The sequence below is a fragment of the Streptomyces sp. NPDC058683 genome, from assembly GCF_042716195.1.
In the GTDB taxonomy this organism is placed as follows: Bacteria; Actinomycetota; Actinomycetes; order Streptomycetales; family Streptomycetaceae; genus Streptomyces.
In genome coordinates, this window is record NZ_JBHXSK010000002.1 from 283,924 (window position 1) to 399,266 (window position 115,343).

91 protein-coding genes, 1 tRNA gene and 2 pseudogenes (2 of these 94 only partly in view) are annotated in these 115,343 nt (G+C 71.6%); 25 read left to right on the forward strand and 69 right to left on the reverse strand.

The features are described from left to right. The 24 genes from ACFWXC_RS03335 to ACFWXC_RS03450 all read right to left on the reverse strand — a co-directional run. Positions 1-363, reverse strand: the 5' portion of a protein-coding gene (locus ACFWXC_RS03335; protein WP_384472222.1) for an NUDIX domain-containing protein. 303 nt of this gene lie to the left of the window's left edge; the window shows 363 of its 666 coding nt (coding positions 1-363); the start codon lies at positions 361-363; its stop codon lies beyond the left edge, outside the window. A 238-nt stretch (positions 364-601) separates the two neighbouring features. Continuing rightward, complete coding sequence (locus tag ACFWXC_RS03340) at positions 602-2,368, reverse strand: ABC transporter ATP-binding protein (RefSeq protein ID WP_384472225.1); 1,767 nt, start codon at positions 2,366-2,368, stop codon at positions 602-604. 222 nt (positions 2,369-2,590) lie between these two features. Then, positions 2,591-3,811: an ROK family transcriptional regulator gene (locus ACFWXC_RS03345; protein WP_384472227.1), complete on the reverse strand. Its 1,221-nt coding sequence runs from the start codon at positions 3,809-3,811 to the stop codon at positions 2,591-2,593. Between the two features lie 114 nt (positions 3,812-3,925). Further along, on the reverse strand, positions 3,926-7,024 hold the full coding sequence (locus ACFWXC_RS03350; protein ID WP_384472230.1) for an alpha-mannosidase: 3,099 nt from the start codon (positions 7,022-7,024) through the stop codon (positions 3,926-3,928). After that, entirely contained in the window at positions 7,017-8,951 is a 1,935-nt protein-coding gene (locus ACFWXC_RS03355; protein ID WP_384472233.1) for a DUF2264 domain-containing protein, read from the reverse strand. The genes ACFWXC_RS03350 and ACFWXC_RS03355 overlap by 8 nt, the downstream gene beginning before the upstream one ends. Further along, entirely contained in the window at positions 8,948-10,597 is a 1,650-nt protein-coding gene (locus tag ACFWXC_RS03360) for an ABC transporter substrate-binding protein (protein ID WP_384472236.1), read from the reverse strand. The genes ACFWXC_RS03355 and ACFWXC_RS03360 overlap by 4 nt, the downstream gene beginning before the upstream one ends. Continuing rightward, a complete protein-coding gene (locus tag ACFWXC_RS03365; protein ID WP_384472239.1) occupies positions 10,594-11,535 on the reverse strand; it encodes a carbohydrate ABC transporter permease in 942 nt (313 codons plus the stop codon). The genes ACFWXC_RS03360 and ACFWXC_RS03365 overlap by 4 nt, the downstream gene beginning before the upstream one ends. Next, positions 11,532-12,509, reverse strand: a complete 978-nt coding sequence (locus ACFWXC_RS03370; RefSeq protein WP_384472242.1) for an ABC transporter permease — start codon at positions 12,507-12,509, stop codon at positions 11,532-11,534. Before ACFWXC_RS03370 ends, ACFWXC_RS03365 begins: the two co-directional genes overlap by 4 nt. A 280-nt stretch (positions 12,510-12,789) precedes the next feature. Next, the gene (locus ACFWXC_RS03375) at positions 12,790-13,746 is read right to left on the reverse strand and encodes a hydroxyacid dehydrogenase (protein ID WP_384472537.1); all 957 of its coding nucleotides are present in this window, start codon (positions 13,744-13,746) and stop codon (positions 12,790-12,792) included. Between the two features lie 121 nt (positions 13,747-13,867). Further along, positions 13,868-16,897 (reverse strand): alpha-mannosidase, encoded by a 3,030-nt coding sequence (locus tag ACFWXC_RS03380; protein WP_384472245.1) that lies wholly within the window; start codon positions 16,895-16,897, stop codon positions 13,868-13,870. Between the two features lie 23 nt (positions 16,898-16,920). Continuing rightward, positions 16,921-18,012: a Gfo/Idh/MocA family protein gene (locus tag ACFWXC_RS03385; RefSeq protein ID WP_384472248.1), complete on the reverse strand. Its 1,092-nt coding sequence runs from the start codon at positions 18,010-18,012 to the stop codon at positions 16,921-16,923. Continuing rightward, the gene (locus ACFWXC_RS03390) at positions 17,997-18,653 is read right to left on the reverse strand and encodes a ThuA domain-containing protein (RefSeq protein ID WP_384472251.1); all 657 of its coding nucleotides are present in this window, start codon (positions 18,651-18,653) and stop codon (positions 17,997-17,999) included. The genes ACFWXC_RS03385 and ACFWXC_RS03390 overlap by 16 nt, the downstream gene beginning before the upstream one ends. Before the next feature lie 244 nt (positions 18,654-18,897). Further along, a complete protein-coding gene (locus ACFWXC_RS03395; protein ID WP_384472254.1) occupies positions 18,898-20,721 on the reverse strand; it encodes a glycosyl hydrolase family 28-related protein in 1,824 nt (607 codons plus the stop codon). Positions 20,722-21,199: 478 nt separating this feature from the next. Continuing rightward, positions 21,200-22,225 (reverse strand): sugar kinase, encoded by a 1,026-nt coding sequence (locus ACFWXC_RS03400; protein WP_384472257.1) that lies wholly within the window; start codon positions 22,223-22,225, stop codon positions 21,200-21,202. Continuing rightward, a complete protein-coding gene (locus ACFWXC_RS03405; RefSeq protein WP_384472260.1) occupies positions 22,222-22,857 on the reverse strand; it encodes a bifunctional 4-hydroxy-2-oxoglutarate aldolase/2-dehydro-3-deoxy-phosphogluconate aldolase in 636 nt (211 codons plus the stop codon). The genes ACFWXC_RS03400 and ACFWXC_RS03405 overlap by 4 nt, the downstream gene beginning before the upstream one ends. 42 nt (positions 22,858-22,899) lie before the next feature. Further along, positions 22,900-23,706 (reverse strand): hypothetical protein, encoded by an 807-nt coding sequence (locus tag ACFWXC_RS03410; protein WP_384472263.1) that lies wholly within the window; start codon positions 23,704-23,706, stop codon positions 22,900-22,902. Continuing rightward, positions 23,706-24,851: a galactonate dehydratase gene (gene dgoD, locus ACFWXC_RS03415; protein ID WP_384472267.1), complete on the reverse strand. Its 1,146-nt coding sequence runs from the start codon at positions 24,849-24,851 to the stop codon at positions 23,706-23,708. The genes ACFWXC_RS03410 and dgoD overlap by 1 nt, the downstream gene beginning before the upstream one ends. Then, on the reverse strand, positions 24,848-25,591 hold the full coding sequence (locus ACFWXC_RS03420) for a FadR/GntR family transcriptional regulator (RefSeq protein WP_384472271.1): 744 nt from the start codon (positions 25,589-25,591) through the stop codon (positions 24,848-24,850). Before ACFWXC_RS03420 ends, dgoD begins: the two co-directional genes overlap by 4 nt. Positions 25,592-25,631: 40 nt before the next feature. After that, a complete protein-coding gene (locus ACFWXC_RS03425; protein ID WP_384472274.1) occupies positions 25,632-26,405 on the reverse strand; it encodes an SDR family NAD(P)-dependent oxidoreductase in 774 nt (257 codons plus the stop codon). Positions 26,406-26,413: 8 nt separating this feature from the next. Beyond that, the gene (locus ACFWXC_RS03430) at positions 26,414-28,492 is read right to left on the reverse strand and encodes an alpha-galactosidase (RefSeq protein WP_384472277.1); all 2,079 of its coding nucleotides are present in this window, start codon (positions 28,490-28,492) and stop codon (positions 26,414-26,416) included. Next, the gene (locus ACFWXC_RS03435) at positions 28,489-29,337 is read right to left on the reverse strand and encodes a carbohydrate ABC transporter permease (protein ID WP_384472280.1); all 849 of its coding nucleotides are present in this window, start codon (positions 29,335-29,337) and stop codon (positions 28,489-28,491) included. Before ACFWXC_RS03435 ends, ACFWXC_RS03430 begins: the two co-directional genes overlap by 4 nt. Then, positions 29,337-30,272, reverse strand: a complete 936-nt coding sequence (locus ACFWXC_RS03440) for a carbohydrate ABC transporter permease (RefSeq protein WP_384472283.1) — start codon at positions 30,270-30,272, stop codon at positions 29,337-29,339. Before ACFWXC_RS03440 ends, ACFWXC_RS03435 begins: the two co-directional genes overlap by 1 nt. A gap of 1 nt (position 30,273) precedes the next feature. Beyond that, a complete protein-coding gene (locus ACFWXC_RS03445; RefSeq protein ID WP_384472286.1) occupies positions 30,274-31,563 on the reverse strand; it encodes an ABC transporter substrate-binding protein in 1,290 nt (429 codons plus the stop codon). 14 nt (positions 31,564-31,577) lie between these two features. Then, positions 31,578-33,692, reverse strand: a complete 2,115-nt coding sequence (locus ACFWXC_RS03450) for a glycoside hydrolase family 27 protein (protein WP_384472540.1) — start codon at positions 33,690-33,692, stop codon at positions 31,578-31,580. 333 nt (positions 33,693-34,025) lie between these two features. Between ACFWXC_RS03450 and ACFWXC_RS03455 the strand changes: the two genes are divergently transcribed. Further along, positions 34,026-34,556, forward strand: a complete 531-nt coding sequence (locus ACFWXC_RS03455) for a hypothetical protein (protein WP_384472288.1) — start codon at positions 34,026-34,028, stop codon at positions 34,554-34,556. 70 nt (positions 34,557-34,626) lie between these two features. Here ACFWXC_RS03455 and ACFWXC_RS03460 read toward each other — a convergent pair whose 3' ends face one another. Further along, positions 34,627-35,022: a hypothetical protein gene (locus ACFWXC_RS03460; RefSeq protein WP_384472291.1), complete on the reverse strand. Its 396-nt coding sequence runs from the start codon at positions 35,020-35,022 to the stop codon at positions 34,627-34,629. Between the two features lie 181 nt (positions 35,023-35,203). Here ACFWXC_RS03460 and ACFWXC_RS03465 point away from each other — a divergent pair, with 181 nt between their 5' ends. Then, a complete protein-coding gene (locus ACFWXC_RS03465; RefSeq protein WP_384472294.1) occupies positions 35,204-35,377 on the forward strand; it encodes a hypothetical protein in 174 nt (57 codons plus the stop codon). Between the two features lie 79 nt (positions 35,378-35,456). Here ACFWXC_RS03465 and ACFWXC_RS03470 read toward each other — a convergent pair whose 3' ends face one another. Then, a complete protein-coding gene (locus ACFWXC_RS03470; protein ID WP_384472297.1) occupies positions 35,457-36,047 on the reverse strand; it encodes a flavodoxin family protein in 591 nt (196 codons plus the stop codon). Positions 36,048-36,218: 171 nt separating this feature from the next. Between ACFWXC_RS03470 and ACFWXC_RS03475 the strand changes: the two genes are divergently transcribed. Next, positions 36,219-37,172, forward strand: a complete 954-nt coding sequence (locus ACFWXC_RS03475) for a helix-turn-helix domain-containing protein (RefSeq protein WP_384472300.1) — start codon at positions 36,219-36,221, stop codon at positions 37,170-37,172. Positions 37,173-37,236: 64 nt separating this feature from the next. On the opposite strand, the gene ACFWXC_RS03480 is transcribed toward ACFWXC_RS03475, so the two are convergent. The 6 genes from ACFWXC_RS03480 to ACFWXC_RS03505 form a co-directional block, all read right to left on the reverse strand. Next, positions 37,237-37,887: a DsbA family protein gene (locus ACFWXC_RS03480; RefSeq protein WP_384472303.1), complete on the reverse strand. Its 651-nt coding sequence runs from the start codon at positions 37,885-37,887 to the stop codon at positions 37,237-37,239. Positions 37,888-38,169: 282 nt separating this feature from the next. Further along, positions 38,170-38,532, reverse strand: coding sequence for a hypothetical protein (locus tag ACFWXC_RS03485; RefSeq protein WP_384472306.1), 363 nt, complete (start codon positions 38,530-38,532; stop codon positions 38,170-38,172). 295 nt (positions 38,533-38,827) lie between these two features. Then, entirely contained in the window at positions 38,828-40,120 is a 1,293-nt protein-coding gene (locus tag ACFWXC_RS03490) for a sensor histidine kinase (protein WP_384472309.1), read from the reverse strand. Positions 40,121-40,160: 40 nt separating this feature from the next. Further along, on the reverse strand, positions 40,161-40,838 hold the full coding sequence (locus ACFWXC_RS03495; RefSeq protein ID WP_384472311.1) for a response regulator transcription factor: 678 nt from the start codon (positions 40,836-40,838) through the stop codon (positions 40,161-40,163). Positions 40,839-40,964: 126 nt separating this feature from the next. Continuing rightward, a complete protein-coding gene (locus ACFWXC_RS03500; protein WP_384472314.1) occupies positions 40,965-41,627 on the reverse strand; it encodes an HD domain-containing protein in 663 nt (220 codons plus the stop codon). Continuing rightward, entirely contained in the window at positions 41,624-41,971 is a 348-nt protein-coding gene (locus tag ACFWXC_RS03505) for a DUF6616 family protein (RefSeq protein ID WP_384472316.1), read from the reverse strand. The genes ACFWXC_RS03500 and ACFWXC_RS03505 overlap by 4 nt, the downstream gene beginning before the upstream one ends. Before the next feature lie 77 nt (positions 41,972-42,048). Here ACFWXC_RS03505 and ACFWXC_RS03510 point away from each other — a divergent pair, with 77 nt between their 5' ends. Continuing rightward, positions 42,049-43,014: a GlxA family transcriptional regulator gene (locus ACFWXC_RS03510; protein ID WP_384472319.1), complete on the forward strand. Its 966-nt coding sequence runs from the start codon at positions 42,049-42,051 to the stop codon at positions 43,012-43,014. 77 nt (positions 43,015-43,091) lie between these two features. Here ACFWXC_RS03510 and ACFWXC_RS03515 read toward each other — a convergent pair whose 3' ends face one another. After that, positions 43,092-44,039: a GlxA family transcriptional regulator gene (locus ACFWXC_RS03515; RefSeq protein WP_384472322.1), complete on the reverse strand. Its 948-nt coding sequence runs from the start codon at positions 44,037-44,039 to the stop codon at positions 43,092-43,094. Between the two features lie 287 nt (positions 44,040-44,326). On the opposite strand from ACFWXC_RS03515, the gene ACFWXC_RS03520 reads away from it, so the two are divergent. The 5 genes from ACFWXC_RS03520 (at position 44,327) to ACFWXC_RS03540 (ending at position 49,402) form a co-directional block, all read left to right on the forward strand. Further along, positions 44,327-45,127: an alpha/beta fold hydrolase gene (locus ACFWXC_RS03520; RefSeq protein ID WP_384472325.1), complete on the forward strand. Its 801-nt coding sequence runs from the start codon at positions 44,327-44,329 to the stop codon at positions 45,125-45,127. Between the two features lie 139 nt (positions 45,128-45,266). Continuing rightward, complete coding sequence (locus tag ACFWXC_RS03525; RefSeq protein WP_384472328.1) at positions 45,267-46,316, forward strand: SgcJ/EcaC family oxidoreductase; 1,050 nt, start codon at positions 45,267-45,269, stop codon at positions 46,314-46,316. 645 nt (positions 46,317-46,961) lie between these two features. Next, complete coding sequence (locus ACFWXC_RS03530; RefSeq protein ID WP_384472331.1) at positions 46,962-48,074, forward strand: ABC transporter substrate-binding protein; 1,113 nt, start codon at positions 46,962-46,964, stop codon at positions 48,072-48,074. Positions 48,075-48,358: 284 nt separating this feature from the next. Next, positions 48,359-48,805, forward strand: a complete 447-nt coding sequence (locus ACFWXC_RS03535; RefSeq protein ID WP_384472335.1) for a hypothetical protein — start codon at positions 48,359-48,361, stop codon at positions 48,803-48,805. Between the two features lie 33 nt (positions 48,806-48,838). Next, the gene (locus ACFWXC_RS03540; protein WP_384472338.1) at positions 48,839-49,402 is read left to right on the forward strand and encodes a hypothetical protein; all 564 of its coding nucleotides are present in this window, start codon (positions 48,839-48,841) and stop codon (positions 49,400-49,402) included. 152 nt (positions 49,403-49,554) lie between these two features. On the opposite strand, the pseudogene ACFWXC_RS03545 reads toward ACFWXC_RS03540, so the two are convergent. The 4 genes and pseudogenes from ACFWXC_RS03545 to ACFWXC_RS03560 form a co-directional block, all read right to left on the reverse strand. After that, positions 49,555-49,687 (reverse strand): annotated as a pseudogene (locus ACFWXC_RS03545) (IS5/IS1182 family transposase); the annotation flags it as partial. A gap of 139 nt (positions 49,688-49,826) precedes the next feature. Further along, positions 49,827-50,450 (reverse strand): hypothetical protein, encoded by a 624-nt coding sequence (locus ACFWXC_RS03550; protein WP_384472341.1) that lies wholly within the window; start codon positions 50,448-50,450, stop codon positions 49,827-49,829. 173 nt (positions 50,451-50,623) lie between these two features. Beyond that, positions 50,624-52,096, reverse strand: coding sequence for a sensor histidine kinase (locus ACFWXC_RS03555; protein WP_384472344.1), 1,473 nt, complete (start codon positions 52,094-52,096; stop codon positions 50,624-50,626). Continuing rightward, positions 52,083-52,763, reverse strand: coding sequence for a response regulator transcription factor (locus ACFWXC_RS03560; RefSeq protein WP_384472347.1), 681 nt, complete (start codon positions 52,761-52,763; stop codon positions 52,083-52,085). Before ACFWXC_RS03560 ends, ACFWXC_RS03555 begins: the two co-directional genes overlap by 14 nt. Before the next feature lie 128 nt (positions 52,764-52,891). On the opposite strand from ACFWXC_RS03560, the gene ACFWXC_RS03565 reads away from it, so the two are divergent. Both ACFWXC_RS03565 and ACFWXC_RS03570 read left to right on the forward strand, forming a co-directional pair. Further along, positions 52,892-54,424: a hypothetical protein gene (locus ACFWXC_RS03565; protein WP_384472349.1), complete on the forward strand. Its 1,533-nt coding sequence runs from the start codon at positions 52,892-52,894 to the stop codon at positions 54,422-54,424. Between the two features lie 258 nt (positions 54,425-54,682). Next, positions 54,683-54,916 (forward strand): annotated as a pseudogene (locus ACFWXC_RS03570) (winged helix-turn-helix domain-containing protein); the annotation flags it as partial. Between the two features lie 66 nt (positions 54,917-54,982). Here the strand turns inward: ACFWXC_RS03570 and ACFWXC_RS03575 are convergent. From ACFWXC_RS03575 to ACFWXC_RS03600, 6 genes are all read right to left on the reverse strand, one after another. Beyond that, entirely contained in the window at positions 54,983-55,915 is a 933-nt protein-coding gene (locus ACFWXC_RS03575; protein ID WP_384472351.1) for a YbhN family protein, read from the reverse strand. Then, on the reverse strand, positions 55,912-57,399 hold the full coding sequence (locus tag ACFWXC_RS03580) for a hypothetical protein (RefSeq protein ID WP_384472354.1): 1,488 nt from the start codon (positions 57,397-57,399) through the stop codon (positions 55,912-55,914). The genes ACFWXC_RS03575 and ACFWXC_RS03580 overlap by 4 nt, the downstream gene beginning before the upstream one ends. Positions 57,400-57,525: 126 nt before the next feature. Beyond that, complete coding sequence (locus tag ACFWXC_RS03585; protein ID WP_384472357.1) at positions 57,526-58,194, reverse strand: response regulator; 669 nt, start codon at positions 58,192-58,194, stop codon at positions 57,526-57,528. Next, positions 58,191-59,495: a sensor histidine kinase gene (locus ACFWXC_RS03590; protein ID WP_384472360.1), complete on the reverse strand. Its 1,305-nt coding sequence runs from the start codon at positions 59,493-59,495 to the stop codon at positions 58,191-58,193. The genes ACFWXC_RS03585 and ACFWXC_RS03590 overlap by 4 nt, the downstream gene beginning before the upstream one ends. Positions 59,496-59,523: 28 nt before the next feature. Then, positions 59,524-60,363, reverse strand: coding sequence for an ABC transporter permease (locus tag ACFWXC_RS03595; protein ID WP_384472363.1), 840 nt, complete (start codon positions 60,361-60,363; stop codon positions 59,524-59,526). Next, on the reverse strand, positions 60,360-61,307 hold the full coding sequence (locus ACFWXC_RS03600; RefSeq protein WP_384472366.1) for an ABC transporter ATP-binding protein: 948 nt from the start codon (positions 61,305-61,307) through the stop codon (positions 60,360-60,362). The genes ACFWXC_RS03595 and ACFWXC_RS03600 overlap by 4 nt, the downstream gene beginning before the upstream one ends. Before the next feature lie 240 nt (positions 61,308-61,547). Here ACFWXC_RS03600 and ACFWXC_RS03605 point away from each other — a divergent pair, with 240 nt between their 5' ends. Next, a complete protein-coding gene (locus tag ACFWXC_RS03605) occupies positions 61,548-61,808 on the forward strand; it encodes a hypothetical protein (RefSeq protein ID WP_384472369.1) in 261 nt (86 codons plus the stop codon). A gap of 1,052 nt (positions 61,809-62,860) precedes the next feature. Here ACFWXC_RS03605 and ACFWXC_RS03610 read toward each other — a convergent pair. Next, positions 62,861-63,517 carry a hypothetical protein gene (locus ACFWXC_RS03610; RefSeq protein ID WP_384472372.1) on the reverse strand — a complete coding sequence of 219 codons (657 nt, stop codon included), beginning with the start codon at positions 63,515-63,517 and terminating at the stop codon, positions 62,861-62,863. Positions 63,518-63,639: 122 nt separating this feature from the next. Next, on the reverse strand, positions 63,640-64,158 hold the full coding sequence (locus ACFWXC_RS03615) for a hypothetical protein (RefSeq protein ID WP_384472374.1): 519 nt from the start codon (positions 64,156-64,158) through the stop codon (positions 63,640-63,642). A gap of 174 nt (positions 64,159-64,332) precedes the next feature. Between ACFWXC_RS03615 and ACFWXC_RS03620 the strand changes: the two genes are divergently transcribed. Next, positions 64,333-65,316: a LamG domain-containing protein gene (locus tag ACFWXC_RS03620; RefSeq protein ID WP_384472376.1), complete on the forward strand. Its 984-nt coding sequence runs from the start codon at positions 64,333-64,335 to the stop codon at positions 65,314-65,316. Positions 65,317-66,704: 1,388 nt separating this feature from the next. On the opposite strand, the gene ACFWXC_RS03625 is transcribed toward ACFWXC_RS03620, so the two are convergent. Continuing rightward, positions 66,705-66,778 (reverse strand) — tRNA-Pro (locus tag ACFWXC_RS03625). 126 nt (positions 66,779-66,904) lie between these two features. On the opposite strand from ACFWXC_RS03625, the gene ACFWXC_RS03630 reads away from it, so the two are divergent. The 3 genes from ACFWXC_RS03630 (at position 66,905) to ACFWXC_RS03640 (ending at position 70,387) form a co-directional block, all read left to right on the forward strand. After that, on the forward strand, positions 66,905-67,414 hold the full coding sequence (locus ACFWXC_RS03630) for a DUF309 domain-containing protein (RefSeq protein ID WP_384472543.1): 510 nt from the start codon (positions 66,905-66,907) through the stop codon (positions 67,412-67,414). Positions 67,415-67,458: 44 nt separating this feature from the next. Continuing rightward, a complete protein-coding gene (gene cobF, locus ACFWXC_RS03635; protein ID WP_384472379.1) occupies positions 67,459-68,241 on the forward strand; it encodes a precorrin-6A synthase (deacetylating) in 783 nt (260 codons plus the stop codon). A gap of 61 nt (positions 68,242-68,302) precedes the next feature. After that, positions 68,303-70,387: an MDR family MFS transporter gene (locus tag ACFWXC_RS03640; protein WP_384472384.1), complete on the forward strand. Its 2,085-nt coding sequence runs from the start codon at positions 68,303-68,305 to the stop codon at positions 70,385-70,387. 365 nt (positions 70,388-70,752) lie between these two features. Here ACFWXC_RS03640 and ACFWXC_RS03645 read toward each other — a convergent pair whose 3' ends face one another. The 5 genes from ACFWXC_RS03645 to ACFWXC_RS03665 all read right to left on the reverse strand — a co-directional run bounded on the left by ACFWXC_RS03645 (position 70,753) and on the right by ACFWXC_RS03665 (position 73,122). Next, on the reverse strand, positions 70,753-71,499 hold the full coding sequence (locus ACFWXC_RS03645) for a cobalt-precorrin-6A reductase (RefSeq protein ID WP_384472387.1): 747 nt from the start codon (positions 71,497-71,499) through the stop codon (positions 70,753-70,755). Between the two features lie 91 nt (positions 71,500-71,590). Then, positions 71,591-71,713, reverse strand: coding sequence for a type B 50S ribosomal protein L36 (gene ykgO, locus ACFWXC_RS03650; protein ID WP_384472390.1), 123 nt, complete (start codon positions 71,711-71,713; stop codon positions 71,591-71,593). 35 nt (positions 71,714-71,748) lie between these two features. Next, positions 71,749-72,009, reverse strand: coding sequence for a type B 50S ribosomal protein L31 (locus ACFWXC_RS03655; RefSeq protein WP_384472393.1), 261 nt, complete (start codon positions 72,007-72,009; stop codon positions 71,749-71,751). A 70-nt stretch (positions 72,010-72,079) separates the two neighbouring features. Continuing rightward, positions 72,080-72,244, reverse strand: a complete 165-nt coding sequence (gene rpmG, locus ACFWXC_RS03660; RefSeq protein WP_046728127.1) for a 50S ribosomal protein L33 — start codon at positions 72,242-72,244, stop codon at positions 72,080-72,082. A gap of 104 nt (positions 72,245-72,348) precedes the next feature. After that, positions 72,349-73,122 carry a sulfite exporter TauE/SafE family protein gene (locus tag ACFWXC_RS03665; protein WP_384472396.1) on the reverse strand — a complete coding sequence of 258 codons (774 nt, stop codon included), beginning with the start codon at positions 73,120-73,122 and terminating at the stop codon, positions 72,349-72,351. Positions 73,123-73,322: 200 nt separating this feature from the next. Here ACFWXC_RS03665 and ACFWXC_RS03670 point away from each other — a divergent pair, with 200 nt between their 5' ends. Then, a complete protein-coding gene (locus ACFWXC_RS03670) occupies positions 73,323-73,793 on the forward strand; it encodes a Dps family protein (RefSeq protein ID WP_384472399.1) in 471 nt (156 codons plus the stop codon). A 31-nt stretch (positions 73,794-73,824) separates the two neighbouring features. Here the strand turns inward: ACFWXC_RS03670 and ACFWXC_RS03675 are convergent, their stop codons facing one another. Further along, positions 73,825-74,757 carry a LysR family transcriptional regulator gene (locus ACFWXC_RS03675; protein ID WP_384472402.1) on the reverse strand — a complete coding sequence of 311 codons (933 nt, stop codon included), beginning with the start codon at positions 74,755-74,757 and terminating at the stop codon, positions 73,825-73,827. Between the two features lie 71 nt (positions 74,758-74,828). On the opposite strand from ACFWXC_RS03675, the gene ACFWXC_RS03680 reads away from it, so the two are divergent. Both ACFWXC_RS03680 and ACFWXC_RS03685 read left to right on the forward strand, forming a co-directional pair. Then, positions 74,829-75,716: an SDR family NAD(P)-dependent oxidoreductase gene (locus tag ACFWXC_RS03680; protein WP_384472405.1), complete on the forward strand. Its 888-nt coding sequence runs from the start codon at positions 74,829-74,831 to the stop codon at positions 75,714-75,716. A gap of 61 nt (positions 75,717-75,777) precedes the next feature. Continuing rightward, positions 75,778-76,701 (forward strand): SDR family NAD(P)-dependent oxidoreductase, encoded by a 924-nt coding sequence (locus tag ACFWXC_RS03685; RefSeq protein ID WP_384472408.1) that lies wholly within the window; start codon positions 75,778-75,780, stop codon positions 76,699-76,701. A 49-nt stretch (positions 76,702-76,750) separates the two neighbouring features. Here ACFWXC_RS03685 and ACFWXC_RS03690 read toward each other — a convergent pair whose 3' ends face one another. Further along, on the reverse strand, positions 76,751-77,605 hold the full coding sequence (locus ACFWXC_RS03690; protein WP_384472411.1) for a Cof-type HAD-IIB family hydrolase: 855 nt from the start codon (positions 77,603-77,605) through the stop codon (positions 76,751-76,753). Positions 77,606-77,757: 152 nt separating this feature from the next. On the opposite strand from ACFWXC_RS03690, the gene ACFWXC_RS03695 reads away from it, so the two are divergent. The 4 genes from ACFWXC_RS03695 to ACFWXC_RS03710 are packed head-to-tail and all read left to right on the forward strand — an operon-like array spanning position 77,758 to position 81,711. Beyond that, positions 77,758-78,555 carry an SAM-dependent methyltransferase gene (locus ACFWXC_RS03695; RefSeq protein ID WP_384472414.1) on the forward strand — a complete coding sequence of 266 codons (798 nt, stop codon included), beginning with the start codon at positions 77,758-77,760 and terminating at the stop codon, positions 78,553-78,555. 40 nt (positions 78,556-78,595) lie between these two features. Then, the gene (locus tag ACFWXC_RS03700) at positions 78,596-79,999 is read left to right on the forward strand and encodes a glutamine synthetase (RefSeq protein WP_384472417.1); all 1,404 of its coding nucleotides are present in this window, start codon (positions 78,596-78,598) and stop codon (positions 79,997-79,999) included. Then, positions 79,999-81,141 carry an amidohydrolase family protein gene (locus ACFWXC_RS03705; RefSeq protein ID WP_384472420.1) on the forward strand — a complete coding sequence of 381 codons (1,143 nt, stop codon included), beginning with the start codon at positions 79,999-80,001 and terminating at the stop codon, positions 81,139-81,141. Before ACFWXC_RS03700 ends, ACFWXC_RS03705 begins: the two co-directional genes overlap by 1 nt. Before the next feature lie 42 nt (positions 81,142-81,183). Beyond that, complete coding sequence (locus ACFWXC_RS03710) at positions 81,184-81,711, forward strand: NUDIX hydrolase family protein (protein WP_384472546.1); 528 nt, start codon at positions 81,184-81,186, stop codon at positions 81,709-81,711. A gap of 27 nt (positions 81,712-81,738) precedes the next feature. On the opposite strand, the gene ACFWXC_RS03715 is transcribed toward ACFWXC_RS03710, so the two are convergent. The 3 genes from ACFWXC_RS03715 to ACFWXC_RS03725 all read right to left on the reverse strand — a co-directional run bounded on the left by ACFWXC_RS03715 (position 81,739) and on the right by ACFWXC_RS03725 (position 85,470). Continuing rightward, the gene (locus ACFWXC_RS03715) at positions 81,739-82,251 is read right to left on the reverse strand and encodes a PadR family transcriptional regulator (protein ID WP_384472423.1); all 513 of its coding nucleotides are present in this window, start codon (positions 82,249-82,251) and stop codon (positions 81,739-81,741) included. An 82-nt stretch (positions 82,252-82,333) separates the two neighbouring features. Next, positions 82,334-84,496, reverse strand: a complete 2,163-nt coding sequence (locus tag ACFWXC_RS03720) for a SpoIIE family protein phosphatase (RefSeq protein WP_384472426.1) — start codon at positions 84,494-84,496, stop codon at positions 82,334-82,336. Positions 84,497-84,561: 65 nt separating this feature from the next. Then, positions 84,562-85,470 (reverse strand): TIGR01777 family oxidoreductase, encoded by a 909-nt coding sequence (locus tag ACFWXC_RS03725; protein ID WP_384472429.1) that lies wholly within the window; start codon positions 85,468-85,470, stop codon positions 84,562-84,564. Positions 85,471-85,601: 131 nt separating this feature from the next. Between ACFWXC_RS03725 and ACFWXC_RS03730 the strand changes: the two genes are divergently transcribed. Continuing rightward, positions 85,602-86,189 carry a muconolactone Delta-isomerase family protein gene (locus tag ACFWXC_RS03730; protein WP_384472432.1) on the forward strand — a complete coding sequence of 196 codons (588 nt, stop codon included), beginning with the start codon at positions 85,602-85,604 and terminating at the stop codon, positions 86,187-86,189. Between the two features lie 121 nt (positions 86,190-86,310). Here ACFWXC_RS03730 and ACFWXC_RS03735 read toward each other — a convergent pair whose 3' ends face one another. Together ACFWXC_RS03735 and ACFWXC_RS03740 are read right to left on the reverse strand one after the other, a co-directional pair. Continuing rightward, positions 86,311-88,086: a tannase/feruloyl esterase family alpha/beta hydrolase gene (locus ACFWXC_RS03735; RefSeq protein WP_384472435.1), complete on the reverse strand. Its 1,776-nt coding sequence runs from the start codon at positions 88,084-88,086 to the stop codon at positions 86,311-86,313. Between the two features lie 486 nt (positions 88,087-88,572). Beyond that, positions 88,573-88,779, reverse strand: a complete 207-nt coding sequence (locus ACFWXC_RS03740; protein ID WP_384472438.1) for an MbtH family protein — start codon at positions 88,777-88,779, stop codon at positions 88,573-88,575. Positions 88,780-88,887: 108 nt separating this feature from the next. On the opposite strand from ACFWXC_RS03740, the gene ACFWXC_RS03745 reads away from it, so the two are divergent. Beyond that, a complete protein-coding gene (locus ACFWXC_RS03745; protein ID WP_384472441.1) occupies positions 88,888-90,117 on the forward strand; it encodes a cytochrome P450 in 1,230 nt (409 codons plus the stop codon). Positions 90,118-90,137: 20 nt separating this feature from the next. Here the strand turns inward: ACFWXC_RS03745 and ACFWXC_RS03750 are convergent, their stop codons facing one another. The 11 genes in view from ACFWXC_RS03750 to ACFWXC_RS03800 are tightly spaced (at most 55 nt apart) and all read right to left on the reverse strand, a layout consistent with a single transcriptional unit that may run on beyond the window. Further along, on the reverse strand, positions 90,138-90,368 hold the full coding sequence (locus tag ACFWXC_RS03750; RefSeq protein WP_384472444.1) for an acyl carrier protein: 231 nt from the start codon (positions 90,366-90,368) through the stop codon (positions 90,138-90,140). Beyond that, positions 90,365-97,270 (reverse strand): MupA/Atu3671 family FMN-dependent luciferase-like monooxygenase, encoded by a 6,906-nt coding sequence (locus ACFWXC_RS03755; RefSeq protein WP_384472448.1) that lies wholly within the window; start codon positions 97,268-97,270, stop codon positions 90,365-90,367. The genes ACFWXC_RS03750 and ACFWXC_RS03755 overlap by 4 nt, the downstream gene beginning before the upstream one ends. Next, the gene (locus ACFWXC_RS03760) at positions 97,267-100,296 is read right to left on the reverse strand and encodes a type I polyketide synthase (RefSeq protein ID WP_384472451.1); all 3,030 of its coding nucleotides are present in this window, start codon (positions 100,294-100,296) and stop codon (positions 97,267-97,269) included. The genes ACFWXC_RS03755 and ACFWXC_RS03760 overlap by 4 nt, the downstream gene beginning before the upstream one ends. A gap of 55 nt (positions 100,297-100,351) precedes the next feature. Continuing rightward, on the reverse strand, positions 100,352-103,462 hold the full coding sequence (locus ACFWXC_RS03765) for an amino acid adenylation domain-containing protein (RefSeq protein WP_384472454.1): 3,111 nt from the start codon (positions 103,460-103,462) through the stop codon (positions 100,352-100,354). Between the two features lies 1 nt (position 103,463). Continuing rightward, positions 103,464-106,691, reverse strand: a complete 3,228-nt coding sequence (locus ACFWXC_RS03770) for a condensation domain-containing protein (RefSeq protein ID WP_384472457.1) — start codon at positions 106,689-106,691, stop codon at positions 103,464-103,466. Then, entirely contained in the window at positions 106,688-108,562 is a 1,875-nt protein-coding gene (locus ACFWXC_RS03775) for an amino acid adenylation domain-containing protein (RefSeq protein ID WP_384472460.1), read from the reverse strand. The genes ACFWXC_RS03770 and ACFWXC_RS03775 overlap by 4 nt, the downstream gene beginning before the upstream one ends. Further along, positions 108,559-109,092 carry a flavin reductase family protein gene (locus ACFWXC_RS03780; protein WP_384472463.1) on the reverse strand — a complete coding sequence of 178 codons (534 nt, stop codon included), beginning with the start codon at positions 109,090-109,092 and terminating at the stop codon, positions 108,559-108,561. Before ACFWXC_RS03780 ends, ACFWXC_RS03775 begins: the two co-directional genes overlap by 4 nt. 11 nt (positions 109,093-109,103) lie before the next feature. Next, entirely contained in the window at positions 109,104-110,657 is a 1,554-nt protein-coding gene (locus ACFWXC_RS03785) for a tryptophan halogenase family protein (RefSeq protein ID WP_384472467.1), read from the reverse strand. Then, entirely contained in the window at positions 110,654-110,938 is a 285-nt protein-coding gene (locus tag ACFWXC_RS03790; RefSeq protein WP_384472470.1) for a hypothetical protein, read from the reverse strand. Before ACFWXC_RS03790 ends, ACFWXC_RS03785 begins: the two co-directional genes overlap by 4 nt. Next, complete coding sequence (locus tag ACFWXC_RS03795; protein WP_384472473.1) at positions 110,935-112,272, reverse strand: MFS transporter; 1,338 nt, start codon at positions 112,270-112,272, stop codon at positions 110,935-110,937. The genes ACFWXC_RS03790 and ACFWXC_RS03795 overlap by 4 nt, the downstream gene beginning before the upstream one ends. 5 nt (positions 112,273-112,277) lie before the next feature. After that, positions 112,278-115,343 carry the 3' portion of a condensation domain-containing protein gene (locus ACFWXC_RS03800; protein WP_384472476.1) on the reverse strand. 408 nt of this gene lie beyond the right edge of the window, so 3,066 of the gene's 3,474 nt are visible here — the last part of the coding sequence; its start codon lies off the right edge, out of view; its stop codon occupies positions 112,278-112,280.

Genomic DNA, 115,343 nt, shown 5'->3' on the forward strand with positions numbered 1-115,343 from the left:
GTGTTCCGGGTGTTCGTCGGCGGCGTCCAGGAGGCCCGCCGGGGTCTCGACCAGCATGCCGTCGGGGTGGCCGTTGACGTATACCGGGAAGCGGAACTGGCGGGTGAGCAGGACGGTTTCGCGCTCGGCGTCGTAGAGGAGGAGCGTCGCGCCGTTGCCGCGGTCGTGGGTCTCGCGTTCCTCGGTGTGCCAGGTGCCGTCGGCGTGCCGGTAGTCGAAGGTGGTGGCCCGCTCGACGTACCAGTGGCTGGACAGCAGTCTCACCTCCCGGACCTTCACACGCGGGTTGCCGGTCAGGTCCAGGCCGGTGCGGTCGAGTCCGGTGCGGCCCCGGCGGTCGGGGGTGTCGGTCCCGGCGGTCATCGCAGGCCTGCCGGGCGGGCGGGGGCGTTCAGGTCGGTCATGATCACCTGTCTACCACCCGCCCGTGTCCGGCCAGCGTCTTCCAAGCAGGCCGGGCGAAGTTCCCTACGGGTCGGCAGCGCCCCGTAAGGGGCGCTGGGGGTCCCCCCGGCCGGGGGCTGGGGGAGGAACTGCGCGACCAGCCACGACGGCGCCGCGGGCGACCGACAACCGACACCCGCGCCACCCAGCGAAGCCCTCAGTGCACTTCGGCCCGTGCCGGGTCCTCGTCGAGGAAGCCGCCCGACTGGTGCTGCCACAGCTTGGCGTAGGCGCCCTCGGCGGCGAGCAGTTCGTGGTGCGTGCCCTGCTCGACGATCCGGCCGCGGTCCAGGACCACGAGCCGGTCCATGGAGGCGACCGTGCTCAGCCGGTGCGCCACCACGAGCGCCGTACGCCCCTCCATGAGCCGCCACAGCGCCTCCTGGACGAGCATCTCGCTCTCGGAGTCCAGCGCACTGGTCGCCTCGTCCAGGAGCAGGATCGGGGCGTCCCGCAGGATCGCCCGGGCGAGGGCGACCCGCTGGCGCTGGCCGCCGGAGAGCTTGACGCCCCGCTCGCCGACCATCGTGTCGAAGCCGTCCGGCAGTGCGTCGGCAAACTCCGTGACGTGGGCCGCCTCGGCGGCGAGCCGGATCTCGGTGTCACTGGCGTCGGGCCGGGCGAAGGCGATGTTGTCCCGCAGGGTCCGGTGGAACATCGCCGGGTCCTGCGGGACGTAGGCGATCTGGCGGCGCAGGTCGGTCTGGCGCAGCCGGCTGATGTCCTGGCCGCCGATGGTGATCCGTCCGGCGTCGATGTCGGTCATCCGCAGCAGCAGCCGGGTGAGCGTGGTCTTGCCGCCTCCCGACCGGCCGACGAAGCCGAACTTCGAGCCGCTGGGCACGTCCAGCTCAAGCCCTTCGAACAGCGGTTTGGCACCCGCGTGGGTGAAGGAGACCTTCTCGAAGCGGACGTCGGCGGCCCGGGGTGCGAGCGGTTCCGGGGTGACCGGGTCCAGCACGACCGGCGGCTCCAGAAGCAGTTCGGTGAACTGGGCCGCCTCCGTCATGGAGCTCTCCATGCGCCGGTAGATCTGGTTGAACTCGAACATGATCCGGGTCGCGTTGGTGTAGTAGGTGAACGCGACCACGACCCCCTCCACACTGTGCCCGCCGCCGGCCAGGCCCACCGCGAGCAGCAGGCCCAGCGCGTTGGTCGCGACGGACATCGGCGCGACGAACGTGTCGATGCGCAGGTTGCCGTAGTCCCAGGAGCGCAGGGTGCGCCGCCTCGACTCGGCCACCCGGGACCGGTGTTCGGCGGCCTCCCGCTCCTCCGCGGCGAACGCCCGGACCGTGTCCATGTTCATCAGGCTGTCGGCGACATGGCCGGACACCCGCGCGATGGCCTCCTCCCGCTGGGCGACCAGCCGCTGCCGCCGCCGGATCAGCGGCACCACGCATACCGCGGTGACCGCGATCATCGTCAGCAGCGCGACGACCAGGAGCGGTTCGTAGCGCCACAGCACCACCGACCCGAACAGCAGGGGCACGAAGCTGCCCACGATGTTGAAGGTGAGCGTGTCGGCGAACTCCTCGAAGCGGGTGGCGAAGCTCAGCACCCGCTTGGTGAGCGACCCCGCGAAGTTGTCGTGGAAGAACGCGGAGTCCTTGGCGAACAGTTCGTCCATGCCGATGACGTACAGCTGCTCGATGCCGAGCGCGTCCAGACGGTTCAGGCAGTGCAGACCGATCCGCCAGAACACCTCCGCCAGGAGCAGGACACCGCCGAAGCCGAGGACGTACGGCAGTGCGGCGCCGAAGCCCATTGCGTGGTCGTCGGCGATCCGGCCGACCAGCTTGGCGACGACCAGCGGAGCCACGTAGTTGATTCCGATGTTGCCGAGCGCCGGCAGCAGCATTCCGGGCAGGGTGAACCGCTTGAGCCGCGCCAGTTCCCGTCCGTAGTAACGAAGTGCGAGCATGACGGCACCTTTTTGCGGTCCGCTCGCCGGTAAATCGACCGAGGATGTCATCTCAACCCTGTGTGATCGTCGCACGGCATGCCGAGTCGGCCGCCGCATGTGCGCGGCGGCCTGGAATCGGCAGGTCAGGAAAGGGAAGTGTGCCGCGACGGCGGCCACGGAGTCCACGTGTTTTCCGGACGGCGGCTACTGAGCGAACACACGGTCGACGCTCCTGCGGGCTCAGCCCAGCAGCAGTGACCTCGGCTGGGCGGAGAGCGCCTGGTCGAGGACGAGGGAGGCCGCGCCCACGGCGGCGACGTTCTCGCCGAGGGTGGTGGAGACCACCGTCGTGGGGTGGGTCGCCTTCACGAACGGGGAGCGGGCGACCATCGCTTCGATGACGGGCAGCAGGCGGCCGGCGAGCAGCTTCCAGGTCGGTCCGCCGAACACGATGGTGTCGACGTCCAGCAGCGTCGCCGCCGCGCAGACGCCCCGCCCGATCCGGATCGCGAGGCGCTCGATGATGCCGTCCGCCTGGGCCTCGCCCTCGGCCGCGAGCACCGCGAGGCGCTCCAGACCGCGCTGGGCGTCGGCCGGGTTCGTCACCGTGTACTCGGCGCCGAGCACGCCCAGGGCGACGGCCTCCTCGACGAGCGTCTTGGTCGAGGCGGCGGCACCGAGGCCGCCGACCTCGCCCGCGTTCCCGGAGACCCCGCGCAGCACGGTGTCCTCCACCACCAGGCCCATGCCGGAGCCGGTGCCGAGGTAGAAGAAGAGCAGGTTGCGGCTGTCGGTGGCGGCTCCCGTCCAGCGCTCGGCGACGACGGCGGCCGTGACGTCCTTGTCCAGCAGCGCCGGGAATCCGGTGGCCTCGCTGAGCCGGTCGCGCAGCGGGTAGCGGCCCCAGCCGGGCAGTTCGGGCGGGTCCACGACCCAGCCGGCGTCCGCGTCGATGGGGCCCGGCGCGGCGATCCCGAGGCCGAGGACCCGCTCCCGGTCGGCGCCCGACTCGGCCACGATCGCGGACACCGAGGCCGCCATGTCCGCGGCGATCGCGTCGGTGTCGCCGCCGCTCGGCGTCACCACACTGCGCTGGGCGACGACGGTGCCGAGCAGATCCACCAGGACGCAGGTGATGACCGCCGGGTCGAGGTGCACACCCACCGCGTACCGGGACGCGGGGTCGATCTCCAGGAGGGTGCGGGGCTTTCCGCTGCCGGTGCTCCGCTTGCCCGACTCCCGTGCGATGCCCTGGTCGATCAGCCGGCGGGTGATGTTCGAGACCGTCTGCGCGGACAGCCCGGTGGCCTGGGCGAGTTCCACCCGGCTCAGGCCGGTGGGGTGGCGGCGGATGGCGTCCAGGATGACGGACTCGTTGAAGTCACCGAGGCGCGGCAGGTTGGTACCACGCCGGATGGTGGGCTTCCCGGTGCTCGCCGTGGTCCCCGTCGTGCTCGTCAACGTGCTTCTCCCTGCCTCGGCCGGCGGCACCCCGCGTCCGCTCCTCCGACGCATTCAGTTGGTGGAATGTTATGCCACGGCTGTGTGGCCGGGGATGGTCCTCGCGCGTACACGTCAGGCACCGTCCGAGGGTCCGGCGGCCGGGCGCAGGCGCAGGGTGCGGATCTGGAACGGCCGGAACCGAAGGTCGACGGCGGCCTCGCCGGACCGGAGCGCGAGCCGCCGTTCCGGCCGCTCCAACAGGTCGCAGTCGTGTACGGCGGCGGTCGCGAAGCCCGTCGACAGACGTGCCGAGACCGCTCCCCCGCAGGCCTCGTACAGGCGCACCACGAGGTCGCCGCTGCGGTCGTCGGCGAGCTTCACCGACTCCACCACCACGTCGGTGGTGTCGAGGGCGACCAGCGGCCGGGCCTGGGCCGGGGCGGGCCGCAGCGGCAGGTTCATGGCGTAGCCGCCGGCGACGGCTTCCTCGATCCCGGCACCGGCGAGGAGTGCGTAACCGAAGCGGTGCCGGCCGCGGTCGGCCCCCGGGTCGGGGCTGTGCGGGGCGCGCAGCAGGGAGAGCCGGAGGGTCGTGGTCGTACCTCCGTCGTCGCGTGTGTCGCGGCGGACGTCGTGCCCGTAGGTGGAGTCGGTGAGCAGGGCGGCGCCCCAGTGCCGTTCGCCGACGTGCACCCAGCGGTGCGCCCACAGTTCGAAGCGGGCCGCGTCCCAGCTGGTGTTCTCGTGGGTGGGCCGCCGGACGTGCCCGAACTGGATCTCGGCGCTCTCCTGGTCCGCGTGCACGTCCAGCGGCCAGGCCGCCTTCAGCACGGTGTCGCGCTCCTGCCAGTCGATGTCGTTGCGGACGGTCACCCGGCGGCTCTCGGCGGCCACCTCGATGTGCTGGACGAACCGTGAGGCGCCGTGGACGCGCTCGACCCGCACCGCGGCGAGCAGCGGTCCCTCGTCCACGAGCGTCACCGACTCGGCCTCGTCCAGGTCGTGGACGGTGTCCCGGTAGTACGGGTCGAGGTTCCACGCCGACCACAGGTTCGGGTCGTCCGGGTGGAGTTGGAGGAGGTTGCCGGCGCCGCCGGGGGCGATGGCCTCGCGCCGGGCGGCGTGGTCGTACACCGAGGTGAGCAGACCGCGCCGGTCGACGACGACCGTCAGCACGCCGTTGCCGAGGACGAAACCGCCGTCCCGGGCGGTGGCGGTGACCGAGCCCCGGTGCTCGTCCACCGTGCCGCCGGAGGCGAGCGCGCCGGCCTCGGCGAGGACGGCCGTACGCCCGTCGGACAGGCGCTGGCCGCCGGCGGACTCGGGGACGACCACCACCTCACGGCGGGCGTACGGCCCGGCGTTGAGCAGGGCGGCCGGGCCGGGGAGTGCGGCGACGGCCTCGGCGATCAGCGTCTCCAGCTCCGCGTGGATCTCCGCGTACTCCCGCTCGGCCTGCTGGTGCACCCAGGCGATGGACGAGCCGGGCAGGATGTCGTGGAACTGGTTGAGCAGCACCCGCCGCCACAGTGCCTCCAGCCGCTCGTACGGGTACGGCGCCCCGGCTTGGACGGCGGCCGTGGCGGCCCACAGCTCGGCCTCGCGCAGCAGTGCCTCGGCGCGCCGGTTGCCGCGCTTGGTGCGGGCCTGGCTGGTGTAGGTGCCGCGGTGGTTCTCCAGGTACAACTCGCCCCGCCACACGGGTAGTTGGTCGTGCTCGGCGCGGGCCGCGGCGAAGAACGTGTCCGGGGACTCGATGACGACCCTGGGCGAGCCCTCCAGGTCGCGCAGGCGGCGGGCCTTCTCCAGCATCGAGCGGGTGGGGCCGCCCCCGCCGTCGCCGTGGCCGAACGGGGCCAGCGAGCGGGTGGCCACCCCCTTCTCCGCGAAGTTCTGTTCGGCGTGCGCAAGTTCGGCCGCAGTGAGGGAGGCGACGTAGCTGTCGACGGGCGGGAAGTGGGTGAAGATCCGCGATCCGTCGATGCCCTCCCAGGCGAAGGTGTGGTGCGGCAGCTTGTTGGTCTCGTTCCAGGAGAGCTTCTGGGTGAGGAACCAGCGGGCGCCGGCCAGTTTGGCGAGCTGGGGGTAGGCGGCGGTGTAGCCGAACGAGTCGGGCAGCCACACTCCGTGCTGCTCGACGCCGAACTCCTCCGCGAAGAACCGCCGCCCATAGACGAGTTGGCGGGCCAGTGCCTCGCCGCCGGGCAGATTGCCGTCGGCCTCCACCCACATGCCGCCCACCGGCACCCAGGTGCCGTCGGCGGCGGCCTTCTTCATCCGGGCGAAGATCTCCGGCCGCTGCTCCTTCATCCACGCGTACTGCTGTGCCGAGGAGCAGGCGAAGACCAGCTCGGGGTACTCCTGCGCCAGCGTGGTCATGTTGGTGAAGGTGCGGGCGCACTTGCGCACGGTCTCCCGGACCGGCCACAGCCACGCCGAGTCGATATGGGCGTGGCCGACCGCGGCGACCGTGTGCGCGGAGGCGTGCGCGGGCCGGGACAGTACGTCGGCCAGGCGCCGGCGGGCCGCGGGTGCCGTCCTCGCCACGTCGGCCGGGTCGACGGCGTCGGCGGCGCGCCGCAGCGCGTGCAGGATCTCGTGCCGTCGGCTGGAACCGACCGGCAGTTCGTGCATCAGCTCGTCGAGCACCTCGATGTCGTGGACGAGGTGCCACACCTCCTCCTCGCGCACCGCGATCTCGGCCTGTACGAGCCGGTAGAGGGGCGCGGTACCCGCGGTGTCGGGCGAGCCGTAGTGGACGCCCACGCCGGCGCTGGCGACGATCGGCGGGTTGGCGGCCAGCTCGACCAGCAGGTCGACCCGGTCGCCGCCGGTGGCGGAGGCGGCGAGGAGCACGGTCCGGTGGTACGGGTGCAGGCCCTGGATGGGCGCGCCCTGGGCGTCGTGGACCAGGCCCTCCGCCTGGCCGCCGGGTCCCTTGGTCAGGTCGAAGCCCAGGTCGAAGACGGCCTCGACCCGGCGGCCCGCCCACTCCTCGGGGATGTCCGCGGTCGCCCGCAGCCAGGTCGTGGCCCAGGGGCCGCCCCAGGTGGAGCCGAGCGTGAAGGGCGTGTAGTCGGCGCGCAGCGCGTCGGCCACCGGGACCGGTTCGCCGTCCACGAACCAGGCGTGCAGTTCGAAGGGGCGCGCGGCGCTGTAGAGGGCGGGGCGGACGACCCGGTCCAGCAGCTTGCGGATCCGGGTCTCGATGATCCGGCGGTCGTCATGCATCGTGCTGGTCCTTCCGGACGTCGTGCTCGGGGGCGGGCAGCCGGACGGTGTCCTGGGCACCGTCCGGCCAGGTCACGTCCGCGAGCAGGGTGGTGCCCTCGGCGCGGGTGGTGATGCGGGGCAGGGCGGCGGGGTCGGCGCCGCCGAGGTGGATCAGGGCGATGTGGAGGGTGCCGTGGGCGACGGGTCCTTCGGTCTCCACGACAGGGGTCGCGGACGGGGAGCCGAGGGCGTTGCTGTCGATGCCGGGGACCACGGTGGCCCGGGGCAGTCCCCGCACGTCCACGACCAGCGAGACCAGCCCGTCCTCGCCCACCACCCGGGCGGCACCGCCGTCCGCCCGGCCCGCCAGGGCCCAGCCGCCGATGCGCAGCACCTGCCCGTCGCCGGGATCGCCGTCGACGCGTACGGCCCGTACCTCGACCGAACCGCGCAGCGCGGACCCGACGGTGATCCAGGGGCCGGGCGTGTAGCGGGTGTCGGGGCCGCCGAACGGGTCCCAGGTCGTGTCCTCGGGCCAGTGCGCGCGGGAGCGCGAGACCGCCGTGCCGCCGTCCAGGGCCACCCTGGTCGCGGGCCGTCGGTGCGAGGCGCGGCCGGCCGTGTCCAGCAGCACGACCGCGTTGTCGAGCGGGTCGGCTCGCACGGCGCCGGCCGTGGGGTCCCCGGGTGTCTCGGGTGCCGTGTGCGTGGAGTAGGCGAAGCGCGCGTAGCAGGGGTCGTCGGCGTGTGGCCGGCCCGGGTCGGCGTGGTCGCCACCGTGGTTGACGACGCGGACGACTCCGTCGTCGGCGGTGCCGGAGACGAGCCAGCCGGGTGCGGTCAGGGATCGGACGAAGTCGCCTTGCTCCACGGCGAGTCGCGACTCCTGTTCCGTCCACACCGGGTGGTCCGGCGGCAGCAGGAGGCCGATGAAGCCCTTCGAGGCCCAGTACGGGGAGGCGGGGCCCGAGTACACCTGGAGGAGGCCGCGGAACGGGCGCCGCCAGCCGAGGGTGAGCAGCCCGTCCGGGTCCGTGCCGAAGGAGCCGAGGTGGTCGAGCATCCGGTTGGCGATCGCCCGGGTCTCCCCCGGCGCCAGCGGTGTGGCGTCGAAGAGTGCGCCGGTCCACAGCGGGGCGAGCGCCGCGTGGCGGTAGGTGAGCGAGCGGCCCTGGATCAGCGGGGAGCCGTTGGCACCGACCAGCAGCCGCTGGTCTTGGAGGAAGCGGTGCAGCCGGGCGCGGTAGCGGTCGAGGAGTCCGGCGGGCGCGGCGGCGCCGAGGATGCGGCAGAACCACAGCGGGTACAGGTGCATGGCCCAGCCGTTGTAGTGGTCGAAGTTGCGGTGCTCGCCGCCGGTGAGTCCGTCGGAGTACCAGCCGCCGCCCGCGTACCAGCCGTCGGTGAGCGCGATGACCCGGTCCAGGTCCTGCTGCCGCCACGTTCCGCCGGCCGTACGGGCGAAGGCCTCGGTGATGCCCTGGAACCAGATCCAGTTGTTGCCGGGCATCGGGTCGCCGGCCATCGGGGCGAGCCAGTCGAGGATCCGCTGTCTGACCCGGTCGTCGAGGCGGTCCCAGATCCAGGGCCGGGTCTCGTGCAGCGCGAGGGCGACGGACGCGGCCTCGACCTTGGCCTGGTTGCACTCGGCGAAGGTCGGCCAGCGGCCCGGGTTCTCCGGGTCGGTGCCGGCGGCCAGTCCGGCCGCGTACCAGCCGGCCAGGTCGTGCGGGTCGGCGCCGCCCGCCCCCGCCAGCCGGAATCCGGCCAGCAGGAACGTGCGGGCGAAGCCTTCCAGGCCGTCACTGCGTACGCCGTTGGCGCTGGGCACGCCGGGCAGCTGGACCAGGGCGTGGTCCTCGGTGGCGTACGGCCGTACGGCGAGCAGCATCCGGTCCGCGGTCCGCTCCCAGTGGGCGCGGTCCTCGGCGGGGGTGCGGTTCATGAGGTGCGGGTCTCCCATGCCTGTTCGAACTCGGCGCGGATCTGGTCGCCGGCTTCCTTCCGCCAGTTCTTCATCGCGTCGTCCCACGCCTTGAGCGGGAGACGGCCCTGCATGACGCCCTTGCGGGTGTCGTCCAGGAGCGTGCCGAACAGCTTGGACTTCTGGGAGTCGGTCGGCGAGTACAGCGGCTCGGCGGGATTGGGGATCAGCACCTTGACGGCTTCCCGCTGGAAGGCGTACTGCTCGTGCACGATGTCCGGCTCGGCCGGGTAGTACAGCGTGAACGGCGCGTCCGTCGCGAAGATGGTCGGCAGCGTGGCCTCGGCCTGGCCCTGCGGGGTGAGGACCGGGTCGGTGCCCTTCAGGGTGTGGTCGGGCCCCCGGACCCCGTACTTGCGCAGCAGGTAGGCGTCGGTGCCGAAGGGGGCCGCCAGGGCGTTCATGGCGCGCAGGATCTGCTGGATGCGGGACTTGGGGGCCTTCTTGACGATGAGGGTGGCGTAGTTGGCCGAGCCCTGCCACTGGCCGCCCGTGCCGCCGTCGTAGCCGGGCGCCATCATGTAGCCGAGTGCGAAGCCCTTGGTCGCCGGGGCGTAGTTGGTGTAGTAGTCGTTCCACGCGGCGGGCGCGTCGGGGTTGATGACGGTCTGTCCGCCGCCGAACCAGTCCTTGGCCTTGCCGAGCACGCTGTACGTGTCCGGGTGCATGACCCCGGCCTTGGTGAGCTCCCGGACCGCGTCGAGGGACTGCCTGGCCTCCTCGGTCTCGTAGTACCAGGTGAACTTGCCGTTCTCCTCGCGCCAGTTGTTGGGGGCCTTCAGCATCTGCATCACGAGGTTCCAGGCGGTGATGCTGTCGCCGAGGGCGTACTGGTTGTTCTTGGGGTCCGTGACGTCCTTGCACAGCTGGACGAACTCGGTCCAGCTCTTCGGGTTCGGGTCGAGCCCGCGCTTGTCGATCAGGTCGAGCCGGGTGTAGGCGGGACCGCCGGAGAGCGGGCGGGGCATGGGCAGCGCGTAGATGCCGCCGTTGCGTACACAGGGCGCCCAGGAGGCGGAGGGGATGTTGGCGAGGTAGGGGTAGTCCCGGATGCGGTCTCCGGACAGGTGCGGGGTGAGGTCCTCGAAGAGCGTGTCCAGCATGTCCGGCGTGGCCGCCGAGTTCTGGTCCGGCCTCAGCATCAGCATCGCGTCGGGCAGGTCGCCGCCCGCGATGGTCACGGCGAACTTGGCCGGGTAGTCGCCGACCGGGGTGATCTCGAAGTTGAGGTCGCAGCCGATGCTTCTGTTCAGGTTCTGCCACAGGACGTTGCGCCCGGCCGGCGGCGGCACCGGGTTGAAGATCAGCGTCATGATGTCGATGCCGGGGCCCTTGGCGGGCGGGCCGTCCGGGAACGCCGTGACCGGGTCGGCCGGGTAGTGCAGATAGCCGGGTGCGACCCCGTCCGCGGTGGCCGGCATCGATGTCGGCACGCCTTTGTACGGGATGTATGTCGGCAGTGGCGCCTGGGCGTTGGCCTCACGCGCGGTGGCGGGGCGGTGGTCCCCGCAGCCGGCCAGGGTCAGGCCCGCCGTGACGCCGGCGGCGGAGGCCAGGAAGCCGCGCCGGCTCAGTCGTCGCGTCCGTGGCTTCATCGGGCTGCTCATCCCTTCACCGCCCCGATCATCACGCCCTTGTTCATGTGCCGTTGCAGGAAGGGGTAGATGACCACGATGGGCACGATCGACAGAACCAGGATCGCCGCCTGCAGCGACTGGGCCGGCGGCAGCGGCGCCCCGGCCGCGACATCCACCTGCCCGCCGCTGAGTGCCGCGTTGTTGACGACGTACGTCCGCAGCACCAGCTGCATGGGCCACTTCGACGCGTCGTTCATGTACAGCAGGGCATTGAAGAACGCGTTCCAGTACGTCACCGCGTAGAACAGGCCGATGACGGCGACGGACGCCTTGGACAGCGGCAGGACGAGCCGGGTGAGGATCTTCCATTCGGAGGCGCCGTCGATCCGGGCCGCGTCGATCAGCTCGCCGGGCAGGCCCATGAAGAAGGAGCGCAGGACGATCACGTTGAACGCGTTGATCATGGTCGGCAGGATCAACGACCAGTAGCTGTTGATCAGATGGAGCTGCTTGACCATCAGATAGCTCGGGATGACACCCGGCACGAACAGCATCGACATCAGCAGGAGCAGCAGCACGGGCTTGTGCCCGAAGGATCCGGGGCGGCTGAGGCCGTACGCCAGGAAAACGGAGGAGACCAGGCTGAGGGCGGTGCCGACGACGGTGACACCCACGCTGACCAGCATGGCCTTGGCGACGATCCCGCCGTTGAGCAGGGCCTTGTAGGCGAGGAGCGTGGGGTGGTCGGGCCACAGGACGTAGCCGCCCGACTTGGTGACCTCCGCGGTGTCGGCGAGCGAGGTCGAGACGATCGCCACGAAGGGCAACACGACCAGGATCACGCAGACCAGCAGGATCAGTGACTTGACGGACCGCCAGGGCAGCGAGCCGGGGGTCTCCCCGGGGACGGCGCTGTAGGCGCGGCGCGGGCGGCGGCGCACGGGATGGGCCGGTGACAGCGTTGTCATGACCGGTAGACACCTTCTTCCCCGAAGAGGTGGGCGATCTTGTTGGCGCCCAGCACGAGCACCACCCCGACCAGGCCCTTGACGAGACCGACGGCGGCGCTGACGCCCCAGTCCCCGGCGATCAGGCCGTGGTTGTAGACGTAGGTGTCGAGCACCTCGCTGTTGTCCAGGCCGACGCCGGTCTGCTGGAGCAGGATCTGCTCGAAGCCGACGGACAGCGCGTCGCCGAGCCGGAGGATCAGCAGCAGGATCACCAGGCCGCGCAGGGCGGGCAGGGTGACGTGCCAGGTCTGCCGCAGGCGGCTGGCGCCGTCCATGGCGGAGGCCTCGTAGAGGTTGTGGTCGACGCGGGAGAGGGCGGCGAGGAAGAGGATCGTGCCCCAGCCGGTGTCCTTCCAGATGACCTGCGAGGTCAGCAGCGTCTTGAACAGCTCGGGGTTGCCGATGATGTTCCAGGTGCCCATGTCGTGGGCCTGGAGGAACAGGTTGACCATGCCGCTGCCGCCCAGCAGCTGCTGGAACAGGGAGACGACGACCACCCAGGACAGGAAGTGCGGCAGGTACAGCACGTTCTGCACCCACTTCTTGACGCGTTCGCTGACCAGGCTGTTCAGGGCGAGCGCCAGCAGGATCGGCGCGGGGAAGACGAACACGACCTGGATCAGGGTGAGTTCGAGGGTGTTGACCAGCGCGTGCAGGAACTGCTCGTCACCGTTGAACAGCACGTCGAAGTTCTTCAGCCCGCTCCACGGGCTGTGCATGATGCCGATGTACGGCTGGTAGTCCTGGAACGCGATGACGTTGCCGAGCAGCGGGATGTAGTGGAACAGCAGCAGGACCACGAGGCCCGGTATCACGAACCAGAACAGAGCCAGGTCCCGGCGGCGCCCCGGCCGGCCCGGCCTTAGGCGGCCTCTGCCCGGCGGCCCGCCCTCCTCGGCCGGACGAGCGGCCGGTTGTTGCAGCGTTGTCATGACGAGAGAGCCCTTTCGCCTAGAGAGACGTGAGACGGGCGTGTTCCGGCCACCCCCCAGGGACCGGCAGAAGTATGTAAATCCAATCGATGGGCTAACGTCAATGCTTCCGACAGGTAAATTCATGCGGTGGGTTCGGCGCCTGTGAGGAGGCGGCGTTGACGCATGCGGGAGGGCGGGCACGACGACAGCCGGAGCCACGAAGTCGCCGGGATCCGGGCGGGCGCCGCTCCTCGGGTGCGCGTGCGGCGGGCGTCGGCCGTGCAGACGGCCGGGGTACTCAGGCCAGTCGGTCCAGCGCCTCGCGGGTCACCTCTCCGAGGAGCGGCTCGCCCGACACCCAGCGCTCGGCCTCCGCCAGCGCGTACTGTCCGAGCCGTCGCAGCTCGCTGCCCTGGGCGCCGGCGATGTGCGGGGTGACCAGCACATTGGGCAGGGACAGCAACGGGTGCCCGGGCGGCAGCGGTTCGGGGTCCGTGACGTCGAGATACGCCTCCAGCCGACCGGACGCGCACTCACGGGTCAGCGCCTCCGTGTCGACGACGGCACCCCGGGCCGTGTTGACGAGCGCCCCGCCGTCGGGGATGAGCGCCAGCATCCCGGCGTCGAGCAGACCGGTCGTCTCCGGCAGCAGCGGGGCGTGCACGCTCACCACCGCCGACCGGCGGCACAGTTCGGCCAGTCCGACCCGCTCGGCGCCCAGCCGGCGCGCCTCCTCGTCCGTCACGTACGGGTCGCTCAGCAGCAGCCGGTGGCCCGCGTCGGACCGGCGCAGCCCGGCCAGCACCCCCCGGCCGATGCGTGACGCGCCGACGATGCCCACCGTGCTGCCGTCGGCGCCGGCACGGCTGCCGAAGGCCGGCCATCCGGCGCCGTGGCCGGCCGCCATGGTGAGCGTGCGCCGTGCGGCGAGCGTGACGAGGGCCAGGGTGTAGGAGACGACGGGGCCGGCGTTGGCGTCGGCCGCCGACGACACGACGATGCCGCGCTCCCACACCGCGTCGCTCACCAGCCCCTTGACGGTGCCGGCGGCGTGCATCACGGCCCGTAGGCGCGGTGCCCGGGCCAGGACGTCGGCGGTGAGGCGCGGGCACCCCCAGCCGCTGATCAGGACCTCCGCCTCGGCGAGGGCGGCGGGGAAGGCCGCGGCCACCGGGCCGGGGGCGAGCCCGACGAGCCGGGAGAGCCGGTCGCGCAGCTCCGCGGGGAGCACCTGCTCGGCGACGACGGGATCCATGACGCAGACGGCCGTGGGCCGGCCGGAGGGGGCGGTCACTGTGCTGGGTCCTCTTTCGATGCGGACGGAAACGGCTCCGGGCCCGGCGGACGCGCCGGGCCCGGAGTGACGGAGCATCACGTCAGGCGCGCGGCAGCCGCAGCGTCACCATCTGGAACGGCCGCAGCGCGAGGACGACCCCGCCGTCCGCCGTACCGGGCCGTTCGGTGCCGGAGAGCCGGCGCTCCAGGAGGTCCGTCAGGACGGCCCGGTCGGCCGCGAACCCGTCGGCGCGGACGACGGCCCGGGCCCGGCCGCCGTTCGCCTCGTACAGCCGTACCACCAGGTCGCCGCCGCGGTCGTCGGCCGGCTTCACCGCGCTGACGACGACGGCGTCGTTGTCGACGGTCACCAGCGGTGCCACCTCGGCGGCGGCTCCGGTGACCCGGCGCTCGGGCAGGTTGGCCCGGTAGCCCTCGCGGACCGCGTCCCCGACCGTCGCGCCCGGCACCAGCGCGTGCCGGAAGCGGTGCACGCCCTGGTCGGTCTCCGGGTCCGGGTAGCGGGGCGCGCGCAGCAGCGACGCCCGTACGGTGGTCGTCGTACCCGTGTCCCCGCTGCCGGTCCGTACCGCGCGGGTCACGTCGTGGCCGTACGTCGAGTCGTTGACGACGGCGACGCCCCAGCCCGGCTCGTCGAGGTGCACGAACCGGTGGTTGCAGGCCTCGAACTTGGCCCACTCCCAGCTGGTGTTCTGATGGGTGGGCCGGTACACATGCCCGAACTGTGTCTCCGCGGCGTACCGGTCGGCCCTCACGTCCAGCGGGAAGGCCAGCTTCAGGAAGCGCTCGGTCTCGTGCCAGTCCACCTCGGTGTCGATGTCGAGGCGCTTGGCGTCCGCCGGGACCGACAGCAGCTGGGTGACCCGGGACCCGCCGAAGACCCGCTCGACACGCACCGCGTCACCCTCGACGGCGAGTTCGGCCACGTCCGTGAGGTCGCTGCCGACGTTCCGGTAGAAGGCGTCGACGTCCCAGGCGTCCCACTGGTTGGGGAAGTCGGGGTGCAGCTGGAGCAGGTTGGCCGCCTGCCCGGGGGCGATCGACTCCCGGTCCGCGGCGATGTCGTACGCCGAGACCACCAGTCCGCGCCCGTCGATCTCGACCCGCAGCAGACCGTTGTCGAGGAGGTAGCCGCCGTCCGCGCGCGGGACGGGGGTCACCGTGCCGCCCTGGGTGACCGGTGTCGCGGCACCTCCCGCGGGGACCGAACTCCGGTCGTGTGGCGCGGAGTTGAAGACAAGACTCCGCGTCCCCTCCCCCGCCAGGGCCCGCTGCGCCGCGTCGATGATCTCGTCGAGTTCGGCGGCGACCCGCTGATAGGTCGCCCGGGCCTCGCGGTGCACCCAGGCGATCGACGAACCGGGCAGGATGTCGTGGAACTGGTGGAGCAGGACCGTCTTCCAGATCCGGTCCAGCTCCTCGTACGGGTAGGGAAACCCGGTCCGTACCGCCGCCGTGGTCGCCCACAGCTCGGCCTCCCGCAGGAGGTGCTCGCTGCGCCGGTTGCCCTGCTTGGTCCCCGCCTGGCTGGTGAGGGTGGCACGGTGCAGTTCGAGGTACAGCTCGCCCACCCACACCGGCGGGTCGGGATACTCGGCCTCGGCCTTGGCGAAGAAGTCGGCGGGGGCCTCCCAGGTGACGGCCGCCGAGCCCTCCAGGCTGCGCAGCCGGGCCGCCTTGGCGACCATCTCGCGGGTGGTGCCGCCGCCCCCGTCGCCGTAGCCGGTCGGCGCGAGGGAGCGGGTCGCGGCGCCCTTCTCCTTGAAGTTCCGGGCCGCGTGCGCGATCTGACGTCCGGTCATCTCGCAGTTGTAGGTGTCGACGGGCGGGAAGTGGGTGAAGACGCGGGAGCCGTCGATGCCCTCCCACCGGAAGGTGTGGTGCGGGAAGCTGTTGGTCCGGCTCCAGGAGATCTTCTGGGTGAGGAGCCGGGTGGAGCCCGCCGCCCTGATGATCTGCGGGAGCCCGGCGGCGAAGCCGAAGGTGTCCGGCAGCCACGCCTCGTCGTTCTCGACACCGAACTCGTCCAGGAAGAACCGCTTCCCGTGCACGAACTGACGGGCCATCGCCTCCGAACCCGGCATGTTGGTGTCCGACTCCACCCACATCCCGCCCGCCGGCACGAACCGCCCGTCCGCGACCGCCTTCTTCACCCTGGCGTACACCTCGGGCCGGTGCTCCTTGATCCAGGCGTACTGCTGCGCCTGCGACATGGTGAAGACGAAATCGGGCTCCTCCTCCAGGAGGGCCGTCATGTTGGCGGTCGTACGGGCCACCTTGCGGACCGTCTCGCGCAGCGGCCACAGCCACGCCGAGTCGATGTGCGCATGACCGACCGCGCTGATGCGATGGGCGGCCGGGCCGGCCGGGACGGCGAGGACCTCGGCGAGACACGAACGGGCCTGCCGCGCCGTGCCGTTCACGTCCTGGAGGTCCACGGCGTCCAGCGCCCGGCCCACCGCGCGCAGGACCTCCCAGCGGCGCGCGCCGTCGACGGGCAGCTCCGCCATGAGTTCGCCGAGGACCTCCAGGTCCATGACCAGGTTCCACACCGTCTCGTCGAAGACGGCCAGCCGCATCTCGCCCAGCACGTACTGGGGCGCGTCACCGGCGGTCGCCCGGTCGCCCATCGGGGTCGGCCGGAACGGCACACCGCTCGCGTCGAGGTCGGGGTTGGAGGCGGCCTCGATGTGCCAGTGGACCTGTTCCCCGCCGGCCACGGGTGAGCCGACGCGGACATGGGAGTTGCGGGGGTGGAGGCCCTTGACCGGGGTGCCGTCGGGCCGGTACACGAGACCCTCGCACTGGAAGCCGGGGGTGCGCGGGGTGAAGCCGAGGTCGAGGACGGCCTCGACGGTACGGCCCGCCCAGTCGGCGGGGACCGTGCCGGTGACCTTGAACCAGCTGGTCCCCCACGGCGTGCCCCACGAGGTGCCCGGGGTGATGGGCCGGGTGGGGGCGGCCAGCCCCTCGGCCACCGGGACGGGTTCGTCCGGGGTGGACCAGATCTCCACGGCCAGGGGTGTGGTGACGGGGTGGACGGCGGGACGGATGCGCTCCCTCAGGACGCGTTCCAGGCGTGCTTCGACCAGGTTCCGGTCGTCGTGCATGAAGGGGGTCTCCTGTTGGTCGTTCAGTGGGCGGGGCCGGTCACCGGGGCGGGGCGCTCGCAGGTGCTGGTCACCGGGAGTGCGCGGCCCTGGTCCGCCGCCTCCATGAGGGTGAGCATCACGTCCAGGACATGGCCGGCGAGTTCGGCGGACGCACGGTGCGGGCGCCCCTCGGCAAGGGCCTCGGCGAGATCGGCGAGGCCGACGCCGCGTCCGGCGTCCCGGTAGCCGGCGGACACGGGCAGGGTCTCCCAGCCGTCGCCGCGGTGGAGTTCCACGGCGCCGTCGAAGCCGTTCGGGTCGGGCACCGACAACGAGGCCTCGGTGCCGTGCACCTCGATGCGCGGCAGCCGGGCGGCGCGCACGTCGAAGCTCATGATCAGGGTGGACAGCGCGCCGCCCGCGTGCTCCAGGACGCCGGTGATGTGCGTGTCCACCTCCACCGGGAAGACGGTCCCCGCACGCGGACCGCTGCCGATCGTCCGCTCGTCCCGCGGCCGCGAGGAGGCACCCGTCACCTTCACCACCGGGCCCAGCAGATGGACCAGGGCGGAGAGGTAGTAGGGGCCCATGTCGAGCAGGGGGCCGCCGCCGGGCCGGTAGTAGAACTCCGGGTCCGGATGCCACCTCTCGTGCCCGGCGCCGGTCATGAAGGCGGTGGCCGCCACCGGCCGGCCGATCAGACCGTCGTCGACGGCCTTGCGGGCGGTCTGCGTTCCGGTGCCGAGGACGGTGTCGGGCGCGCAGCCGACCCGCAGTCCGGCCTCCCGGGCCGCCGCGAGCACGGCGTCGGCCTCCTTGCGGTTCGCCGCGAGCGGCTTCTCGCCGTACACGTGCTTGCCGGCGCCGAGCGCGGCGAGGGCCACCTCCGCGTGCGCGGCCGGAATCGTCAGGTTGAGTACGGCGTCCACGTCGTCGCGGGCCACGAGTGCGGCGACGTCCGGCGCCGGCTCCGCGCCGGTCTGCTCGGCCACGCTCCGCGCACGGTCCTGGTCGAGGTCGGTGACGGCGGTCAGCCGTACGGACGTCAGCCGGTCCAGCGTCGAGAGATAGGCGCCGCTGATCTTCCCGGCGCCGACGATCCCGATGGTCAAGGGCTTCATCGGCTCGCCCACAGCAGTCCCCTTTCGGTCAGCGTACGGACCTCGGGCACGTCGAAGTCGTCGGGCTTGTGCCCGATGGCCGAGACGAACACCCGTCCCGCGCCCCAGGTCCTGGTCCACACGGCGGGCATCACCGCGGGCCGGTCGCGGAGTTCGTCGGGCGGGAAGGTCGTGGTGGCGAGGACGTCGATGTGCGGGTCGGTGAGCAGCCAGTACTGCTCGGTGTGCACGGCGAAGTCGTCGAGCCCGGCGATGACCGGATGGTCGGCGCGCTCGGGCAGCAGGTGCACGGTGTGGTCGTGGAAGCCCGGCGGGTGCATGACGAACTTGCCGCCGGTCAGCAGGTGGTAGCCGTGGTCGTGGAAGCTGTCGACGATGCCGCCGTGCCAGCCGGCCAGGCCGGTGCCCGCGCGCACCGCGGCGGCGAGGTTGTCGCTCTGTTCCCGGGTGATGGCCCCCATGGTCCAGCACTGCACGACCAGGTCGGTGGCGGCCAGGCGCTCCGTGTCCTCGTACACCGCCAGGTCCTCGGAGGTCTCGACGGTGAATCCGTGTTCCTTGAGGAAGGGGACGAATCCGTCGCTGATCGTCACGGGCTGATGCCCGTCCCAGCCGCCGCGGACGACGAGCGCCCGCCGGATTTCGGTGGTCAAGGTGATCGCACGCTCCCATCGGCGCCGCGCTGCGGGGCGCGACGGTCGGTATTGAAAGGGCGGGTCGGAGTGGGTGCCATGTGAACCTATGAATGGCCGCACAGTTTGTCAATACGTTTTATGAACTCTGGGCAGGCCTGACCGGGGACCGGGCACAGGGTCCGCTCGGGGACGTGAGAGTGCGGCCGGGCCCGGACCCCGAACGGGAGCACGGACCCGACCGCGAGGCCGGAAAGGAGCGTTCTCAGCCGCCGATGCGGAACGTGGACGGTGAGTCGTTCTGGGTCGCGGCCTTTCCTTCCCGCAGGTTCTGGATCGTGTTGCCGGAGAAGGTCCCGGTGCCGGTGACCCCCGACGCGATCCAGATGCCCTGGTCGGCCGGAGCGTCGATGGTGTTGCCCGTCAGCGTCACATCGACGTTCTTGCGGTCGACGTAGAGGCCCGCGCGGAAGGCTCCGCGCAGGACGTTGCCGGTCAGGGTGACGTTCGTGTAGGCGTCCGGATACCGCGAGGTACTGGCCGGCGAGCTGATCCGTACCCCGTGCCGGACTCCGTTCCAACCGCCGCCGCCGATCAGGACGTTGCCGCTGACGGTGGCCGACTCCAGCGGGTGGCCGGTGTCGCCGAACACGCCGATGTCCAGGGCGCTGTTGGACGACACGCTGTTGACCAGGTTGTTCGTCATCTCGACGTTCCGTCCGCCGGCGATCCGCAGACCGTTGGCCCACCAGGGCGCGATCGCGGTGTTGTCGAGGATCCTCGCGCCGTCGACCTGGCCGTTGGTGCCGCTCGCGCCGGCGTCGGAGTAGGTCGCGAAGGAGTCGTCGCCGGTGCCCCGGGCGAAGTTGTTCTGGACCGTGATGTGGTAGCCCAGCTTGTCCGGGTTCGGCGTGTTGCTGTTGTTGATGTTGAAGCCGTCGCCGTAGGAGTCCGCGGTCCGGCTGTCCCGGACCGTGCCGTTGGAGCCGGAGAGCCAGTTGGCGTCGGTGTGCCGCGTCCAGATCCGCTCGACCAGCCAGCCGCCGGCGCCGCTGGCGTTGATGCCGTAGTCCGCGCCGCCGGAGCCGCCGACGCCCCGCCACACGGCGTTGGAGTCGATCTGGAGGTCCCTGAGTGTGGTGCCCGAGCCCACCAGGATCTGCGACCGCCAGGTGGCCGGCAGCGGCGGCTTGCGGTAGATCGTCGTGTACCACATGCCGGCGCCCTCCACCGTCACGCCGGTGAAGTCGAGCGTCGTACCGGAGAGGCTGTTCGTCAGGTACTTGCCCGGCGGGATCCACACCGACCTGCCCTGCGCCCTGGCGGCGTTCACGGTGTTCTGGATGGCGGCCGTCGCATCGGTCCCGAAGTCCGGATCCGCGCCGTAGTCCAGGACGGAGAGCGAACCGGCCGGTCGGGTCCGGGCCGCTGCGACGTTCTCCAGGTCGACGGAGTCGACGTCGTAGACCGCGGCCGTGTTGGCGGAGTCCTTCCGGAGGGTGAGGGTGGCGCCCGCGGGGACGGCCGCGCCGGTGACCCGGACGGGGAACTCGTTGTAGAAGCGGTACGGCATTCCGCCCGCGTGGGGATCGTCCGGGTTGGTGGTCGCGTCCCGGTAGTTCCAGGCCTGCTTGGAGCTGAGCGTGATCGCCTGCCGGTAGGTGCCGTTCACGTACAGGTCCAGCGTCGCGTCGATACCGCCGCCCGTCGCCGCGTCGGGGATCGAGGCGCGCACCACCAGGCTGTTGGCCTGCTTGCCCGAGGTGTTCTTCAGGGTCACCGAGTCACCGGTGTTCCTCAGCTCGGCCAGGGCGTTCCCGGAGGCCTCGGTCTCCAGGGTGGCCACGGACGGCACCGTGGCCCCCGGCTTCAGGGAGCGGACGGCCGCGGCGCCGCCGAGCGTGCCGGTTTCCGCCTCCACCGTCACGAAAGGCGTCGTGGCACCGGCCGTCGCGGCGACCGGCTCGGCATCGGCGCCGGCCATGACGCCCGCTGCGCCCTCGGTGCCGGGAAGGACGAACAGGGCACCGGCGGCAAGGGAGGCCGCGCCACCGAGCCAGAACGAGGATCGTCGGAATCTTCGGAGCATGTGTCACCTCTTGAAGAGATCGGAGGCAGCACGGACCGACGGGTCGCGTGCTCCCTCGCTGTCCGTTGGGTGCGGGACGCTCACAACTCGGCGCACGACAGGGCACGCGCACCCCGATACCGGCGCACGCCCAGGCCGGCCCGCGCCGAACCCGGAAAAGGCCAAGCCCACGGAGAAGCGCATCCGCGGGAACACCTTCGACTGCCGCGCAGGCGAACGCACAAAGGGGGAATCACATCGCCGAACAGACGTCCACGCCCTGGAAACGCCGTCACGGCCACGACCATCTGCACCGCACGGAGCCCACGACCGGACCCCGCACCAGGAGCACGACCAGCCGCATCCCTCCTCGGTCCGGCACGCGGCCTCGCGGCCCGGCGCACAGCCGACACATGGCCCGACCGACGAGGCCGTCCCTAGCCCCGCCGATCGCGCTGGCGAGTCTAGCGACGGCCCACCGATTATTCCATCGCCTGGATTAACTGGCTTCGAACCGTCCCGGAGTCTTGTCGTCCGCGCCACCCCGGGCCTCGTACCGCTCCCAGTCCGCGTCCGTCAGGCCGAGGAGCCGCTCGATCTCCACCGTGCCGGGCAACGGACCGTGATCCCCCGTCACCCTCAGCGCGGAGACCGCGGTGATGTGGCCGAGCCGCAGGGCGCGGGGCGTCGTCTCGCCGCGCAGCAGCCCGGCCAGGAAGCCCGCCGCGAACGCGTCGCCCGCGCCCACCGGTTCCACCACCGCCGTGCGCAGCGCGGGCACCGTGCAGAAGCCGTCCGCGGTGACGGCCGTAGCGGCCCGGGCGCCGTCCTTGACGACGAGGATCCGCGGACCGGGCAACAGGTCCCGCACGCCGGTGACGGTCAGGTCGTCGCCCCACAGGTGCTGTGCCTCGTCCAGGCCCACGAGCACGATGTCGGCCCGGTCGGCGAGGTCCCGCAGGGTCCCCGGTGCCGTGCCGTGGGGCCACAGGGCGGCGCGGTGGTTGACGTCGAAGCTGATGGCGTACGGCCGTTCGGTGCCGGGTGCGACGAGGGCACGGGTCACCAGGTCGCGGCAGGACGGCGAGAGGGCGGGGGTGATGCCGGTGAGGTGCAGGAGGGCGGCGGAGCGCAGCGGTTCGCCGTCCAGCAGGCCTGGCTCCAGGGCGGAGGCCGCCGAGCCCGTGCGGTAGTAGTGGACGCGGGTTCCGGTGGGACCGGGGTTCTTGACGAGGAGGCCCGTGGGCCGGTCCGGGTCGGTCCGTACGTGGCTGACGTCGACCCCGGCGGCGGCGACCGCCGCGCGCACCCGGTGCCCCAGCGGATCGTCGCCGACGGCCGAGAGCCAGACGGCCGGGATGCCGTGGTCCGCGAGGTACATGGCCACGTTGGACTCCGCGCCCGCGGTGGACAGCCGCAGTTGCTCGGCCTCGGCCAGCGGTCGGGGCGGGTCGGGGGCCAGCGCCGCCATGGTCTCGCCGACGCAGACCACCCGTCCCGGCGCCGGCCGCCAGGGAGCCGTCATGCGTGTCCGTCCTCCGCCACGGCGGCGAGGAACGCCCGGGCCCGGTCGCGCAGTGCGGCGATGTCGCCGCCGTCGGCCGCGTCGCCGACCAGGGGTGAGCCGACGCCGACGGCGGTCGCCCCGGCGGCCAGATAGGCCCGGGCGGCGGGCACGTCGACACCACCCACCGGGACCAGCACGGCGTCGGGGAACGGGCCGCGCAACGCCTTCAGATAGGCCGCTCCCCCGGCCTCGGCGGCGGGGAAGAGCTTCAGGGCGGCCGCGCCCCGGGCCTGCGCGGCGATGACGTCGGTGGGGGTCAGCACGCCCGCCAGGACCGGCATGCCGAGGTCCAGCGCGGTGTCGACGCCGGCGCCGAGGCCGGGGGTGACGGCGAAGGTGGCGCCCGCCTGGTGGACGGCCCGCGCGTCGGCGGCGGTGAGCACGGTGCCGGCGCCCAGCGGCCGGTCGGGGCCCAGCTCCTTGCGGGCCCGGGCGAGGACGGTGAGCGCGTCCGTGCCGCTGAGGGACACCTCGATGAGTTCGATGCCCTCCTCGGCCAGGGTCAGCACGGTGCGCAGGGTGGCGTCCGGGTCGGTGCCACGCACGATGGCCAGCAGTCGGCGGGAGGTGAGGGCGGCGCGCAGATCCACGGCCAGGGCTCCTTCTGGGGTTCGGGTTTCTCAAGGGGGCGCTCAGGGGCAGCGGCAGGCGGCGTTCACGGTGAGCCGCCAGCGGACCTCGCCCGAGGCGCCGACGCGGGCCGCGTCGTCCGGGCCGGCGTCGGCGAGGTCGAAGACCCGGCCGAGCATGGGCTCGACGCCCGTGCTGCGGTAGGGCCGGCCGGCCGGGAAGCCGCCGAGGTTGCGCCACAGGGCGACGGAGAGCGGCTGTCCCTCCGCCTCGACGGCGAAGGAGAGCCGGTCCCCGTCGTCGTGCACACAGCACCGGCCGCCCGCCACCACGGCCCCGGCCGCCGTGCCGTCGTCCGGCCCGAACCGGTCCAGCGGCAGCCCCAGCGGCGCGGGCCAGACGCCCTCCAGCCAGCGGGCGCCGTCCGGCCAGGGGCGGTCCACCAGGGGCGCCGCCTCCGGGAACAGCCGGGTCGGTGCCCCGTCCCGGGCCTTCAGCACGGCCTCCTCGGAGAGGTCAAGGAGCGCGTGGGCGGCCCAGAGGAAACGGAAGCCGGGCTCGGCCGTCAGCACGTAGTCGGCCCGGACGCCGTCGGCGGTGCCGCTCAGCGTGCGCATCAGGGTGAAGTGTTCGCAGTCCACGCGCTCGCCGTCGCCCTCCCGGGTCCAGGCCCGGGACCAGGCGTCCCCGTGGTCGGGGGTGCCGCGCACGGTGGGGACGCACTCCTCCACTCCCCCCGCGTCCACGAACGCGTCGCCCGGTGCCGCACCGTCGCGCTCGGCGGCCTCGCGCCGCCACAGCCATTCGCGCCCGCCGTGGCGCAGCGAGGTCCAGCGGCCACCGTGGGCGAGGTCGGTGACGACGTCCATCACCACTCCGCGAACGAGCCGTCGGGGTGCCGCCACACCGGGTTGCGCCAGGTGTGACCGGCCCGGTCGGCCGCGCGTACGGCCGCCTCGTCGACGGTGATGCCGAGGCCGGGGGCGTCACCGCGCCGGGCATGCCCGTCGACGAACCGGAAGGGTTCGGGGTCGACCAGGTAGGAGAGGAGGTCGGCGTCCTTGTTGTAGTGGATGCCCCGGCTCTGCTCCTGGATCAGGAAGTTCGGTGTGGCGAAGGCGACCTGGAGGCTCGCCGCCAGCGCGATGGGCCCGAGCGGGCAGTGCGGGGCGAGCTGTGCGCCGTAGGTCTCCGCGAGCGAGGCGATGCGGTGCACCTCGGAGATGCCGCCCGCGTGGGACAGGTCCGGCTGGGCGACCGCGATGCCGGCGGCGAGGGCCGGCAGGAACTCGGCCCGCGAGTACAGGCGTTCACCGGTGGCCAGCGGTACCGGGCTCGCCGCGACCAGGCCGGGCAGCAGGTGGCCCTGCTCGGGGACGACGGGTTCCTCCACGAACAGCGGATGCAGGGGGGCGAGTTCGGTCAGGACGCGGCGGGCGCTGGCGGCGGTGAAGCGGCCGTGGAAGTCGACGGCGACATCGCGGCCGGGGCCGAGGACGTCCCGGGCGGCCGCCACCCGGGCGACCACCGCCGCGGTCTCCGCGGCCGTGGTGATCGGCGAGGTGGCCCCGGCCGCGTTCATCTTCACGGCGGTGAAGCCCGCCTCCACCTGGGCCGTGACCTGCTCGGTGAGCTCGGCCGGTTCGTCGCCGCCGACCCAGGCGTAGACCCGGACCCGGTCGCGTACCGGACCGCCGAGCAGGGCGTGCACGGGGGCGCCGTAGGTCTTGCCGGCGATGTCCCACAGCGCCTGGTCGAGTCCGGCGACGGCGCTGGACAGGACGGGACCGCCCCGGTAGAAGCCGCCCTTGGTGAGCACCTGCCAGTGGTCCTGGACGCGCAGCGGGTCCTGCCCCACCAGGTACTCGGCGAGGACCTCGATGGCCGCGCGCACCACCTCGGCGCGGCCCTCGACGACGGGTTCGCCCCAGCCCACCACGCCTTCGTCGGTCTCGACGCGGCAGAACAGCCAGCGTGGCGGGACGAGGAAGGTCTCTATTCGTTCGATCTTCACTGGCCGCCGCTGCCTTTCGGGTCGTCGTCGGTGCCGCCGAGCCGGGCCAGGTCGCGGCCCGCCTGGTCGAGCAGGGCCCGCATGGCCCGCTCGGCCGCCTCCGGGTCGCCGTCGCGGACGGCGTCCAGGACGGCGCGGTGGGCGGGGACGGGGGGCTCGCTGTGCGGGGAGCTGTGCACGATGCGGTCGCGGTGGGCGAGCCCCGACTCGATCACCATCTCCATGCGTTCGAGCAGTTCGTTGTGGGTGGCGGCGAGCAGGGCGCGGTGGAAGGCGAGGTCGGCGTCGACGGCGTGGCCCGGGTCGGCGGCGTCGTGCCGTCCCATGGCGTCCAGGGCGTCCTCCAGGGCCACGAGGTCGGCCTCGGTGCGGCGCTGGGCGGCGAGCCGGACGGCGGCCGGTTCGATGATCGCCCGGACCTCGGCGAGGTTGTGCAGCAGCGACCGGTCGGCGTCGGCCGTACCGGCCCCCTCGAACTGCCAGCGCAGCACGTCGGCGTCGAGCAGGTTCCAGTCCGCTCGGGCGCGCACGAAGGTGCCGCGTTTCTGGCGGGCGTCGACCATGCCCTTGGCGGCGAGCACCTTGAGGGACTCGCGCAGGGCGGTGAGGCTGACGCCGAGTTCGCTCTGCAGCGCCACCAGGTCGAGGGTGGCCCCTTCCGGGATCTCACCGCCCAGGATGCGGCGCGCCAGGGCCTCCACGGTCTGGCCGTGCACACCGCGGCGGGCGTAGGGCGTCATGTCGTACAGCCTTTCTGTTCACGACGTGGTTCGGCGGTGCTCACACGGAGTCCTTCACGACACTCCAGCCGCCGTCCACGACCAGCCTGGACCCGGTGATGAAGGAGGCCTCGTCGGCGCAGAGGAACGCGATCGCGGCGGCCACCTCCTCGGGCGTGCCGAACCGGCGGGCGGCGGTCTGCGCGACGCTGCGCTCCCGCTCCTCGGGTGTGACCCCGTCCCAGGCGCCGGTCAGGATCGGCCCGGGCAGCACCGCGTTGACGCGTACCTCGGGTCCGTACTCGACGGCGAGCTGCCCGCACAGGGAGAGCAGCGCGCCCTTGGCCGCCGCGTAGGCGGGGTGTCCGGGGATGCCGGCGTGGGCGTGCACCGACGAGGTGAGCACCACGGCCCCGCGGCCGGCCCGCAGGTCGGGCAGGACCGCCTTGAAGCCGAGGAAGCTCGCGGTGAGGTTGACGGCGAGCTGCCGCTGCCAGGACTCGGCTGACAGCTCGTGCGCCGGTACGACGTCGACGGTGTAGGCGTTGCTGACGAGCACGTCGACCGGCCCGTAGGCGTGGGCGGCGGTGACGATCCGGGCCCAGTCGTCCTCGGCGGCGACGTCGGCGTGCACGTACCGGGCCTGGCCGCCGTCCTTGGTGATCCCGTCCACCACGGCCTGCCCGCGTTCGTCCGCGATGTCGACGAGGACGACGGCGGCCTCCTCGCGGGCGAGGCGTTCCGCGGTGGCGGCGCCGATGCCGGAGGCGGCTCCGGTCACCACGGCGGTACGGCCGGTGAAGCGGGCGCCGTACCGTCGTACGGACTGGTCCATCGGGCTCCTTAGTGGGTGAGCTTGCTGGAAACATATGCGTCCTGCCGGCGGGTCAGCACCACCAGGTCGGCATCGTTGTCGGCGCTCCAGGCGAACGGCAGGCCGTAGTGGAGCAGATGGGCTCCGCTGTACGTCGTTCCCGTCGCCGTGTCCCGGTAGCGCGCCGCCGGGTCCAGGTCCCGCAGCCGGAGCCGGTCGGGGCGGCCGGGCAGCAGCGGGGCGCCGTCGACGCGGCCGGTGGAGAGCGCGGCGACGACGGTACGGTCACCGTGGTCGTACTGCACGCCACAGGTGGTGTCGTCCGGGGTGCCCAGCAGCCGGGCCTCGCCGTGGTGGACGACGTCCCGGACCTCCTTGTAGCGGGCGGTCCACCGCGCGGCCTCGGCCCGCTGCTCCGGCGTCCAGGCGCGCAGGTCGGCGCCGATCCCCAGGACCCCGCACATGGCGTTGATGAAGCGGAAGGCGAGGCTGCGCGGGCGCGGGTCGAAGATGCCGGGGGCGTCGGTGACCCAGGAGCTCATCACGTGCGGGGCGTGTGCGTGCAGGAAGCCGTGCTGGATGCGCAGCCGGTCCAGGGGGGCGGTGTTGTCGCTGGGCCAGACGACGTCGGTGCGGGCGACGGTGGCGTGCTCGATCCGGCCACCGCCGCCTGCGCAGCCTTCGACGGTGACGTCCGGGTGGGCGGCGCGCAGGTGGTCGAGGACGCGCAGGTATCCGGCGACGTGCTCGGCGTCCAGGTCGACGGGGCCGGCACCGGGGCGGCCGCGCTCGGTGGGCGGGCGGTTCATGTCCCACTTCAGATAGCCGATGCCGTAGTCGCCGAGCAGCCGGTCCAGGGTGCCGATGACGAAGTCCTGGACGTCGGTCCGGCCGAGGTCGAGGAGCAGCTGGTTGCGGACCAGACGGGAGGGGCGACCGTCGATGCGGTAGACCCACTCGGGGTGTTCGGCGTACAGCCGGCTGCCGGGACTGACCGCCTCCGGCTCGACCCACAGCCCGAAGTCCAGGCCGAGGGCGCGGACCTCCTGTACGAACCGGTCGAAGCCCTGCGGGAACGCCGCCGGGTCCGGATACCAGTCGCCCAGTCCCCCGGTGTCGTCGGCACGGCCGGTGAACCAGCCGTCGTCCACGACGAACAGCTCGGCCCCGATGTCCGCGGCCGCCTTCGCCAGCTCCAGCTGCCCGGCCGCGTCGACGTCGAAGCCGGTGGCCTCCCAGGAGTTGTAGAGCACCTTGCGGGGGCGGTGCAGCCGGTCGCCGGTGAGGTGGCGCTCGTAGCGGTGCCAGCCCCGGGACAGGCCGTCGAGGCCGTGCGGGCTGAACGCGCAGGCGAGACGGGGAGTCTTGAGGGTCTCCCCCGGAGCCATGAGGACGGCGCCCTCGTGCGGGACCCGTCCGGCGCGCACCCGCACGGCGCCGCCCGGTTCGGCCTCTGCCGTGATGTGCCAGTTGCCGGGCCATTCGAGGGCGACGCCGTACGCCGCGTCCCCGCTCTGCACGGCCAGCCAGGGCGCGTACGCGTGCCCGGGCGTGCCCTGGAGGCTGCCGATGGTGAACGTGCCCCGGGTCAGGTCGAGTCGGGTGAGCTGGAACTCCTGCGACCACTGTCCGCAGAGGTAGGTCAGCCGGGCCGGGCCGGTCACCGGGATGTTCACGGCGGCCGAGTCGAGCCGTTCCAGGCGGAGTTCCTCCCTGGCCGTGAACTCGGCCCAGCGCAGGATCACATCGGTGCCCGGCACGGTCTCGTAGCAGAGGTCCGTCCGCAGCCCGGTCGTCCCGTCCGTGAAGGCGAGCCGCAGCCCGCCCTCCGTCTCCTGCGCGCCGTCGAACTCCCACCACACACCCCGTCCCGCGCCGGCGATCAGCTCGGAGCCGGTGAACGGCCGCAGCCCGTACGGCAGATACTCGGCCGGGGCCGCGTCGGCGGGCGTGATGAAGTGGGTGCGGTGGGACCAGTCGAGGGCGGAGGGCCCCTCCTCGACGCCGAGCGGGCCCCAGGCGTCGAGCTCGGCCCACGGGCCGTCCGGCGAGAGGCGGACGGTGTAGGAGGTGTTCTCCGTGCGCAAGGTCCAGCGCGTGCGGGTCACTTGACCGCCCCCAGGTTGAGTCCGGCCACGAAGTGCCGCTGGAAGCGCAGGAACACCGCGACCGTGGGCGCGGCGGCGATGACCGACCCGGCGGCGATCACGTTCCACATCGACACGAACTGGCCCTGGAGCCCGATCAGGGCGGCGGTGATGGGCATCTTGGTGTCGCTGCGCAGGACGGTGATCGCCCAGAGGAGGTCGTTGAAGATCCAGGTGAAGGACAGGGCGCTGAGGGCGGCGAGGGCGGGGCGGGTCAGCGGGAGGATGATCCGCCAGAAGATCTGCCAGGGGCCGGCGCCGTCGACGACCGCCGCCTGCTGGATCTCCACCGGGATCGAGCGCATGAAGCCGTGCAGGACGAAGACGTAGAAGCCGACGCCGAAGCCGATCTGCACGCCGATGAGGGCGGGCAGGGTGTCGTAGACGCCCATCACTTCACTGAGCTTGGACACCGGGATGAGCAGGATCTGCGGTGGGAGCAGGTTGCCGCCGAGCATGAGGAGCAACAGGGAGCGGCGGAAGGGGAGTTCGTAGCGGCTGAGGGCGAACGCGGCCATCGCGGCGAGGGTGAGCGTCACCAGGACGCTGGGCACGGTGACGAGCAGGCTGTTGATGAGGGCGCGCTGCTGGCCGCCGTCGGTCCAGGCCTGGCCGAAGTTGCCCAGGGTGAAGGAGTGCGGCCAGCTGCCCACGCCGTGGGCGGCGATGTCGTCGAAGGAGCGCAGGCTGGTCACCAGGACCATGGCGATGGGCAGCAGCCACAGGACGGCCAGCGCACCGGCGCCCAGGTGGAACCCCGCGGTCGCGGCCCGCCTGCGGCGCACCGCCGTGGTGGTGGCGGACATCAGTCGGCCTCCCGGAAGGCGCGGACGAGATAGGAGGCGATGACCCCGAAGGCCAGCACGAAGATGACGACGGCCAGGGCGGAGCCGTAGCCGAGTCGCAGGGACTGGAAGGCGGTCGAGTACATGTAGGTGCTCAGCAGCTCGGAGGAGTGGTAGGGGCCGCCTCGGGTCAGCGACCAGACGACGTCGAAGGAGCGCAGCGAGTCGATGACGATGACCGACAGAACGACCGCGTTGACACTGCGCAGTTGGGGCAGGGTGATGTGCCGGAACCGCTGCCGGGCGCTCGCGCCGTCGACCTTGGCCGCCTCGTACAGGGCCGGGTCGATGCCCTTGAGGCCGGCGAGGTAGAGCACCATCACATAGCCGATCTGCCGCCACAGCGCGGGCACGATGACCGCGTACAGGGCGGTGTCCTGGTCGGCGAGCCAGGCGTGCTGGAGGCTGCCCAGGCCGAACGCGTCCAGGAGGCGGTTGAGGACGCCGTCGGGCTGGTAGATCGCCTGCCAGACGAGCGCGGTGGCCACCAGCGAGAAGACGACCGGCAGGAACAGGGCCGCCCGGTAGAAGCCGACGCCGCGCCGCTCCTGCTGGAGCAGCAGCGCGGCGGCGAGGCCGAGGACGGCGGACAGCCCGCCGAAGAGGACGATCCAGAGCACGGTGTGCCAGGCCGCGCTCCAGAAGACCTCGTCGTGGGCCATCTCCCGGAAGTTGCCGAACCCGACGAACTGCGGCGGGGAGACGCCGTCCCACTTGGTCAGGGCCAGGTAGAAGCCCTGGAGGGCGGGCCAGAACACCCACACGGCCTCCGCGAGCAGCGGGACCAGGACGAAGGCGAGGACCAGCGGCGGGGTGCGCTGGGGGCCCCGGGCCCGCCTGCCGCTGGTGGGCGGGCGGGCCGGGGACCTCCTTTCGGGCGCGGTCAGGACGGCCACGTCAGGCGTTCCAGATCTTCTCGGCATCCCGCTGCCAGTCGGTCAGGATGCTGCCGACCGACTTGGGCTTGGCCAGGAACTTGGTCAGTGCGGTGTCCGCGGTGGGCTGGAGGGCGTCGCTGGAGTCCCGGTTGAAGAACTGGGTGATCTCGACGGCCTCGTCGACGTGCTTGCGGCCCTTCTTCACGAGTGCGGTGCCGGAGTCCTTGGCATCCGGGTTGCAGGGCAGCACGGTGCCGGAGGAGCCCTTGATGTAGATCTCCTGGGCCTCGGCGGTGGCGAGGTACTTCATCAGGTCGAGGACCTGGTCGCGGCGGCCGGTGCGGGCGCTGGCGAAGTAGCCGTCGACCGGCGCCTCTTCGGCGAGCGGGACCTTGGAGTCGATGACGGGGAAGCGGAAGAAGTCGATGTCGTCCAGGGCGCTCTTGGGTGCCGCGTCGGCGAAGAAGGTGCCGATGAGCATCATGCCGCTGCGGCCGTTGAGCAGGGAGGTCGTCGCGTCCTGGAAGGCGACGGCGGTGCCGTTCGGGTCGAAGTACGGCAGCACCTCCTGCCAGCGGTCGAAGACCTTGCGCACCTCGGGGTCGTCGAACCGGTGCTTTCCGGCCAGGAGGTCACGGTGGTACTGGGCGCCGTTGATCCGGATGTCCAGGTAGTCGAACCAGGCCGATGCCACCCAGGGGGTGTTGCCGCCGGCGCCGAGCCCGATCGGGTTGACGCCCTTGCTCTTGAGCTTGTCGCACAGGTCGAGGAAGCCGTCCCAGCTCGTGGGCTCGCTCACGCCCCACTTGGCGAAGTTGGACTTCCGGTAGAACATGCCCCACCAGTAGTAGGTGTTGGGCACGAAGACCTTCTTGCCCGAGCTCGCCGTGCAGAGCGAGTTCAGCGCCTTGGAGTAGCGCTTGAGGTCGGGCGACGACGTCCACGCCTCGTCGAGGTCGAGCAGCAGGTTCTTCTTCGCGTAGGCGTCCGCCACCGAGCCGGGGTACCAGGTGTACACGTCCGGCGGGTTGGCCGAGGTGAGGTAGGTCGGCAGCTGGGTGCGGAAGGTCTCGGCGGCGACCGTGTTGAGACCGGCCTTGCCGGACCCCTTCTTCCCGTACGCCGCGACCAGGTCCTCCATCGCGGCCTTGGCCTGCGGGGCGGACAGGTTGGACTGGAGGGTCACCGAGCCCTTCGAGGAGCCCTTGCCGGAGGAGGTGTCGGTGACACAGCCGCTGAGCAGTGCCGCGGTCCCGGCGGCACCGAGTCCGGCGAGGAACCGCCGTCTGCTGGTCTGGGGGTTGGCCATGTTGGATTCCTCGTTCACTTGATTTGGGTCCGGTACACGTGGCCGTCGACTCCGCGGAACACCGCGTCCACGGCTCCGTCCGGGCCGGCGACCGCGCCGAGCGCTCCGTCGAACGCGGCGCTCGGGAACTCCTGCCGCTTGCTCCAGCCCTGCCAGGCGCCGTCGCTGTACCGCTGCTGCCAGAGGGTGTAGTCGGCGGCCCGCGCGTACAGCAGCACCGCGTCCCCGGCGGTTACCAGGGTCGGGCTGCCGCTGACGGTCCCGCCGAGGGAGGTCCACTCCGACCAGGCCCCCGAGGTGTCCCGGGTCCGCGTCCACACGTCGTCGGCGGCGGTGCGTACGGCGACGTGGACGCGCCCCTGCGCGTCGACGACGGCGGACGGGCGGCCGTACACCTGCCGGTCACCGGGTGCGCCGAGCGAGGACCAGCCGGACGACGGTCCTCGCTGGACGACCGTGCCGTCGGCGCCGGTCGCGAACAGCGTCCAGTGCGCGGGGTCGGTGAAGGCGACGGACGGCGCGTCGGTCAACCGCCCGCCCAGGGACTGCCAGTGCCCCCAGTGGCCGTCGGCGTAGACCCTCCGGTAGGCCCGGGAGTCGGCGCCGCGTACGAAGACGTCGAGGCGGCCGCCGGCGGAGGCGTACACGGCGGGCTGGCCGAGGATCTTCCCCTGCGCAGGACCGCCGAGGTCCTGTGTCCTCCCGTCCGCCTTCTCGACGAGCGAGCCGTGCGGCCCGCGGAAGAACGTGGCGCCGCCGCTCGTCACGGCCGGGCTCGCGGTGGCCGTCACGCCGAGGTCGGTGCCCGGCAGTGCGTCGGCGCCGGTGAGCTTCAGGAACGCGGTGCCGTGGGCGGGGACCTCGACGGTGTACGACCCGGTGTGCGTGCCGCGGTCGGCACGTGCCCGCAGGTCACGGACGCGCACCGGGCCGCCGAGGCCGGTGTCCGAGAACTGCACGGTGCGCTGGGCGGGTTGGTCGGACCGGTTGAGCAGGACGACCGCCCGTTGTCCGCGCCCCCGCAGCACCTTGCTGTAGACGTCACCGACCGAGTCGGTGGCCACCCGCACGCCCTGGACGGCGAGGGGGTCCTGGTCCACGGCGATGATCTCCGGGTTGCGCAGGGTCGCGAGCATGGAGTCGGACAGCGTCCGCGGGTCGGAGCCGAGCACCAGCGGCGAGCCCATCTCGGCCCACATCACGAACTGGCTGGTGGACTCCTCCTGGGTGAGCTCGTACGACCCGTCGGTCATCTTCCGCATGGGGATGAGGTAGTCCGGGTCGTTGTAGTGACCGGGTCCCTGCGCCTCCGGGTGCCAGGCGTTGGCGTCCATGTTGCGCAGCACATTCGGCCACTGACCCGGGCTCGGGGTGCCCCAGGCGATGTCGGTGCCGGTGCGCCACGAGTCGGCGGCCGTCGGTGCGTAGACGTAGGTGTTGTGGGCGTCCTGCTCGGGGGTGTGCGGCAGGCCCCAGTCGTCGGTGAGCGGATTGCAGAGGTTCAGCAGCATCTTGCGGCCGGACTTGGCGACCGCGTCGCTGAACTCCTTGAAGGCCGGTCCCGGATCGAGCTTCGCGCCGATCCCGCAGAGGAAGTCGACCTTGACCGCGTCGATCTTCCAGCTCGCGAACTGCCGTGCGTCCTGGTCGTAGTAGCCGCGGCTGCCGAGGCCGCAGCTCTTGCCGCCGTCGTAGGCGCCGGCGTCGGTGTAGATGCCGGCCCGCAGTCCGCGCTGGTGCAGATAGGAGACGAGGGCCGGGATACCGGACGGGAAGCGTTCCGGGTTGGCCGTCAACCGCCCCTGTGCGTCACGGGGGTTGTCGGCCTGCCAGCCGCCGTCCAGCCACACGATGTCGTATCCGCTGTCGCGCAGACCGCTGCTCACCAGCCGGTCGGCGACGGAGCGCACCTCCTTCTCGGTGGGCGCGCCCAGTCCGTAGTAGGTGTTCCACCCCATGTAGGGAGTCGGCGCGAGGCCGCTGTCGTAGTAGTCGGGTGCGCCCTGGTCGACGGCCGTCCCGGCGACGGCGTCGGGGGTCACGGTGGCGGCCAGGACGGCCGCGATCGCGGCCGCGAGTGCGGGCCGGGTGAACCGGTGGTGCCTGGATCTGTGTACGGGCGGGTGCAAAGTCACGTGCCTCTCCCGGGCAGTGGGAAGCAGGAGAACGAGACGCGGGCCGCTCCGCGGCAGAGGCCGACGACGTCACGGCGATGACTGTGGCCTGTGGCCGAAACAGTGTCAAGATTAATTACTAATTTAGTAGAAGCAGCTCGGATGATCGCCTCGCACACGGCACCGGCGATCCCGACGCCGACCGGGCTGTTCGAACCGCGTGTTCGTGATCTGCCTGTCCGGCATCCTGTCCTTCGGCGCCGGCCCCCGTCGGCGCCGAGCAGCGGTCCGAGCGCTCGGCATGGCCGGTCCTCTTACCCGCGACCCCCCGTACTCCCAGGAGCACCGTTGTCCCCCACGTCACCGTCCGCCGGCACCCGCGTCATACTGACGGCGGCCCTCCTGCTGCCCGCGGCCTTCGCCGGCGCGTGTTCCGCCGTCGGCGACGACGGCTGCGACGACACGACCACCGAACTCCGGCGACTGGCCGGGCAGCCGCTGCTCAGCTCGGCGCCCGCCGACGCCTCGGCACCCGCCAACTACCGTGGCGTCGGCGTGACCACCGGATGCGACGACGACAGCAGCGGCGCGCCCTGGCTGCACGCGGACCGCCTGTATGCCTTCCCGGGCAGACCCGACGACGTCATCGCCTACTACACGAAGACGGCCGCCGCGGCCGGCTGGCACTCCGAGCCGGACCCCGCCACGGTGGAGGACGCCTGCTGGACCAGGACCGAGCGGGGTCGGCACCTGCTGCTGGACGTCGACCTGCACCCCAGGGGCTTCTCGCCCGAGCCCGAGGCCGGCACGGGCCTCGTCTACTCGGTATCGGTCGGCACCGAACGGGACGGCGGCAAGGAAACCTGCCCCGCCGAGTGACCGTGCCCGGAGGTTCGACCGGCATGAGGAAGCAGACGGTTGTGACCGGTTGCTCGGGGAGGGCGGGCGGTCAGGCGGATCCGGTGGCGTCGCAACGGTCCACGACCGCGGCGAAGTGGGGCCAGCCGTCGACTTCGAGGTTCCGCTCCAGTGGCCGGGCGTCCAGGACAGGCGCCGCGGCGTCGAGCAGGCGCCTGGCCGTTCCCGGCTCGTAGAGGTTCAACCAGGTGCGGTCGGGCAGGCGCGCGACCGTGCCCGCCTCGAAGTACGTGTTCGAAACGATTCTGTCCGGCCCCGGGGCGAAGACCAGGGACAGCCGGCGTCGCGCACCCCACCTCGGCGCCTGTGTGACGAAAGAGATCGTCAGACGGCAGTCGGCGTAGTCGGGTCTCACCCGCTGCCGGACAGTCCAGTACCAGACGGTCCCGTCCACCACGAGGCGGCGGACACGTCGATCGTTCCGCATCGAGCCACCGTAGAACGTCGAGGTGCCAGAAGCGACAGCCTTTCTTCCGACGAGCCAACACCCGTCGCGGGAGCGGTCCGCGACGGCCCGTGATGAGCCGCGCCTCGTGGTCACCCCGCAACAGGCTTGTGGAGGCGTTGTGTGGGCACACGGGACTCACCCCTTTGAAAGGAGTCTGCTTATGCTCGGCATCGTCGCGGCGGTGTTGTTCTTCATCGCCTTTCTCATCAACGCGGCTGACATCAGCACCAATGACACGTTCACCTCCACGAACGTGATGCTGCTGGGACTGACCGCTCTGGCTCTGCACATAGCGGGAATCGGCAGCGGATGGTCGACCCGGAGGCGCCGCTGACCGCGCACTCCACGGCCGCGGGCCCGGTGACGCCCCGGCGCCGTACGGAAACCCGGCAGCCGGGGCGAAGTACCCGCGATCAGGCGGCGCGTGCGGCGCGGCCGGCCACCCACGTGGCGGCAGCGTCCGCGACGCGACGCCCCAGCGCCTCGGCGGTGGCGATGTCGCTGGCCGTCACCCCCTCGATCCCCTGATCCGCGTTGGACTGAGCGGCGGCACCCAGGAAGAAGCCCAGCCTGTTGAGATCGTTCTCGCTCCCCGTGGACGAGTTCCAGCCCCCCGGCAGGCCGAGCGCGATCCAGTGCATACCGTGCTGCGACGCCAGCGTCGCGAAGTACTGGAGAGTCGACTGCTTGTCGCCCGCCTTGGAAGCCGAGTTGGTGAATCCGGCCGCCAGCTTGTCCTTCCAAGCCCGCCCGAACCAACGCTCGGAGCTGGCCTCCGCGAAGCCGTGGAAAGCGGTGGCAGCGGTTCCCATGTAGGTGGGGGAACCAAAGATGATCGCATCGGAGGCGTCCAGCTGCCTCCACTGGGCGTCGGTGATCTCGCCGACGGCGATCAGGTTCACGACGGCGCCGGCCTCCTTGGCGCCACGCTGGACAGCCTCGGCAATCACGGCTGTGTGGCCGTAGCCGGAGTGATAGGCGATGGACACGATGGGCGAAGTCACAAGTACCTCCTGCGCTTGAAAACGAAAGCTTCGAGATTCAACTTATTGGCGCCCTCGCAGGTGAACCGGGTAGGAGGCTGACAGATCATGGTTAAAATCCGACACTTGGGTGTGCCGGCTACTCCGGTTAGGCTGGCTTCGCCCAGGTTCCCTGCGTGATGGTGGCTACTGGTGACGGTGAGAAAACGACAGGGCGCATCGCGCGAGATCGCGGACATCGGCTTCGCTCCCGCCGTCGGCACACCTGCCGGCATCGAAATCATCTCTCTGGCCGACCTGCGGGAGCGGGCCGCCGTCCACATGGGCGGAGGACGGCTGCAGGCACCGCAGCGGCCCACGTTCCACCACCTGATCACCCTCTCCGGCGGCTCGTTGTGGCACACGGTGGACTTCACCGGCTACGCCCTCGAGCCGGGCTCCTGGCTCTGGACCCGGCCCGGTCAGGTGCAGCAGTGGGGTGATCTGGACGGTGCCGAGGGCACCCTGGTCCTCTTCGAGGGCGACTTCCTGGATCCGGCCACCGTGGCCGCAGCGCGGATGGACGATCCGTACGCCCCCACGCTCCAGGTTCCCGGTCCCGGGGACCGTCACGCGCTGGAGACGGCCGTGGACCATCTGGCGCTGGAGTTCCAGGCGTTGCGTGGCATCTCCCTGGAAGCGCACCTGGCGGTGTTGCGCCACCTGCTGGCGGTCCTCGTGCTGCGCCTTTCGCAGCGCACCGCGTCCGTCGGCAGCCCCGCACCGGACCCAGGGGAGACATTCCTCCACTTCCGCGACGCGGTCGAACGCGACTTCTCCCGCACCCGCCGCCTGGAGGACTACGCCCGGGCCCTGGGCTACTCACCCCGCACCCTCTCCAGGGCCGCGCTGACCGGAGCCGGAGTGGGGGCGAAGGAGTTCATCGACCGGCGGGTCGTCCTGGAAGCCAAGCGCCTCCTGGCGCACGGCGATCAATCAGCCGCCCGTGTCGCGGCGCAACTGGGCTTCACCAGCGCCACCAACTTCAGCAAGTTCTTCCACCAGCGCACCGGCCGGTCCCCGATCTCCTTCCGCGAGACCGTCCGCGGCCGCTCCGCGGAGGACGGCGGGAGCGAAGCGCCCGACACCAGGCGACCCGCGCGGTGAACGCCGCTCCCGCGAGCGGAGCCAAGAGGCAGAGACCCACTGAGGCCGCCTACCGGCGGGCCGGTCAGGCGGCCGTGGTGGCGGCCACGTGCTGGTCCAGGGCCTGGGTGAGCGCGTCGGCCGAGGCGCCCGGGCCGCCCAGGCGGTCGGCGCCGTGGGCGGTGTGCAGCAGCAGCGTCGGGTAGGCATCGACGCCCAGACGGCGCACTTCGAGGAAGTCGGCCTCCGCCTCGGCACGGGCGGCGGGCGAAGCGAACGCGGCCGCCACCGCCTCGGCGTCCAGACCCAGCTCGGCCGCGAGCTCCCGGTACACCCCGGCAGCGGACAGGCTGCGGCCGTCACGGTACCAAGCACGCTGCATCACGGCCGCCGCTTCCAGGGCGTTCACGCCCGGCTGGCTGCGCAGCGCGACCAGGCCGGCGGCGGCATCGGCGGAGTCCATCACCACGTTTCCGTCCGCCAGCGCGGCCCGGTAACCGTCGCCGAAAGTGACACCGGTCAGTTGGGTGATGCGCTCGTTGGCGCCGGGAATGTGCGGGTAGGACGACACCGGAAGTGCGCGCGAGCCGGTGAACAGACCGCCGGACAGCACACGCAGCTCGAGCCGGTCCGCGTTGGCGGTGGCGAACTCGTGCAAGGCGGGGCCGAAACCGTAGCACCAGCCGCAGTAGGCGTCGAAGGCGTAGGTCAGCCGAATGCGCTCCCCAGAACTCATCGCGCTTCGTCCTTTCCGGAATCCGTCACCCGGCTCCCTGTATCGGTCGGGCCGACGGCGTCAAAACTATGTTCAGAAGCCCGTCGTTGCCGGATGCGCAGACGACTCCCCATGGTCAGAATCCGACTGCCCGGCGAACCCCTCGGAGGGGAAGGGCGAGATGTCGGGCGGAGTCTGCGGCATGTCATGCAGATGCCATGCGGAACGCCCGGCCGGACGTCTCCGGCCGGGCGTTCCGCGGTTGCGACGCGGCAGCCCCACGTCTGCCCTGCCGCAGTGCGGCTAACGCAGTGTGGTGGTGCCTTCGCCGCCGACGACGACCGGGGCGCCCTCCACCGGCGTGGCCTCGCCCAGATCCCAGCCCTTCGGCTGCGCGCCGGGCACCTCGACGAGGGACGGCTCCTCGTCCGTGACGGGGCCGCCCTCGACGACCGGGAGGTCGCGGAGCTTCTTGGCGGTGCCCGGCTTGATGTGGTGCGGGTGCGGGTTGCCGGGCGCCTCGGAGATCGTGACGCCGTCGTGCTCGGTGGTGTTGCTGCCGGTCGAGGCCGCAGCGGCAACCCCGCCCGAGGCCAGCAGTACGGCCAGGGCGCCCGCCATCACCGCGCCCCGACGACGCGAAATGCTGTTCCTACGCACCTTCATGCGTTCAACTCCTTCGCAGGTGGAGGGAGACAGGGGTACCGGCACGCGTCCGGCCCCGTTTCCCTCGGGATCGAGAACGAGGCAACTCTCGCCCCTGCCGGCTGAAGATCCGCTGAACGTCCTGAAGATCCCCTTCAGCACCTGATGTCTCGGGCTCGATGCCTGGCGTCGAAGTCGACGGAGTGGGCGCTCGGCTTGCCAAGTAGCCCGACCGGCGTGCGGGTCTCGTCCGCGCTGAGGGCGCCCGCCCACGCCTGCTCCCGCTTGCTGTGGGCGAGGAACGCGGACCCGCAGTTCATCCACACGACGGCGAGCGGTGAGCTCGCGCTGTTCCGGACGTGCTGCGCGGCTGGTCCTGCCTGGCGATGATCAGGAGCAGACGGGCACCCCCGTCAGTGGTCCGAGGCGGTTCCGCGGTGAGCGTCCCCCCGTGGGCAGCCGCGATGTCGCGGGCGATGGCGAGGCCAAGACCGGTCCCTCCCTCGCTGCGGGTACGGGCGTTGTCCAGACGCGTGAAGCGGTCGAAGACCCTCTCCCGGTCGGGTTCGGGGATGCCTGGGCCGTCGTCGCTCACCTCGACGACCACTTCGTTCTCCGTGAGACGCACCTCCACCGTCACCGTGCTGTCCGCGTGACGCAGGGCGTTGTCGAGGAGGTTCATGAAGAGGCGGGCGAGTGCCGTACGACTGCCCAGAACCGCCTCATCGGGGCCGGAGTCCGCCACGAGGACGACAGGTTGACCGGGGTAGCGCTCGGCGAGAGTCCGTCGCAAGAGGTCCGTCACGCACAGGGGCTGGAGTTTCAGGGGCTGGCGGGCGTCCAGGCGGGCAAGGAGCAGCAGATCGGCGACGATGTCCTCAAGACGTGTGGTGTCGCGCAGCGCCTCGCTGCCGACCGCGGTCCATTCGGCCCGGTCGGGACGGGCCAGGGCCAGCTCAAGACGGGCCTTCAGGGTGGTGAGGGGGCCACGCAGTTCGTGCGAGGCATCCGAGGTGAAGGTCCGCAGGCGGCCGACGGCACGCTGGAGTTGATCGAGAGTGCCGTTCATCGTCTCCGCCAGCGATGCGACCTCGTCGTCGGAGTCGGGGACGGGGACGCGCCGTTGGAGACTGTGGGCGGTGATGTCGGCGAACTCGGCACGGATGTTCTCCACCGGTCGCAGTGCCCGGCCCATGGCGTACCACGCCAGGTAGGCCACCAGCAGGACCAGCAGGGCGGTACAGGGGACCAGGGCCCAGGTCAGGGTGATGACGGCGGTATGCGCGGGAGCGCGGTTCGCAAACGCCTGCACCAGGATCGGCCCCGTGGGCGTGCCCACACTGGCACTGGCACCCTGGTCTGCCGACGTGGTGGAGGACGCGTCGGCAGGGGGCGCGGTGTCCAGGACGATGTCCGGCAGGGCGGCCTGTACGTCGGCCGGAGGCGTTCCCGAGCCGAGTTGGTGGGCCGCCTTGTCGACGTGGTCACGAGCCGCCTTCTGGGCGGAGGTGACCAGGTTGGTGTGGACGGCGTAGAGCAGGACCACCGAGCAGGCGGCGAGGGCAAGGCTGGCGACCAGTGCGACGGCGACGGTGGCACGGACGCGCACGGTCCGCGGCCGCAGCCACAGGCGCCGGCGGTGCCCGCGGTCACGCTCCGTCCGAGCGGAGCAGGTAGGCACCGCCGGGCACGGTCTCGATACTGACCCGGCCGAAGGGGCGGTCGATTTTCCGGCGAAGAGCACTGACGTAGACCTCCACGATGTTCGGACCGCCCTCGTACGCGCTGTCCCAGACCCGGTCCAGGATGGCGGCCTTGCTGATGGCGATGTCCGGCGTTGCCGCGAGCAGCGCGAGGACATCGAACTCGCGAGGAGTAAGGGCGATGTCCGTGCCTGCGCGGCGGCAGCGGCGGGCCCCTGTGTCGATCTCCAGGTCCCCCAAGTGCTGGACGATCTGCCGCTCCGGGCGCGCGCGACGGATCAGGGCGTGCAGCCGGGCGGTGAGAACGACGAAAGAGAAGGGCTTCGTCAGATAGTCGTCGGCCCCGGTCTCCAGCCCCTCCGCTTCGTCGTACTCACCGTCTTTCGCCGTCAGCATCAGGATCGGGGTGTTGTCGCCGATCGAACGCAGGTGGGCGCACACCTTGTAGCCGTTCAGGCCCGGCATCATGACGTCGAGAATGATCACGTCGTAGGTGTCCGCCGCCGCCTTGGCAAGACCGTCAAGGCCGTCGCTCGCGGCATCCACCGCGAAACCCTCTGCGCGAAGGCCCTGTTGGAGCAGCTCCACGAGACGGGTGTCGTCGTCCATCACCAGCACACGCATGCCCTCTACCTTGCCCGACCGGTCGCACCCGGCGCTGAAGAGGATCTTCAGGACGTTCGGTGGCCCTTCGGCCGGCGGATCGGACTGCCTGCGCGGCACCCCGGCCGCAGCCATCGCGAGACGGCGTCAGTCCGGACGTACCGGGGCGGCGACCAGTTCGTCCAGCCCGGGGAACGGATTGTCCGGCCGGTGTTTGCGATACACGATGTCGACGAATGACACCGGCGCCCACTTCGACGGCTGCTCGTCGATCTGATGGACCAGCTGCGCATGGATCTTGTTCCGCAGATCCAGATAGGGAAACGCCGCGTGCGCCGCGTCCAGTACCGCCCGGTCCACCTCCTCGACACCGAAAGCGAACATGTCGGCACCGATACCGAAATGCGCGAGAGCGCCGACCAGATGCTTGTGGGGCGCGATCCCCGGCGAGGTGTGCAGCGCCACCGCATCCCAGATCTGGTCGGCGGCGACCTCGGACAGCCCGTGTTCCCGGGCGAATCGAGCGGCCCGGAACGCACCGTCCACCTCGAACCGGTTCGGACCCTGCCCCGCGTCGGTCAGACCGATGTCGTGCAGCACCGTGGCGAGAAAGAGCGTCTCGTCGTCGTAGTCCACCCCGGCAACGAGGTTCCTGGCGGCGGCGATACTACGAGCATAGAAATAGCTGCGGACCGTGTGGTTGAGCAGCCATTGCGGAGAGTGCTCGGCAGTGAAGGCAACCGCGGCCTCCGTAGCCGCCGTTCGCGGCCACCCTCCGATTTCGTCCGGCAGATTCTCGAGCACGCTCACTGGACCTCGGCCTCCAGTGCCAGGTGCTCGGCCATGACCGCCTCGGCCGGCCGCAGCTCACCCACGACGTTGGACTGCTCGAAGTAGGTGTACCAGCCGGAGCTCTCGACACCGCTCAGGAACACGTCTGCCACTTCCCGCGAAGGGGCCTGCCAGACCGCGAACCACTCGTAGGACGCGGATTGCGCGGCCGGTTCCACCCTGCCCCAGCCGAGCGTCACGAATCCGATGTCCGCGAGCTGCTTCATGGCTTCCTGAATCCCTGTGAACAGGTCGTTCCGCGCCTTCTCGTCGGCGGCGAAGAACGCGGGCTTCGGTGTCCACGTCTCGACGACTACGTACATGTTGTGCATCTCCTGACTAATCGCACCAGCGTGATGCGACCAGCCTAGGAAGACCGAGGCCACCGTACGATGGCCAGATGGACATTAATCCCAAGGATCCGGCCAAGGTCGCGGTGGTGGTGCAGCCGGGCTACGTGCTGTTGGACGTAGCCGTTCCCCAGCAGGTGTTCGGCCGGCGGCCGGACTGGGTGACCGCCAGCTGGCCCGGCGGCGCCCCCTACGAGCTGACCTTGGTGAGTGCGGTTCCCGCGGAAAACCCGCTGGTGCCCCGCGAGGTCGAGCCGCTCGACCGGCTGGAGACCGCCGACACCGTGATCGTCGCCGGAGTGGAAGACCCCACCGGGTCTCCGGACGCCGAGCTGGTCGAACGGCTGCGGGACGCGTACGACCGGGGCAGCCGGATGGTGTCGATCTGTACGGGCGCCTTCGCCCTGGCGTCGGCCGGGATCCTGGACGGCCGCGGCGCCACCACCCACTGGCGCTGGGCCGGCCTGCTGCGAGACCGCCACCCGTCGGTCGAGGTCCGCGAAGCGGAGCTCTACGTCGAGGACGCCGGCGTCTTCACTTCCGCGGGTGTCCTCGCCGGAACCGACCTGTGCCTGCATCTCCTGCGGCTCGACCATGGTCAGGCCGCCGCGAACAGGATGGCCCGCTTCCTGGTCAGCCCGCCCCACCGCGAAGGAGGACAGGCCCAGTTCATCGAGCACATCCGGCCCGACGGCGACTCCGACATCACCGACGTGACCGCCTGGATCCTGGAACACCTCGACGAGCCGCTCACCCTGGAGTCGGTCAGCCGGCACAGCCACATGAGCACGCGGACCCTGCGCCGCAGATTCCGGGCCGTGACCGGAACGAGCGTCATGAACTGGGTGGCCATGCAACGCGTGGCCCGCGCGCGCGAACTCCTCGAGACCACTCGCCTCGGCATCGACGACATCGCCCACCGGTGCGGCTTCGGCTCCGCGGAGTCATTGCGCATCCACTTCACCGCGATGACCAGGACCAGCCCGTCGAACTATCGCCGCACCTTCGCTTCCTGACGCTGGTGTAAAGCGGCGATCACAGCCACGGGGGGCGCCACTTCGTAGCGCCTTCGGTCACGGATCGGCCTTCGCCGTCAGGCGGGCTGGTGCTGGAAGGTGCGGCGATAGGCCGTGGGGGTGTTGCCGACGGCGTCGCGGAAGCGGGCGCGCATGTTGGCGCCGCTGCCGAGGCCGCACCGGACGGCGATCTGCTCCACCTGGAGGTCGGTGGCCTCCAGGAGTTCTCGCGCGCGGTTGATCCGGGCGGTCAGGAGCCATTGGTGGGGGCTGACGCCGGTTTCCTGGCGCCACAGGCGGGTCAGGGTGCGCGGGGAGACGCCGGCATGGTCGGCGAGGCGGGGGATGGTGAGCTCTTCTTCGAGGTGGAGCTGGGCCCATGCGCGGGTGTCGGCGAGCGTGGTGGCCTGGGGGGTGGGGAGGGTCCTGTTGATGTACTGGGCCTGTCCGCCGTCGCGGTGGGGGGCGGCGACGATGTCCCTGGCGATGTCGTTCGCGACGGCTGCGCCGAGGTCTTTGCGGACCAGGTGCAGACACAGGTCGATGCCGGCCGTGAAGCCCGCGGAGGTCAGGATGGTGTCGTTGTCGATGTAGAGGACGTTGCGGTCGACGCGCAGCCGGGGGTAGAGCTCTTCGAGGTCGTCCGCCTTGGCCCAGTGGGTGGTGACGGTGCGGCCGTCGAGCAGTCCGGCCGAGGCGACGGCGAAGGCGCCGGTGCAGATGGACGCGATGCGTATCCCGGCGCGGCCGGCGAGCTTGAGAGCGGCCGTCACCCGTGGGCGCGGAGGGCGCCGGAAGTCCTCGAAGCCCGGGACGATGATCGTGTCCGCTTCGGCGAGCGCCTCGAGACCCGCGGTCAGTCCGAGGGTGAAACCCGCGCTCGTGGTCACGGTCTCCTCGGTGTCGCCGCACACGGTGAGCTCGTAGGGGGTGTTCGGACGGGCGTTGAAGATCTGCGTGGGGATCCCCAGATCCATGGGCAGCACGCCGTCGACCGCCAGGACCATGACCCGGTGCTTGTTCATGGCCGCAATATTATGTCCGACATCAATGTCGCAGAGAGGGCCAGGCAGCCGTCACGCCACGCCCCACGCATGTTCCCGGGATAAATCCCCTGATCAAGCCGATGATCGTGTGACCGGAAAGCTAGGGCTCACCTGCACAGCTTGGCCCAAAAGATGCGCATGCTGGCAGATGAGCCGTGGCCTGGACGAGAGGTTCCGGAGCAGGATCGAAGAGCGAGCCCGGGGCGGCCGACTCCACACACCGGTGGAGCGGTCCGAGAGCCCCGACCGTGAACGAGGAGCCGGCAATGACTTCGCAGAATGTGGTGGGCCGCTTCTTCGACGTGCGGGGCGGCCAGGTGTACGCCCACGTCCGCGAGGGTGACGGGCCGGCGCTGATCTTCCTGCACTACTGGGGAGGCTCACGGCGCACCTGGATCCCGGTGCTGCAGCGGCTGGATCCCGCGCAGGGCTTCGTGGCCTACGACCAGCGTGGATGGGGCGACTCCACGGGCGTGCCGGGACCTTATGACCTGGAGCAGCTCGCGGACGACGCGCAGCGGGTCGTCGACGCGCTCGGATACTCCCGCTATGTGCTGGTCGGGCATTCCATGGGCGGCAAGGTGGCTCAGATGCTGGCCGCCCGCAAGCCCGCCGGTCTGAGGGGAGTCGTCCTCGTGGCGCCCGCGCCGCCCGCGCCGGTCGGGGTGACCGAGCAGGTACAGGAGACGGTGTCCCACGCCTACGACAACGAGCAGGCGGTTCTTCAGAGCATCGACCTGATGCTGACCCACGGCGGGCTGACTCCCGAGCTGCGCCGGCAGGTGGTCGAGGACAGTCTGCGCGGCGGCGACGAGGCCCGTCTCGAGTGGCCGCGCCAGGGCCTGGTCCAGGACGTGTCGGCCGGGCTGTCAGCCATCGAGGTGCCGGTGCTGGTTCTCGCGGGCAGCCACGACAAGGTCGACCCGCCGACCGTGCTCGCCGACCACCTGCTGCCGCTGATCCCGACCGCCACCCTGACCGTCCTGAAGGACACCGGCCACCTCTCACCCCTTGAGGTGCCCGACCAAGTGGCCGCGCACATCGGCGCGTTCGTCGCCCAGCTGTAAGCGCAGCACCCAGCCGCACATCCCCCCGGTGGGGGGTCTGCCGTGCAGCCGCACCCCCCATCCCCGGCACGCGTGAGCGTGCCGCCCGGCCACCGTGCCGATCCGCCCCGGACCGGGGCCCAAATGAAGGAGACACATCATGACCACCGACGCACACCTGTCCGTCTTCGAGCAGCTCGACCTCCCCGACACGAGCCTCGCCCGGGACACATTCGCCTATGCGGCACAGGCCACGCCTGCCTACATCCACGATCACTGCGTCCGCAGCTACGTCTTCGCCCGCGCCCATGCCCGGAACCAGGGTCTGCACGCCGGCACCGACTACGACGACGAACTGCTGTTCGTCAGCTGCGTCCTGCACGACATGGGGCTGAGCGAGGAGGGCAGCAACGGCGACCAGCGTTTCGAAGTCGAAGGCGCCGACATCGCAGCGGCGTTCCTCCGCGAGCGCGGCGTCGAGGAACGGCGTATCGCCGTCGCCTGGGACGCCATCGCTCTGCACACCTCGGACGGCATCGCCTCACGCAAGGGCACGGAGGTGGCACTGGCCCAGGCGGGTATCGCCACCGACATCCTCGGAGTCCAGCGTGAGAGCCTTCCGCCCGGCCTCGCCGACGACGTGCACGCCCTGCTGCCGCGTCGGGACCTGGCCCACGGGTTCAGCGACCTCATCATCACCCAGGCCGTGGCCAAGCCCCACAAGGCGTCCCCGACGACCTTCATCGGCGACCTGCTGCGTCGCCACCTGCCCTACGGCGCCTATCCCACCTGGTACGACCTGATCGACGCGGCCGGATGGGGCGACAAGCCGGTCGGCGTCACCGCCCGGCGCCGTGCCCAGACGCCCCAGCAGGTGGGGACCTTGTTCATGGAGTACCTGGAGGCCGGTGACGTCGAGGGTCTGGTGTCGCTCTACGAGCCGAACGCCCACTTCGTCCCCACTCCCGGAACCCACCTGGTGGGCACGGACGCCATCCGCAAGGCCATGCGGCAGATGGTCGACAGCGGTGCCCGCCTCAAGCTCGAACCCCGCGAGATCCGACAGGCCGACGACATCGCCCTGGTGTCGAACAACGCCGTCCTCACCGGGGTCGGACCGGAGCCGGTGGTCTCCACCACCACCGAGATCCTCCGACGCCAGCCGGACGGCGGCTGGGTCCACCTCGTGGACGACCCGTTCTTCGGCTGACCGCGTCGGGCGGCCCGGCCGAGTCGCCTGCCCAGGGCGGGCCGGGCAGGTGGACGACGGGGCCGTCGAGACCGGGCTCAGCGCGCCGCCGGCTGGGTCGGCGCCGCGGACCGACACGTACCTGGTGAGCCCGTCCGGGGACCGCGTCTACCTGGCCAATCCGGGCGTCGCCGGATCGTGGCGGAGTCTGCTCAGGCCCCGCGGCACCGTGACGGTCGTCGACCCGCACGCGCGCGGACTGCGTCCTCGCCCACACGGCCACCGGCCGGCCCCCGTTCGGCACCGGCGGCGCCGCGGCCGTGCTGTACCGGACCGTGCACCGGGAACCGGACCTGGACGGCGTACCGGACGGCCTCGACCCGGTCGTACGGCGATGTCTGGCGAAGGAACCGGAGCGGCGTCCCGGCGCGCGCGAACTCCGCGAGGTCTTCGGCGAGTTCGTCGCGGACCACTGGCTACCGGAAGAATTGCCCGCCCTGGTCGCCACCCGTGCCGCACGTGTCCTCGGCCTGCCCACGCCCGAACCGACCCAGGTCACCGGTCCCTCCTTCGCAAAATCCCCGGGCGCGCCGCCTCGCCCACCCGGCGGCGCCTGCTCGTCGCGGGAGCCGTGCTGGGTGTCACCGCGACGGCCGGGGCGGGCGCGTGGTGGCGGTGGGGCCGGGCCGGCGCGTCCGCGAACACCGGCTCCGTACGACGGTCCGTTCCGTGGTCGCGCTGCTCGGCGACCCGGACGGCCCCTTCTTCACGGCCCACAGGCGCGGCGCCCTCCTCGCCGTCGAACAGCACAACCAGGACGCCCGGCGCACCGTGGACCTCGTGCTGCGCACCGCCGACGACCGCGGGCCCGCGACCGGCTCCGCCGAGACGGCCGCCCGGCTGACCGCCGACCCGGACGTGTCCGTGGTGATCGCCGCGGGTCCGAACGCGACCGTGCCCGCGGCGCTGGGTCCGTGCACGGAGGCGCGGCTGACCCTGCTGGTCACCCGCGCCGACACCGAGGACCTCGACAACGTCAACACCACCACCGCGCTGGTGCTGCGCCCCACCCTGACCATCGGCCCGCCCGCGGTTCTGCGCTATCTGAACCGGGCGGTCGAGCCCGCCCACACGGTGATCGTGCACGACCTGGCCACCGAGGTGGAGAGCCGGGCCACGGTCCACATCGCCACTGGCTACGGCATGCTGGAGAGCGAGACGGTGGTGGAGGAGGTCGCGGCCGACGCGGACTTCACCGGGGTCGCACGCCGCATCGCCGCCCGCCCCGGGGACGCGGTCCTCTTCGGCGGGGTGAGCCCCGACCGTGCCGCCGCCTGCGCCCGCGCGTTGCGAGACGCGGGCCACCGGGGTGCCCGGGTCGCGGGCGAGCACGTCCTCACCACCCCGTTCCTCGCCGTCGGCGAGGGCTGGCGTATCGGCACGGGCTACACCGACGCGAACGCCGACTCCCGGACCAAGGCGTTCGCCGCCGCGTTCCGCGCCCGCCACGGGCAGCCGCCGGGCCCCTGGGCCGCCGAGGCCTACGACGCCGTCCGGTTCGCCGCCCACGGCCTCGCCGCCGTCGGCGACGACGGCCGGTCCGCCCTGCGTTCCGAACTCCTGCGCCGCCCCTGGCAGGGCATCACCCGCCGCGTCAGCTTCGACGCCGCCTCACAGTTCTTCGAGGCCGGCGACGACAGCGACGGGTTCCTGTACCGAGTGACCGGAGGAGCCGCCCGCTTCGTGACGCGCTTCGACGACATCGGCAAGAAGACGTGAACCAGGGCTCCTTGCGAGCGGAGGTCCCGTGAAGTCCTCTGCACGGGGGTCGTTTCCGGTCTGGAGGTTGCCTGGGCGGTGACCGATCCACACCGGCCACTCCCCCGGTTCCGCCGGCCAGACAGCGGGCGCACGTCATCTCGCACGACACATACGACGGCCCGCCGAACCGGAGGTCGCGAACTCCGCCATGACACTCATGTCGGCGGAACCGTTTCAGCGGGCGCCGTGTCCTCCTTCACACGTGGTTCCACACCGCGGGACCACCGGTGAGGGGGATGGTCATGGGACAGGTACGCGAGGGGGCAGGGTTAGCGGTTCGGGCCGTCGTCGGGGTCATCGGCCTGGCGGTGTTGTACACGATCGGGGTGTTCGCCTTCGGCAGCGCGCTCTGGATCACCGCCCCGTTCCGCGGTGAGGTGGACAAGCGCGAGAACACCGTCGCCTCGGGCGAGTTCCGGCAGACCACGTACGAGGAGTTCTTCGATCTGTGCGAGGCCGTGCAGAACGCCGAAGGGACGATCCAGGTCCTTCAGGAGGAGCGGAAGACCGCTTCGGAGACCCGCACGACGCAGATCGACCAGTCGATCACCGCGCTGAAGGCCACGCGGATCGAGTCGGTCAACGACTACAACTCGAAGGCCGCCCAGGAGCACCGCGCGCCCTTCCGTGACAAGGATCTGCCGTACCGGCTGAATGCCGGCGCCAAGCGCACGACGTGCACCAACTGATCCCATCTCACCCCGGGAAGAGGGCAGCACCGTATGAAGAAGTTCGCACGTATGGCCCTGGCCACCGTCGTCGCGCTCGTCGTGGGCCTTGCCCTGACGTCCTGCACCGAATCCAGCCGGGACAAGGAGAACAAGGCCAAGCAGGACACCTACGACCACCTCGTGGCCCAGCAGCCGGCGGGCCGCATGGAGTACTCGCCGACCCGCGAATCGATCAACCAGTGGATCAAGACATGGGGGAAGCGGGGCAAGCTCTCGTACGTCTACATCCAGAACGCCAAGGGCGAATACGGGTACTTCATCATGAAGGGCCTGCCGGTGCCGCGCTGCAAGATGCTCACTCCGACGGAGAAGGTGGAGGCCTACTCCGAGGGCGTCGCGGTCCTCTCGCAGCCCGGCATGGACGGCACGTACACGTCGGGTTCCACCTGCAACGCCTACTACGGTTTCGACGCCACGACAGGCGCGTACATGGAGTTCACGGTCGGCACGAACCAGTCGTTCTTCCTGTTCGACAAGCCCATGACGATGCCGGAGTACGCCAGCGCCAAGCAGCTGGGGCCGAGCTCGGTGAAGGACGTCGAGAAGCAGCCGTGAGCGGCCGGGGACTGGCGGGAAGAGGTCCGGCTCCCGTGTCCCGTCGAGCGGCGACGAGGGCGCCGACCGGGCTGTTGATGCCGACGTCATCAACCAGGGCTTGTCCCACCTCTCGTGATTGACGGACCACCGGACCGAGTTCGAGCACGTTCTCCGCGACCGGCTCGGGCCCGCGAGTAGTCGGCCCGTCCGTCGCCGACCCGGTCGCACTCCGCCGAAGTGCCGTCGATCAGGACGTAGTACCGGGTCGGCTTCGCGCAGGGCACGCAGCAGGCCGGGCGCGCGGACCTGCGAGAAGGCGGGCCGCTGGGCAAAGCGACCCCGGACCGCCCACCCACCCGCCTCAGAACGATGGTCGTTGCGGCGGGCCCGGGACGCGAGGCCGCACGTAGCCGGCGCGGCCCGTTACCCGGGATGCCGCGCCTCAACCGACGCCCGCCTGAGCCTCGCCGACGTGCTCGACCTTGATGTACCGGCTGTTCTTCTCCCCGTACGCCTGTTCCAGGAGCGGCCGTGCCTTGTCGGGGTGATCGACCCCGACAAGGACGACCCCCTGCTCATCCACGCCGACTTCACGCATCTCGAAGGTGCCGTCCCAGCGCTTCATGTCGTCGCCGATACGGTCGGCCAGCGCGTCGAGCGTCTTCCGGTTCACGTCCGTGTCGTGCAGTCGCAGGGTCACGCCCTTAAGAGCCGCCCCGCAGACCTCGTCGTCGAAGGCGGCGGACGGGATGCGCCAGATGTCGGCGGTCTGGTGTTTCTCGTCGACGGAGAGCCCGGTGTAGACGTCGGAGTAGCGTTTCCGCACCAGCGTGTCGACACGCACGACGACCCGCTCCAGCGGGGAGTCGTCGTCGACACCCGGGGGGCTGCCCACCGGCTCGTGCCCCACGCACGACGACCTCCCCCGTGTGCCGGTCGTCTGGGTACCGGTCGTCTGTGTGCCGGTCGTCGCCCTGGGGTCGACGGACACCGTTTCCTCGCCGCACCCCACCAGCAGCCCCGCCAGCAGGCAAAGGCCCACCACCACGGCTGTCCGCTTCCGCATATGCCCCCTCCGTCCCTTTCGCCCTGTGGCTCGGTACTGTGACGCCGGAGCGGGCGGAAGGGTTCGTTCAAACTGCTGTGTGCGCCACCCTTGAGGTCATGCTCGTGCTGGTCGACGGCGGCTGTCTGCGGTGAACGTCGTCGGTCAGCGGACGGTCTCGTGCCGGAAGCGCGTCATTTCTCGGCTGGGGTGGGGGCTCGGGGAAGGCGCAGTTGGAAGCATGCCCCGAGGGTCCGGGGGGTGAGGGTGAGGGTGCCTCGGTGGCGGTGGGCCAGGTCGCGGGCGATGGCGAGGCCCAGGCCGGTGCCGCCGTGGTCGCGGGAGCGGGCGTCGTCGAGCCGGACGAAGCGTTCGAAGATGCGCTCGGCGTCCTCGGTGGGCACGCCCGGGCCGTCGTCGTGCACGGTGAGGACGACCCACGCGTCCTGGTTTCGGACGGTGATCTGGATGCGGTGTGCGGCGTGGCGGGCGGCGTTGTCGATGAGGTTGCGCAGCAGCCGTTCGTATTCGTCGGGGTTTCCGCGTGCGGGGGCGGGGGCGGTGCTGTCGCAGGTGAGGGTCAACGGTCGTTCGGTGAGGGGGTACTGCTCGGTCAGCCGGGAGAGGAGGGCTGTCAGGTCGACGGTTTCGGGGTCGGCGGCTATGGGGGTGCGGGTGTCGAGGCGGGCGAGGAGCAGCAGGTCTTCGGCGAGGGACTGGAGGCGGCGGGTCTGTCGTGCGGCGGTGGTGGCCGCGGCGGGCCAGTCGGTGCGTTCCGGGTAGGCGAGCGCGATTTCCAGGCTGGCCAGCAGTGTGGTGAGGGGGCTGCGTAGTTCGTGGGCGGCGTCTGCGACGAAGCGGCGTTGCTGGGCGGCGGCGTTGTCGAGGCGTTGGAGGGTGGTGTTGATGGTGGTGGCCAGGGCGGTGATCTCGTGTCCCGTGGCGGGGACGGTGACGCGTTCGCGGGGGTTGTTCGCGGTGACCGAGGCGGTGAGGACGCGGATGGCTTCGACCGGCCGCAGCGCGATGCGGACGGCGAAGTAGGTGGCGGCGGCGATCAGTACGAGGCTGACGAGCCCGGCCCGCAGCAGCAGACGGTCGGTGGTCTCGGTGATCGCCTCGGCTGTATGCGGCAGTACCACCACATAGGCCCGCAGGTTGGCGTCGGCGGCGACTCCCAGAGCGGCGGCTTTCTCACTGCTCAGTACATCGGCCGAGATGTCGGCGGTCACTACCTGATTGGTGCCGCCGGCCACCGAGAATTTGTCACTGGGGTCGTAGTCGGGGTTCGCAGGTAGGCGGACGGTGTCGATGAGCTCGGCCCTCAAGGTCTTCGGTGGGGCGGGCATCACGTGGTGGGTGCCGGGAGCGAAGTCGTCCATGCCTCCGCCATAGGCGACAGCGGTGCGTCGGCCGGTCGCGACGACCTCGTACGGCACCGCGCTCGTGGAGTCGGGAACGACACCCTGCTGCAACTTGTCGCAGATGGCCCAGAGTTGGTCCTTGGCCTGGTCCTCGGCGATCTGCGTGCTCTGGCGGTAGACGTCATGGTGGACCCACCAGCCGATGCCGGCCAGGATGACGGCGGCGGTCGAGGCGGCGGCCAGGGCCGCGACGGCTCGTACCGAGCGCGGCCACCAGCGGCGTCGCGGCTCAGTCGCGTTCACGGTCGTCCACCAGCCGGTAGCCGGTGCCCCGTACGGTCTGCAGGGACCGTCGGCCGAACGCGGCGTCCACCTTCTTGCGCAGGGCGCTGACGCGCACCTCCACCAGGTTGGGATCCAGGGCTTCGTCGGGCCACGCGTGATAGAGCAGATCCGTTTTGGAGACCGCCTGGCCCGCCCGGCGGGCCAGCAGCTCAAGGACGGCGAACTCCCGAGGGGTAAGTTCCACCCGGGCCCCGGCCCGGCGGCAGACGCGGCTCGCGACATCCAGCGAGAGGTCGCCCACGGCAAGGACGGGCGGGGCGACCGTGGCGGCTCGTCTGACCAGGGCCCGCAGCCGCGCGACGAGCACCATGTAGGAGAAGGGTTTGGCCAGGTAGTCATCGGCCCCCGTGTCTAGGGCCTCCGCCTGATCCCAGTCCCCGTCCTTGGCGGTGAGTACCAGGATGGGGGTCGCGTTGCCCTCCCGGCGCAACTGGGCGCAGACCTTGTAGCCGTTGAGTCCGGGCAGCATCAAGTCCAGTACGACAAGGGCGTATTCGCCGGTCCGGGCCATCCACAGTCCCTGCCGGCCGTCATGGGCGAGGTCGACGCTGTAGCCCTCGGCGGTCAGCCCGGTGTGCAGGGTGTGGGCAAGGTCCACCTCGTCTTCGACCACCAGGATGCGCATGCGGTGCAGCTTCGCACGGCGTCGGCCCGCCTTCCTGATCGGCCGGTCAGGTTGGGTCAGCCTTCGGTCAACAAGGTCCGGGCACGCTGGCGGAATTCCTTCGCCGCTGCTGAAAGGCCCTGTCGCCGATGTCCGTTGATCAACGTGCCCCCGCCGTGCCCAGGACGGATTCCCCTGCCGTACCCGCCCGTCGACACTCACCGAGCCCGGCCAAAGCCGTTGTCGTCATCGCGCCCTTGTCGCTGACCGTCGCTCTGGGGCTCTGGGGTATCCGCAGGAAGAACACCATGTGGGGGGACGAGGCCGTCACCTGTCAGCTCGCGCACCGCGATCTTTCGCAGATATGGCGCACCGCCCAGCATGTCGATCTGGTCCATGCCCTCCACTACGCCGTGATGCATGAGATCTTCGGTCTCTTCGGCGGAGGGCTGCTGACGTTACGGCTGCCGTCCGTGCTGGCGATGTCCGTGGCGGCGAGCGGAGTCGGGCTGCTGGGGCTGCGCCTGGCGGGACCCCGTGCCGGGCTGCTGGCCGGGCTGGTGTTTGCGCTCCTTCCCCAGGTACAGAAGTACGCGCAGGAAGGCCGCTCGTATGCCATGGTCTGTGCCCTCGTCACCTGGGCCACCTATGCGCTCGTGGTCAGCGTCCCGCATCGCGCCCGGTGGCGGTGGGCGGTCTATGGCTCCACCATGCTGCTGGCCTGTCTGCTCCATGAGTTCGCGGTCCTCGCCCTGGTCGCACACGGCGTCACCCTGGTCGTCTCCCGTGCTCCACGACCGGTGCTGAGGGCGTGGAGTGTGGCTGCCGCGGCCGTGGTGGCCGGGCTGTTGCCGCTGGCGATCTGTAGTGCCGGGCAGTCGGGGCAGGTGTCCTGGATCGGCGGACCGGCGCGGCTTCCTGGTTTCCTGGCCATGGCCGTCGTGGGCGTGGCGTGTGCCCTGGCACCCCTGGGGGTGAAGGGGCCCGTGCGGCTTTCCGTGCTGGCCGTGCCGATGGTTGTGCTTCCGGGCCTTCTGCTGCTGACCGCCTCACTGGTCAAGCCCCTCTTCGTCGACCGGTATGTGCTCTACAGCAGCATCGGAATCGCGTTGCTGCTGGGCGCCTGGATGGACTACTTCCTCCGGCGGCAGCGGTCTTCCCGCATCGCGTGGATCGCGGCGGTCGCCGTACTGACCGCGCTCGTCCCGCCGAGCCTGTCGCTGAGGACGCCCCAGAGCCGGAGCAATGACGTCACCGCCATCGGCGCCGCCGTACGCAAGGAAGGCCGTCCCGGTGACGGGCTGCTCTATCTCTCCGGCCGGTACCGGGCCTGGACTGCGGCCATCCCCGAGGACACCGGTTTCCTGACGGATCTGGCCCTGGCAGAGGATCCCGTTTCGTCCAACACACTTGCCGGTGTCGAGCTTCCCGCCCAGGACATCGCGGCACGCATGCTGGAATTCGACCGGATCGTCGCGGTCCGCGACCCGGCGGGTGCGCACTCGCCGACCGACCCGCAGGAGGAAGCGAAAACGAGCACCCTGCGGCGCCACTTCCGCGCGCACGGAACAACCCATGTCAACGGGGCGCGAGTCACCGTGTATGTCCGAGACCACGACCCGTCTCCGAAGGCCGCTCCTGGATCCAACAGCCCGGGACCGAGCGGTGAGGTGATGAGGTGACGGTGGTGGTGCCGACCCGTCACGCCGTCTCGACCCATCGCGACCACACGCAGGCGGCGCCCGCGATGCGCCCGCCACTGGCGCTCAGGTTGCGGCTGGTTCGCAAGGTTTCGACAAGGTTTCCACAAGGTCGGTGGCGCACCGTTCGGTGTGCAAGGCGAAACGTCGCCGCGTGGCCATCGGTGCCGCTTCGCACACCAGGAATGGCCCGGGGCACGGGCCCGAGCACAGCACCACCTATGGGCGGCAGCGGCGGCGCTCGCCGTGGCCGGGCGGGTCGGCGAGGCGGTCTCGCGCGAGAGGCTGATGGCCGAGGTGTGGGATGAGAACTGGTTCGGCTCCGCCAAGACCCTCGACGTGACGTTGGCGGGCCTGCGCCGCAGACTGACCGGGGCGGCACAGGCGGGCGGGCGGCAGGCCCGGCTGCCCCGGATCACCACGTTGCGGGGGCACGGGTACCGGCTGGAACGGCAGCCGGATCCGCCGGATTGACACACTCCCGGTGGGCCAGGGGCGGTGGGCCTGGCGGCCAGGAGGAAGGCAGGGCGTCGAGGCGGTTCACAAGGCCGAGCGGCGGGCCAGCAGCCCGGGGGCCATCGGCAGCCAGCCGGTCAGCAGACGGTAGCCGAGGACCGCCGAGACCGCCGCCGGTCCCGGCGCGCCGGCCGCCGTGAGGGCGAGGGCGAGCGCGGCGTCCAGCGATCCCAGTCCGCCCGGCGTGGGCAGCAGCGCCGCCGCGCCGCTGGCGACCAGGTAAGCCATGACCACACGGCTCGCGGGGAGGCCGAGGCCGATCGCATGGACCACGGCGACGACAACCCCGGCATGCAGCAGAGCGAATGCGACCGACCCGCCCCACAGCGCACCGGCCCGCGCCCGGCACCGGTGCACCTCCCGCACGTCGGCGAAGGCCCGGCTCACCACTCGTCTGAGGCGGCCGCTGATCGCGACCGCCAGGAAGACGGCTCCGGCCGCGACCGGCAGCAGGACCAGGACATGCGGGACCCGCGCGGAGAGACGGACCGTGCCGGGGGAGGTGACCAGCAGGGCCATTCCCAGCGCGCACCGAACAATCCCGCCGACGGCCGCCTTCACCGCCAGCGCGGTCGCCGAGCGCCGGGTGGACAGCCCGCACCGTGTCAGGAACCGCAGGTTGACCACCGTCGCTCCGGCGCCCGCCGGAAGGAGGTGGTTGGCCGCGCCGGCCGCGAACTGCGCCGCCATCAGCCGCCCCTTGGGCAGCCGTTCGACCACGGCCCCCTGCTGCGCCACGGCCGCGCACACCCAGGTGCCCACCGCGGCGAGGCAGGCGAGCACCAGCCACTCCCCGTCGGCGGCAGCCAGCCGGTCGGTGCCGCTGTCCAGCGTGGCCCGGTGCGCGGCGAGCATCCCGCCGGCGACGGTGAGCATCACCAGGGTGATGCCCAGCTGGACGTACAGGCGCCTGCCCACGGTGATCGGCGGGCTCTCGGCCGGGGTCACGACGGTCACCTCCCCTGCCGTACCTCGGGTGCCACGTACGCCCGAAGAGCGTCAACCTGTTCCTCGGGCCAGGTGCGTGCGTATGCGGGCGGGCGACCCCCTGGCGGAACGAGCACAGCGAAGGGTGTGCGGTGAGCGGCGCGCGTCAGCTCAGCCACGGTGATGCTGGCGTCGTGCCCTGACGTCTGGGCGGAGTCACAGCCGGTATAGAAGGCGACAGGGACGGCTTCGTAGCCGCTGAGCAGGCACGGCGGCCGTACACCGAGTTCGTGGAGGGCGGCGGCGGTGTCGGCCCAGTCGGCGCGGGAGGCGGCGGAGCTGTGCACGGTGTGCTCCAGGACGACGTACTGCACGGTCAGATGGCCTGCCAGGCCGAGCGCCACCAGGCTGACGGCCAGGGTGCGCCCGGCCCTGCGGGCCGGGGCGGTGATCAGGTGGGCGAGGCCATGGGCGGCAGGGAGGGCGAGCAGGGCGTAGGCGGGCAGCAGGAAGCGGGGGGCCGCGTAGCCGATGAGGAACAGGTAGGGGACTGCGGCCGTGACAGCGCAGGCCAGCGGAAGCAGGAGGGGCAGCGCGCGCCGGGCTCGGACGGCGACCACAGCTCCCAGGACGGCGAGGAGCGGCAGCGCGAACCACCACAGGGTCACCACCGGGCTGGGGGCCGATCCGGTGCAGGGCCGGCACAGGGTGCGTCCGCCGAGACTGCGTAACTGGTCGACCGCAGCGAGGTGCCAGCCGAGGCCGCCCTGAATGGCGGAGGCCGCGGACAGGCGCTGCGCGAGGCCGCCATAGCTCGTGTACGCCTCGATCACCCACTCGCCGGCACCCGCCACCAGCCCCACGACCAGCACGACGAGAAGACGCGGGCGGCGCAGCGAGAGAGCGAGCAGGGGCAGCACGACGTAGACCGCGTCCATGGGGCGCATGCACGCCATCAGCGCCGCACCCGCGAACACGCCCCACCAGGCCGCCCGGTCGCGTGCGTTCGCGCGGGCGCGCAGGAAGCAGCCGACGCAGGCCAGGGCGCCGATGGCGACCCAGTAATTGGGCATGGCCTCGGGGCCGTAGAACAGCGTCACCCACAACGAGGCGAACAGGCCGCCGGCCAAGGCCAGGGCGCCGCGCCCGAGGTGGCCCCGCCAGACTCGCAGGGCGAGGTAGAGGGCGAGACCGGAGAGGACTGCCAGGTAGATCCGGAGCAGGACGGTGGAGTCGGACCACGACGCGATCGGGGCGACGAGGAGTGAGATGCCGCGGGAGCGGGGCGCGCTGAAGTAGGCGGCGGGCACGTGACCGCTGACCTGGCTGACGTAGACGGTCTCGTCCCAGCCGAGACCGAGATCCGGCCGTACGAGGACGAGTTGGGTGAGCGTGAAGGCGGCCGCGACCGCCCCGAGCCAGGGCTCGCCCCGCGGACGCCGAGGCCGGACGGCCTGCGAGGGGAGGCCGGCGCGAGGGACACCGGTCGTCGTGGCGTTCGAGCCGCCGGGCATCTTGCACCTCTCGTCGTCGCACCCCACGGAACCTGCCGGGGTGCCGGATCCTCCTACAACTCGTAGGAGGACATCCCACCCTACGACTTGCAGGGTTAGATGCGGGTGAGAAGACGTCCGTTCCCTTCAGCCGGCCCCGGGGCGAGCGATTCCCTGGTCATAGGCGAAGATCACGGCCTGGACGCGGTCCCGGGCGCCGATCTTGGCCAGGACGCGGCCGACGTGCGTCTTCACGGTGGACTCGGTCACGACGAAGCGGGCGGCGATCTCGCCGTTGGTCCAGCCCTTGCCGATGGCGACGAGGATCTCGCGCTCGCGTTCGGTGAGGGAGGCCAACCGCGGGTCCTCGCCCGGGTCCCCCGTTCTGGCGGGCACGTGCCGGGCGTACTCGTCCAGGATGCGGCGGGTGAGGGCCGGCGCGATCACCGCGTCGCCCCCGGCGACCGCGCGGATCCCGGCGAGGAGTTCGTCGGGGCGCGCGTCCTTGAGGAGGAAGCCGCTGGCTCCGGCCCGCAGGGCGGCATGCACGTACTCGTCGACGTCGAAGGTGGTCAGCACGAGGACCCGGGAACGCCCCCCGGCCTCGACGATCCGGCGGGTCGCCTCGATGCCGTCCATGCCGGGCATCCGTACGTCCATCAGCACGACGTCGGGACGCAGTTCGGCGGTCCTGCGGACGGCCTCGGTGCCGTTCGCGGCCTCACCGACCACTTCCGTCTCGGGGATGGAGTCGAGCAGCACCCGAAAGCCGTAGCGCTGCAGCTGCTGGTCATCGACGACGAGCACCGTGGTCACCGGGTGCCTCCCCGAGGTGTCAGGTCGAGGGCGGCCTCCACGGCCCATCCCCCGTCGGCCGCGGGTCCGGCGCTCACGGTCCCTCCGTACAGCGCCGCTCGTTCGCGCATGCCCACCAGTCCGTGTCCCTCCTCGTTCCATGGTCCGGGGTGTCCGGCCGGACCGTTGTCCCGGATCCGGATGACGAGCCGTTCGTCCCCGACGACGACCGACAGGTTCACCTGGGTACCGGCACCCGCGTGCTTCAGGGTGTTCGTCAGGGCTTCCTGGACGATGCGGTAGACCGTCAGCTGCATCCCGCGGTCCAGCGCGTCCACCTTGCCGACGGTCCGGTAGACGATCTCCAGGCCGGCGGTGCGGACGCCGTCGCACAGCGTCTCGATGTCGGCGAGGCCGGGCTGGGGACTGAGTTCGAGCGCCTGGCGGGTGCCGTCCGACGCCTCGCGCAGGACACCGAGCACGCGCCGCAGCTCGCCGAGGGCCGTCCGGCCGGTGTCGCCGATGAGCTGCAGGGCCTCCTTGCCGCGTTCGGGAGCGACGTCGGTGGCATACGCGCCGGCGTCGGCGAGGGTGATGATGACGGACAGGTTGTGGCCGACGATGTCGTGCATCTCACGGGCCACCCGGGCGCGCTCCGTGGCGGTCGCGAGTCTGATGCGCTGGTCTCGTTCCGTCTCCAGCCGTGCCGCCCGCTCCCGCAGCCCCGCGAGCTGTGCCCGCCGGGTCCGCACCATCAGGCCGACGGCCAGGGCCGCGGTCGCCGTGCTCAGCAGGAAGAACAGGGCGTCCCAGACGGACATGGCCGAGGAGACCCGCACCGCGACCAGCACCATCCCCGCCGCCATGACCGCGCAGGCCCACGGCAGCCGGCGCAGCTGCCCGTGCAGGGCCAGGCTGTACAGGGCGACGAACAGGGCGACGTCCGCGCGCAGCGCGGCACCCAGCGACCACTGCAGGACGAAGACGACGGCGATGGCGACGAAGGCCGCCATGGGCCGGCGCCGCCGCCACAGCAGCGGGAGCACCAGACCGGCCTGCAGGGCCGGCACGGCCGCCAGGGGGAGCTGAGTGAAGGCGAACTGGAACCTGTGCGGGCCGTCGCCGTCGCCGTCCCCGTACCCCGCGCCGCCGTGGTGCAGCAGGTCCGGCAGGCAGAACATGAGGAAGACCAGCGCCGCCACCGCGGTGTCCAGCACCCACGGATGGGTGCGGTCCGCGTGCCGCAGCCGCTGGCCGACCCGGGCGAGCCGGGCGGCCAGCGGTCCCGCCGCGCCGATGTCCCCGGCAGAGGTGGTCGTCAAGGTGGTCACCTGCCCATGGTGCAGGCTGTCAGACGTCGCTGCGCACGAGCCGGTACGCCGCCCCCGCCAGCGCGAGCACCGTCCAGCCGAGGAAGACCAGCAGCCCGGCGCCCGGCGACAGGGTCGTGGAGTCGTGCGTGAGGGCGAACATCGACTCGCCCGCGTTGGACGGCAGGTAGGGGCTGATGTTGTCCTGCCAGGAGCTCGGCAGCAGGGAGATCAGGCCCGGAACCAGCATCAGGGCGGCGACCAGTACCGAGATGCCACCGGCCACCGACCGCAGCAGGGCGCCCAGGGCGGTGCCGATGACGCCGACCAGGCCGAGGTAGAGCCCGGCGCCCAGCAGGCTCCGTACGACTCCCGCGTGCGTGAAGCCCATGGCGGCGGGGGTGCCGGAGACGATGCCGCTGCCGAACCCGAAGGCGACGAACGCGCCGAGGGTGCCGACCACCAGCGCGACCAGCCCGAACACGGCCGCCTTGGACCACAGCACGGGCAGCCTGCGCGGCACGGCCGTAAGTGTGGAGCGGATCATTCCGGTGGAGTACTCCCCCGCCGTGACCAGCACGCCGAGGACGCCGAGGGCGAGCTGGGCGAAGTTGGTGCCGAAGAGGGACAGGCTCACGGCCGTCGCGGTGGCGAAGTCACGGTCCTGATGCCCGGAGCCGATGCCGGACTTGTAGTGGTTCGCAGCGATCAGGCCGAAGGCGACGAGGAAGAGCAGGCCGAGGCCCAGGGTGATCCAGGTCGAGCGGAGCGACCACAGCTTGGCCCACTCCGAGGCGAGCACACGCCGTCCGGTCACCCGGTAGGCGGGGCGGGCGGGGGCGGCCGGGGTCGCCTCGACGGGCGCGGTGAGGGTACTCATGCCGCACTCCCCTCGGCCACGCGGGTCTCGATGCCGGTCGTCGAGCCGTGGTACTCCACGGCATCCCTGGTCAGGTTCATGAACGCCTCCTCCAACGACACCGTCCGCGCGGTCAGTTCGAACAGCGCGATCCCGTGCTCGGCCGCCTTCAGGCCGATCTCGCGGGCACTCAGCCCGGTCACCTGAAGCTCCTCGGAGCCGGCCCGGCCGGTGATGTCGACGCCGGGACCTGCCAGTGCCTCCCGCAGCCGGGCCGGCTCCTGGGCGGCCACCTGCACCGTGTCGCCGCCCGATTCCCGGACGAGGTCCGCCACGGTGGTGTCGGCCAGCAGCCGCCCGCGCCCCACGATGATCAGATGGTCCGCGACCAGGGCCATCTCACTCATCAGGTGGGACGACACAAACACGGTCCGGCCCTCGTCGGCGAGGGCCTTCAGCAGGTTGCGGATCCAGAGCACGCCCTCCGGGTCGAGCCCGTTGACCGGCTCGTCCAGCATCACCGTCTGCGGATCGCCCAGCAGCGCCGCCGCGATACCGAGCCGCTGCCCCATGCCGAGGGAGAACGCACCGGCCCGCTTCTTCGCCACGCTGCCGAGGCCGGCGAGTTCGATCACTTCGTCCACCCGGCGGCGCGGAATGCCGTGGGTCAGCGCGAGCGCCAGCAGGTGGTTGTATGCCGAGCGGCCCGGATGGATCGACTTCGCCTCCAGAAGCGCCCCCACCTCCTGAAGCGGCGCCTGGTGGCGGGCGTAGAGCTGCCCGTTGACCGTCACCGACCCGCTGGTCGGGGCGTCAAGCCCGACGATCATGCGCATGGTCGTCGACTTCCCCGCGCCGTTGGGCCCCAGGAAGCCGGTCACCGCACCCGGCTTCACGGCGAAATCCAGCCCGTCGACGGCCGTCTTCTCGCCGTACCTCTTGGTCAGCTGCTGTGCGTCGATCATGCGCGTCTCTTCCTGTCGGAACCGGCGCCCGTCTGTCACCCCCGACGCCTCACCGACAACGCTAGGAGCCGGAACGCCCCGATTCGGTGGTACCGGGGACTGATCCACGCCCGTCGGGTCGTACCGCGGTACTACGCGCCACTACGCCCTCGGTCCCGCCGTTCAGGGCCGGCGTGCCATCGTGCGGATCATGACCGCACGGCACGTCCTCGACGCCGGCCCCTCGCCCCCGTACACCAGGTGGCGAACAAGGTGCCGGAGGTGACGGTCTGCTTCTGGATCATCAAGGTCCTGACCACCGGCATGGGCGAGACCGCATCGGGCCTTCTGACCCGAACGCTCGGCCCGGTACCGGCAGTCGCACTCGGCGGCCTCGCCCTGGCCGCTTCCCTGACCGTTCAGTTCGCCCTGCACCGGTACGTCGCCTGGGCCTACCGGACCGCCGTCGTCACGGTCAGCGTGTTCAAGAATGATCAAAGGGCCGTTTCAGATCTCATCTGAAACGGCCCCTGACCCGCGACTTCGAAAAGTCGGGACGACAGGATTTGAACCTGCGCCCCCTTGACCCCCAGGAGTGAGCGTCCAAGGAATTTTCTGGATATAGCAGGCCCAACCAGGACGCAGGATGTGTGGAGAAGGCCCCCTCGTGCACCGTCGCGCACACCGTGTGGTCCCCAACTGGTCCCCGCTCGCGGCCGTAGATCTGCCACCAGACGCTCCATGAGACCTGTCGACGCCATGACCCATGTCGCCCGGGCCGGACAGCCCGAGCACGGAGGCCATCCCGTCCAGTTTCTCCCTCGGTGCAGTCGTCCACGGGCTCAATACCGGGACCGCCGAAGGGAGAGGCGGAGTTCAGGGTGAGGATCAGGCCGTCGGGCAGCGACCAGGGGTCGGCCAGATCAAGGCGAAGCCGCAGGTCTGCTGCAAACCAGGACTTCGGCTGCTTCGCATCGAAAGGGACGACACCGCCGCGCCTCTTCGTCCAGGAAGGGTACGGCGCCGTACTGCTCGGCCGCGGTGACCGGCTCCCGTTGGGGCCAGGGGATGCTCTTCGAGTCGGCCAGATCACGCATGATCACGCGCGCCCGCGTCAACGCGTCGGCGCGCCGGGAAAGAATTCACGCACTCGATAGAGCGTCGAGGACAAGAAACGTGCCTTTCGGGCAGGGGCACGGGCGGACACGCCTTCATGGTACGCATCCGCCCCTGTCCCGGATTACAGCCTCAGCTCAGACAGCGGCAGGCGGTTCAGGAGGAGCACCCGTTCGAAGAACAGCAGGTATATCCCTCGGCACGGCCTTCATCGGCGTCGCTGCCGAGGTCGAAGTCGCCCAGACTGCCGTCGCTTTCGCTGTAGACCCGCAGAGGGAACCCCTGAGATCACCGAGGCAGGCCGGCTACTGACCGGCACCGATCTGCCGCTCGCCAAGATCGCCCGCTGGGCGGCCTGCCCGACCCCCATTGCTTCGCCCACGTGACCAGCGCAGCCCCTCGCGAGTGGCACGCACGCCTCGCCTCTACCGGGACGTAAGAGGCTCCGGGCGTCCGAGTCACCAGCCTTGCTGGGGTTCGCCCAGCGGAAGTCCGCAGTCGCGGAGCCAGGCTTCGCCCTCGGGCGTCCAGGCGACGCGGGGACCGAGGGAGACCCAGACGCCGAACTCGCCGAGGGACGGCTTGGCGATCTGCTCCAGCCAGACGCTGTTCAGGCAGAGTTGCACGCCGCAGTCCTTGAACTCGGGCAGGCCACGCCAGCCGCAGTCCCATCTGACGTTCAGGGTCAGCGGCCCGAGCACCGAGACCATCTGGTCCAGTTCCTCCTCGGTGCAGTTCTCGTCGGGCTCGCTGTAGGGATCGCCGAAGGGTGGAGTCGAGTCCAGGGTGAGGGTCAGCCCCTCTGGCAGCGGCCAGAGGTCGGCCAGGCCGGGGCGGAGCCTCAGATACCCCGCGAACGAGGAGTTCGGCTCTTCATTGTCGAACGTGGTGACGCTGCGGCGCCGCAGTTCATCCAGGGCAGCACCAACGCCGGGCCGTCCCTGGTTCCCGTAGATGCGGGCGGTGTCGAAAGCTTGGAGGGCGTGTGCGTACTGCTCTGCCGTGGTGACCGGCTTCAGTTGGGGCCAGGGGTCGGCCGTCCAGTCGGCCAGGTCTCGCATGATCGCCCGCGCCCGCGCCCGCGCACTCGCAGCGTCGGGAAAGGATTCGCGCACTCGATAGAGCGTCGAGGACAAGAAACGTGCCTTTCGGACAAGGACAGAGGCGGACGCGCCCTCATGGTACGCATCCGCCTCTGTCCCGGATTACAACCTGAGGTCAGACGACGGCAGGCGGTTCAGTAGGAGTACCCGTTCGACGAATAGCCGCCGTTCTGGCTGTCCGTGGTCGAGGTGAGCAGTCCGGCGCCCTTGGAGACGGCCGAGTTGCCCCAGGTGTAGCTGGTGTCGTCGACGACCGTGCCGCTGGTGGAGTCGGTGGTCTTGGCGTCGGTGGGCCGGCCGGTCTGCGGGTCGTACTTCAGGGTCAGATCGACCCAGTTGGTGGTCGGGCCCATGGAGTACTGGAGCGGGTCGCCGTACTCGTCGTAGCCGATGGCGGAGACGTACGTCCAGGCGGTGGTGCCGCTGCCGGCGACGCTGGTGGCCTGACCGTACTGGTCGTAGCCGTAGTTGAGGGTCTCCACCGGCAGTCCGCCGCTTGCCGGGTCCTGCTGGCTCGCCAGCGTTCCGGTGGTCTTGTAGGTGTAGGACTCGGTGTAGCCGCCGGACGGCGCCAGCGGCGCCAGGTTGCTCGGCAGATTGGCCAAGGTGGTCTTCGAGGCGGCGACCTCGCCCAGGTTGGTGTAGGCGAGCACCGCGTTGGTGACCGAGGGGCTGCTGGTGCCCGCGACATCCTCGACCAGCCCGGCCTCTCCACCGTCATCCTGGACAGCGGCCTCGAAGACCTGCTGGCCGGGGCCACCAGCGACGACCTGGACGCCAACGGCTACACCGCGCTCGTACAGCAGCTCCAGGGCTGGGGTATCAACGTGGTGCTCACCTCACTGACGCCCTGCGAGGGCTTCACCGGTGACGGCGCCACGCCCAACGACCCCTGCACCAGCACTACGGACAGCAACCGAATGGATGTCAACGCCTTCCTCGGCGGCATGGACCTGGGCAACCCCTGGGCCACCCCGGCCGTCTACTTCGCCGACTTCGACGCGGCCGTCGCCGTGCCGGACTCGGCCACCGGCGAGGAGAAGCTGGCGGCGGCAGCCGACAGCGGCGACCACGTCAACCTGTCCAACCCCGCCTTCGGCGCGCTCACCACGGCCCTGCTCTCCCCCGTCGACACCTGGAACCTGGACGACGGCATGCCGGTGGCCACCGACACCGCAGCGACCGACACCCTCAACGCGGCGGGTGCCGACCCGAACCTCGGCAACAGCCCGCTCACCCTGACCGGTGGCACGACCTGGGCCACCGACGCGACCCGGGGCACCGTGCTGAGCCTGGACGGCAGCACCGGCTACGCCGTCAGCCCCAACCCCCAAGTGGTCAACAGCACCGGCAGTTTCACCCTCTCCGCGTGGGTGAAACTCAACACCGTCGGCACCACCAACCAGACCGTCCTCGCGGAGGAGGGCACCGAGAACAGTCCGTTCTACCTGCAGTACAACCACTCCCACACCGGCAGCCCCGGCTGGGGCCTGGGCTTCACCAGCGCCGACACCTCGAACCCGACCTTCACCTACGCCTACGCCGCGGGCGCCACGGCCGGTACCTGGACCCACCTGACCGGCGTCTACAACGCCGCCACCAGGACCGCCCAGCTGTACGTGAACGGCACCCTGGCCGGCACCGCCACCGGCGTCACCCCGTGGGCGGCCACCGGAAACCTGGTCCTCGGCCGGGGACTGTACAACGGCAACCAGGACGACTGGGTGAACGGTTCCGTGAGCGGCGTCCAGGCGTACAACTACGCCCTGACGGCCAATCAGGTTACCGCGCTGTACCAGAACATCCCCTAAAATCCGCGGAACCTGACGGCCCGACAGCACCGCTGGGGGCGGTCCGCGCACGCGGGCCGCCCCGTGACCTCAGGCGGTGTTGTTACCGACCCCTCCTTGCCCGTTCTCGACGCTCATGGCTACGAACGGGCCCACTACGGCTCGCCGAGGAGCGGCCCTAGCCGGCAGCGAACGATTGACAAGTCGTCCACAGCGGCGAGGAGCCGCCGGGGCGCGGTGGCGCGGCCGGGTCGCCCGGGCCCCCAGGAGCCCCGCGGGCAGGCCGCCGAGACCCGACTCAAGGCAGATGCAGGGCCGACCCGGGCGATGACGTCGAGCCCCGACTCGCCCGCTGGGCGAACAAGGCGGACCACGTTGCGCTCACTTCTGAAGCCAGAGCTCTTCGGAACACGGGAAACAGGTGAAAGACGAGCCGCTGTCGGACTGGGCTGAGCGCCGCGATGCGAAGATCGGACGCCTCCAACAAGCCCTGCCTCTCGTGTCCAACCAGCGGGGTGCATGGTGAAGTTGCTGGTCATGGGTCTGGTGTACCCGGAACTCGGGGTGTTCGTGCTGGGAGCGGATGACTTCGGCGAAGATCGTCGGCCATCGGGAGACTTCGCGGTGAGGACCAGCAGGGCCCTGTCCAGGGCGGTCGCCCATATCGGGTCGGTGCAGACTTTTCCGAGGACCCGCCAGCCTTCAGGTGGGCGAAGCCGTGCTCGTCCGGCGCCCTCCCGGCCGCCAGCGCCTTGTCGGACAGCTTCTGACCTCGCCTCAGCGGCCATTCCGGGCAGCCTTGTAGCCGGTGGTCACCGCCGGGATCGCTGTCGTCGCGGCCGACGATCCCCAGGTCCGCGATGGCCCCGAGTCCGGCCGCCCGCAGCCTGGCGGTGAGCCGGTCGTGGTGGCAGGCAGTGATCTCCGAGGTGCGTCTGCCGCCGAGACCCGGAGCAGTCGGCCCCGGTCGTCGGTGAGGTCGATCACGGGCAGGCCATGGCACTTGCGTTTGCCGGAGTGCGCGCCGGGAGGCGCTTGTTGTTCGAGTGGAGGTGAAAGACCGCCACCGCGGTCCTGTCGTAGCAGGGTGGTTGAAGCTCGGGGCAGCCTGAGCCGGGAGGTGCCGGGGCGGGCGGGAAGCAGCCCGGCAAAGCCGGGACGCGTCAGTACTGCCAGATGGTGCGGGTCCGGCGAGCGAGACGGAGGTGAGCACGCGAGGAACCGGCGTTTACGCCTCCTTCACGCGCGCCAGCTCGAACCTGGTGGATGAGGGCTGGATGCGGTGCGTCCCTGCTGGATATTCGGCTGGCCGGAACTTCCCGGACTGGTCCCCAACCGGTTCCCAAAAATGATCAAAAGGCCACTCCAGAACTTATCTGAAATGGCCCCTGACCTGCGACTTCGAAAAGTCGGGACGACAGGATTTGAACCTGCGACCCCTTGACCCCCAGTCAAGTGCGCTACCAAGCTGCGCCACGTCCCGGTGCGCTCACTCACGGTGACCCGCGTGATCACGCGAACAGCACCTTACCCCACGTCCCCGGGCGGCCCGAAAGAGGGCGGGAGGGGGAGGGCGCGGGGACGGGGGACAATCGGCCGTATGGGCCGTATGGAAAACGCCGGGGCAGAGGCACGGGACCGGGACGCCGAGGGGCGGGCGCGCAGCGCACGGCCGCGGGACGGGCTGGGGCGGCCGCTGCCGTACGGCGCGCCGGGCGTCGAGCGGCAGGCCGAGGGCGTCGTACGGACTCCGGAGGAGACCCTCGTGGAGGCTCAGGCGCTGCTGGACGCCGGGAAGCCCTTCCACGCGCACGAGGTGTTCGAGGACGCCTGGAAGTCCGGGCCGGAGCAGGAGCGGACACTGTGGCGGGGGCTGGCCCAGCTGGCCGTGGGGCTCACGCACGCGGCCCGGGGGAACCTGGCCGGCGGGGCGCGGCTGCTGCGGCGCGGCGCCGGCGCGGTCGAGGAGTGGGCGGCCGGCAGCGGGGTCCGGCGGCCGTACGGCATGGAGCTCGAAGGGCTCGCCGCGTGGGCGCGGGAGCTGGCCGGGCGCGTGGAGAGCGGTGCCGGGAGCGTCGAGGCCGGGGCCGAGGCGCCGCGGTTGCGCGGCACCCGGTAGCACCGGGGGGACCCGTTGTCAGTGGCATGCGGCAGACTCGGGGCGTGCGAAAGATTCATGTCATCGGTATCGGCGCGGGCGACCCCGACCAGCTCACCCTCCAGGCGGTCCGGGCGCTGAGGAGCACGGACGTGTTCTTCCTCCTCGACAAGGGCGAGGTCAAGAGCGATCTGACGCAGCTGCGCCGGGACATGCTCGACACGCACATACCGGACGGCGGCTACCGGTTGGTCGAGGAGCGGGACCCGGACCGCGACCGGGCCGCGAGCGGCGGGGCGTACTCGCCGGCCGTCGGGGACTGGCGCAGCGCCCGCGCGGACATCTACGAGCGGCTGATCCGCGAGGAGCTCGGCGCGGAACAGACCGGCGCCTTCCTGGTGTGGGGCGATCCCTCGTTGTACGACAGCACGCTCGCGATCCTGGAAGAGGTGCTGGCCCGGAACGCGGTGACGTTCGAGTACGACGTGGTGCCCGGGATCAGCAGTGTGTCGGCGCTGGTGGCCCGCCATCGCACAGGGCTGAACCGGGTGGCCCGGCCGGTGCAGATCACCACCGGGCGGCGGCTCGCCGAGGGGCTCCCGGACGGCGTCGACGACGTGGTCGTGATGCTCGACGCGCATCAGGCCTTCCGGCAGTACGCGGACCAGGACATCGACATCTACTGGGGCGCCTACATCGGCACCCCCGACGAGATCCTGGTCTCCGGTCCGCTCGCCGAGGCCGGTCCGCGTATCGAGCGGCTGCGGGCCGAGGCGCGGGAGCGCAAGGGATGGATCATGGACACGTATCTGCTGCGCCGCCACCCGGGGGTTCCGAAGGAAGGCTGAGCGGTACCCGGGTGGGCCAGTCCGGCATGCGACGGTAGCCCACCGGTGTGAGGGTGACATCGTGACAGTGACCGAGGCGTCCGCGCTGCCCGACGCGTCCCAGCCGCCCGTGCTGGACACCCGCCGGCGCAACGTCGTCTTCGTGACGATCGTGCTGGGGATCCTGCTCGCGGCCCTGGACCAGACGATCGTGGGCACCGCGCTGCCGACGATCGTGTCGGACCTGGGCGGTGCCGCGCACATGTCGTGGGTGGTCACGTCATATCTGCTCGCGGAGACCGTGGCGACCGTCCTGGTCGGCAAGTTCGGCGACCTGTTCGGCCGCAAGGTGGTCTTCCAGGTCTCGGCGATCGTGTTCATCACGGGCTCGTTCCTGTGCGGTCTGGCCACCAACATGTCGCTGCTGATCAGCTGGCGGGCGCTGCAGGGCATCGGCGCGGGCGGGCTGATGGTGACCGCGATGGCGCTGATCGCCGACGTCATCCCGCTGCGGGAGCGCGGCAAGTACCAGGGCGCGATCGGTGCGGTGTTCGGCGTGGCCACGGTCATCGGGCCGCTGCTCGGCGGGCTGTTCACCGACCATCTGTCGTGGCGCTGGGCGTTCTACGTCAACGTGCCCATCGCGATCCTGGTGGTCGCCGCGGCCGCCCGCACGATCCCGGTGGTGAAGTCGGCGTCCCGGCCGGTGATCGACTATCTGGGCATCGCGCTGGTCGCGGTCGGCGCCAGCTCGCTGATCCTCGCCACGAGTTGGGGCGGCAACCAGTACGCGTGGGGTTCGGGCACCATCGTCGGCCTGTTCGTGGGCGGAGCGGTGGCGCTCGCGCTGTTCTGCTGGGTGGAGACCCGGGCGAAGGAACCGATGCTGCCGATGCGGCTGTTCGGCAACCCGGTCTTCACGGTCTGCTCGATCCTCAGCTTCATCGTCGGCTTCGCGATGCTCGGGGCGATGACCTATCTGCCGAGCTATCTCCAGTACGTCGACGGGGACTCGGCGACGATCTCGGGTGTCCGTACGCTCCCGATGGTGATCGGCCTGCTCATCGCGTCGGTCTTCAGCGGCAACGTGGTCAGCAAGACCGGTCAGTACCGGATCTTCCCGATCGTCGGCTCGCTGGTCATGGGCGCCGGGCTGTATCTGATGTCACTGATGGGGCCGGGCACCGGCGTCTGGCTGGAGTCGCTGTACATGTTCGTGCTGGGCACCGGCATCGGTCTGTCCATGCAGGTGCTGACGATCGCCGTGCAGAACACCGTCGACTACACCGACCTGGGCACCGCGACCTCGGGCGTCACCTTCTTCCGTACGCTGGGCAGTTCGTTCGGCACGGCCGTCTTCGGCACCATCTACACCAACGCGCTGAAGCCGAACCTGGCGGACGGGATCGCCGCCGCCACCAAGGCGAGCGTCCTCTCCCCGGCGGTCATCACCAAGGCGGCCACCAGCCCGGAAGGCCTCCACAGGCTGCCCGCGCCGGCCGCCGAGCCGATCATCCAGGCATACGCCGACACCATCCACACGGTGTTCCTGTGGACGGTGCCGGTGGCGGCCGTCGGGTTCGTGGTCGCCCTGTTCCTCAAGCAGGTCCAGCTGCGGGACAGCGCACGGCTGGGCTCCACCGACATGGGCGAGGGGTTCGCCTCGCCGCACGGGCCGGACTCGCAGCGGGTGCTGGAGGCCGCCGTGGCGAAGATCATCGGCAGGGCGGACCTGGAGACCGGCCGCCGGCTCATCCGCGAGTCCGGCACCCGGCTGGACGTGGCCGGCGCCTGGGCCGTGATGCAGGTCGAACTGCTCACCCGACTGGTCGGCCACGGCAACCTCGGTCTGATCGCCGCCCGCCGCCGGCTGCCCCCGGAGGTACTGCTGCCGGTCTACGACCGTATGGTCGACGAAGGCTATCTCACCCGCGCGGGCACCTTCCTCTCCCTCACCGCGGCCGGCGACCAGGAGGCCCGGACCATCGGCAGAGCCTGGGGCGACTGGCTCAAGGACCGCGTCCAGGACGACCTCGGCCGGCCTTCGGGCGCCGACCTGCGTGCCGCCGTCGACACCATCGCCAAACGCCTGCTGGTCGAGGACCTCACCGACGGACTCTCCGACCGCTCCGCGGAGTTGGAGCCGGCCACCGCCAAGACAGCCTGACCTCGACACGCCGGCCACCACGACCGGGCCACGGCCGGGTGCCGGCCGGCCTCGGCGACCACGGTCAGACGATCCACCGTCGGCCCACCGCAGTCCGGCGATCGGCCGTCGGTCCACCGCAGTCCGGCGATCCGCCATTCGGTCCACCGCAGACCGGCGATCCACCGTTCGGTCCACCGCAGACCGGCGATCCACCGTTCGGTCCACCGCAGACCGGCGATCCACCGTTCGGTCCACCGCAGACCGGCGATCCACCGTCGGCCACCGTCGGCCCACCGCGGACCTCACCCGCCACGCGGACCTCGCCCGCCAACACGGACCTCACCCGCCACACAGGCCTCGCCCGCCGACACGAACCTCGCCCGTCACACGGGGCCGAGATCCAGCCACTCCAGTACACCCGCCACGTCGGGCACCGTCGCCACCCCGGACGGCAGCGGCGGGCGGCGTACGACGACCACGGGCAGACCCAGTTCGCGTGCGGCCGTGAGCTTGGCGGCCGTCGCCGCTCCCCCGCTGTCCTTCGTGACCAGGACGTCGATCAGGTTCTCGCGCAGCAGCGCGGTCTCGTCGGCCACCGAGAACGGCCCGCGGGCCAGCAGCACTTCGGTGTGCGGGGGCATCGGGGGCTCGGGGGGCTCCACCGAGCGGACGACGAAGTGCCGGTCGGCCAGGTGGGCGAAGGCGGACAGGCCCAGGCGTCCGGTCGTCAGGAGAACCCTGGGGCCGAAGCGCGGCAGCAGGTCCGCCGCTGCGGGCAGGGAGGCGACCGGGTGCCAGCGGTCCCCGGGGCCGGGGCGCCAGCCCGGGCGGCGCAGCACCAGGGCCGGGACGCCGGTCCGTGCCGCGGCCAGGGCCGCGTTCGCGGTGATCGTCTCGGCGAAGGGGTGGGTGGCGTCCACGAGGGCGTCCACGCGCTGTGCGCGCAGCCAGTCGGTGAGGCCTTCCGCCCCGCCGAAGCCTCCGACGCGTACCTCGCCGGCCAGCGCGCCCGGCCGGATGACGCGCCCCGCCAAGGAGGTCGTGACGCGGACACCGGGGTGCGCGGCGAGCGCGGCGGCCAGTTCGCGGGCCTCGGTGGTGCCGCCGAGGATCAGGACGTGCGGGGACATGGGGCGAGCGTACGGGCCCTTTCGGCGGACCCGGGACGCGGGACGGCCGCCCGGCGGGGGGCCGGGCGGCCGTCGTGGGAAGCGACTCCCGTCAGCCCTGGCGGGCCTTGAAGCGGGGGTCCTTCTTGTTGATCACGTAGACCACGCCGCGTCGGCGGACCACCTGGGCGCCGAGCTTGGCCTTCAGTGAGCGCAGGGACTTGCGTACCTTCATGGTTCTGTTCTCCTCGTGTCGGTCGCCGGGCCGGTTCAGCCGCGGGCGGCTGCGGTGCGGCCGTAGCGGCGCTCGAAGCGCTCCACCCGGCCGGCGCTGTCCAGGACCCGCGACCTGCCGGTGTAGAAGGGGTGCGACGCGGACGAGACCTCGACGTCGATCACCGGGTACGTGTTGCCGTCCTCCCACTCGACCGTCCGGGACGAGTCGGCGGTGGAGCGGGTCAGGAACGCGACGTCCGCGGCACGATCACGGAAGACGACGAACCGGGAGTCGGGGTGGATGCGGGACTTCATGGGTTTTCCTTCCTGGGGCCCGGGTCCGGTGGTGGTTCCGGAGGGTTCGGGCCCGGTCGTTCTGGGCGGTTCAGCGCTCTTCGCGGAAATCCACGTGCGCGCCGGCCACCGGGTCGTACTTGCGCAGGACCAGCCGGTCGGGGTCGTTCCGGCGGTTCTTGCGGGTCACATAGGTGACTCCGGTCCCGGCCGTCGACTTCAGCCTGACGACGGGACGCGCGGTGCTGCGTGCCATGAGGTTCTCCCTTCGCCCACACCCGGGATCACTGATCCGAGCATGTCAATCACGATGGTTGTAACAACACCTCCCCCGGTCGCATTCCCGGGCTGCCGGAGCGGCTAGCGCAGGAGCAGCTGGAGGCCGCCGACGATCGTCGCCGCGATGACCAGCTGCTCGAACAGCCGCTGGTTGATCCGGTCCACCGCCCACTTGCCGAGGAGCGCGCCGGGCACGACGAACACCACGAGCGCGGCGTCGAGCAACAGTGAGTTGCCGTCGATCAGACCGAGGCCGGCGCTGAAGGGGACCTTGGCGAGGTTCACGATCAGGAAGAAGAACGCCGAGGTGCCCAGGAAGCCGAGCTTCCGGAAGCCGGCGGAGAGCAGGTACAGCGACATCACCGGGCCGCCGGCGTTGGCGACCATCGTGGTGAAGCCGCCGAGGACGCCGTACGAACCGGCCTTCACCCGGCCTGCCCGGGTGGTGACCGCATCCGGGTCGTCGGGGCCGTCGGCCTTACGGCGGCGCCACAGGGTGACACCGGCCATCAGCAGCAGGATCGCGCCGATCGAGGTCCGTACGACCTGGTCGTCGGCCCACACCAGGAACAGCGTGCCGATCACCACGCCGGCCGCGACCGCGGGGAACAGCCGCCACAGCGTGGGCCAGTGGGCGTGCCTGCGGTAGGTGGCGACGGCCAGTACGTCGCCCGCGATCAGGATCGGGAGCAGGACGCCGGTGGAGGCGCGGGCCGGGAGGATCGCGGCGAAGACGGCGAGGCTGACGGTGTTGGCCCCGCTGACGGCGGTCTTGGAGAAGCCGACGAGCAGCGCGGCGAGGGCCAGGGCGGCGAACTCCCAGCCGGATATGTGCCAGAGGGTCATGGTGTTCATGCGGGGACCGATGTTATGTCCGGACAAGCCGATCCGGTAAGTACCGTCTCGCCGATCGGTCCTGCGCACGGCGTCTTCCTCCTGCGCACGGCCTCCTCCTGGGGAGTGCGGCCAGGTCCGGCAGGCGTGTCCGTCCGTTTGCACCCGTTCGGCACGGGCACCCGACCCGCGACCACAGCACGACGAAGGGAATCGCACGCATGACCGTGGTGAAGAGCACGTTGTCCGACGGGGCGCTCCGGGTCACCGGGACCGCGCTCCAGGACACCCTGGTGGATCTGCTGGGGCTGTCGCTGATCGGGAAGCAGGCGCACTGGAACATCGTGGGGCCCCGGTTCCGCTCGATCCATCTGCAGCTCGACGAGGTGGTCGCCGCCGCGCGCTCCTACTCGGACACCGTCGCGGAGCGGGCCGCCGCGCTGGGCGTGGCCCCGGACGGCCGCCCGGAGACGATCGCCGCGGCCTTCTCGCTGCCCGGCACGAAGGACGGCCGGCTGCGGGACGACGAGGTCGTCGACCTGATGGTGCGGACGCTGGAGGCGGCGATCGGACGGCTGCGCGAGCGGATCGCCGCGACCGACGAGCCCGACCCGGTCACCCAGGACCTGCTGATCTCCCTCACCGCCGACCTGGAGAAGCAGCACTGGATGTTCGCGGCCGAGAACAACTGAACTGCCGAGAACGACTGAGCTGCCGGGAGGCTCACTCGGGCCCCTCCGGCACGTCCGTTTCGAGCGCCGCCGCGCGCAGGGCCGCCGCCACGCGGATGACCGCCTCCGTCGGCGGCTGGGGCAGCCGGGCCAGCAGTTGGCGCCGCTGTTCCTGAGGTCCGCCGCGCACCGGCAGGATCCGGACGCCCGGCGGCGCGGCGGCGGCGAGGGCGGCCGGTACGGTGGTCAGCCCGAAGCCGGCCGCGACGAGATGGAGCTTGGCGAGCCAGTCACGGACGGTGTGGACGATCTCGGGCCGCTCGTCAAGGCCGGGCCACACCCCCATCAGCCGGTCCTCGCCGGCCGCGGGGCCGGCGATCCAGCGCTGTCCGCGCAGGTCGGCCACGTCGACGAAGTCGCCGCGGGCCAGCGGGTGGGCGGACGGCAGCGCGAGGCACAGGGCGCGCTCGGTGAGGGTCTGGAGCGCGAGCGGCGGTGACTCGGAGTCCGGCGCCCGGAACGGCGGCGCCGACGCGATCAGCGCGAGGTCCAGGCTCCCGGCGCGCAGGGCACGGACCAGGGCCGGGGTGGTGCCCTCGCGGCCGATGACCAGCAGTCCGGGCTCGGTGCGGCGGAGCGTGGTCAGGGCCCGGGGCACCAGCACGGCGCCCGCGGTGGGGAACCAGCCCAGCCGGACCGTCCCGGCCCCTTCCGGCAGGCCGGAGAGCTCCCGCGCCGTCGCCTCGATCTCGTCGAGGACGGCGGTCGCGCGCCGCATGACGATCCGGCCGGCCGCGGTGAGCCGTACTCCGTCGCGCCGCCGTTCCAGCAGTTCGGCGCCCGCCGCCCGCTCGATCGCGGCGATCTGCCGGGACACCGCGGACTGGGTGTAGCCCAGCGTGGCGGCGGCCGCGGTGAAGGTGCCCTGTTCAGCGACCGCGCGGAAGACCCGCAGCGCCGTCAGCGACACATCGTTGAAGTCCATGACGTTTACGCATACCACCCTTGCCGAACTTTCGTTGGACTCATGGACATGGCGTTCCTAGCGTGGTGGGCATGAAGACTTCCCGTATCGCCCTGGTGACCGGCGCCAACCAAGGCCTCGGCCGCGCCCTCGTCGAAGGACTCGCCGCCCGGCTGACCCCGGACGACCTGGTCCTGCTCACCGGCCGCGACCAGCGGCGGGTGACGGACGCCGCCGTCGAGGTCGCCCGGCTGCCGGGCACCCGCTCCCGGGTCGAGGGCCGGGTCCTGGACGTCACCGACACCGACGCCGTCGCCCGCCTCGCCGGCGAACTCCGCGCCCGCTACGGCGGGGTGGACATCGTCGTCTCCAACGCGGTCGCCCGCCTGCTGCCCGACGAGTCGCAGTCGGAGCGGGCCGACGAGTTCATCGACGTCTCCAACACCGCCACCCACGCGATCCTGCGCTCCTTCGGTCCCGTCCTGCGTCCGGGCGGCCGGCTGCTGGTCGTCGCCAGCTCGCTCGGCACGCTCGGTCATCTCGACCCCCGGCTGCACCACCTGTTCGACGGCGCCACCCTCGACCAGGTCGAGTACGCCGTGGAGTCCTGGCGCAGCGCCGTCCACCAGCACACCGCCACCGAGGCGGGCTGGCCGGTCTGGCTGAACGTGCCGTCGAAGGTGGCGCAGGTCGCCGCCGTCCGCGCCCTCGCCGCCGAGCGCCGGGAACAGGACCTGGCCTCCGGCACCCTGGTCGCCTCGGTCTGCCCCGGCATGGTCGACACCGCCACCTCCCGCCCCTGGTTCAGCGACTACAGCCAGGCCCAGTCCCCCGCCGACGCCGCCCGCGCCGTCCTCGACCTGGTCTTCGCCGACCACGTCGACCCCGCGCTCTACGGCGAGCTGGTCCGCTTCGGCAAGCCCCTGCCCTGGCACGACGGCACGCCCCCGGTGGAGCAGGACCGCCTGGTCACGCCATGAGCGTCGAACCGTGAACATCGCGCACAGCACCGTCCGGCAGCACCCAGCAAGGAGTTCCTCCATGACAGCCATCGGCACCCCATTCGGCTTCTCCAGCACGGCCGCCGAGGTCGTGGCGGGCATCGACCTCACCGGCCGCCGTGCGGTGGTCACCGGCGCCTCCTCGGGCATCGGTGCGGAGACGGCCCGGGCGCTGGCCTCGACCGGTGCGGAGGTCACCCTCGCGGTGCGGGACCTGGCCGCGGGCGAGCGGGTCGCCAAGGACATCGGTGAGACGACCGGCAGCCAGCGGGTGCAGGTCGCACGGCTGGAGCTGACCGACCCGGCGTCCGTCGCCGCCTTCGCCGCCGCCTGGCAGGGACCGCTGCACATCCTGGTGAACAACGCGGGCGTCATGGCCTGCCCCGAGCAGTACACCGAGCAGGGCCGGGAGTGGCAGTTCGCCACCAACCACCTGGGCCACTTCGCCCTCGCCACCGGCCTGCACGACGCGCTGGCCGCCGACGGTGCCGCCCGCATCGTCGTCGTCAGCTCCACCGGCCACCAGCAGTCTCCGGTGGTGTGGGACGACATCGACTTCGCCTTCCGGCCGTACGACCCGTGGCAGGCCTACGGTCAGTCCAAGACCGCCAACGTCCTGTTCGCGGTGGAGGCCACCCGCCGCTGGGCCGCGGACGGCATCACCGCCAACGCCCTGATGCCGGGCGCCATCTACACCAACCTCCAGCGCCACACCGGCGGCCGCGGGAGCGGGCGGGTCCCGGCGGAACTGATCAAGACCACGGAACAGGGCGCCGCGACCTCGGTCCTGCTGGCCACTTCGCCCCTGCTCGAAGGCGTCGGCGGGCGGTACTTCGAGGACTGCAACGAGAGCGAGGTCGTCGACCGCCGTACCGGCAGGCTGTACGGCGTCGCCCGCTACGCCGTCGACCCGGACAACGGCCGCCGGCTGTGGGACCTGTCGGAGGAACTCCTCGCCGGCTGACCCTCGGCGTGGGCCACTCCCGGGCGGCGAGAACGCCGCCCGGGCCGACTCAGAGGTCCAGGATCCGGGCGACGGTGCGCAGCACGCCGTTGTCGTTGTTGGACGGGGCGAGGTGGCGGGCCCGGCGGATGACGTCCGGGTGGGCGTTGGCCATGGCGAAGGACCAGTCGGCGGCGTCGAGCATCTCCAGGTCGTTGAGGTAGTCGCCGAAGACCATGGTCTGCGCGGGGGTGATGCCCAGCTCGCGCTGGAGACCGCGCAGGGCGGTGCCCTTGTTCGCGGTGCGGTTCATCACGTCGACCCAGTGCTCGCCGGAGACCACGACCTGGTGGGTACCGGCGAAGTCGGCCAGCGCCGGGGCGGTGGTGCGCTCGGCCGGGCCGAAGTCGAAGAGCGCGACCTTGATCACGTCGTCGTCGACGGCGGTGAGGTCGTCGACGACCCGGTGCTCGACGTAGTAGCGGCGGACCTCGGCGAGGAACGCCTCGTCCGTGCGCTCCACGTACGCGGACCGCTTGCCGCAGACCACGGCACCCACGTCGACGCCGTCCGCGACCAGCCGCCGTACGGTCCGGGCGAGAGCGCCGGCGACGGCCGGGTCCAGGACGTCCGAGCTGAGCTCGACGCCGTCGCGCACCACGTAGGTGCCGTTCTCCGCGATGAACACCATGCCGTCGGCGACGTCCGCGAACTGCCGGGCCAGGGTGGCGTACTGGCGGCCGCTCGCCGGGCTGAACAGCACACCGCGGCGGCGCAGTTCGGCCAGCATCGGCCACAGTCCCCCGGGGATGCGCTTCTCGTCGTCGAGGAGGGTGCCGTCCATGTCGGTGACGACGAGGCGGATGTCGGCGGGACCGGCGGGGAGGCCGGGCGTGGCGAGGAGGGACGCGGGCGAGGCGGGCATGTCCTGCTTCCGGTGGGGGACGGCATTCGTACACCAGTGTCCCCCATAGGGCTGACGGGAGCGGAAACGGCCGTGGAGATTCCTGTGACAGCGCGATCACCGGGCGGCACAATGTCGGCCGACGGCGTTGCGGCGGGGGAAGGACGACGGACGTGGGCGGCAACGGGTCGGCTGAGCCGGCGGCGTCCGTGGCGCACAACGCGCGGGTGTGGAACTACTGGATCGGCGGCCGGGACAACTACACGGTCGACCAGCGGGTCGGCGAGCAGGTCGCCGGGATACTGCCGGTGATCCGGGAGGTGGCCCGCGCGGACCGGGCGTTCCTGGGCCGGGCGGTACGGCTGCTGGCGGACGAGCACGGGATACGGCAGTTCCTGGACATCGGCACCGGACTGCCGACGGTCGAGAACACCCACGAGATCGCCCAGCGGATCGCGCCCGAGGCTCGGATCGTGTACGTCGACAACGACCCGGTGGTGCTGCTGCACGCCCGCACGCTGCTCACCAGCTCCCCGCAGGGCGTCACCCAGTACGTGGACGCCGACGTCCACGACCCGGACACCGTCGTCCGGCGGGCCGCCGAGACCCTGGACCTGACCCGCCCGGTCGCGGTGCTGATGCTGGGCATCCTCAACTTCGTCCTCGACAGGGACACGGCCCGCGAGGTGGTGCGGCGGATCATGGCCGCGGTGCCCTCGGGCAGCTTTCTCGTCCTGACCCATCCGACGGCCGACGCGGAGGTGGGCGGCCAGGGCAACATCGCGGCGATGCGGTTCTGGAACGACCACGCCGCCCCGCCGATCACCGCCCGGAGCCACGCCGAGATCGCCGGCTTCCTCGACGGGCTCGATCTGCTGGCGCCGGGCCTGGTGCCGTGCTCGCAGTGGCGCGCCGGGGCCGACTCCCCGGCGCCGGTGCCGCAGTTCGGCGCGGTCGCCGTGAAACGCTGACCGGGACGTGTGCATCCGAGCCCGTCGAGGAGGACGTCGTATGCCACCCCTTGTCGACCCCGTGCCCGGCGGGCGCCCCGGTGATCTCGCCCGGGCGCATGCCCTCGCCCATGAGCTGTCCGCGCAGGGCGTGCGCGCGATCGTGCTGGCCTATGTGGACACCGCCGGGATCTGCCGGGTGAAGACGGTCCCCTGGCAGCGGCTCCAGCAGGCGGTGGCGTGGGGCGTCGGCATGTCCCCGGTGTTCGACACCTTCCTGGCGAACGACGCGATCGTCCGCACCGACGTCCTCGGCTCGCCCGACGGCGATCTGCGCCTCTACCCGGATCTGGACCGGCTGGTGGTGCTGGCCGCGCAGCCCGGCTGGGCCTGGGCCCCCGTCGACCGGATCACCCAGGAGGGAGACCGGCACCCGGGGTGCAGCCGCACCTTCCTGCGCCGGACCGTCACCGACGCCGAGGACCGGCTCGGCCTCACCTTCAAGGCGGGCGTCGAGATCGAGTGGGCGCTGGGCCGGGCCGCCGCACCGGCCGACGAGTTCGCCCCGGCGACCCAGGGCCCGGCGTACGGCGCCGCCCGGCAGGTCGAGCTGAGCGACTACGCCGCCGACCTGCTCGCGGCCCTGGACGCCCAGCAGGTGCCGGTCGCCCAGTTCCACCCCGAGTACGCCCCCGGCCAGTTCGAGCTCTCCACCGACGCCCTGGATCCGGTGTCGGCGGCCGACCAGAGCGTGCTGGTACGGCAGACCATCCGCGCGGTCTCGCAGCGGCACGGCCTGCGGGCCTCCTTCTCCCCGGCCGTCACCGAGCGGGGCGTCGGCAACGGCGGCCACCTCCATCTCTCCGCCTGGCGCCACGGGGTCAATCTGCACGCCGGGGGCGACGGCCGGTACGGCATGACGGGCGAGGCCGAGTCCTTCGTGGCCGGGCTGCTGACCCATCTGCCCGGACTGACGGCGGTGATCGCGCCGAGCCCGGCCAGCTATCTGCGGCTCAAACCCTCCCAGTGGGCGGGGGCGTTCACGGCCTGGGGCCGGGAGACCCGGGAGACCGGCGTCCGGGTCATCACCGGCACGAGGGGCCACCAGAACCAGGACGCCAATCTGGAGATCAAACCGGCCGACCTGGCCGCCAACCCGTATCTCGCCCTCGGCTGCGTCATCGCCGCGGGACTCGACGGGTTCGTCTCGGGCGCGGCCCTCCCCGAGGAGGTCGTCGACGACCCGGCCCGGCTGATCCCGGACGAGGCGGTGGCCCGGGGCGTACGACGGCTGCCGACCTCGCTGGCGCAGGCCGTGGACGCGTTCCGTGAGGACAAGGTGCTGTGCACGGCCCTCGGCCCGGTCCTCGCGGACGCGGTGGTCGCCGTACGCGAAGGCGAGACTGCGGCCGTCGCCGGGCTCGACGACACCGGGGTGGCGGCGGCCTACCGCTGGAAGTACTGATGGCGGGACCGATCCGGGAAGCCCTCGACACGCTCCCCCTCGTCGACCACCACTGCCACGGCGCGGTCACCGCCGACCTCGGCCCGGCGGACTTCGAGTCGCTGCTGACGGAGGGCGCGGCCTGGCCGGGCGTGTCGCCGTTCGACAGTCCGGTCGGCGTGGCCGTCCGACGGCACTGCGCACCCCTGCTCGACCTGGACCGGCACGCGCCCGCCGCCGACTACCTGGCGCGCCGCGCCGAACTGGGCTGGCAGGAGGTCAACCGCCGGTTCCTGGAAGCCGCGCGCGTGGAGACGTTCTGCGTGGACACCGGCTACGCCCCGCATCCGGTCACCTCGCCCGCCGACCTCGCGGACGCGTCCGGCGCCGCCGCCTACGAGGTGGTCCGGCTGGAGAGCATCGCCGAGGAGGTGGCCACCCGGGGCATCGACGCCGGCGACTACGCGGCCGCGTTCCGGGCGGCGGCCGAGGAGGCGGTACGGCGGCCGGGGGTGATCGCGGTCAAGTCGGTCGCCGCCTACCGCACCGGCTTCGACCTGGATCCGGCGCGGCCGACGTACTCCGAGGTGACCCGGGCGGCCGCGCTGTGGTTCGCTCGGGGCGGCCAGCTCACGGATCCGGTGCTGATGCGCCATCTCCTGTGGACCGCCGTGGCGCTCGGGCTGCCGCTCCAACTCCACGCCGGTTTCGGGGACTCGGACCTGCGACTGCACCTGGCGGACCCGGCCCTGCTCACCGACTGGCTGCGGCTGACCGCCGGCACCGTCCCGGTACTGCTGCTGCACTGCTGGCCGTACCAGCGCCAAGCCGCCTATCTGGCCACGGTGTTCGAGCATGTGCACCTCGACGTCGGGCTCGCCCTGCACTATGTGGGCCCGGCCCGGGCGGGTTCGGTACTGGCGGAGGCGATGGAGATCACCCCGTTCCGCAAACTGCTGTACAGCTCGGACGCTTATGGTGTGTCCGAGTTCCACCATCTCGGCGCCCTGTCCTTCCGGCAGGGGCTGGCCGGACTGCTCCAGGAGCGGGTGGACGCCGACGAACTGAGCTCCGCCGACGCAGTGAGGATCGCCGCCTGGACAGGACGCGACAACGCCCGTCGCCTCTACGGACTTCCCGTATCGGACCCCGGCCGCGACTGAGCGCGCGCCCCACCCGGAAAGTATGATCAAGCAATGTCTGACATGACCGAAACCACGCCCGGTTGGCTGTCCTCCGACGAGCTGGAGATGGCTCGCGCCCGTATGCCGATCCTGTACGTGGAGGCCGTGCCCGTACGTGTGGACGACAGCGGCGAAGTCACCAGCATCGGACTGCTGCTCCGCATCGGCCCGGACGGAACGGTCAGCCGGACCCTCGTCTCCGGCCGTGTCCTGCACCACGAGCGGGTCCGCGACGCTCTGTTGCGCCACCTGGAGAAGGATCTCGGCCCGGTCGCCCTGCCCCGGGTGCCGGCCTCCCTGCAGCCGTTCACGGTGGCCGAGTACTTCCCGACGCTGGGCGTCACGCCGTACCACGACCCGCGTCAGCACGCGGTGTCGCTGGCCTACATCGTGCCGGTGACCGGTGACTGCCGGCCCCGCCAGGACGCCCTGGACCTGGTGTGGTTCAGCCCGCGGGATGCGGTGTCCGAGGCCGTGCAGAGCGAGATGCCCGGCGGTCACGGTGTGCTGCTGAAGCAGGCCCTGGCGCATGTGGGGTGCGTGGCCTGAGGACGGCCGGGGTGCCGCCGACACCGCTCAGCCGAGCTGTTCGGCGGCCCAGTGGGCCCAGTCGCGTTCCATCTCGGCCCGGCGCAGGCCGTATTCGAGGGCGATCCGGCCGTTGACGGTGAGCGGTCCGGCCTCGTCCGCCGGCCCGGTTCCCAGTTCCGTGAGCCGCCGGTGGTCGGCCGCGGCCCGCTCCGCCCGCTCGGCGAGGACCGCGCGGGCCTGTTCGTCCGTCGCCAGGTCCAGGAAGAACACCTTGAGCAGCGGTTCGCTGCGGCGCGGCTGCCGTCGCGTCGGCGTGACCAGCCAGGCGCGCAGTTCTCGGAGCCCCCGCTCGGTGACCGTGTACTCCTTGCGCCGGCGCGGCCCCTCCGCCGAGACGCCGACCAGCCCGGCCGCCGCCAGCCGGTTCAGCTCCCCGTACAACTGGCTCTGGGTGGCCGGCCAGACATGGGCCAGCGAGGTGTCGAAGAGCTTCAGCAGGTCGTAGCCGCTGGCGGGCCGGTCGGCCAGGAGACCGAGGAGTGCGTGGCGAAGGCTCATGCCTTCACGGTAGCTCCACATTGACAGGTCAACTAATACCTCTCACCTCCAACATGTCAGCATTGGAATATCGGCGACCCGCTCAGGAAGCGGCGCCGACCCGGCTGGTGACGTTCGGGATGTCCTGCTCGGCCCAGATGCACTTGGAGTCGCTGAGGTAGCGGGCGCCCCAGCGCCGGGACATGGCGGCGACCAGCTGGAGGCCGCGGCCGCCCTCGTCGGTGTAGGTGGCGTGCCGGATGCGCGGGGTGCTGAGGCTGCCGTCGTAGACCTCGCAGGTCAGGATGCGGCTGCGCAGCAGCCGCATCCGCATGGGGCCCCTGGCGTGCCGGACGACGTTGCCGACCAGCTCGCTCACCAGGAGTTCGGTGGTCGTCGTCAGCTCGTCCAGGCCCCAGCGGCCGAGCTGGACGCGGACGAACTCACGGGCCTGGCCCGCGGCCCGGGGATCGTCGGGCAGGCCGAAGGAGGCGATGTCGGCGGCGGGCATGGCCCGGGTATGGGCGATCAGCAGGGCCGCGTCGTCGGTGGTCTGCCCCCGGTCGGGCAGCAGCTCCGATACGACCGTGTCGCACAGCTCCTCCAGACCCCGGACGTCCTTCTCCTGGTCGGTGCCGGTGAAGCGGGCGGGGCCGACGCCGGCTCCGGCCAGGACGCGCAGCAGCCGGGCCAGCCCCTGTTCGGCGTCCTGCGCGGCCGACTCGATCAGCCCGTCGGTGCACAGGACGACCAGACTCCCGTCCGGCAGCGGCAGCCCGTGCGCCGCGAACGGCGGGGTGGCGGCGCCGAGCGGCGGATCGGGGCTGGTGACGGGGCTGTGCACGGTGCCGTCGGGATACACGAAGACCGGCGGCGGGTGACCGGCCACGGAGTAACTGCACCGGCGGCCCGCCGGGTCGTAGACGGCGTACAGGCAAGTGGCGTAGAAGTCCTCGCCCAGGTCGCTGACCAGGTCGTTGAGGTGGCTCAGCAGTTCGTCGGGGGCCATGTCGAGGTCGGCGAGGGTGCGTACGGCGGTGCGCAGCCGGCCCATGGTGGCCGCCTCGGCGATGCCGTGGCCCATCACGTCGCCGATCACCATGGCGACCCGGCCGGCGGAGAGCGGGATCACGTCGAACCAGTCGCCGCCCACCTGCTCGCCCCGGCCCGCCGGCAGATAGCGTGCGGCCGCGACGGCGGTGGGCAGCCGCGGCAGCGCCTGGGGCAGCAGGATGCTCTGCAGCTCCTGGGCGCGGGCGTGCTCCACGTCGTACAGCCGGGCCCGTTCCAGCCCCTGGCCGACCAGGGCGCTGAGCGTGGTCAGCAGGGTGCGCGCGTCCTCGTCGAAGGGGAGCGGCTGGTTGTAGGAGAGGACCGCGACGCCGATGGCGCGCCCGGAGGCGACCAGGGGCAGGAACGCCCAGGCCATCTTCGGCGAGGTCCCCATCAGGATCTTGTCCTTGACCGCCGGATAGCGCTCGTAGATCTCGGCCGGCGACTCCAGGAACAGCGGCTTGTGGGTCCGCAGCACATCGGTGACGGGCATGCCGGCGGTGAGCGGGCCCTCGAACCGCCTCAGGTACTCCAGCGGGTATCCGACCTCGCCGACCCTGGTCAGCCGGCCGTTCTCGAACACGGAGACGACCAGCCCGTCGGCGCCGAACGGCGACAGGACGTGGTCGGCCACGGCCCGTACGACGTCCTGGACGGTCACGGCCTCGGCGAGCGCCGCGGTCAGGTGGGTCGCCTTGGCCGTCCGCACCTGCTCGGGCTCGGGACCGGGACCGGCAGCACGGCGCGGCGGTTGTCCGGGGGCGGATTCCAGGCGCTCGGCGGTCCAGGCCGCCACCGCGCGCAGAAACGACAGCTGTACGTCGTCGGGCTCGCCGCCGCTGTCCCCGGTGAGCACCGAGAGCGCGCCGATCGGTCCCTCGGCGCCGACGAGCGGCAGCGCCACGACGCCGGAGGCGCCCGTCCCCAGGTCGTCCCCGGCCGCCTGGACCAGGACACCGCGCCGCAGGGCACACGCCGGCGGCACGTCCTGTTCCTCCCGCAGCTCCGCCCAGCCCCGCACGGCCTCGGCGGCGACGCCGTCCACCGCTTGCAGGGTCAGCCTGCCGGTGCGCCGGTCCCACCCGTGCAGCAGGGCGCCCACTCCCCCGACGCTCGCCGCCGCCTGCCGAAGAGCCAGCGTCAGCACCCTCGCCCGCGCCCCCGCGGCGGGGGACGGCTCGGATGCGGCCCCCTCCGGACGGTTCGGGCACATAACGACAGGTTAACCCGGGAGGTTGCGGGGACCACCGGGGAGCCGGACGGAGCCGTGCCGGTCGGCTATCCCTTCCGCAGGGCCGCGCGAAGGGCGTCGTCGATGCCGGGCTGCCGGAAGACGAAGCCCGCCTTCAGCAGGCCCGCGGGCACGGCGCGGCAGCTGCCGGTGACCCCCACGGAGAACTCGCCGAGGACGGCCCTCAGCGCGACGGCGGGGACCGCGGCGAGGGTGGGCCGGTGCAGGATCCGGCCCGTCGCACGGGTGATCTCACGGTTCGTCAGCGGTTCGGGGGCCGTGAAGTTGACCGGTCCGGCCATGTCCTCGTGGTCGATCGCGTGGCGGAGCGCGGCGATGTGGTCGGGCAGGGAGATGAAGGGCCAGAACTGGTCGCCGGAACCGAGCCTGCCGCCGAGACCGAACCGGAAGAGCGGGAAGAGCTTGCCCCAGGCACCGCCGTCGGCGGAGACCACCAGGCCGGTACGCGGGTGGACGACCCGGACACCGGCCCGCGCGGCCGGCGCGGCGGCGGCCTCCCAGCCCACGCAGACGGAGGCCAGGAAGTCGCTCCCGGCCGGGTCGGCCTCCGTGACGACGCGGTCGCCGGTGTCGCCGTAGTAGCCGGTGGCCGAGGCCGAGACCAGCACCCGGGGCGGCTCGGCGGCCTCGGCGCAGGCCTCGGCGACGGTGCGCGTCCCCTGGAGACGGCTGAGCCGGATCTGCTGCTTGTACGTCTCGGTCCAGCGCCGGTCGCCGATCCCGGCTCCGGCCAGGTGCACCACGGCGTCGACGCCGTCCAGAACGGCCGGGTCCAGTCGGGCGCCGGGCTCCCAGGAGGCGGATTCGCTGCCGTCGGCCGGCTGCGGGGCGGTCCGGCCGCGGGTCAGACGCAGTACGCGGTGGCCGTCGGCGAGGAGGGAGCGGGTGAGGGCGGAACCGATGAGTCCGGTCGATCCGGTGATCGCGACGCGCATGACGTTCTCCGATGAGCGAATGTTTGAGAGTTCAAACCATCGCTCGCCAGAGTACTCCGGCCGGACGCCGGAGGGGCGCGGGGAACCCGCCGGACCGATCCTGGAGAGGCCGACCACCGAGGAGGGCCGAGATGGAGTACCTGGTCACGATGGTCACCCGGGTGCCGGACGGTACGACGGAGCGGGAGGTGGCCGAGGTCCGGGCACGGGAGGCAGCGCACAGCCGCGAACTCGCCGCGCGGGGGCGCCTGCTGCGGCTGTGGCGTCCCCCGCTGGGGCCGGGTGAATGGCGCTCGATCGGCCTGTTCGACGACGCGGGCCCCGAGGCGCTGGAGCGCACGCTCGCCGCGATGCCGTTGCGCGTCTGGCGGACCGACGAGCCCACCGAGCTCGGCCCGCACCCCGCCGACCCGGGCCCGGGCGAGGTCCCGGTCGCGGCGGACAGCGAGGAGTACCTGGTCACGTACGCCGTGGACGTGCCCTCCGGAAGCGGGGCCGAGAGCCCGGCGGAGTCGAGGCGCGTGCGTGACCTGGCCGCCGAGGGCCATCTGATCCGCCTGTGGACGCTGCCGGGCGGGGGCCGCGCCATCGGCCTGTGGCAGGCGCCCGGGGCCGACCGGCTGCGGGAGATCCTGCGGTCCCTCCCGATGGCCGACCGGCACACGGTCGACACGGTGCCGCTGACCCGCCACCCCAGCGACCCGGCACAGGTGACGTGATCCGGGCGGGCGGTCCGCGGCATGGTGCGTCGGCACCGCCGCGGCCCCCGTCTCCCGCACCGTCGCGACCCCCGTCCGGAACGGGAGCCGCGACGGTGTCACCGCTCGGGACGGTCCGGTGTCAGGACTTGCCCTTGGTGACGAGCCACTTGCCCCCGACCCAGTTGCCGACCGTCTCGTAGCCGGAGCGGAAGGAGCCCAGCCAGTCGAGCTTCAGGCCGGCCTCGGCGGCGGACTTGACGGGGGTGTAGCTGCTCGCGTCGGTGGCCGAGCCGCCCGTGGTGTTCGCGGCGTAGTACGGGAAGGGGTAGACCGGGCGGGACGCGGTGGTGTTCCCGCCGCTGTCGACCGACCTGGTCGTCAGGCTGTCCGGGGCGTCGCCCCGGGTGACCCAGTCGGTGATCGCGGTCAGCGCGTCGAGGGTGTTCGGTCCGTCGCCGCCGCCGCAGTGCGCGACGCCGGGGAGCAGGAACAGTCGGGCGAAGGTCTCGGTGGCCGCCTCGCCGCCCATGACCTTCTCAACTGCCTTGTAGTAGGCCATCGTTCCGACGGCCGGGATGTGCTGGTCGCCCAGCCCGTGCCAGAGGATGAGCTTGCCGCCGGCCTTCTTGAACGCCCTGAGGTCGGGGTCGGTGGCGTCGTACATGCCCTCGTTGGGCCGCATGACCTTCTTGTAGTAGGCGGCCGTGAACTTGATGTCCTTGTACGTCAGGGCCGGCTGCGGGCTGTCGAAGATCTGGTAGCGCAGGGTCTCGCGGACGAAGCCGATGTCACCGGAGGCGCCGGTGGCGGTGGCCGGGGTGATGATGCCGGCCCAGTTCAGCTCGGAGCCGCGCAGCTGGTAGCCCGGGTAGAGCAGCTTGCCGTGCTCGTCGGTCGGGCCCGCGTAGATCCGGCGCAGGGTGGTGACCTGGTCGGCGGTCAGGCAGTAGGCGTCGGACGTCGAGGTCCGGCCGGTCCTGCACTGGATGGTGCCCGGGTCCCAGGTGCAGCTCAGCGGGTCCGCGATGATCCCGTCGGCGGGCGCGTCGCAGCCCTTGAGCACGGCCTTGTGCAGGTCCGCGAGGTCGGCGTTGGTGAGGGTGGCCGGGCCGCCGTCGAGGTAGACGGACTGGGCGGTCCAGGCGTGCGAGAAGGTGTTCAGCGCGGTGAAGTTGTTGGCCGGGGCGCCGGCGATGATGCCGTCGAAGTCGGTCGGGTAGCGCTGGGCCTCGGTGAGGGCCTGGTGGCCGCCCTGGGAGCAGCCGTCGAAGTAGGAGTGGGTCGCCGCCTGCCCGTAGTACTTCTCGATGATGGCCTTGGACGCCTGGACCAGCTCGTGGTCGGACTTGTAGCCGAAGTCGGCACGCAGGGTCGGGTCGGTGGAGAAGAGTCCGCCGCCCACGGAGTGGCCCTCGTCGCTGGACGCGACCGCGAAGGCGCCGCTGGTCAGCGGGACGCAGCCGGCCGAGGCGGGCGCGTTGGTGACGGTGGTGCCGCCGCACAGGCCGCCGCACCCGAGCTGGAGGTAGTTGGCCTGCCAGCCGGTCTCGGGGAGCTTGATCTCGAAGTGGATCTGCGGGGCGATCACGCCCTTCACGTCACAGGCGGCCCAGTTGCCGAGCGTGTTGGCGCTCGCGGCGAGTTCGGCCGCCGAGGTGATCTCGAAGGGAACGCCGGGGACCGCGCTCGCCAGGTCCAGCTGGGCTATCCCGGAGCAGGACATCGCCGGTGCGATACCGGAGGACGTGCCGCTGGCCGTCGTGGCGTTCGCCGAGGTCGAGTCGGCGGCCTGCGCGTCGCCGGTCGCGCCGTAGGCGAGCGCCAGGCTCGCACCGGTCACGAGCGCCACGGTGGCGGCGAGGGTGGCCAGGAAGGCCGCTGACTTCCCCCTGCACCATCGGAACAGCTGAGGCATGCTCGGAACTCCGTTCGATCGCCGGATCGGAAAGCGTGCGGGGCGCCATGACGGCGGGGAGGACCGGCGGGCCGCTCCCCCTCGGCAATAGCTGTACGGCGCAGGAACGTAGCCTTCCGGCAAACTCGGCGCAATACCTGTCGACCAGATTGTTGACGATTTTGTCGTCGAGGACGTCGACCGGCGGACCGGGCCCGTCCTGGCACCGCGGTTCACCAGCGATCAGGACGAGGGCGGCGACAGTAAGGAGTGAGAGCTGGGGGTATTTTCCGGATGTAACAGACTTAGTGGGAGCGTAAGTTGTGTGCAGTAGCCTCCGTCGTGCGGCATCGCGCACACCGTGTGGTCCCCAACCGGTCTCCGCAAAGGGTGCCGAGTCGCCGGTGTCCGACCCTCGCGGCCAGGGAAGGCGCCGGTCACGCCGTGATCGCCGACCGAAACCTCCGCCACAGCCTCACGGCTGTGACAGAGGAACCCGACGGGCTGTCACCCGCCCATGCGGGTACGCAGACTCAAAGGGCGCATGTCGCTCCACACCTCGGCGACGTGGTCCAGGCACTCGGTCTTGGAACCACGCACCCCCGCTTCCCGCCAGCCGAGCGGCAGTTCCCGCCCGGCGGGCCAAATGGAGTACTGCTCTTCGTCGTTGAGGACCACCGTGTAGGTCCGGTCGTCCTCGAGCTCGTCGGACATTCCAGTCTCTCCCTGTCTCATGTCTGTCATATTCAGTAGTGTTCTGGGCACGTCCGTGCCGCCCTGTCGCGCCGGACCAGACCCCGACGCGAAGGACGGACCACCAGCATGCGCCTGGCGGACATCGATCTCCTCGATCCGCTCACCTTCCGCACCGGTCCGCCGCACCAGCTGTTCGCCCAGCTGCGCGCAGAGGCACCCGTGCACCTGCACCACCGGGCGGATGGTCCGCCGTTCTGGGTCCTGACCAGGCACCAGGACGTCGTGCGGGTCGCCCGGGACCCGTTGTCGTTCTCCTCGGCACGCAACGGCGCGTTCCTGGACGAGCAGCCCGCGGCGGTACGGCAGGGACCGGAGCAGACGACCCTGGTGAACCTCGATCCGCCCGAACACACCCGGTTACGTGCTCTCGTCGGCAGATCGTTCACGCCGTCGGCGGTCGGCACCCTGACTCGCCGGGTTCGAACACTGTGCACCCTGACGCTCGACCGGGTCGCCGAGCGCGGAGAGTGCGACTTCGTGCGTGACATCGCCGCCGAACTCTCCCTGGCGGTCCTTGCCGAGATCGTCGGATTCCCCGACTCGGACGACCGCCGCCGGGTCCACCGGCTCGCCACGCTCCTCGGCGACCCGATGGAGCAGGCGTTTCCGGACGTCACGATGCGCGCCACGATGGAGCTCTTCGAGTTCGCCCATGACCTGGCGGCCTGGCGCAGCCGGGAGCCGGGCGACGACCTGGTGAGTGTCCTGACCATGGCACGCGAGGGCGACGCCCTGACGAGCAGGCAGTTCGAACTCTTCTTCCTCCTGCTCGCGACGGCCGGACACCTGACCACGCAATACCTCATTTCAGGAGCCATGCTGGCTCTCTTCGAGCACCCGGCCCAATGGGTTCGGCTGGTGGACGAACCAGGGCTGCTGGAGACCGGGGTGGAGGAGATGTTGCGCTGGGTTTCGCCCGTCATGCAGTTCCAGCGCACCGCCACCCGCGACGTCGAGATAGGCGGGCAGCGCATCGCCGAGGGCGACCGCGTCGTGCCTTACTACGTCGCCGCCAACCGGGACGAGACGGTGTTCGCCGAACCCGACCGCTTCGACCTCCGGCGTCCGGAGAACCACCACGTGAGCTTCGGCGGAGGTGGACCACACCACTGCCTGGGCAACAACCTGGCGCGCCTGGAGGCACGTGTGCTGTTCGAGGAACTGGCCCGCCGGATGCCCGACCTGGAGCCGGCGGGTCCCCCGGACCTTCTGGGATCGACCTTCGTCAACGGCATCAGATCGATGCCCGTACGGTTCACTCCCACCCGGCCGCTCCGGCTGCGTCCGAGAAACTGACCGTCCCCGTGTGGGCGCCCTCACCCCACGTCCACACCCTTCCCCACCAGGATCCTGCGCGCCGCCCCCAGACTCGTCAGCGCCCGGATCTCAGCGGAGGAGAGGGCCACTCCGTAGACGTCTTCCAGGGCCACCACGATCTGGATCTGCATCATGCTCGTCCAGACGTAGGTGTTGAGCGGGGCCGTGTCCTCCCTCATCTCCGCCTCCGGAAGGTTCAGGACAGTCGCGAAGAGCTCCTCCAGCCTCATCGGGTCGCAGCCTCCCACCAGAACGCGCCGTCAACAGCGGCACCGGGGCGGTCGAAGAGCCAGGTGTGTTCCAAGAACGCTGTCAATTCCTCTCCTTTTTCCGGATGTTCAAGGACGGTGACGTCCGGCCGGGCGGCCCGCACGTCCGCGCAGTGGGCGGCGTCGGCGCTCAGGTAGAGACAGTCGCCGAGGGACGCGCCGCTCGCCTCGCAGGCCGCGTCCAGCGCCAGGGCCGGCGGCCGGCCGTCCGCCCAGACCGTGACGCCGTGGCCGACCGTCCCAGCGGACTCCGGCCCGACGGCATCGGGCGGGGCGCAGACGTACACCGACCGGCCCTGCGCGGCCAGGGCCCGGGCCGCGGCGGTCAGCAGCTCGGTGACGGATTCACCGGGCCCCGACACGAAGGGGGTACCGTCAAGCACGACGGCCTTCGGATAGTCCCCGGCCAGCGCCGACACCTGACGGGCCAGGCAGGTCCCGAGCACCGCGAAGAACTCGGCCGTATACGGGATGCGGCCGGCCTGCTCACTGATCGGATCGCTGAAGTCCCCCACCTCGTACAACTCCAGCATCGGTTCCATGTCGAGGCACACCACCCCCTCGATCGCCGCCAGCCCGGTGAGCAGCCGGGCGCGCCACTCGTCGTCGGCCTCGGCCCACTCGTCGGCCGCCGGGCAGAGGACCACCACGAACGGGGTCGCCCGGCCCTCCTGGAACGCGGCGAGGACCTGCAGGAACTCGCCGACGATTTCGCGCTGAAGGGTGTGGGCGCCGTTCGGGTTGCCCCAGTCCGCGGCCCTGAGCAACACCGCGTTGACGCCGTCCGTGTTGGCGGCCATTGCGCTTGCCGGGTCGAGGAGCTGCTGGAACACCTGGTTGTAGGGCGCGAACTCGACGGCCGGCGGCAGTCCGAGCTGGTCGGCCCAGTAGGTCAGTGACTGCTCCACGGGACCGGCCGTGAACGTGGCACCGACGACGAGCGGCGCTTGCGGACTCTCCTCTCCGTCGTCCACCCGCCGCGCCTCAACGGCGTTCGCCGGCTCCCGCCCACGGTCGGCCGGCGGAAGAGCGCTGATCCTTCTGGACGGTTCCGCCACGACGACCTCGAGCAGTTCCTGGAAGCTTGCCAGGAGCCGTTCCACGGTCGCGGCGTCGAACAGCTCCGTGCTGTAGTCGAGCGTGCCCCGCAGTCCGTCCGGACTGTCCTCCATGGCCATGTTGAGGTCCATGAACACATCGCCCGGGTGGACGTCGAGCGGGGTGACCTCCAACCCACCCAGACTTGGCGACAGCGCCAGATCGTTGGTGTAGACGAACATGACCTGGAACAGGGGATTGTGGGACAGGGTTCGGTCGATACCGAGGTCCGCCACCAGCTTCTCCACCGGCAGGTCCTGGTGGTCGTAGGCGCCGATCACCGTCTCCCGGACTCGTCGCAGCGTCTCCGCGAACGTGGGTTCTCCGCCCAGATCCGTGTGCAGGACGGTGATGTTGGCGAAGAAGCCGATCAGGGACTCCAGCTCGGGGGCGTTGCGACCGCCGACCGGGACGCCCAGCACGATGTGGTCTTCGGCCGACCAGCGGTGCAGGAGCACCATGAAGGACGCCAGCAGGGTGACGAAAACCGTCACGTCCTGCTGGAGGCTCATGGCCTTCAGACCGTCGGACAGCTCCGGCGACAGGGTGAACACCGCTTGCCGGCCTCGATGGGTCGGAATCTCCGCACGCGGACGGTCGTACGGCAGCGCCAGCACGGGCGGAGCACCGGTCAGCGTCCGGCGCCAGTAGTCGAGCTGGCGCTCCACCGCCGGCCCGTCCAGCCAGCTCTGCTGCCAGAGGCTGTAGTCCGCGTACTGGACGGCCGGCTGGGGAAGCGGCGCGAGCCGGCCGGTGCGATGGGCGTCGTAGAGGACCCCGAGTTCGGCGGCCATGACACCGATCGACCAGCTGTCCGCCACGATGTGGTGCGTGGTCAGGAGCAGTACGTGTTCCTGTTCCTCGGTCCGCAGCAGGGTGGTACGCAGCAGGGGGTCCGTTTCGAGGTCGAACAGCAGGCGGGCTTCGCGGTGCGCGAGCTCCAGCATGGTGTCCCGACGAAGGTCCTCCGGCAGGCCGGACAAGTCCACCAGCGGGAGCGGGATGTCCCTCGGCCCGGACGGCGACTGCATCGGGATGCCGTCCACTTCCCGGAAGGAGGTGCGCAGGATCTCGTGGCGGCGGACGATGTCGACGAACGCCCGGCGCAACGCCCACGGAACCAGCTCGCCCGTCAGACGGAGGGCGGCGGACAGGTGGTAGGAGGCCGTGCCGGGATTCATCAGCTCGAAGAACCACATGCGCTGTTGCGCGAAGGACAGCGGCACCGCGCCGTCGCGGTGCACGGGGAGCAACGGCGGTACGGCATCGGCGACCGGTGCGCCGGCGAGCTCGCGCACCCGTGTGGCCAGGTCGGCGACCGTGGCGGACTCGAAGACGGTGCGCAGGGTCACCTCCCTGTCCAGGGCGGCGCGCAGCCGGGAGACCATCTGGATGGCCATCAGGGAGTGGCCGCCCAGTTCGAAGAAGTTGTCGGTGGTCCCCACCCGGTCGACGCTGAGCACGTCCTGCCAGATGGCGGCGATCGCCCGCTCGGTGTCATCGGCGGGGGCGACGTACGCGTGGCCGGTGACGGTGGTGCGGGCCGAGCGCTCGTCGGCCGCGCTGCCCGGGTCGGGCAGGGCGCGGTAGTCCACCTTGCCGCTGGAGTTGAGCGGCAGGGCGTCGAGCCAGATCAGCACGGTGGGCACCGACACCTCGGGGATCCTGCGCAGCAGGGTGGTACGCAGCTCCGTGGGTGAGGGCCGGGCGCCCGCGGCCACGAGATAGGCCACCAGGCGACGGTGGCCGGTGGTGGCGTCGTCGTGCGCGATCACCGCGGCCTGGACGAGTGCGGGGTGTTCGCGCAGGGCGGCTTCGATCTCGCCGAGTTCGATGCGGTGGCCGCCCAGTTTGACCTGCCGGTCGACCCTTCCGAGGAACTCGATCCGTCCGTCGGGGCGCCACCGCACCCGGTCGCCGGTGCGGTACAGGGTGTCGCCGTCGACGAACGGCGACGGGACGAAGCGCTCGGCGGTGAGCTCGGGCCGGTTCAGGTAGCCCCGGGCGACACCGTGTCCGCCGATCCAGAGTTCGCCGGGAACGCCGATCGGGACCGGTACCAGCCGCCCGTCGAGTACGTACACGCGGGTGTTGGCGATCGGCCGGCCGATGGACACCCCGCCGTCCAGGTCGGCCACCGGCCAAGCGGTGGACCAGATCGTGGTCTCGGTGGGTCCGTACATGTTGAGCACCCGGCCCGCGGTGGCGTCGAGCTGTGCGGCCAGCGCGGGCGGCAGCGCCTCGCCGCCGACCACCAGGGTGTCCAGCCGCCGCAGAGCGCGCTCGGTGGCCGGATCGGCCGTGAGGACGCTCGCGAGGGAGGGCGTGCACTGGAGATGGGTGACGCCGTGCCGCTCGATCTGGGCGGCCACGCCGTGGTCCGCCTCCTCGGCGGCTCCCGGTGCGGCGAGGAAGCGGCGCCGGACCTCGTCCAGCAGGGGCAGGGAGGCGAGCACGTCGTCGGCGGGCACGCCGAAGTCGATCAGGCAGGCCAGTTCGTCGACGCCGGTCGCGCGGACGCGCTCGGCCATGGCGGCGCACTCGGCGACCGTCCCCATCATGGCGCCGCCGTCGTAGTACTGCTCGAAGGCGTGGTCCAGCAGGGCCTCGACGTCCTGCTCCGTCGGCTCGCCGTCGATGCCGAGGCTCGGCGCGAGCGAGCGGACCAGCCCGAACGACTGCCGCAGATAGGAGCGGAAGGGCGCGCGGACCGTCTCGCGCACGTCGGCGGAGTCCGAACCGACATAGGTGTGGACCATCAGGACGACATGGCCGGCCCCGTCGTGCCCGGCGGCCCTCCAGGCCGCGCGGTACACCGCGATCTTCTGCTCCAGCTCCTCGAGGTTCTGGCCCAGCAGATGGGTGAGCACCCCGGCTCCGGCCTCACCGGCGGCGCGGAAGGTGTCGGGGCTGCCCGCGGCAGCCAGCCACACCGGCAGCTCCGACCGGACCGGGCGGGGGAACGTGTGCGTCTCGATGTCCTGACCGACGCCGTTGCGGACCGTCACGCCCTCGCCGCGCCAGAGCCTGCGCACCGTCTCGAGGTGTTCGCGGGTGGCCTCCCGACGGCGTTCGAAGACGGCCGGGTCCGGGGCGAGCGCGAAGTCGTCCGCGTGCCACCCGGACGCGAAGGAGAGCCCTACGCGGCCCTTCGACAGGTGGTCGACGACCGCCCACTCCTCGGCGACCCGCGCCGGGTGGTGCAGCGGCAGCACCACGCTGCCGGCCCTGATCTGGATCCGCTCGGTGGCCACGGCGAGCGCGGCGGACGTGACCGAGGGGTTCGGGTACGGGCCGCCGAACGGGGCGAAGTGCCGCTCGGGTGTCCACACCGCGCGGAAGTCGTGGCTGTCGGCGAAGCGGGCCCCGTCGAGCAGCAGCCGGTAGGGGTCGTCGCTGTCACTGCTGACCGCGAAGTAGAACAGGCTGAAGTCGAGGGGCCGCGGCACGGCGGAGCCGCGGGTGACGGCGCCGGGGAGGATGTCACCGTCGTCCTGGACGACGACCGTCCAGCCGTGGGTGAGCGGCCACAGCAGCTCCAGGGCGGCGATGTCGAAGGACAGGCTGGTGACCGCGAGCCAGACGCCGGGGCCGCCGTCGGTGCCGCTGTGGGTGCCGCTGTGGGTGCCGATCACCTCGTCCATCGCCGACAGGAAGTTGGCCAGCGACCGGTGCTCGACCACGACGCCCTTGGGCTGCCCGGTCGAGCCGGAGGTGTAGATCACGTAGGCGGGATCGTCTTCCGCACTCGCGGCCCGCTCCCGGTCCCCGGGCACCGGACGGTCGTCGTCGACCAGGACCACCTGCACCGGGAAGCCGTCGAAGCGGTGGCGCTGGGCCTTCGTGGTGACCACCACGCGGACCCCGGCATCGCTCAGCATGTACGTCAGCCGCTCGGGCGGGAGCGCGGCGTCGACCGGGAGATAGCAGGCGCCGGCCCGGAGCACACCGATCAGGCTCACCACCATCTCCGGTGAGCGCTCGACACAGACGGCGACCGGCGGGCCGGCGACCACCCCGGCCGCGCGCACCCGGGCCGCCAGTTCGTCGGCGGCGGCGTCGAACGCGGCGTAGTCCAGACGCCGGTCGCGGAAGACGACTGCCGGAGCGTGCGGGGTGAGCGCCGCCTGGCGGCGGACGCGTTCGTGGACGGGCTCCCGGGAGTGGTCCCGTGCCGTGGCGTTCCAGAGGCCCAGCGGCAGGCTCTGCTCCTCCTCGTCGAGCAGCGGCAGTGCGCCCACACGCTGTGCGGGGTCGGCCACGACCGCCCGCAGCAGCGTCCGCCAGTGACCGAGGAGGCGGCGCATGGTGCCGGCGTCGAACACCTCGGCGTTGTAGAGGACGGTGGCACGCGGCTCGCCGTCGGAGTCGGTGAACTCCAGGGTCAGATCGAACTCGGTCGCGACCCGGCTGCTGTCCAGCGGCTCGACGGCCAGACCCGGCAGATCCAGGGGTTCGGCCGAAGTGTTCTGCACCACGAACAGCGCCTGGAACAGCGGTGGGCGGACCGGATCGCGGCGCGGCTGGACGGCCTCCACGACCTGCTCGACGGGCACGTCCTGGTGGTCGAAGGCCCCGAGGGCCCCTTCGCGCACCCGCGCGAGCAGCTCGGTGAAGGTGGGGTCGTCGGCCAGATCCGCCCGCAGTACCACGGTGTTGACGAAGAACCCGATCAGGTTCTCCACCTCGGTGCGGGTACGGCCGGCGACGGGCGTACCCACCAGCGTGTCGCTCTCCCCGGTGTACCGGGACAGGAGAACGTGGAAGGCCGCCAGCAGAGCCATGAAGCGGGTCGCGCCCGCACGCCGGCAGAGCCGGTCCAGCCCGGCGATCAGATCGGCGGGCAGGACCAGGGACTCCTGGGCGCCGAGATGACTCGGTGCCGTCGGCCGGGGCCGGTCGGTGGGCAGTTCCAGCAGGGTCGGCGCCCCTGCGAGGCTCCGGGTCCAGTAGCCGAGCCGGTCGTCGGCCGGCCGGGCGCGCTGCCAGACGGCGAAGTCCGCGTACTGGACGGGAAGTTCGGGCAGCCGGGCGTCGGAAGCGGAACCTACGGCGGCGGCCCCTTCGGCTGCGGCCCCTTCGGCCTGGTAGAGGACCGCGATCTCCTTGAGCAGGAGGTCCACCGACCACATGTCCCCGATGATGTGGTGCAGGACCATGAGCAGAACGTGCTCGTCGTCACCGGTGCGCAGCAGAGTCGTTCGGAGCAGCGGACCCGTGCCGAGGTCGAAGGGGCGGGTGCTCTCCGCGCCCATCAGCTCCTCCAGCCGGGCCGCGCGCTCGGACTCGTCGACGGGGGTGAGGTCGACGACGGGCAGTTCCAGGTGCACGTGGTCGTCGATGAACTGCACCGGCTCGTCGTCCTCGACGGCGAATCGGGCGCGCAGGTTCTCGTGCCGGGCGGCGACGACGTTGAAGGCGCGCTCCAGCGCGGCGGGGTCCATTCGCCCGCTGATCCGCCAGGACGCCGTCATGTGGTAGGTGGAGGTGCCGGGGTGGACCTGTTCGAAGAACCACATACGGCGTTGCTGGAAGGACAGCGGCAGCGCCCCGCCCCGCTCGGCGGGTGTGAGGGCGTCGGCGGCGACCGGTCCGGCCGCGGCACGGCGCAGGAGGTCCAGGGCCTCCTCCCGGTGCTCCCGGAGCGCGGTGCGCAGTTCCTCGGTGAACGCCCCCGGCGGGGCGCTGAAACGCAGCTTCTCGCCTTCCGCCCACACCTCGATTCCGGCCTCGCGCAACCGGCGCAGCAGTTCGACGACCTTCACAGCTCCCCCTCTTCGTAGGTCTCGCGGTGCTCCGGGCGCGTACCGGCGAGCCCGCTCAGCGCGACGATCAGGGCCGTCTGCCCGGCCACCGTCGGCTCGGCGAACAGTTCGCGCAGCCGTACCTCCACCCCGAAGCGCTCCCGCAGCCGGGTGGCGAGCCGGGTACCGAGCAGCGAGTGGCCGCCGAGGTCGAAGAAGTTGTCCGACGGCACGACCAGGTCGATACCGAGCAGTTCCGACCAGATCCCGGCGACGAACCGCTGGACGGCGGCGTCGGGTCCGTCGAACGGATCGTCGGCCGCGGCGCAGACGGGTTCCGCCGGCACGGGGGCGGCCGGGGCGGCGGGTGCCGGTGCGGCCGCGTCGAGGGTGGATCCGACGGCCGGCTGCGCCAGCCAGTGGCGCCGCCTCTCGAAGGGGTACCGCGGCAGTTGCGCCGCACGCCGCGGGCGCGGCTGCCACGCCCGCCAGTCGATCTCCACGCCGGCCGCCCAGAGGCTGCCGACGGCCTCCGCCAGGACCTCCGGGTCGGGGCGACGCGAGCGGGGGTGCCGCATCGACGGTACGACGGCCGTCTCCCGCCCCGCGGCGACCGGTCCTGCGAGGGTCGACAGGGTCCTGCCCGGCCCGACCTCCACGAGAGCCGTGTCCCCGGCGTCGAGCAGCGTGCGCAGTCCGTCGGCGAAGCGCACCGGTGCGAGGGTGTGTCCCGCCCAGTACGCCGGGTCCGTGGCCTGCCGGTCGGTGATCCAGCCTCCCGTCACGTTGGAGACGAACGGGATCGCCGGGGGGCGGACCGGCAGGGTGGCGATCAGGTCCCGCAGTTCCCGGGCCGCCTCCGCCATCATCGGCGAGTGGAAGGCCCGCGTGGTGTGCAGGCGCCGTACGCCGACCCCCTCGGCGGCCAGGCGTGCGGCCAGCGTGGTGATCACGTCGTCGGCGCCGGAGAGCGCGCACGAGTCGTCGGCGTTGACCGCCGCGACGGACACCCCGGCGGGCAGTTCGGTCAGCTCCCGGACGGGTAGCTGGACGGCCAGCATGGCGCCGGGGGCGGCCTGCTGCATCCACCGGCCGCGTCGGGCGACCAGCGTCAGCGCGTCCTCCACGGTGAACACCCCGGAAAGACAAGCGGCGGTGTACTCGCCCAGGCTGTGGCCGAGAAGCGCCCGGGGCCGTACGCCCCAGCTCTGCCAGAGCCGGGCCAGGGCGTACTCGACGGCGAACAGGGCCGGCTGGGCGAGCCAGGTCTCGTCCGTGGCCTCGGCCGCCGACGCGTCCGGCGCGAGGACGGCCGCACCCAGGTCCGCGCCGAGTTCGCCGGCGAGGTGGTCACGGCAGCGGTCGAACTCCTCGCGGAAGACCGGCTCGGTCCGGTGCAGGCCGGCCGCCATCCCCGGGTACTGGGCGCCCTGTCCGGGAAGCAGGAACGCGACGGCGGGGGCGACCTCCGGCCGCCGGACGGCACGCGGTCGCCGGGTGCCGTCACCGGTCAGCGCCCGCACGGCGCCGGTGGCGTCCGCGCAGACCACGAAGCGCCGGTACTCGAACGCCTTGCGGCGCAACCGGGTAGTGGCCGCGACGTCCCCGAGATCGGTGTCCGGATGGTCCCTGAGGTGGGCGGCGAGGTCGTCGGTCACCGCCTCCAGGGCGGTGGCCGTACGGGCGGACATCAGCAGCAGGTGCGGGCGGCCCGGCGCGTCCGCCGACGGGTCCGCCAAAGCATCGGCGGGGGGTGCCTCCTCCAGCACGACGTGCGCGTTGGTTCCGCCGATGCCGAAGGAGCTGACCCCGGCGCGGCGGGGCGTGTCCCCGGCGGGCCAGGCGGTGGCTGTGGCGGTGAGCCGGAACGGACTGCTGTCGAGGTTCAGCGCGAGGTTGGGGGTCTCGTAGTGCACGCTCGGCGGCAGCGTCCGGTGCTTCAGCGCGAGCACGGCCTTGATGAGTCCGGCGATGCCGGCCGCGGCGTCGAGGTGTCCGATGCTGCTCTTCACCGACCCGACGGTGCAGTAGCCGACGCGGTCGGTCCTGGCGCGGAACGCCCTGGTCAGTGCGGTGATCTCGGCGGGGTCGCCGAGTGCGGTGGCAGTGCCGTGGGCTTCCACGTAGCCGATCGTGGCGGGGTGGACGCCCGCCACCCGGTGCGCCGCCCGGATGACCTCCGTCTGCCCGGGGATGCTCGGCGCGGTGTAACCGACCTTCCCGGCACCGTCGTTGTTGACCGCGGTGCCCTTGATGACCGCGTGGACGCGGTCGCCGTCGCGCAGGGCGTCGGAGAGCAGCTTGAGCACGACGAGGCCGACGCCGTCGCCGGGGACCGTCCCGCCTGCACGGGCGTCGAAGGCACGGCAGTGCCCGTCCCGGGAGTAGATGCCCTCCTCCTGGTAGAGGTAGCCCTCCCTGCCGGGGAACATCAGCGACACACCGCCGGCCAGCGCGAGGTCGCAGTCACCGCTCAGCAGGCTCTGGCAGGCGACGTGTACCGCCACGAGCGAGGTCGAGCACGCGGTCTGGACACTGACGCTGGGGCCCTTCAGGTCGAGCTTGTAGGAGGTCCGCGTGGTCAGCATGTCCTTCTCGTTGCCGATCACGAGTTCCATGAACTCCGGCAGGTGGGAGAGCTCCCGCAGGGGGCGGGTGAGGTACGTGCCGGTACTGGATCCGCCGTAGACGCCGATCGCCGTGTCCGCCCGCTCCGGGTCCACGCCCGCGTCCTCCAGGGCGTGCCAGGCACACTCCAGGAACAGCCGCTGCTGCGGGTCGGTGGCCGCCGCGTCGCGGGGGCTGAAGCCGAAGAAGCCGGCGTCGAAGAGGTCGGCGCCGTCCAGCACGCCCTTCGCCCGCACATAGCGGGGGTCGTCGACGATCCGGCGCGGGATTCCCTCGGCCAGGAGTTCCTCCTCGGTGAGGGCGCTGATCGCCTCCGTCCCGTCGCGGAGCAGGGTCCAGAACTCCTCGACGCTCCCCGCGCCGGGAAACCGCCCGGCCATACCGATGACCGCGATGTCGGAGCTGTCCGACTGCGTCATGCTCAACTCTCCCCCGTAGTGCAGTGTGTGCGTGGTGGGCGGGCCGCGGCCGCCGTCATGCGGGTTCCTCCTCCGCCCTGGAGCGCCGCCGGCGCAGGCGGTCCCGGCCGACGGCCGCGTCCTGCGGGTCTTCGGCCGCCTGCTCCGGCCTGCGAGGGCCGTCCAGGTGGCGGGCGAGGGCCGCGACGCTCGGATGCTCCAGGATCGTCAACGGCGTCACGTCACGGCCCAGTTCGTCGCTCAGCACCGCGGCCACCTGGACCAGCTGGACGGAATGGCCGCCCAGATCGAAGAAGTTGTCCGCGCCGCCGACGGCCGGAAGTCCCAGCTCCTTCTGCCAGACGGCGGCGACGGCCCGTTCCAGCGGGCTGTGCAGGCCCGTTCCTCCCGCCCCCGGAGCCGGTGCGTCCGCGTGGATCTCCGGCAGCGCCGCCCGGTCGATCTTGCCGACAGCCGTCACCGGCAGCTCCCCGAGCACTCCGATCCGGGACGGCACCATGGCCGTGGGCAGCGTTTCCCGCAGGTGGTCCCGCAACTGCGCGACGTTCGGCCGCCGGCCGGGTTCGAGCACGACGTACGCGTCCAGGCGCAGCTCGCCGGAGGGCTCCGGGCTGACTCGCGCCACCGCGGCTCGCACGTCGGTGTGCCTGCCCAACGCCGTCTCCACCTCTCCCAGTTCGATGCGGACCCCGCGGATCTTCACCTGGCTGTCGGCGCGTCCGAGCACGTAGAGCCGCCCGTGCGCGTCCTGTCTGGCCAGGTCGCCGGTGCGGTACAGCCGGCCGCCCGGCCGGCAGCCGAAGGGGTCGGGGACGAAGCGGTCGGCGGTCCGGCCAGGCTGGTCCGCGTAGCCGCGGGCGAGGCCGTCGCCGCCGATGCACAGCTCGCCGACCATGCCGACGGGCACCGGCCGCAGGTCGGCGTCGAGCAGGTGCACGCAGGTGTGGTCGATGGGCCGCCCCACGCTCACCGGCGTGGCGTCGGAGCCGATCTCGCCGCAGGTCGACCAGATGGTCGTCTCGGTGGGGCCGTACATGTTCCACAGCTGCCGTACCCGGGGTCTCAGCGCGGCCGCGAGCTCGGGCGGCACCGCCTCACCGCCCACGAGTGCGGTCAGCCGCGGCGAGCCGGTCCAGCCGTGGCTCAGCAGCATGCGCCAGGTGACCGGGGTGGCCTGGAGGACGGTGGCCGACGCGGTGTCGAGCAGCCGGGCGAGCGCCTGCGGGTCGGCGGCGGTGTTCCGGCCGGCCAGGGTCACGCGGGCACCGGTCACGAGCGGCAGCCAGAGCTCGAGCTCGGCGATGTCGAACGAGGCCGTGGTGACCGCCACCAGGCTGTCCCGCGCCGAGATCCCGGGCGTGCGGCCCATGGAGCGCAGGAAGTTGGCAAGGGCGCGGTGCGAGATCTGCACCCCCTTGGGAACGCCGGTCGAGCCGGAGGTGTGCCGCACGTAGGCGAGCTGGTCCGGGTCCACCGGCAGGTTCAGATCCGAGGCGTCGTGCGCGGTGACGGCGTCCCCGTCCTGATCGGTCCGCACCAGGTGCCAGTCGCGCTCGGGCAGGGCCGTGGCGCCGGCGTGGTCGGTGACGAGGACGGGCGGCGCGGCCGCCGCCGCCACGAGTCCGATCCGCTCCGTGGGATGCAGCGGGTCGATCGGCACATACGCGGCGCCTGCCTTGTGCACGGCGATCATGGCGATCACCAGGTCCTCGCCGCGGTCCAGGCAGATGCCGACCAGGGTCTCGGGACCGACGCCCAGCTCGCGCAGACGGCGGGCCAGCCGGTTGGCCCGGGTGTTCAGCGCGCCGTAGGAGAGTGACCGGTCCTCGAAGGTGAGGGCCGTCCGCTCCGGCGCGCGCGCCGCCTGTCGCTCGAACAACTGGTGGGCGCAGCGCACCGGTTCGCGCTCCTGCGGATCGGGCTGCGGGGCCGTCCCGGCCGACGGCGGCGTCGCGCCGGCCGCGCTCAGCGCGCCGACCGCGGCCCGTGGGCGGACCGCCGCGTCGTCCGCGAGCGCGACGAACTGTTCCAGCAGGCAGCCGGCGGTCTCGTCGTCGATCTCGCCACGCCGGTGCTCCAGCGTGATCCGCAGCTGCCCCGCGCCGCGCTCGGCGACCAGGCACGCGGTGAACGGACCGGTCCATACGGACATCCGCTCCAGGGTGAACGTCAGGCCGTCCGGCGCTTCGGCCACGTGGTCGTCGCGGAACGCGAAGCCCCAGGCCGGGTGCGCAGGCGGTGCGCCGCGGTCCTGCTTCCAGTTGAAGAACTCCAGTTCCTCGCGGGCGTGTCGGGCGGCCCGCCGGCCTCGCTCCATGACCTCGGCGAACGGGTCGGCCTCGGCGACCGGGCACACCATCGGCAGCACCTTGGTACACGGTCCTACGACCGTCTCCAGCTCCTCGTACACCCTCCCGTCGGTCACCTGGCCGAGCACCACCTCGCTGCCGCGCATGTGCTGCCAGAGCAGGGTCTGCCAGCTTGCCGCGAGGAAGTCCGGCAGCTCTGCCCCCTGGCGGTCCGCCGCCTCCTCGAACCGGGCGAGCCGGGCCGCGGAGAGCTCCACCGAGCGTGCGCCCCGGCCGGCCCGGGTGGGCTCCCCGGAGGTCGCGAAGGGCAGTACCTGGCCGCGTACGAGCGTGCGCAGCCGTTCGAGCTGCCGGTCGAGCCGGCCGTCGTCCTCCTCCAGGAGCGCGTTCTGCCACTCGGCGAAGCCGCTGTACTGGACGGCGGGTGGTTCGTCGTCGTCCGGGCCCCGGAGGCGGGCGAGTTCGGAAGTGAGGATGCGCAGGGTCCCGCTGTCGGCGAGCAACGCGGGCAGGCGCAGCGTCAGCGTGTGGTGCCGCGGGTCGATGGCGGTCAGAACGGCGTGCAGAGCGGGGCCGGGTCCCGGCGGGCGCGTGGGGTGGGGCTCGTCCGGGTCTGCGACCACGTGCAGTTGGTATCCCACCCCGTCCGGGACGAGGTGGTCGGCGGACTGCCCGGGCGTGTGGGGCGGGGCCTGGGTGCGCAGCAGATCGTGGCGGTGGACGAGCGCGGCCAGTGCCCGGTGCAGATCCTCCGGTCGCAGGTCGCCGTCGATCCGGATGACGCCGTAGGCGTCGTGGGTGTCGTCGGCCGAGGCCTGGATGTGTCGTTGCTGGGGGGAGAACGGAATGGCGTCCATGTCACTTCCTGCCCTGGCCCGCGCCGGTGTGGTGCGGACTCCTTCTCACGCTGTCGAAACGGGCTCGGGCGGCGGCGGCCCGCTCCCGGGCCGCCGTGCGGTGCCAGGCCTCCTCCGCCCGGGCCGCCACCTCGTCCACGGTCGCGTCGGGCCGCTCGGCCATCGCGACGAGCAGGCACTGCAGTTCACCGAGAAGCCGGCGGGCCGTGGTGGATGTCAGGGCGTCGGCGTTGTAGACCAGTTCGCCGCGCAGCACCGTCTCCGTGTGGACCACGTGCAGCGAAAGGTCCAGCGTGGTGGTGTCACCGCCCGGGTCCTGCGGGGTCACGTGGACCCCGGGCGGTCCGGCCGGCCGGTCGGTACGCCGGTGGTACTCGATCTCGACCTGGAAGACCGGGGCTCTGTTGATGTGGCGGCTCGGTCCGATCAGCTCGACCAGCCGGTCGAAGGGCAGCTCTCCGTGGGAGTGCGCGGCGAGGGTCGTGTCACGGACCGTCGTCAGCAGGCTCCGCACGCTCCGGTCGGCCCGCACCTGGGTGCGCAGCACCAACTGGTTGGTGAAGAAGCCGACGATCCGTTCCAGTTCCACGCCGCCCCGGTTGGCGGTGCCGGTGCCGACCAGCAGATCGGTCCGGCCCGTGTGCCGGTGCAGCAGGACGAAGTAGGCCGCGAGCACGATCATGAAGGGGGTGACGCCCTCCCCGAGACCCAACCGGACCAGTTCGTCGGTCTGTTCCTCGGTGAGCGCGTACGGCAGGGTGCCCGCCCGGAACACCGGGGTGTCGGGAAGGGGGCGGTCGTAGGGCAGGTCCAGGGTCTCCGGGGCCCCGGCGAGCTGCCCGAGCCAGTAGTCGGCGGCCCCGGCGAGAGCTCCCCGGTCGATCAGGCGCTGTTCCCAGAGGGCGTAGTCGGTGTACTGGACCGGCAGCGGCGGCAGGTTCGGCTCGGTGGCGTCCAGGTGTGCCGTGTACAGCTCCCAGAGGTCGCGGAGCATCAGGTCGGTCGACCAGGCGTCGGTCACGATGTGGTGGACGGTCAGCAGGAGTAGGTGCCGCCACGCCGGGAGCCGCAGCAGGACGGCGCGCAGCACCGGACCGCGGGCCAGGTCGAACGGCCGGCCGGACTCGCTCCGCGTCAGAAGCGTCGCCTGGGCCTGGGCCTCCGCCTCGCCGAGGGACGACAGGTCGACCAGCCGCAGGCCGGTGTCCACCCGGTCCTTCACCCGTTGCTCCACCCGCCCCTGGTGCTGCCGGAACGTCGTCCGCAGCGAGGCGTGCCTGCGGCACAGCGCCTCGGTCGCGGCGGCGAGGGCACCGGCCGACAGCGGTCCGTCCAGTCTCAGCGCGGTGACCACGTTGTGGTGGGCTCCGCCGCGGTCGAGCTGGTCGATGAACCACAGCCGTCGCTGGGCGTGGGACAGCGGGACCGGGCCCGACCGGCCGGCCGGCCGGACCGGTTCGGCGGGAGCACCGTCGGGGCGGCCCCGGGCGCTCTCGACCCGGCGGGCGAAGGCTGCCAGGGCGGGCGCCTCGAAGAGCGCGCTGAGCGGCAGCTCGACGCCGAACGTCTCCCGTACCCGGGACGTCACCTGGACGGCGAGCAGTGAGTGGCCGCCCGCGGCGAAGAAGCCGGTGCCGGGGGTGATGTCGTCCTCGCCCAGGACCTCGGCCCAGATACCCCGCAGCAGTTCGAGCACAGGTGCCGGGGCGTCGGGCGTCGCTTCGAGCTCCGGTTCCGGCTCCGCCGCGGCGGGCCGCCTGCGGGCCGGGGCGGTCCCGGCCGGGTCGGCGACCGGATGGCCGGCCTCCTTGCCGACCCGGTCCAGCAGGGCGACGAACTCCTCGAGGAACCGCTGCGCGGTGACGGCTTCGAACAGGTGCGTGTTGTAGCTCAGCGTCCCGGTCAGACCGTCCTCGCCGTCGGCCATGCTGAGCGACAGGTCGAGGGCCTCCGCCGGGTGTACGACGCCCAGCGGCTCCACGGCGGTCCCCGGCAGGTGCCAGCCGGCCGGGGGCGTGTTCTGGAACGCGAACATGGTCTGGAAGACCGGGCTGTGGCCGGTGCTCCGGTCCAGCCGCAGCTCCTCCACCAGCCACTCGAACGGCACGTCCTGACGGGCGTACGCGGCGACGGTGCGCTTCCTCACCTGCCGCAGCAGGTCCCGGAAGCCGGGGTTGCCCGCCAGGTCCGCCCGCATGGCGAGCGGGTTGACGAAGCATCCGATGACGTGTTCGAGGTCGCTGTCGTCGCGGTCGGCCACCGGCGTGCCCACGACGATGTCGGTTTCGCCGCTCCAGCGGTGCAGCAGGGTCTGCAGCGCCGCAAGCAGGGTCATGAAGAGTGTCGCCCCCTCGTCGCGTGCCAGTTCGCGCAGGGCGGCGGCGACCGGCTGGGGGACCTCGAAGTCCGTCGTCGCGCCGTCGTGGCCGAGCACAGCGGGCCGGGGCCGGTCGGTGGGCAGTTCGAGGCGGTCCGGGATGCCCTCCAGCTCCGCCTTCCACCAATCGAGGCGGGCGCGCAGGCCGGGTTCCTCGAGGCGGCTGTGCTGCCACCGCGCGTAGTCGGCGAACTGGAGCGGCAGATCGGGGACGGCGGGCTGCCGGCCCTGGGTGAACGCGGTGTAGTGGGCGGACAGTTCGCGGACCAGCAGCCCGTAGGACCAGCCGTCCGCGACGATGTGGTGCAGCGACAGGAGCAGGATGTGTTCGGTGTCGGTCGTCCTGATGAGGGTCGCACGCAGCAGCGGGCCGTGGGCGAGGACGAACGGGCGCCGCACGTCGGCCTCACGCAGGGCCTGTACGGCCGGTTCGCGTTCGCCGGGAGCGAGGCCGCCGAGGTCGATGACGGGCAGCGGATCGGCGGGGCCCGGGCCGGCCACCTGGACGGGGCGGCCGTCGACGGTGGTGAACGTGGTGCGCAGGACGGCGTGCCGCCGGATCACGGCCTGGAAGGCGCGGCGCAGGGCGACGGTGTCGAGCCGGCCCACCAGGCGCAGTGCTTCGCGGACGCCGTAGAGGGCGCTGCCGGGGTGCCACTGGTCGAGGAACCACATGCCGCGCTGGGCGTACGTCAGCGGCGCCGGGCCGTCGCCCGTGGGCCAGCGCCGCCCGGGCCGCCGTGCCGTGGAGCCGGCCCGCTCCAGGAGGAGCCGCTCGAGCCGGGCGCGTTTGTCCGGGGAGAGCCCGGCCAGGCGCTGGGCCAGTGGGGTCGTGGGATCCGGTGCGCTCACGGTCGCGGCTCCCGGTCTGCGAGGTGACCGACCGCCGCGTCGTCGGACGTGTTCTCCAGGTCCGCGATCAGTTCGAGCAGGTCGTCGCCGGGTTCCTGGGCGACCGAGAGCCGGGTGATCTCCGTCGTGAGGGCGGCGATGGTCGGGGCCTCGAAGACGGCACGCAGCGGGACCTCGACCCCGAGCGACTCGCGCACCCTGGCCACCATCCGGCTGGCCAGCAGTGAGTCCCCGCCGACGGCGAAGAAGTCCTCGTCGGTGCCCATCCGGTCGCGGTGCAGCAGGTCGCACCAGATTCCGTGGAGAAGGAGCTCGATCGGGCTCTCGGCGCGTGGCCCGGCCGAGCCGGCCGATTCCTCGTCACGGGGCGCGGGCAGTGCCCGCAGGTCGACCTTGCCGCCCGAGGTCAGGGGCAGCGCGTCCATGAGGGTGACGTAGGACGGGACGAGGTAGTCGGGCAGCCTGCCGCCCACGAAGCGCCGCAGTTCCGCGGGGGTCGGCCGGGCGCCGGGGGCGGGCACGCAGTAGGCGGCGAGACGCCCCTCGTGCGCCACGACGACGGCCGGTCCGACGCCGGGGTGTTCGGTCAGCGCCGCCTCGACGTCGCCCGGGTCGACCCGGTAGCCGCGGATCTTGAGCTGGGCGTCCCGGCGCCCGACGAACTCCAGTTCGCCCTGCTCGCCCCGGCGGGCGAGGTCGCCGGTCCGGTACATCCGCTCGCCCGGCCGGTCACCGAACGGGCAGGGCAGGAACATCACCGCGGTCAGCGCGGGGTCCGAGACATAGCCGCGGGCCAGACCGATTCCGGTGATCCAGAGTTCCCCGACCTGTCCGTCCGGCACCGGCAGGAGGTCGTCGTCGAGGAGGTGGACGCCGGTGTTCGGCAGCGGTGTCCCGATCGGCACCTTCGCCAGGTTCTCGATCTCCGCCGGGTCCATCGAGGGCAGGTACAGGGTGGCGGCGATGGTGGTCTCGGTCGGACCGTAGGCGTACACGAACCGGGGCCGGTGCGGCACCAGCCGTGCCCAGGCCGCCAGCCTCTCCACCGGGATGCTCTCGCCGCCGGTGATGAAACACCGCAGCCAGGGCACGGTCCGGCCGGTGGCGGAGAGGGTGTCGACCAGGAGCTGGAGGTAGACCGGGGGCAGCATGACCCCGGTGATCCCCAGACGCTCGCAGTCGGCGATCAGTTCGGGCGGCGAGGTCCAGTTGGGCGCGGGGTGCACCACGAGTGCCGCACCGGCCAGCAGGGTCGGGTAGATCTCGGCGGCGGCGGCGTCGAAGCTCAGGGCGGTGAACTGCAGGACGCGGTCCTCGGGGGTGAAGCCGTAGATGGCGGTCTTCGCCAGGGCCCGGTCCCGCAGCGCCCGGTGGTCGATCATGATGCCCTTGGGCACGCCGGTCGATCCCGAGGAGTAGATCACGTACGCCAGGTTGCCGGGCGAGACACCGCTGTCGAAGGGCTGTGCGGAACAGTCCGCGATCGCCTCGCGGTCCCGGTCGACGCAGACCACCGGCCCTTCGTACCCACCGACTCCGCCGACCAGGGACTCCTGGGTGAGCACCAGGCGCGGGCGGGCACTGCCCAGGATCAGCGCGAGCCGTTCTGCGGGGGTCGCGGGGTCCAGTGGCAGATAGGCGCCGCCGGCGCGGAGGATGGCGAAGAGCCCGACGATCATGTCGAGTGAACGTTCCAGCCGCAGGGCCACCACGGTGTCGGGGCCCACGCCCAGACCGGCGAGGTGACGGCCGAGGCGATTGGCCTCCTCGTCCAACTGGCGGTACGTCAACTCCCGGTCGTTCAGGACGACCGCGGTGGCGTCCGGGGTACGGGCCGCCTGCTCGGCGAGAAGCTCGGACACGTTGCTCATCGGTCTTCCTTCCTGTCGGCGGGCCCGCCCGGCCAGACCGCGTACTGTCGCAGCCCGTACATCAGAGGTGCGGTCGGCGTGAGGTGCTCGACCGCCCGGACCTCTCCGATGACGACGGTGTGATCACCCGCCGGCTGCAGGGTGTGGACACGGCACTCGGCGACCGAGCGGGCGTCCAGGTCCAGCCGGGGCAGACGCGCCCCGGCGGTCGGCGTCCACCTGACGGAGCGGAAGCGGTCCGCGCCCCCGGCCGCGAAGATCCGGGCCGCCTCCCGGCCGTCGCGGTGCAGCAGGTTGACAGCGAACTGCCCGTGGTCCCTGAGCGCCTTCAGGGTGCTGCTGCGGTTGTCGATGCAGACCAGGAGCAGGGGTGGCTTTGCGGAGACCGCGCTCAGCGAGGAGCAGGTCAGACCCAGGGGGCCGCCGTCGGCATCGACCGTGGTCACTACCGTCACGCCGCTCGGGAAGCCGGCCATCAGGGACCTGAACTCCGCCGCGCGATGAGCCACGGCGATGTCGACGTCCTTCATCCGCGACCCGCCTACGCCTCGACTGGCCGGCGCATGTGCGCGAAGTACTCGTACTGGCTGGGCAGTTCGGCCTGCGCCCGGCGGGCCTGGCCGGCCAGACGGTCGAACTCCGCCGTGGCGGCGCCGTCGTCGAGCAGGTCGATCACCGCGCGCGAACGCGTCTTGATACCGCCGAGCCCCAGCAGCAGCGCGACATACGAGTAGGGCTCGAAGCCGTGGTAGTACGGGTAGACGCTCTCGGCGTCCGGCAGCTTGGACCGCCAGAGCTCGATGCGCTCGGCCAGCCTGCCGGGCAGTTCCCGCTCCTTGGTCGCCCGCCAGTAGGCGTTGTCCGTACGCGCCGCCGCGTAGTAGTGGAACGCCAGGAACTCCGCGATCCCGTCGATGCAGCGGCCGACCACCTGGTTGTAGTGCTCCACCAGCGTGGGGTCGATCCGCTCGCCGGGAAAGTGTTTCACCAGCTGTTCGATGCCGTGCTGGATGAAGAAGATCCCGGTCGACTCCAGTGGCTCGACGAAGCCGCTGGCCAGCCCGATCGCCACACAGTTGCCCACCCAGGAGTTGCGGGTACGCCCGATCCGCATCCGGATGTGGTTGGCCTCCAGGTCCGCCGCGGCCGGTCCACAGGCCTCGCGGAGCGCTTTCTCCGCCTCCTCGGGCGAGCAGTAGTCCGACGCGTACACGTAGCCGGTGCCGATCCGTCCGAACAGCGGGATGGTCCATTTCCAGCCCGCGTCCATCGCGGTTGCGGTGGTGTAGGGCGCGATCCCGTTCCGCTCGATGTCGGCGGGGACCCGCAGGGCGACGGCCCGGTCGTTGGGGAGGTACTTCTGGAAGGAGGTGAAGGGCTCCTCCAGCGCCTTGTTGATCAACAGCCCGCGGAACCCGGTGCAGTCGATGTAGAGGTCCGCCTCCACCGTCCCGTGCTCCTGGGTGACCAGACCGGCGATGCCGCGCTCGTCGCGCCGCACGTCGACGATCGAGTCGACCACGCGGCGCACACCGCGCGCCGTCGTCCTCTTCATCAGGTAGTCGGCGAGCAGGGCGGCGTCGAAGTGGTACGCGTACGGGTACTGGGTGTCCTGTTCGGCGAGGGTGGTACGGCTCCCCGCCCCGAGGGCCTCGTCGTCCGCGTCGAACAGCCGGCCCTCCAGGGAGTACGGGGCGCGCATGGTGTCGCACAGGTTGGCGATGACGAAGCAGTCGCGGTCGAAGCGCTCGGAGGGCGCGTTGCGCAGCCACCACTCGGGGAGCGGGTAGCCGTCCACCTTCGAGAAGCGCTCGAAGGGGTGGTAGAAGTCATGGCCGGGATGGCGCCAGTTCTCGAAGCGGATGCCCAGCTTGTACGTCGCGTTGCAGGCCGGCATCCAGTCCCGTTCCTCCAGCCCGATGTAGCTGAAGAAGTGCCGGATGGTGCTGAACGTGGCCTCGCCGACGCCGATGGTGGAGATCGCCTGCGACTCCACGACGGTGACGGAGATCTGGTCGGCGAAGCTCGCCTGGAGATAGGCGGCGGTCATCCAGCCGGCGGTGCCGCCGCCGGCGATCACTACGGTCTTCTTCATCGTTCGAGGTCCTCCGGTATTTCGAAGTTCAGTTCCTCGCGGCAGAACCGCTCCCAGTGCGCACCGCCGCGGTCCCACAGGACGCTCTGCGCGGAGGCCAGCGGGTCGGTCACGACTGTCAGGTCGTCCCACAGGTAGACCACCGTGTCGTCGGCCGGGCGCTCGGTGCCGGCCGCCTCCGTCCAGTCGGCGAACCGGCGCAGCCTGGCGAGGGGGTAGGCCCTGCAGTAGGTGCGACCGGCCGGCGCGGCCGGCTTCTCGTTCTCCTGTCCAGCGGTCACCCGAGCGCTCCCGTCTCCTCCCGTGCCGCCTCCGGCGGCGCCGCCGCGCTCATCTCCGTCTCCGCGTTGCGCAGCCTCGGGTTGGCGTAGTTGGCCGCGACCACCAGCAGGAAGGTGGCACCGAGCACCATCAGCAGCAGCCCGATCCCGCGGCCCTCTCCGACACCGACGACCTTGCCGAAGCTGCCCGCGAGCGACCCGCCCGACCGGAGCAGCGGATCGAACACGCCCACCAGCGGCCCTGCCGCGAGATAGGCGACCGGCAGGCTCGACCAGGCCACGAAGCGGTTGAGGGCGAACACCCTCCCCTGCATGGAGTCCGGTACGTACGTCCGGATGATCGTGGCGGTGCAGCCACGGATGAACTGGATGCTGAACAGGCAGCCGAAGAGCCCGACGCCGATCAGTACCGCGTTCGGGCGAAGGCCCGCGATGAACAGGCACAGTGCCTGGGCGATCCCGAACAGCAGGACACCGGCGACCCGGTTCTTCGGCCCGCCCCACGCCGCCATCGCCGCACCGCCCAGGAAGATCCCGAGTCCGCCGGCGGAGAAGGTCGCACCGAGGACGGGCGCGTCGGCGAAGCTCAGCACCAACGGGGTGACCACGATCTGGGTGAGTCCCACGGAGAAGCTGACGAAGGAGCCGAACAGGAACAGGTACAGGAACCCCCGGTGCCTGAGCATGTAGGCCCAGCCGTCCTTCATGTCGTTCCACAGCGACGGCTTCCCGGTGTCCTCCCCCTGCTCGACCGGCGGGAAGGCGACCAGGAGGAGGGCGAGCACGCCGACGACGTAGGAGATCAGGTCGATCAGCAGGACTCCGCCCAGGCCGACGGCCGCCATCAGCACACCGGCGATCAGCGGGGGCGCCACCATCCCGACGTTCTCCGCGGTCTGGACCAGGCCGCTGGCCCGGCCGAGGTGCTGCTTGGGCACCATCTGGCTGACGGACGCGTAGTAGGCAGGGTCCCGGAACGCCCCGCAGACGGCGAGTACGGTCACGCCGACGTAGATCTGCCAGACCTCGAGGTCGCCGCTGTGCCGAAGCAGCATCAGCAGGCCGATGACCACCGCGGAGGCCGCGTTGCTCGCCAGCATCATCCGGCGGCGGTCCCAGCGGTCGGCCAGGGCGCCGGCGAACGGCGAGAGCACGATGGCGGGGACCATCGCGAACACCAGCACCAGGGCGAACTCGCTGGTGGACCCGGTGCGCTGGTACACGAACACGCCGAGTGCGAAGTCGACGAGCCCGGTGCCGAGCGCCGAGACGAACTGGCTGATCCAGACGGTCAGGAACACGCGTTTCGGATCGCTTGTCTTGATGAGCGCCACTGCTGCTAACTCTTCCTGTCGTGGGGTCCCATGGGCCGGTCCGGCACCGTGGGGGTGCCTCCGACCAGCTGCCGCAGGCCGGAAGTCCAGCCCTCCAGAAGCCGTTCGGCCGTCGAGGTGTGGAACTGGGTGTGCCGGTAGCACACCTCCAGCTGAAGCCGGTCACCGACGATCATGGCGTCGAGCTGCAGTGCGTACGGCGTCACGGCGGCTGGATCGATGTCCGGCACCTGTCCGGCGATCGAGGGGCCGAGCAACGGGTGTTCGTGGGCTCCCGGGTCGACGTGTCCCGCGTACGAGAACAGGACGTCCGCGCTGGGCAGGTCCGCCAGCTGCTTCCTGACCTGCTCGTCCTCGCTCAGGAAGCGCAGCAGGTTGTCGCCCGCCCCGTGGGTGGAGGACCAGTCGCGCAGTTGGCCGCCGATCGCGGGAATCAGCTCGGTCAGTTCCTGGTGGCCGCCCGTCTCGAACAGCACCGGCACGTTGAGGACCATCCAGCCGACGGTCCGGGACAGGTCCACCCCGTCGACGGACGGTTCGCGCCCGTGGTTGACCACATCGAAGAGGAACCGCTCGTGCCCGCTCCAGCGGGCCAGGCTGCGGGTCGCGGCGGCCAGCAGCAGGACGTCCACCGAGGTGTGATCCTCGGACACGGCGCGCTCGCGCAGCCGGCGGGTCTCCTGCGCGGTGAACACCTCGAGCACCGAGTGGGTGAGCACACCGGTCGCCGCGGCGGCCGGAACGTCCCTGGGCAGCGGTTCCACCTCGGAGCGCGCGCCGGTCAGCCAACGCGGCAGCTCGGCCCGGATCTCGGGCGACTGCGCATACTCGTGCAGCCGCCCGGCCCAGGTCAGCGCCGACGTGGTCACGGGTGTCAGCATCACCGGCTCACCGTTCAGCGCCTGCTGGTAGGCGTCCTGCAGGTCTTCCAGGAGGAAGCGCCAGGACATGCCGTCGATCGCCAGATGGTGGAAGATCACCAGCAGGTGCGGCGGCCGCCGCGGGCCGAACTCGAAGAACGCGAACCGTGCCAGCCGGCCGTCCTCGGGGCTCATGTCGAGATGCAGGGCGCGCTCGTGCCCGGCCAGCGCGGCCGGCCAGTCCTCCTCGGCCGTCCCGCTGAGGTCCACCCGGTCGAACGGAATGTCCTCGGGTACCCCCGGGTCGATCTGCTGCCACCCGGCCCCGGTCCGGACGAAGCGGGTACGCAGCGACGGATGGTGCGCGAGCAGTCCCGTCACGGCCTGCCGCAGCGCGTCCGCATCCGCGTCGGCGGGCAGCTCGAAGCGCTGGGACTGGTTGAAGTGGTTCGGCTTCTCCAGGCCGAGCCGGAAGAACCATGACTGGAGCGGCAGCAACGGGGCAGGGCCCTGCGTCTCGGGAGCGCGCTGCCCCTGCTCCGTGACGGTGGCCACGGCGGCCAGTGCCGCGACGGTCTGGTACTTGAAAACCTGGCGCAGTGACAGGCGCAGCCCCGCCCGGTTCGCCTTGGCGATCAGCTGGACGGCGAGCATCGAGTCGCCGCCGCTGAAGAAATTGCAGTTCACCCCGACGGACGGCCGTCCCAGGATGGTGGCGAAGACGTCCGCCAGGCGACGCTCGGTGTCGGTCCTCGGCAGTCCGCCCTCGTCCGGTGCCTCCCCGAGGTGCGCCGGTACGGCCGCCCGGGTGCGACTCTCCACGGCCTCAAGGATCTGGGCCGCCGTGGTGAACCGGCCGGTGGCCGGGCCGGCCGGCCGTCGCCGGGGCCGGGAGGCGCGGGCCGGCCGGGTGTCGGCCGGCTTTCGCCACCGGACGCCGTCTGTCAGCGCCGCCACCGGGGCCAGCACGGTGGCGGCCTGCTCCCTCGGCAGGGTCTGCTCGGGCCGCAGACCCGCCAGGAAGCCGTGGACGGCGTCGTTGCGTGCGGTGGGACGGTACGCGAAGGCGATGTGTCCGCAGCCCCGCTCGCGGGCGAGTGCCGCCAACGCCTCCAGGACGCGTTCCTCCACCCCCTTGCCCAGCACCGGGCAGGTCAGCGTCCAGAGGTCCACGCGCAGGGTGTCCCCGTCGGGCACCGCGCCCACCACTCCGCACAGTCCGTGATCACCGAAGCGGTCACTCGCCCGTACGCCCCACCGCACCGCTGTTCCCGCGGTCCCGGCGAAGTGCTCCGCTGCCCGGGGCACGCCGTCCAGATGGAACTCGGCCACCCGCCGGGTGAGGTCTGCCGCGGCCTCGGCCAGGTCCGGGCTCAACGGCGCGCACTCGACGTTCAGCCGAAGGCCGGCCAGGAACCCCTCCAGGGTGAGCGCCCGACCCGCGGCACCGCCGGTCGCGGTCACTTCCCGGGGAGTGGGCGGGAGCCGGTCCACGAGGCCACTACGGTCGACCTCGACCGCCCAGTACTCCCGGTCGGGCGGCAGCAGCAAGGCCGACACCTCGGGCAGCTCCTGCCGGACGACGTCGGCACTCTCCGGCACCGTGGTCAGGAACACCGCTCTGGCCCCGTCGGGCGCCAGGTCCGCCATCAGCGAGCGGAGCTGGTCGACGATCGGGCTGCCGATGCCGTGCCGGCCGGCGAGCGGCACCGTCTCGGAGAATCCGGCGGCCGTCTCCTCCCCGGTGTTGGACAGGGCGATCACGGCCCCCGCGCGGGCCGTCTCCGCGAGGTAGACGTGGAGGTCGGTCTCCGGTCCGGCGCTCCCCCGGTCACCGCTGCGCGTTCCCGACTGCTGCGCGGCGCCGTCCAGCGCGGGTCCGTCCAGCACGATCAGCCGCCGTGCGGGGGTGGCCCGGCGCAGCGCCACCAGCCTGCCGATCCGCCGCCCCAGGAGGTCGAAGTACTCCTCGGAGTAGGGGATGCGAGCGGAGGCCAGCAGCGCGGGCCGGTATGCGTGGGCGCTTCCAACGCTGCGCAGCACGAGTTCCGCGTCGACCAGGGCGACTCGATCACGGCCGGCGAGGCTGCGGCGCAGCGCCTCCCGCGCCCGGGCAGCCGTCGCCATGACGCCGTCGGGGTTGCCGTCGTCTCCCACGCCCGTCGGGCGGAGCCGGGGTATCTCGGGCAGGACGAAGAGCAGGTCCGCCTG

Bases quoted from the DNA above. Each gene is read 5' to 3' on its own strand.
- ACFWXC_RS03675 (WP_384472402.1), bottom strand. From the start codon at position 74,757: ATGGACTTCAACGATGTGTCGCTGACGGCGCTGCGGGTCTTCCGCGCG.
- ACFWXC_RS03395 (WP_384472254.1), bottom strand. From the start codon at position 20,721: ATGCTCCGAAGATTCCGACGATCCTCGTTCTGGCTCGGTGGCGCGGCC.
- ACFWXC_RS03665 (WP_384472396.1), bottom strand. From the start codon at position 73,122: ATGAACACCATGACCCTCTGGCACATATCCGGCTGGGAGTTCGCCGCC.
- ACFWXC_RS03515 (WP_384472322.1), bottom strand. From the start codon at position 44,039: ATGAACAAGCACCGGGTCATGGTCCTGGCGGTCGACGGCGTGCTGCCC.
- ACFWXC_RS03745 (WP_384472441.1), top strand. From the start codon at position 88,888: ATGCGCCTGGCGGACATCGATCTCCTCGATCCGCTCACCTTCCGCACC.
- ACFWXC_RS03785 (WP_384472467.1), bottom strand. From the start codon at position 110,657: ATGAAGAAGACCGTAGTGATCGCCGGCGGCGGCACCGCCGGCTGGATG.
- ACFWXC_RS03595 (WP_384472363.1), bottom strand. From the start codon at position 60,363: ATGAGTACCCTCACCGCGCCCGTCGAGGCGACCCCGGCCGCCCCCGCC.
- ACFWXC_RS03565 (WP_384472349.1), top strand. From the start codon at position 52,892: ATGTCCGTTGATCAACGTGCCCCCGCCGTGCCCAGGACGGATTCCCCT.
- ACFWXC_RS03680 (WP_384472405.1), top strand. From the start codon at position 74,829: ATGAAGACTTCCCGTATCGCCCTGGTGACCGGCGCCAACCAAGGCCTC.
- ACFWXC_RS03425 (WP_384472274.1), bottom strand. From the start codon at position 26,405: ATGGACCAGTCCGTACGACGGTACGGCGCCCGCTTCACCGGCCGTACC.
- ACFWXC_RS03350 (WP_384472230.1), bottom strand. From the start codon at position 7,024: ATGCATGACGACCGCCGGATCATCGAGACCCGGATCCGCAAGCTGCTG.
- ACFWXC_RS03355 (WP_384472233.1), bottom strand. From the start codon at position 8,951: ATGAACCGCACCCCCGCCGAGGACCGCGCCCACTGGGAGCGGACCGCG.
- ACFWXC_RS03465 (WP_384472294.1), top strand. From the start codon at position 35,204: ATGCTCGGCATCGTCGCGGCGGTGTTGTTCTTCATCGCCTTTCTCATC.
- ACFWXC_RS03630 (WP_384472543.1), top strand. From the start codon at position 66,905: ATGGAAAACGCCGGGGCAGAGGCACGGGACCGGGACGCCGAGGGGCGG.
- ACFWXC_RS03525 (WP_384472328.1), top strand. From the start codon at position 45,267: ATGACCACCGACGCACACCTGTCCGTCTTCGAGCAGCTCGACCTCCCC.
- ACFWXC_RS03780 (WP_384472463.1), bottom strand. From the start codon at position 109,092: ATGAAGGACGTCGACATCGCCGTGGCTCATCGCGCGGCGGAGTTCAGG.
- ACFWXC_RS03760 (WP_384472451.1), bottom strand. From the start codon at position 100,296: ATGACGCAGTCGGACAGCTCCGACATCGCGGTCATCGGTATGGCCGGG.
- ACFWXC_RS03685 (WP_384472408.1), top strand. From the start codon at position 75,778: ATGACAGCCATCGGCACCCCATTCGGCTTCTCCAGCACGGCCGCCGAG.
- ACFWXC_RS03580 (WP_384472354.1), bottom strand. From the start codon at position 57,399: ATGCCCGGCGGCTCGAACGCCACGACGACCGGTGTCCCTCGCGCCGGC.
- ACFWXC_RS03735 (WP_384472435.1), bottom strand. From the start codon at position 88,086: ATGCCTCAGCTGTTCCGATGGTGCAGGGGGAAGTCAGCGGCCTTCCTG.
- rpmG (WP_046728127.1), bottom strand. From the start codon at position 72,244: ATGGCACGCAGCACCGCGCGTCCCGTCGTCAGGCTGAAGTCGACGGCC.
- ACFWXC_RS03765 (WP_384472454.1), bottom strand. From the start codon at position 103,462: ATGGACGCCATTCCGTTCTCCCCCCAGCAACGACACATCCAGGCCTCG.
- ACFWXC_RS03645 (WP_384472387.1), bottom strand. From the start codon at position 71,499: ATGTCCCCGCACGTCCTGATCCTCGGCGGCACCACCGAGGCCCGCGAA.
- ACFWXC_RS03445 (WP_384472286.1), bottom strand. From the start codon at position 31,563: ATGGCCAACCCCCAGACCAGCAGACGGCGGTTCCTCGCCGGACTCGGT.
- ACFWXC_RS03655 (WP_384472393.1), bottom strand. From the start codon at position 72,009: ATGAAGTCCCGCATCCACCCCGACTCCCGGTTCGTCGTCTTCCGTGAT.
- ACFWXC_RS03505 (WP_384472316.1), bottom strand. From the start codon at position 41,971: ATGTACGTAGTCGTCGAGACGTGGACACCGAAGCCCGCGTTCTTCGCC.
- ACFWXC_RS03370 (WP_384472242.1), bottom strand. From the start codon at position 12,509: ATGACAACGCTGCAACAACCGGCCGCTCGTCCGGCCGAGGAGGGCGGG.
- ACFWXC_RS03400 (WP_384472257.1), bottom strand. From the start codon at position 22,225: ATGACGGCTCCCTGGCGGCCGGCGCCGGGACGGGTGGTCTGCGTCGGC.
- ACFWXC_RS03670 (WP_384472399.1), top strand. From the start codon at position 73,323: ATGACCGTGGTGAAGAGCACGTTGTCCGACGGGGCGCTCCGGGTCACC.
- ACFWXC_RS03520 (WP_384472325.1), top strand. From the start codon at position 44,327: ATGACTTCGCAGAATGTGGTGGGCCGCTTCTTCGACGTGCGGGGCGGC.
- ACFWXC_RS03600 (WP_384472366.1), bottom strand. From the start codon at position 61,307: ATGATCGACGCACAGCAGCTGACCAAGAGGTACGGCGAGAAGACGGCC.
- ACFWXC_RS03495 (WP_384472311.1), bottom strand. From the start codon at position 40,838: ATGCGTGTGCTGGTGATGGACGACGACACCCGTCTCGTGGAGCTGCTC.
- ACFWXC_RS03730 (WP_384472432.1), top strand. From the start codon at position 85,602: ATGGAGTACCTGGTCACGATGGTCACCCGGGTGCCGGACGGTACGACG.
- ACFWXC_RS03360 (WP_384472236.1), bottom strand. From the start codon at position 10,597: ATGAGCAGCCCGATGAAGCCACGGACGCGACGACTGAGCCGGCGCGGC.
- ACFWXC_RS03775 (WP_384472460.1), bottom strand. From the start codon at position 108,562: ATGAGCAACGTGTCCGAGCTTCTCGCCGAGCAGGCGGCCCGTACCCCG.
- ACFWXC_RS03740 (WP_384472438.1), bottom strand. From the start codon at position 88,779: ATGTCCGACGAGCTCGAGGACGACCGGACCTACACGGTGGTCCTCAAC.
- ACFWXC_RS03535 (WP_384472335.1), top strand. From the start codon at position 48,359: ATGGGACAGGTACGCGAGGGGGCAGGGTTAGCGGTTCGGGCCGTCGTC.
- ACFWXC_RS03705 (WP_384472420.1), top strand. From the start codon at position 79,999: ATGGCGGGACCGATCCGGGAAGCCCTCGACACGCTCCCCCTCGTCGAC.
- ACFWXC_RS03485 (WP_384472306.1), bottom strand. From the start codon at position 38,532: ATGAAGGTGCGTAGGAACAGCATTTCGCGTCGTCGGGGCGCGGTGATG.
- ACFWXC_RS03715 (WP_384472423.1), bottom strand. From the start codon at position 82,251: ATGAGCCTTCGCCACGCACTCCTCGGTCTCCTGGCCGACCGGCCCGCC.
- ACFWXC_RS03420 (WP_384472271.1), bottom strand. From the start codon at position 25,591: ATGACGCCCTACGCCCGCCGCGGTGTGCACGGCCAGACCGTGGAGGCC.
- ACFWXC_RS03365 (WP_384472239.1), bottom strand. From the start codon at position 11,535: ATGACAACGCTGTCACCGGCCCATCCCGTGCGCCGCCGCCCGCGCCGC.
- ACFWXC_RS03340 (WP_384472225.1), bottom strand. From the start codon at position 2,368: ATGCTCGCACTTCGTTACTACGGACGGGAACTGGCGCGGCTCAAGCGG.
- ykgO (WP_384472390.1), bottom strand. From the start codon at position 71,713: ATGAAGGTACGCAAGTCCCTGCGCTCACTGAAGGCCAAGCTCGGCGCC.
- ACFWXC_RS03375 (WP_384472537.1), bottom strand. From the start codon at position 13,746: ATGGATCCCGTCGTCGCCGAGCAGGTGCTCCCCGCGGAGCTGCGCGAC.
- ACFWXC_RS03410 (WP_384472263.1), bottom strand. From the start codon at position 23,706: ATGGACGTCGTCACCGACCTCGCCCACGGTGGCCGCTGGACCTCGCTG.
- ACFWXC_RS03435 (WP_384472280.1), bottom strand. From the start codon at position 29,337: ATGTCCGCCACCACCACGGCGGTGCGCCGCAGGCGGGCCGCGACCGCG.
- ACFWXC_RS03560 (WP_384472347.1), bottom strand. From the start codon at position 52,763: ATGCGCATCCTGGTGGTCGAAGACGAGGTGGACCTTGCCCACACCCTG.
- ACFWXC_RS03380 (WP_384472245.1), bottom strand. From the start codon at position 16,897: ATGCACGACGACCGGAACCTGGTCGAAGCACGCCTGGAACGCGTCCTG.
- ACFWXC_RS03510 (WP_384472319.1), top strand. From the start codon at position 42,049: ATGGACATTAATCCCAAGGATCCGGCCAAGGTCGCGGTGGTGGTGCAG.
- ACFWXC_RS03710 (WP_384472546.1), top strand. From the start codon at position 81,184: ATGACCGAAACCACGCCCGGTTGGCTGTCCTCCGACGAGCTGGAGATG.
- ACFWXC_RS03700 (WP_384472417.1), top strand. From the start codon at position 78,596: ATGCCACCCCTTGTCGACCCCGTGCCCGGCGGGCGCCCCGGTGATCTC.
- ACFWXC_RS03480 (WP_384472303.1), bottom strand. From the start codon at position 37,887: ATGAGTTCTGGGGAGCGCATTCGGCTGACCTACGCCTTCGACGCCTAC.
- ACFWXC_RS03690 (WP_384472411.1), bottom strand. From the start codon at position 77,605: ATGCCCGCCTCGCCCGCGTCCCTCCTCGCCACGCCCGGCCTCCCCGCC.
- ACFWXC_RS03725 (WP_384472429.1), bottom strand. From the start codon at position 85,470: ATGCGCGTCGCGATCACCGGATCGACCGGACTCATCGGTTCCGCCCTC.
- ACFWXC_RS03720 (WP_384472426.1), bottom strand. From the start codon at position 84,496: ATGTGCCCGAACCGTCCGGAGGGGGCCGCATCCGAGCCGTCCCCCGCC.
- ACFWXC_RS03540 (WP_384472338.1), top strand. From the start codon at position 48,839: ATGAAGAAGTTCGCACGTATGGCCCTGGCCACCGTCGTCGCGCTCGTC.
- ACFWXC_RS03460 (WP_384472291.1), bottom strand. From the start codon at position 35,022: ATGCGGAACGATCGACGTGTCCGCCGCCTCGTGGTGGACGGGACCGTC.
- ACFWXC_RS03750 (WP_384472444.1), bottom strand. From the start codon at position 90,368: ATGAGGCTGGAGGAGCTCTTCGCGACTGTCCTGAACCTTCCGGAGGCG.
- ACFWXC_RS03550 (WP_384472341.1), bottom strand. From the start codon at position 50,450: ATGCGGAAGCGGACAGCCGTGGTGGTGGGCCTTTGCCTGCTGGCGGGG.